This is a genomic window from Solwaraspora sp. WMMB762 (assembly GCF_049179115.1).
Lineage (GTDB): Bacteria > Actinomycetota > Actinomycetes > Mycobacteriales > Micromonosporaceae > Micromonospora_E.
The window spans coordinates 4599820-4713421 of the sequence record NZ_JBMHMD010000001.1 but is presented as its reverse complement, the minus strand read 5'-3'; the positions used below and the strand labels follow the sequence as shown (position 1 = coordinate 4713421).

The 113602-nt window shown below is 70.9% G+C and carries 107 protein-coding genes, 2 tRNA genes, 2 pseudogenes and 1 riboswitch (2 of these 112 running past the window's edge); of the genes and pseudogenes, 62 read left to right on the top strand and 49 right to left on the bottom strand.

Annotated features, from left to right (window positions below):
- Positions 1–2567: the 3' portion of an ATP-binding protein gene (locus tag ACN27J_RS21010; RefSeq protein ID WP_421368755.1), read on the top strand. Its footprint begins 79 nt before the window's first position; 2567 of the gene's 2646 nt are visible here — the last part of the coding sequence; its start codon lies off the left edge, out of view; the stop codon is at positions 2565–2567.
- 250 nt (positions 2568–2817) lie between these two features.
- Here ACN27J_RS21010 and ACN27J_RS21005 read toward each other — a convergent pair whose 3' ends face one another.
- Positions 2818–3309 (bottom strand): MarR family winged helix-turn-helix transcriptional regulator, encoded by a 492-nt coding sequence (locus ACN27J_RS21005; protein ID WP_421368753.1) that lies wholly within the window; start codon positions 3307–3309, stop codon positions 2818–2820.
- Between the two features lie 103 nt (positions 3310–3412).
- Here ACN27J_RS21005 and ACN27J_RS21000 point away from each other — a divergent pair, with 103 nt between their 5' ends.
- The gene (locus ACN27J_RS21000; RefSeq protein WP_278172770.1) at positions 3413–3988 is read left to right on the top strand and encodes a YceI family protein; all 576 of its coding nucleotides are present in this window, start codon (positions 3413–3415) and stop codon (positions 3986–3988) included.
- Between the two features lie 292 nt (positions 3989–4280).
- Entirely contained in the window at positions 4281–5762 is a 1482-nt protein-coding gene (locus ACN27J_RS20995) for a glutamate--cysteine ligase (RefSeq protein WP_281552395.1), read from the top strand.
- Between the two features lie 10 nt (positions 5763–5772).
- Here the strand turns inward: ACN27J_RS20995 and ACN27J_RS20990 are convergent, their stop codons facing one another.
- Positions 5773–6948, bottom strand: coding sequence for a hypothetical protein (locus ACN27J_RS20990; RefSeq protein ID WP_421368750.1), 1176 nt, complete (start codon positions 6946–6948; stop codon positions 5773–5775).
- Between the two features lie 139 nt (positions 6949–7087).
- On the opposite strand from ACN27J_RS20990, the gene ACN27J_RS20985 reads away from it, so the two are divergent.
- Positions 7088–7972 (top strand): PASTA domain-containing protein, encoded by an 885-nt coding sequence (locus ACN27J_RS20985; protein ID WP_421368749.1) that lies wholly within the window; start codon positions 7088–7090, stop codon positions 7970–7972.
- Between the two features lie 7 nt (positions 7973–7979).
- Here ACN27J_RS20985 and ACN27J_RS20980 read toward each other — a convergent pair whose 3' ends face one another.
- Positions 7980–8267: a hypothetical protein gene (locus ACN27J_RS20980; RefSeq protein WP_416550956.1), complete on the bottom strand. Its 288-nt coding sequence runs from the start codon at positions 8265–8267 to the stop codon at positions 7980–7982.
- Positions 8268–8711: 444 nt separating this feature from the next.
- Here ACN27J_RS20980 and ACN27J_RS20975 point away from each other — a divergent pair, with 444 nt between their 5' ends.
- Complete coding sequence (locus ACN27J_RS20975) at positions 8712–9587, top strand: helix-turn-helix domain-containing protein (RefSeq protein WP_278172765.1); 876 nt, start codon at positions 8712–8714, stop codon at positions 9585–9587.
- Positions 9563–9784, top strand: coding sequence for a DUF397 domain-containing protein (locus ACN27J_RS20970; protein WP_370461626.1), 222 nt, complete (start codon positions 9563–9565; stop codon positions 9782–9784). Before ACN27J_RS20975 ends, ACN27J_RS20970 begins: the two co-directional genes overlap by 25 nt.
- 99 nt (positions 9785–9883) lie before the next feature.
- Here ACN27J_RS20970 and ACN27J_RS20965 read toward each other — a convergent pair whose 3' ends face one another.
- From ACN27J_RS20965 to ACN27J_RS20925, 9 genes are all read right to left on the bottom strand, one after another.
- Positions 9884–10450: a hypothetical protein gene (locus ACN27J_RS20965; RefSeq protein WP_421368746.1), complete on the bottom strand. Its 567-nt coding sequence runs from the start codon at positions 10448–10450 to the stop codon at positions 9884–9886.
- Between the two features lie 109 nt (positions 10451–10559).
- A complete protein-coding gene (locus tag ACN27J_RS20960; RefSeq protein WP_421368744.1) occupies positions 10560–11360 on the bottom strand; it encodes a 3-ketoacyl-ACP reductase in 801 nt (266 codons plus the stop codon).
- The gene (locus tag ACN27J_RS20955; RefSeq protein WP_421368742.1) at positions 11357–12760 is read right to left on the bottom strand and encodes a hypothetical protein; all 1404 of its coding nucleotides are present in this window, start codon (positions 12758–12760) and stop codon (positions 11357–11359) included. The genes ACN27J_RS20960 and ACN27J_RS20955 overlap by 4 nt, the downstream gene beginning before the upstream one ends.
- 80 nt (positions 12761–12840) lie before the next feature.
- Positions 12841–13236, bottom strand: a complete 396-nt coding sequence (locus tag ACN27J_RS20950) for a type II toxin-antitoxin system VapC family toxin (protein ID WP_421368740.1) — start codon at positions 13234–13236, stop codon at positions 12841–12843.
- Positions 13233–13520 (bottom strand): FitA-like ribbon-helix-helix domain-containing protein, encoded by a 288-nt coding sequence (locus ACN27J_RS20945; RefSeq protein ID WP_421368739.1) that lies wholly within the window; start codon positions 13518–13520, stop codon positions 13233–13235. The genes ACN27J_RS20950 and ACN27J_RS20945 overlap by 4 nt, the downstream gene beginning before the upstream one ends.
- A gap of 79 nt (positions 13521–13599) precedes the next feature.
- Positions 13600–13953: a hypothetical protein gene (locus ACN27J_RS20940; protein WP_421368737.1), complete on the bottom strand. Its 354-nt coding sequence runs from the start codon at positions 13951–13953 to the stop codon at positions 13600–13602.
- Positions 13947–15719, bottom strand: a complete 1773-nt coding sequence (locus tag ACN27J_RS20935) for a hypothetical protein (RefSeq protein ID WP_421368735.1) — start codon at positions 15717–15719, stop codon at positions 13947–13949. Before ACN27J_RS20935 ends, ACN27J_RS20940 begins: the two co-directional genes overlap by 7 nt.
- A complete protein-coding gene (locus tag ACN27J_RS20930; RefSeq protein WP_421368733.1) occupies positions 15716–16117 on the bottom strand; it encodes a DivIVA domain-containing protein in 402 nt (133 codons plus the stop codon). The genes ACN27J_RS20935 and ACN27J_RS20930 overlap by 4 nt, the downstream gene beginning before the upstream one ends.
- An 88-nt stretch (positions 16118–16205) precedes the next feature.
- Positions 16206–16463: a hypothetical protein gene (locus ACN27J_RS20925; protein WP_421368732.1), complete on the bottom strand. Its 258-nt coding sequence runs from the start codon at positions 16461–16463 to the stop codon at positions 16206–16208.
- Positions 16464–16895: 432 nt separating this feature from the next.
- Here ACN27J_RS20925 and ACN27J_RS20920 point away from each other — a divergent pair, with 432 nt between their 5' ends.
- From ACN27J_RS20920 to ACN27J_RS20880, 9 genes are all read left to right on the top strand, one after another.
- Positions 16896–17129, top strand: coding sequence for a winged helix-turn-helix domain-containing protein (locus ACN27J_RS20920; protein ID WP_281552412.1), 234 nt, complete (start codon positions 16896–16898; stop codon positions 17127–17129).
- A gap of 396 nt (positions 17130–17525) precedes the next feature.
- Entirely contained in the window at positions 17526–17690 is a 165-nt protein-coding gene (locus ACN27J_RS20915) for a hypothetical protein (RefSeq protein ID WP_421368730.1), read from the top strand.
- A 79-nt stretch (positions 17691–17769) separates the two neighbouring features.
- Entirely contained in the window at positions 17770–18168 is a 399-nt protein-coding gene (locus ACN27J_RS20910; protein ID WP_421368728.1) for a hypothetical protein, read from the top strand.
- Positions 18169–18704: 536 nt separating this feature from the next.
- Positions 18705–18962 (top strand): hypothetical protein, encoded by a 258-nt coding sequence (locus ACN27J_RS20905; RefSeq protein ID WP_421368727.1) that lies wholly within the window; start codon positions 18705–18707, stop codon positions 18960–18962.
- On the top strand, positions 18962–19636 hold the full coding sequence (locus ACN27J_RS20900) for a hypothetical protein (RefSeq protein WP_421368725.1): 675 nt from the start codon (positions 18962–18964) through the stop codon (positions 19634–19636). The genes ACN27J_RS20905 and ACN27J_RS20900 overlap by 1 nt, the downstream gene beginning before the upstream one ends.
- Positions 19611–20042, top strand: a complete 432-nt coding sequence (locus ACN27J_RS20895) for a hypothetical protein (protein WP_421368723.1) — start codon at positions 19611–19613, stop codon at positions 20040–20042. Before ACN27J_RS20900 ends, ACN27J_RS20895 begins: the two co-directional genes overlap by 26 nt.
- 57 nt (positions 20043–20099) lie before the next feature.
- The gene (locus ACN27J_RS20890; RefSeq protein ID WP_416614859.1) at positions 20100–20360 is read left to right on the top strand and encodes a ribbon-helix-helix protein, CopG family; all 261 of its coding nucleotides are present in this window, start codon (positions 20100–20102) and stop codon (positions 20358–20360) included.
- A 23-nt stretch (positions 20361–20383) separates the two neighbouring features.
- Positions 20384–20791 carry a PIN domain-containing protein gene (locus ACN27J_RS20885; RefSeq protein ID WP_416614861.1) on the top strand — a complete coding sequence of 136 codons (408 nt, stop codon included), beginning with the start codon at positions 20384–20386 and terminating at the stop codon, positions 20789–20791.
- A gap of 147 nt (positions 20792–20938) precedes the next feature.
- Positions 20939–21538, top strand: a complete 600-nt coding sequence (locus tag ACN27J_RS20880) for a hypothetical protein (RefSeq protein ID WP_416614862.1) — start codon at positions 20939–20941, stop codon at positions 21536–21538.
- Positions 21539–21614: 76 nt separating this feature from the next.
- Here the strand turns inward: ACN27J_RS20880 and ACN27J_RS20875 are convergent, their stop codons facing one another.
- Complete coding sequence (locus ACN27J_RS20875; protein ID WP_421368719.1) at positions 21615–21884, bottom strand: hypothetical protein; 270 nt, start codon at positions 21882–21884, stop codon at positions 21615–21617.
- A 122-nt stretch (positions 21885–22006) separates the two neighbouring features.
- Here ACN27J_RS20875 and ACN27J_RS20870 point away from each other — a divergent pair, with 122 nt between their 5' ends.
- Positions 22007–22396, top strand: coding sequence for a hypothetical protein (locus tag ACN27J_RS20870; RefSeq protein WP_421368718.1), 390 nt, complete (start codon positions 22007–22009; stop codon positions 22394–22396).
- 717 nt (positions 22397–23113) lie between these two features.
- Here the strand turns inward: ACN27J_RS20870 and ACN27J_RS20865 are convergent.
- The 3 genes from ACN27J_RS20865 to ACN27J_RS20855 form a co-directional block, all read right to left on the bottom strand.
- A complete protein-coding gene (locus ACN27J_RS20865; protein ID WP_421372362.1) occupies positions 23114–23920 on the bottom strand; it encodes a WecB/TagA/CpsF family glycosyltransferase in 807 nt (268 codons plus the stop codon).
- Complete coding sequence (locus ACN27J_RS20860) at positions 23917–24990, bottom strand: NAD-dependent epimerase/dehydratase family protein (protein WP_421368716.1); 1074 nt, start codon at positions 24988–24990, stop codon at positions 23917–23919. Before ACN27J_RS20860 ends, ACN27J_RS20865 begins: the two co-directional genes overlap by 4 nt.
- 136 nt (positions 24991–25126) lie before the next feature.
- A tRNA-Leu gene (locus ACN27J_RS20855) sits at positions 25127–25212 on the bottom strand.
- 247 nt (positions 25213–25459) lie between these two features.
- On the opposite strand from ACN27J_RS20855, the gene ACN27J_RS20850 reads away from it, so the two are divergent.
- From ACN27J_RS20850 to pknB, 7 genes are all read left to right on the top strand, one after another.
- Entirely contained in the window at positions 25460–26263 is an 804-nt protein-coding gene (locus ACN27J_RS20850) for an FhaA domain-containing protein (RefSeq protein ID WP_123606559.1), read from the top strand.
- Positions 26264–26265: 2 nt separating this feature from the next.
- On the top strand, positions 26266–26748 hold the full coding sequence (locus ACN27J_RS20845; RefSeq protein WP_278172744.1) for an FHA domain-containing protein FhaB/FipA: 483 nt from the start codon (positions 26266–26268) through the stop codon (positions 26746–26748).
- Positions 26745–28226, top strand: a complete 1482-nt coding sequence (locus tag ACN27J_RS20840; protein WP_421368713.1) for a PP2C family protein-serine/threonine phosphatase — start codon at positions 26745–26747, stop codon at positions 28224–28226. The genes ACN27J_RS20845 and ACN27J_RS20840 overlap by 4 nt, the downstream gene beginning before the upstream one ends.
- A gap of 72 nt (positions 28227–28298) precedes the next feature.
- Positions 28299–29741: an FtsW/RodA/SpoVE family cell cycle protein gene (locus tag ACN27J_RS20835; RefSeq protein ID WP_421372359.1), complete on the top strand. Its 1443-nt coding sequence runs from the start codon at positions 28299–28301 to the stop codon at positions 29739–29741.
- Positions 29738–31246, top strand: coding sequence for a penicillin-binding transpeptidase domain-containing protein (locus ACN27J_RS20830; RefSeq protein ID WP_421368711.1), 1509 nt, complete (start codon positions 29738–29740; stop codon positions 31244–31246). Before ACN27J_RS20835 ends, ACN27J_RS20830 begins: the two co-directional genes overlap by 4 nt.
- Before the next feature lies 1 nt (position 31247).
- Positions 31248–32777, top strand: a complete 1530-nt coding sequence (locus tag ACN27J_RS20825) for a protein kinase domain-containing protein (RefSeq protein WP_421368710.1) — start codon at positions 31248–31250, stop codon at positions 32775–32777.
- Positions 32774–34624 (top strand): Stk1 family PASTA domain-containing Ser/Thr kinase, encoded by a 1851-nt coding sequence (gene pknB, locus ACN27J_RS20820; RefSeq protein WP_421368708.1) that lies wholly within the window; start codon positions 32774–32776, stop codon positions 34622–34624. Before ACN27J_RS20825 ends, pknB begins: the two co-directional genes overlap by 4 nt.
- 56 nt (positions 34625–34680) lie before the next feature.
- On the opposite strand, the gene ACN27J_RS20815 is transcribed toward pknB, so the two are convergent.
- The 4 genes and pseudogenes from ACN27J_RS20815 to ACN27J_RS20800 all read right to left on the bottom strand — a co-directional run bounded on the left by ACN27J_RS20815 (position 34681) and on the right by ACN27J_RS20800 (position 37636).
- Positions 34681–35331, bottom strand: coding sequence for an aminodeoxychorismate/anthranilate synthase component II (locus ACN27J_RS20815; protein WP_421368706.1), 651 nt, complete (start codon positions 35329–35331; stop codon positions 34681–34683).
- Positions 35332–35345: 14 nt separating this feature from the next.
- A complete protein-coding gene (locus tag ACN27J_RS20810; RefSeq protein WP_421368704.1) occupies positions 35346–35651 on the bottom strand; it encodes a hypothetical protein in 306 nt (101 codons plus the stop codon).
- A gap of 3 nt (positions 35652–35654) precedes the next feature.
- A pseudogene (locus ACN27J_RS20805) lies at positions 35655–36434 on the bottom strand (class E sortase); the annotation flags it as partial.
- Between the two features lie 389 nt (positions 36435–36823).
- Positions 36824–37636: a DUF881 domain-containing protein gene (locus ACN27J_RS20800; protein WP_278172730.1), complete on the bottom strand. Its 813-nt coding sequence runs from the start codon at positions 37634–37636 to the stop codon at positions 36824–36826.
- A gap of 231 nt (positions 37637–37867) precedes the next feature.
- Between ACN27J_RS20800 and ACN27J_RS20795 the strand changes: the two genes are divergently transcribed.
- From ACN27J_RS20795 to ACN27J_RS20785, 3 genes are all read left to right on the top strand, one after another.
- Entirely contained in the window at positions 37868–38131 is a 264-nt protein-coding gene (locus tag ACN27J_RS20795; protein WP_123606549.1) for a cell division protein CrgA, read from the top strand.
- A gap of 266 nt (positions 38132–38397) precedes the next feature.
- Positions 38398–40653 (top strand): heterodisulfide reductase-related iron-sulfur binding cluster, encoded by a 2256-nt coding sequence (locus ACN27J_RS20790; RefSeq protein WP_421368700.1) that lies wholly within the window; start codon positions 38398–38400, stop codon positions 40651–40653.
- A gap of 10 nt (positions 40654–40663) precedes the next feature.
- Positions 40664–41248 (top strand): VanZ family protein, encoded by a 585-nt coding sequence (locus ACN27J_RS20785; RefSeq protein WP_421368698.1) that lies wholly within the window; start codon positions 40664–40666, stop codon positions 41246–41248.
- Here ACN27J_RS20785 and ACN27J_RS20780 read toward each other — a convergent pair.
- Complete coding sequence (locus tag ACN27J_RS20780; protein ID WP_421368696.1) at positions 41245–41991, bottom strand: GOLPH3/VPS74 family protein; 747 nt, start codon at positions 41989–41991, stop codon at positions 41245–41247. The two genes, ACN27J_RS20785 and ACN27J_RS20780, sit on opposite strands and share 4 nt — an antisense overlap.
- A gap of 250 nt (positions 41992–42241) precedes the next feature.
- On the opposite strand from ACN27J_RS20780, the gene ACN27J_RS20775 reads away from it, so the two are divergent.
- Both ACN27J_RS20775 and ACN27J_RS20770 read left to right on the top strand, forming a co-directional pair.
- Complete coding sequence (locus ACN27J_RS20775; protein WP_421368693.1) at positions 42242–43285, top strand: NlpC/P60 family protein; 1044 nt, start codon at positions 42242–42244, stop codon at positions 43283–43285.
- A 257-nt stretch (positions 43286–43542) separates the two neighbouring features.
- Positions 43543–43686: riboswitch (cyclic di-AMP (ydaO/yuaA leader) on the top strand.
- 98 nt (positions 43687–43784) lie between these two features.
- A complete protein-coding gene (locus ACN27J_RS20770) occupies positions 43785–44723 on the top strand; it encodes an NlpC/P60 family protein (RefSeq protein WP_421368690.1) in 939 nt (312 codons plus the stop codon).
- Positions 44724–44883: 160 nt separating this feature from the next.
- Here the strand turns inward: ACN27J_RS20770 and dcd are convergent, their stop codons facing one another.
- Positions 44884–45462: a dCTP deaminase gene (gene dcd, locus ACN27J_RS20765; protein ID WP_416550984.1), complete on the bottom strand. Its 579-nt coding sequence runs from the start codon at positions 45460–45462 to the stop codon at positions 44884–44886.
- A 127-nt stretch (positions 45463–45589) separates the two neighbouring features.
- Between dcd and ACN27J_RS20760 the strand changes: the two genes are divergently transcribed.
- Together ACN27J_RS20760 and ACN27J_RS20755 are read left to right on the top strand one after the other, a co-directional pair.
- Entirely contained in the window at positions 45590–46102 is a 513-nt protein-coding gene (locus ACN27J_RS20760; RefSeq protein ID WP_421368687.1) for a pyridoxamine 5'-phosphate oxidase family protein, read from the top strand.
- Positions 46103–46231: 129 nt separating this feature from the next.
- Positions 46232–46302 (top strand) — tRNA-Gly (locus tag ACN27J_RS20755).
- A gap of 92 nt (positions 46303–46394) precedes the next feature.
- Here ACN27J_RS20755 and ACN27J_RS20750 read toward each other — a convergent pair.
- The gene (locus tag ACN27J_RS20750; RefSeq protein ID WP_421368685.1) at positions 46395–47279 is read right to left on the bottom strand and encodes a tyrosine-type recombinase/integrase; all 885 of its coding nucleotides are present in this window, start codon (positions 47277–47279) and stop codon (positions 46395–46397) included.
- 1654 nt (positions 47280–48933) lie between these two features.
- Entirely contained in the window at positions 48934–49713 is a 780-nt protein-coding gene (locus ACN27J_RS20745; RefSeq protein ID WP_421368683.1) for a glycosyltransferase family 2 protein, read from the bottom strand.
- 74 nt (positions 49714–49787) lie between these two features.
- On the opposite strand from ACN27J_RS20745, the gene ACN27J_RS20740 reads away from it, so the two are divergent.
- The gene (locus ACN27J_RS20740) at positions 49788–50231 is read left to right on the top strand and encodes a hypothetical protein (protein WP_416595637.1); all 444 of its coding nucleotides are present in this window, start codon (positions 49788–49790) and stop codon (positions 50229–50231) included.
- A 19-nt stretch (positions 50232–50250) separates the two neighbouring features.
- Here the strand turns inward: ACN27J_RS20740 and ACN27J_RS20735 are convergent, their stop codons facing one another.
- Positions 50251–50844, bottom strand: coding sequence for a phosphoribosyltransferase family protein (locus ACN27J_RS20735; RefSeq protein WP_421372357.1), 594 nt, complete (start codon positions 50842–50844; stop codon positions 50251–50253).
- Positions 50845–51019: 175 nt separating this feature from the next.
- Between ACN27J_RS20735 and ACN27J_RS20730 the strand changes: the two genes are divergently transcribed.
- The 4 genes from ACN27J_RS20730 to ACN27J_RS20715 all read left to right on the top strand — a co-directional run bounded on the left by ACN27J_RS20730 (position 51020) and on the right by ACN27J_RS20715 (position 55619).
- Entirely contained in the window at positions 51020–51655 is a 636-nt protein-coding gene (locus ACN27J_RS20730) for a septal ring lytic transglycosylase RlpA family protein (RefSeq protein ID WP_421368681.1), read from the top strand.
- 201 nt (positions 51656–51856) lie between these two features.
- Complete coding sequence (locus tag ACN27J_RS20725) at positions 51857–52987, top strand: PP2C family protein-serine/threonine phosphatase (RefSeq protein WP_278172712.1); 1131 nt, start codon at positions 51857–51859, stop codon at positions 52985–52987.
- Positions 52988–53396: 409 nt separating this feature from the next.
- Positions 53397–55256, top strand: a complete 1860-nt coding sequence (locus tag ACN27J_RS20720; protein WP_421368678.1) for an acyl-CoA dehydrogenase — start codon at positions 53397–53399, stop codon at positions 55254–55256.
- A 102-nt stretch (positions 55257–55358) separates the two neighbouring features.
- The gene (locus tag ACN27J_RS20715; protein WP_123606537.1) at positions 55359–55619 is read left to right on the top strand and encodes a DUF6458 family protein; all 261 of its coding nucleotides are present in this window, start codon (positions 55359–55361) and stop codon (positions 55617–55619) included.
- A gap of 53 nt (positions 55620–55672) precedes the next feature.
- Here ACN27J_RS20715 and ACN27J_RS20710 read toward each other — a convergent pair whose 3' ends face one another.
- On the bottom strand, positions 55673–56173 hold the full coding sequence (locus ACN27J_RS20710; RefSeq protein WP_421368676.1) for a SixA phosphatase family protein: 501 nt from the start codon (positions 56171–56173) through the stop codon (positions 55673–55675).
- Positions 56174–56289: 116 nt separating this feature from the next.
- On the opposite strand from ACN27J_RS20710, the gene ACN27J_RS20705 reads away from it, so the two are divergent.
- Complete coding sequence (locus ACN27J_RS20705) at positions 56290–56577, top strand: DUF6458 family protein (RefSeq protein ID WP_282232934.1); 288 nt, start codon at positions 56290–56292, stop codon at positions 56575–56577.
- A 109-nt stretch (positions 56578–56686) separates the two neighbouring features.
- Here ACN27J_RS20705 and trhA read toward each other — a convergent pair whose 3' ends face one another.
- A complete protein-coding gene (trhA, locus tag ACN27J_RS20700; protein ID WP_278172704.1) occupies positions 56687–57364 on the bottom strand; it encodes a PAQR family membrane homeostasis protein TrhA in 678 nt (225 codons plus the stop codon).
- Between the two features lie 97 nt (positions 57365–57461).
- On the opposite strand from trhA, the gene ACN27J_RS20695 reads away from it, so the two are divergent.
- Genes ACN27J_RS20695 through ACN27J_RS20685 form a run of 3 tightly spaced genes read left to right on the top strand, consistent with a single transcriptional unit; the run spans position 57462 to position 59789 of the window.
- The gene (locus ACN27J_RS20695) at positions 57462–58199 is read left to right on the top strand and encodes a 5-oxoprolinase subunit B family protein (protein WP_421368674.1); all 738 of its coding nucleotides are present in this window, start codon (positions 57462–57464) and stop codon (positions 58197–58199) included.
- Positions 58196–59065, top strand: coding sequence for a biotin-dependent carboxyltransferase family protein (locus ACN27J_RS20690; protein ID WP_421368672.1), 870 nt, complete (start codon positions 58196–58198; stop codon positions 59063–59065). The genes ACN27J_RS20695 and ACN27J_RS20690 overlap by 4 nt, the downstream gene beginning before the upstream one ends.
- Complete coding sequence (locus tag ACN27J_RS20685; RefSeq protein ID WP_421368670.1) at positions 59040–59789, top strand: LamB/YcsF family protein; 750 nt, start codon at positions 59040–59042, stop codon at positions 59787–59789. Before ACN27J_RS20690 ends, ACN27J_RS20685 begins: the two co-directional genes overlap by 26 nt.
- Positions 59790–59820: 31 nt before the next feature.
- Here ACN27J_RS20685 and ACN27J_RS20680 read toward each other — a convergent pair whose 3' ends face one another.
- The 6 genes from ACN27J_RS20680 to pdhA all read right to left on the bottom strand — a co-directional run bounded on the left by ACN27J_RS20680 (position 59821) and on the right by pdhA (position 67962).
- Positions 59821–61656 carry an NHL domain-containing thioredoxin family protein gene (locus ACN27J_RS20680; protein WP_421368668.1) on the bottom strand — a complete coding sequence of 612 codons (1836 nt, stop codon included), beginning with the start codon at positions 61654–61656 and terminating at the stop codon, positions 59821–59823.
- Positions 61653–63602: an LppU/SCO3897 family protein gene (locus tag ACN27J_RS20675; protein ID WP_421368666.1), complete on the bottom strand. Its 1950-nt coding sequence runs from the start codon at positions 63600–63602 to the stop codon at positions 61653–61655. Before ACN27J_RS20675 ends, ACN27J_RS20680 begins: the two co-directional genes overlap by 4 nt.
- Positions 63603–63937: 335 nt before the next feature.
- Positions 63938–64075 carry a hypothetical protein gene (locus ACN27J_RS20670; RefSeq protein ID WP_199758042.1) on the bottom strand — a complete coding sequence of 46 codons (138 nt, stop codon included), beginning with the start codon at positions 64073–64075 and terminating at the stop codon, positions 63938–63940.
- Between the two features lie 225 nt (positions 64076–64300).
- Complete coding sequence (locus ACN27J_RS20665; protein ID WP_421368663.1) at positions 64301–65791, bottom strand: 2-oxo acid dehydrogenase subunit E2; 1491 nt, start codon at positions 65789–65791, stop codon at positions 64301–64303.
- 6 nt (positions 65792–65797) lie between these two features.
- The gene (locus tag ACN27J_RS20660; RefSeq protein WP_421372355.1) at positions 65798–66787 is read right to left on the bottom strand and encodes an alpha-ketoacid dehydrogenase subunit beta; all 990 of its coding nucleotides are present in this window, start codon (positions 66785–66787) and stop codon (positions 65798–65800) included.
- Positions 66784–67962, bottom strand: coding sequence for a pyruvate dehydrogenase (acetyl-transferring) E1 component subunit alpha (gene pdhA / locus ACN27J_RS20655; RefSeq protein ID WP_278172695.1), 1179 nt, complete (start codon positions 67960–67962; stop codon positions 66784–66786). Before pdhA ends, ACN27J_RS20660 begins: the two co-directional genes overlap by 4 nt.
- 449 nt (positions 67963–68411) lie before the next feature.
- On the opposite strand from pdhA, the gene ACN27J_RS20650 reads away from it, so the two are divergent.
- Positions 68412–69194, top strand: a complete 783-nt coding sequence (locus tag ACN27J_RS20650) for a hypothetical protein (RefSeq protein ID WP_421368660.1) — start codon at positions 68412–68414, stop codon at positions 69192–69194.
- A 13-nt stretch (positions 69195–69207) separates the two neighbouring features.
- Here the strand turns inward: ACN27J_RS20650 and ACN27J_RS20645 are convergent, their stop codons facing one another.
- The 3 genes from ACN27J_RS20645 to ACN27J_RS20635 form a co-directional block, all read right to left on the bottom strand.
- A complete protein-coding gene (locus ACN27J_RS20645; protein ID WP_421368658.1) occupies positions 69208–70437 on the bottom strand; it encodes a hypothetical protein in 1230 nt (409 codons plus the stop codon).
- Between the two features lie 134 nt (positions 70438–70571).
- Positions 70572–72332 carry a GTPase family protein gene (locus ACN27J_RS20640; RefSeq protein WP_421368655.1) on the bottom strand — a complete coding sequence of 587 codons (1761 nt, stop codon included), beginning with the start codon at positions 72330–72332 and terminating at the stop codon, positions 70572–70574.
- Complete coding sequence (locus ACN27J_RS20635; RefSeq protein ID WP_421368652.1) at positions 72329–74176, bottom strand: ABC transporter; 1848 nt, start codon at positions 74174–74176, stop codon at positions 72329–72331. Before ACN27J_RS20635 ends, ACN27J_RS20640 begins: the two co-directional genes overlap by 4 nt.
- A 233-nt stretch (positions 74177–74409) precedes the next feature.
- Between ACN27J_RS20635 and dnaK the strand changes: the two genes are divergently transcribed.
- From dnaK to ACN27J_RS20615, 4 genes are all read left to right on the top strand, one after another.
- The gene (gene dnaK / locus ACN27J_RS20630) at positions 74410–76323 is read left to right on the top strand and encodes a molecular chaperone DnaK (protein ID WP_421368650.1); all 1914 of its coding nucleotides are present in this window, start codon (positions 74410–74412) and stop codon (positions 76321–76323) included.
- A 67-nt stretch (positions 76324–76390) separates the two neighbouring features.
- Positions 76391–77332: a nucleotide exchange factor GrpE gene (locus ACN27J_RS20625; RefSeq protein ID WP_421368648.1), complete on the top strand. Its 942-nt coding sequence runs from the start codon at positions 76391–76393 to the stop codon at positions 77330–77332.
- Between the two features lie 181 nt (positions 77333–77513).
- On the top strand, positions 77514–78731 hold the full coding sequence (dnaJ, locus tag ACN27J_RS20620) for a molecular chaperone DnaJ (RefSeq protein WP_278172686.1): 1218 nt from the start codon (positions 77514–77516) through the stop codon (positions 78729–78731).
- A gap of 7 nt (positions 78732–78738) precedes the next feature.
- Complete coding sequence (locus ACN27J_RS20615; protein ID WP_421368645.1) at positions 78739–79206, top strand: heat shock protein transcriptional repressor HspR; 468 nt, start codon at positions 78739–78741, stop codon at positions 79204–79206.
- Here the strand turns inward: ACN27J_RS20615 and ACN27J_RS20610 are convergent.
- On the bottom strand, positions 79203–81368 hold the full coding sequence (locus tag ACN27J_RS20610; RefSeq protein WP_421368643.1) for an MMPL family transporter: 2166 nt from the start codon (positions 81366–81368) through the stop codon (positions 79203–79205). The genes ACN27J_RS20615 and ACN27J_RS20610 overlap by 4 nt on opposite strands.
- Positions 81369–81443: 75 nt before the next feature.
- On the opposite strand from ACN27J_RS20610, the gene ACN27J_RS20605 reads away from it, so the two are divergent.
- Positions 81444–82082: a TetR/AcrR family transcriptional regulator gene (locus ACN27J_RS20605; protein ID WP_421368641.1), complete on the top strand. Its 639-nt coding sequence runs from the start codon at positions 81444–81446 to the stop codon at positions 82080–82082.
- Here the strand turns inward: ACN27J_RS20605 and ACN27J_RS20600 are convergent.
- The 3 genes from ACN27J_RS20600 to ACN27J_RS20590 form a co-directional block, all read right to left on the bottom strand.
- The gene (locus tag ACN27J_RS20600; RefSeq protein WP_278172681.1) at positions 82075–82506 is read right to left on the bottom strand and encodes a hypothetical protein; all 432 of its coding nucleotides are present in this window, start codon (positions 82504–82506) and stop codon (positions 82075–82077) included. The two genes, ACN27J_RS20605 and ACN27J_RS20600, sit on opposite strands and share 8 nt — an antisense overlap.
- A gap of 117 nt (positions 82507–82623) precedes the next feature.
- Positions 82624–83853 (bottom strand): cation:proton antiporter, encoded by a 1230-nt coding sequence (locus tag ACN27J_RS20595; RefSeq protein ID WP_421368638.1) that lies wholly within the window; start codon positions 83851–83853, stop codon positions 82624–82626.
- Between the two features lie 7 nt (positions 83854–83860).
- Positions 83861–84361: a cation:proton antiporter regulatory subunit gene (locus ACN27J_RS20590; RefSeq protein ID WP_278172676.1), complete on the bottom strand. Its 501-nt coding sequence runs from the start codon at positions 84359–84361 to the stop codon at positions 83861–83863.
- Positions 84362–84497: 136 nt separating this feature from the next.
- Between ACN27J_RS20590 and ACN27J_RS20585 the strand changes: the two genes are divergently transcribed.
- The 7 genes from ACN27J_RS20585 (at position 84498) to ACN27J_RS20555 (ending at position 92100) form a co-directional block, all read left to right on the top strand.
- Positions 84498–85658 (top strand): WD40/YVTN/BNR-like repeat-containing protein, encoded by a 1161-nt coding sequence (locus tag ACN27J_RS20585; protein WP_421368636.1) that lies wholly within the window; start codon positions 84498–84500, stop codon positions 85656–85658.
- Between the two features lie 111 nt (positions 85659–85769).
- A complete protein-coding gene (gene clpB / locus ACN27J_RS20580) occupies positions 85770–88361 on the top strand; it encodes an ATP-dependent chaperone ClpB (RefSeq protein ID WP_421368634.1) in 2592 nt (863 codons plus the stop codon).
- Positions 88362–88521: 160 nt separating this feature from the next.
- Entirely contained in the window at positions 88522–89307 is a 786-nt protein-coding gene (locus ACN27J_RS20575) for a hypothetical protein (protein WP_421368632.1), read from the top strand.
- Positions 89308–89394: 87 nt separating this feature from the next.
- Complete coding sequence (locus ACN27J_RS20570) at positions 89395–90186, top strand: SDR family NAD(P)-dependent oxidoreductase (protein ID WP_421368629.1); 792 nt, start codon at positions 89395–89397, stop codon at positions 90184–90186.
- 155 nt (positions 90187–90341) lie between these two features.
- Positions 90342–90881, top strand: a complete 540-nt coding sequence (gene pyrE / locus ACN27J_RS20565; RefSeq protein ID WP_416595664.1) for an orotate phosphoribosyltransferase — start codon at positions 90342–90344, stop codon at positions 90879–90881.
- A gap of 58 nt (positions 90882–90939) precedes the next feature.
- Positions 90940–91317: an ArsR/SmtB family transcription factor gene (locus ACN27J_RS20560; protein WP_123606510.1), complete on the top strand. Its 378-nt coding sequence runs from the start codon at positions 90940–90942 to the stop codon at positions 91315–91317.
- A 78-nt stretch (positions 91318–91395) separates the two neighbouring features.
- On the top strand, positions 91396–92100 hold the full coding sequence (locus ACN27J_RS20555; protein ID WP_421368625.1) for a class II aldolase/adducin family protein: 705 nt from the start codon (positions 91396–91398) through the stop codon (positions 92098–92100).
- A gap of 48 nt (positions 92101–92148) precedes the next feature.
- Here ACN27J_RS20555 and ACN27J_RS20550 read toward each other — a convergent pair whose 3' ends face one another.
- From ACN27J_RS20550 to ACN27J_RS20535, 4 genes are all read right to left on the bottom strand, one after another.
- Positions 92149–93087 (bottom strand): DUF368 domain-containing protein, encoded by a 939-nt coding sequence (locus tag ACN27J_RS20550; protein WP_421368622.1) that lies wholly within the window; start codon positions 93085–93087, stop codon positions 92149–92151.
- A gap of 25 nt (positions 93088–93112) precedes the next feature.
- Complete coding sequence (locus tag ACN27J_RS20545; RefSeq protein ID WP_421368619.1) at positions 93113–95680, bottom strand: polynucleotide kinase-phosphatase; 2568 nt, start codon at positions 95678–95680, stop codon at positions 93113–93115.
- Positions 95677–97176: a 3' terminal RNA ribose 2'-O-methyltransferase Hen1 gene (locus tag ACN27J_RS20540; RefSeq protein ID WP_421368617.1), complete on the bottom strand. Its 1500-nt coding sequence runs from the start codon at positions 97174–97176 to the stop codon at positions 95677–95679. Before ACN27J_RS20540 ends, ACN27J_RS20545 begins: the two co-directional genes overlap by 4 nt.
- A 107-nt stretch (positions 97177–97283) precedes the next feature.
- Positions 97284–97499, bottom strand: a complete 216-nt coding sequence (locus tag ACN27J_RS20535) for a hypothetical protein (protein ID WP_123606506.1) — start codon at positions 97497–97499, stop codon at positions 97284–97286.
- 141 nt (positions 97500–97640) lie between these two features.
- Here ACN27J_RS20535 and ACN27J_RS20530 point away from each other — a divergent pair, with 141 nt between their 5' ends.
- The 4 genes from ACN27J_RS20530 to ACN27J_RS20515 all read left to right on the top strand — a co-directional run bounded on the left by ACN27J_RS20530 (position 97641) and on the right by ACN27J_RS20515 (position 101091).
- On the top strand, positions 97641–98024 hold the full coding sequence (locus ACN27J_RS20530) for a phage holin family protein (RefSeq protein WP_123606505.1): 384 nt from the start codon (positions 97641–97643) through the stop codon (positions 98022–98024).
- Positions 98025–98220: 196 nt separating this feature from the next.
- Complete coding sequence (gene fbaA / locus ACN27J_RS20525; protein WP_123606504.1) at positions 98221–99246, top strand: class II fructose-bisphosphate aldolase; 1026 nt, start codon at positions 98221–98223, stop codon at positions 99244–99246.
- Positions 99247–99369: 123 nt separating this feature from the next.
- Positions 99370–99888: a hypothetical protein gene (locus ACN27J_RS20520; RefSeq protein ID WP_278172659.1), complete on the top strand. Its 519-nt coding sequence runs from the start codon at positions 99370–99372 to the stop codon at positions 99886–99888.
- A gap of 108 nt (positions 99889–99996) precedes the next feature.
- Positions 99997–101091 (top strand): MerR family transcriptional regulator, encoded by a 1095-nt coding sequence (locus ACN27J_RS20515; RefSeq protein ID WP_421368612.1) that lies wholly within the window; start codon positions 99997–99999, stop codon positions 101089–101091.
- Between the two features lie 8 nt (positions 101092–101099).
- Here ACN27J_RS20515 and ACN27J_RS20510 read toward each other — a convergent pair whose 3' ends face one another.
- Positions 101100–102344: an LOG family protein gene (locus ACN27J_RS20510; protein ID WP_421368609.1), complete on the bottom strand. Its 1245-nt coding sequence runs from the start codon at positions 102342–102344 to the stop codon at positions 101100–101102.
- Between the two features lie 230 nt (positions 102345–102574).
- Here ACN27J_RS20510 and ACN27J_RS20505 point away from each other — a divergent pair, with 230 nt between their 5' ends.
- Complete coding sequence (locus ACN27J_RS20505; protein WP_123607410.1) at positions 102575–103003, top strand: DUF3151 domain-containing protein; 429 nt, start codon at positions 102575–102577, stop codon at positions 103001–103003.
- Between the two features lie 4 nt (positions 103004–103007).
- On the opposite strand, the pseudogene ACN27J_RS20500 reads toward ACN27J_RS20505, so the two are convergent.
- Positions 103008–104456 (bottom strand): annotated as a pseudogene (locus ACN27J_RS20500) (chromosome partitioning protein); the annotation flags it as partial.
- Positions 104457–104790: 334 nt separating this feature from the next.
- Between ACN27J_RS20500 and ACN27J_RS20495 the strand changes: the two are divergent.
- Positions 104791–105057, top strand: a complete 267-nt coding sequence (locus ACN27J_RS20495) for a hypothetical protein (RefSeq protein ID WP_421372685.1) — start codon at positions 104791–104793, stop codon at positions 105055–105057.
- A gap of 180 nt (positions 105058–105237) precedes the next feature.
- Here the strand turns inward: ACN27J_RS20495 and ACN27J_RS20490 are convergent, their stop codons facing one another.
- A complete protein-coding gene (locus ACN27J_RS20490) occupies positions 105238–106266 on the bottom strand; it encodes a hypothetical protein (protein ID WP_421368607.1) in 1029 nt (342 codons plus the stop codon).
- Between the two features lie 128 nt (positions 106267–106394).
- Between ACN27J_RS20490 and ACN27J_RS20485 the strand changes: the two genes are divergently transcribed.
- From ACN27J_RS20485 to ACN27J_RS20475, 3 genes are all read left to right on the top strand, one after another.
- A complete protein-coding gene (locus tag ACN27J_RS20485) occupies positions 106395–107681 on the top strand; it encodes an adenylosuccinate synthase (protein WP_281552466.1) in 1287 nt (428 codons plus the stop codon).
- 257 nt (positions 107682–107938) lie between these two features.
- Positions 107939–109291, top strand: coding sequence for a ferric reductase-like transmembrane domain-containing protein (locus ACN27J_RS20480; RefSeq protein WP_421368605.1), 1353 nt, complete (start codon positions 107939–107941; stop codon positions 109289–109291).
- Between the two features lie 127 nt (positions 109292–109418).
- Complete coding sequence (locus tag ACN27J_RS20475; RefSeq protein ID WP_421368604.1) at positions 109419–110873, top strand: NAD(P)/FAD-dependent oxidoreductase; 1455 nt, start codon at positions 109419–109421, stop codon at positions 110871–110873.
- Here the strand turns inward: ACN27J_RS20475 and ACN27J_RS20470 are convergent.
- Both ACN27J_RS20470 and ACN27J_RS20465 read right to left on the bottom strand, forming a co-directional pair.
- Positions 110867–111733: a S1 family peptidase gene (locus ACN27J_RS20470; RefSeq protein ID WP_421368602.1), complete on the bottom strand. Its 867-nt coding sequence runs from the start codon at positions 111731–111733 to the stop codon at positions 110867–110869. The genes ACN27J_RS20475 and ACN27J_RS20470 overlap by 7 nt on opposite strands.
- Before the next feature lie 164 nt (positions 111734–111897).
- Positions 111898–112218 (bottom strand): DinB family protein, encoded by a 321-nt coding sequence (locus tag ACN27J_RS20465; RefSeq protein WP_421368600.1) that lies wholly within the window; start codon positions 112216–112218, stop codon positions 111898–111900.
- A gap of 182 nt (positions 112219–112400) precedes the next feature.
- On the opposite strand from ACN27J_RS20465, the gene ACN27J_RS20460 reads away from it, so the two are divergent.
- Positions 112401–113602 carry the 5' portion of a hypothetical protein gene (locus tag ACN27J_RS20460; RefSeq protein ID WP_421368598.1) on the top strand. Its footprint extends 19 nt past the window's final position, so the window shows 1202 of its 1221 coding nt (coding positions 1–1202); its start codon is at positions 112401–112403; its stop codon lies beyond the right edge, outside the window.

The following is a 113602-nucleotide window of genomic DNA, read 5'->3' as shown; positions in this document are numbered from 1 at the left end:
TGACCCAGGCGGAGCTCGCCGCGGTGGCCGGGGTCGGCGTACGCACCGTCCGGGACCTGGAGCGGGCCCGTACCGCCCGCCCGCAGCGGACCACGGTCGATCTGCTCGTCGCCGCGCTCGGGCTGACCGGCGAGGACCGGGCCGAGTTTCACGCGGCGGCGCGGGGCCGGCCGGCCGAGCCGCGTCCGACGATCCCGCGCCAGCTGACCCCGGCACTCGCCACCACGGCGTTCCCGGCCGGGCCGCCCAGCGAGGCTGCCGGCGACATCGAGACGTTGGTCGGGCCCGGCCGGAGCCGGGGCGTCCCGCTGCCCGGCGAGCTGATCGGCCGCGACTGCGACGTGGCCGACCTCGTCGGCCTGCTGACTGCGGGACCCGGTGCCGGGGCAGGGCTGATCAGCCTGGTCGGACTGGCCGGAGTCGGCAAGACCAGCCTGGCGCTCGCGGTGGCCGCCGAGGTGACCGGGCGGTACCCGGGCGGCACCGGTGGCATCGTCGTCACCGAAGGCTCCACCGTCAGTGACGTACTGACCGCCACCGCCACCGTCTTCGGCGTCGGGCGGGTCAACGATCTGGCGGCCCGGCTCGCCGACGGCCCGGCACTGCTGCTGGTCGACGCGGTGGAACGGGCGCCGGTGGCGATGGCCGACGCGCTGCACTGGCTGACCCGTACCGCGCCGTCGCTGCAGGTGGTGGCGACCGGCCGGCACCCGGTCGGACTCCCCGGTGAACGGGTCTGGCCGGTCACGCCGCTGGAGGTGCCGCCGGCCGACACCGAGACCGACCTGGCCACGGTCGCCGGCTACCCGGCGGCGCGGCTCTTCCTGGCCCGGCTCCGGCAGGTACGCCGGGAGCCGGTGCACCCCGGCGAGGTCGGCGCGCTGGTCGGGCTCGTCCGGCGGCTCGGCGGGCTGCCGCTGGCCATCGAGCTGGCCGCCGCCCGGGGGCGGGCGCTCGACCTGAACGAGATCTTCAACCGGTACGGCGACCGGCTGCTCGACCTGGCCGTGCCACCACCCAGCAGGGAAGCCGTGGCGGTGACCCTGCGCGACGCGGTCGCGGCCAGCTACGCGCTGCTCACCCCCGCCGAGCGGCGCGGCGTACGTCGGCTCTCGGTGTTCCGCAACCGGTGGTCGGTCGAGCTGGCCGAGGGGATGCTCGCCGAGGAACCGGTCCGGCCGGATGTCGGCCAACTCGACATCGGCCAGCCCGACATGGGCCAGTCGGATCAGGGCGGTCGGGTCGACCCGGTGCCGTTCCTCGACCGGCTCATGTCGTTGGGGCTGCTCGGTGCCCGGGGCGCGGGTCCGTACCGGTTCCGGTTGATCGACGTGGTGCGGGACCTGGCCACCGAGCGGGCCGCCGCACACGGCGAACTGTCGGCGATCCGGCGTCGGCACGCCGTGCTGTTCGCGCGGCTCGCCGAGCGGGCGGCGGTCGATCTGGCCGGTCCGAAGCTGGTCACCGTCGTCAGCCGGCTCGACGAGGTGGCCAGTGACCTGTGGGCCGCGCTCGCCCACTCCGCCAACGACGACCCGCACACCGCCCTGCGCCTGGCCGCCGCCCTGCCCCGGTGGTGGCGGTTCCGGGGGCGCGACGTGGCCGGCCGGCGCTGGCTGCGCCGGCTGCTCGACGACCCACGGTTGGCCGACGCGGACCCGTCGATCCGGGCCTGGGCCCAGATCGGCGTGGCTCAGCTCGCGCTGGAGCACGACGCCGGTCCGCAGGAACTGCCGGCCGTCCGGTCGGCGCTGGCCACCTTCATCGAGCTCGGGGAGACGTCGGGTGAGCTGGCCGCGCGTACCGTGCTCAGCGCCGCCTGCCTGGCCGCCGGTCGGTTCGACGAGGCGCGGGCGCACTCCGAGGCGGTGCTCGCCCTGGCCGGCCGGATCGGCCGGATCCGGGAGATGACGCTCGCCCAGCACGCGTTGGCCCGGCACGAGATCCGGTCGGGTGACCTCCGGGCCGCCCGACGCCGGCTGGCGGCGGTCGACCGGCTCGCGGCCAGGTCCGGCGAGGACCGGTTGCGCCTGCTGGCCCGGGCCAACCTGGCCGAGGTCGCCAGGTTGGAGGGCCGGTACGCGCGGGCAGCCGACCTGGGACGCCGGGTGTTGGCGGCGTTGACCGCCGTCGGTGATCCGAGTCATCGGCGGCAGGTGTTGGGCATCGTCGGGCTGGCACTGGCCCAGGACGGCCGCCTCGCGGAAGCGGCCGACGCCCTGACCGAGCTCCGTGGTCAGGTGATGCCGGTGGAGATGGTGGACCGGCCGGTCCACCATGCCGACCACGCCGGGCCGGACGACGATCCCCGGTGCGCGTTGATCGAGGCGACCCTCGCGGCGCGGCGCGGGGAACGGGAGCTGGCGATGGAGTGGTACGCCGTGGCGGCCCGTTCGCTGGGCAACGGCCCGGAGCCGCGGGACGCGGTGGAGGCGATGGTGGGGCTGGTGGTGCACGCCGAGACGGCGGTGTCGCGGGCTGCGGCCCGGGACCGGTTGGTGGCGGCCTGCCACAGTGCCGGGATCACCTTGCTGCCCCGGGAACGGGACGCGGTGGGTCAGGGCTGAAGCAGGTCAAGACGCGGACGTCCGGCGGGGCCATCACTGGCCACCCGCCGGACGTCGACACGCCCCCCGGGTTGGCGCGGAATCGCCCCCCGGCCTGGACCACTGTCCTGGCCTTTCGCGCCGCACCCCCCGTTACGTTCCCGGTCGCCAGTACGCTATCCGGCCCATCCGAGCTGTTTGCGGCTTTCAAAGCCATATGTCGCTGATCGAGGGCGCTTTCTGCCGGTCCTTCTGCCGGTGCCGGCGTCGGTCAACGGACCGGCGCGGTCGCTTCGTCACTGCCGGCGGTCGCCTGTGGGTGCACCGCGTCACGAAGGCGCCGGAGGGTGTCGAGTAGCGTCGTCAACTCCGCAGGCTCGAACTGACCGGTGAACCACTGCCCGATCAGCTGTAGGTGACCGGGGAGGGTGTCGTCGAGGCGTTGCTGACCGGCCCGGGTGAGCACCGCGTACGAGCTGCGCCGGTCGGACGGGCAGGCGCGCCGGCAGACCAGCCCGTCGCGGACCATCCGGTCGACCACCCGGGTCGCGCCACTGGTGGACAGCGCAGCCTGAGCGGCCAGGTCGGTCATCCGCAGTTGGTGACCTGCGGAACGGCGCAGCCGCATCAGCACCTCGAACTCAACCGTCGACAGGCCGTGCTCCTCGAACTGCGCCGCGAAGCGGGCCGCGAGCCCGGTGTGGACTTCGAAGAGGAGGCCGATCGCGGTGATCCGGGGATCGTCGGCGAGGTTCTCGGTCACCAGGTCATCGTAGCAGTACTTGACATGAGGAATATTGCTTAGTCTATTGTTGCTGTCGCACATGTTCCCCCTTCAACCGGATGTCCCGCGAGAGGCAGCAGCCATGAGCACCGACCAGACCACCCGCGAGTGGAACGGCATCACCATCCCCACCGCCGGCACCTACGAGCTCGACCAGGCCCACCGGCGGGTCGGGTTCGTCGCCCGCCACATGATGGTCAGCAAGGTCCGTGGAGAGTTCACCGACGCCACCGCCACCATCACCGTCGCCGAGGACCCGCTGCAGTCGTCGGTCACCGCGGTGCTGCAGGCGGCCAGCATCAACACCGGGCAGGCTGACCGGGACGCCCACCTGCGCGGCGGCGACTTCCTCGACGTCGAGAAGTTCACCACCATCGAGTTCCGCAGCACTGGGATCGTCTCGCACAGCGGCAACGAGTTCGTGCTCGCCGGTGACCTGACGGTCAAGGACGTGACCCGGCCGGTGGAGCTCGCCGTCGAGTTCGAGGGTGCCGGCCGCAGCCCGTTCGGCCAGGACATCTTCGGCTTCACCGCCAGCACCGAGATCGACCGTGAGGAGTTCGGCCTGACCTGGAACGTCGCCCTGGAGACCGGCGGCGTGCTGGTCGGCAAGAAGATCAAGATCGAGATCGAGGGCGAAGCCATCCGTCAGGGGTGAACCCCGGCGCCCGTACCCGGCGCGACACAGCGGCACCCCGGTCACCTTGTCGGTGACCGGGGTGCCGCTGTCTGTAGTAACCCCAGTAGAAGACGCCCGTCGGATGTGAAAAGGTGAAACCGAGCGCTTCGGTCCGCTCACTTTGGGGCGATCAACGCCTGTCCTGGCTGGGGGAGCCGGCGACAGCCGCGGTCGAGCAGGGTTGCATCACCACACAGTCGGAACGGTTCTGCCGCGCCGCTCGGCCAGCGAGCGTGGCGGCGGTCGTTCGGGGCGCGCCGGGGAGGGCATTATGGGCAGGGATGTCGGTTCACGCGCGTCGTTCAGTCGGGAGGATCGCGTACGTTACCGGCAAAAAGTTCGCCGCTGCCTCGACGTTTTCGCGCTGATGCTCGACGACTTCAAGTTCGACGCCGACCGGCCGACGACCGGGCTGGAGATCGAGCTGAACCTGGTGGATCCGTACGCGGAGCCGGCGATGCGCAACGCGGAGATCCTGGCCAACCTCGCGGACCCTACCTTCCAGACCGAACTGGGGCAGTTCAACCTCGAACTCAACGCGCGCCCGCGGCTGATCGAGGCCGACGGCTTCGCCGACTACGAAGCCGACCTGCAGGCCAGCCTGGCCCGTGCCGGTGACCGGGCGGCGAAGGCCGAGGCGGCCATCATCCTGATCGGCATCCTGCCCACCCTCACCCCACAGCATCTGGTGCTGAACAACATCTCCACCAACGGGCGCTACCGGGTGCTCAACGAGCAGATCGTCGCCGCCCGCGGGGAGGACATCCGGCTGGACATCCGGGGCGTGGAGCGGCTGCAGGCGTACACCGACTCGATCGCCCCGGAGGCCGGCTGCACCAGTGTGCAGTTCCACCTGCAGGTCTCCCCGGACAACTTCGCCAACTATTGGAACGCGTCCCAGGCCATCGCGGCGGTCCAGGTGGCGCTCGGTGCCAACGCACCGTACTTCTACAGCAAACAGCTCTGGGCGGAGACCCGCATCGTGCTGTTCGAGCAGGCCACCGACACCCGGCCGGACGAGCTGAAGGCGCAGGGCGTACGGCCCCGGGTGTGGTTCGGTGAACGGTGGATCACGTCGATCTTCGACCTGTTCGAGGAGAATGTCCGGTACTTCCCGCCGTTGCTGCCGATCTGCGCCGACGAGGATCCGGTCGAGGTGCTGCAGGCCGGCGGCGTTCCCGAGCTCAGCGAGCTACGGCTGCACAACGGCACCGTCTACCGGTGGAACCGGCCGGTGTACGACATCATGCACGGTCGACCGCACCTGCGGGTGGAGAACCGGGTGCTGCCCGCCGGGCCGACCGTCGTCGACATGCTCGCCAACGCCGCCTTCTACTTCGGCCTGGCCAGGGAGCTCGCCGAGGCGGACCGCCCGGTGTGGAGCCAGCTGAGCTTCGGCGCGGCCGAGGAGAACTTCCACCAGGCGGCGCGGCGCGGGATCGCCGCACACATGCACTGGCCGCAGCTCGGCGAGATCCCGGTCACCGATCTGGTGCTGGACGTCCTGCTCCCCAAGGCGTACGCCGGGCTGGACCGGTTCGGGGTCTCGCCACAGCAGCGCGACCGGCTGCTCGGCATCATCGAACAACGCTGTCGGTTGAGGCGCAACGGCGCGGTCTGGCAGACCGAGTCGGTCTGGCGGGCCGAGCGGGAGCAGGGCCTGGCCCGACCCGACGCGCTGCACCAGATGCTGCAGCGCTACGCCGAACTGCAACGCAGCAACGAACCGGTGCACACCTGGCCGGTCGACTGATTCGCGCTGTTCAGCTGCCGTCAGGGGTGGTCGGCGCGGGCCGGCCACGGCCGGTGACCGAAGCCGTGCCCCGGGCCGGCGCGTCGGCCACCTGGCCACTGGTCGGCTGCTCCGGCACCGGCGCTTCGCGGCCTTCAGCGGAGCCGGTTGCGTCGTCCCGTCCGTCGGCGGACCCGCCGGTAGCCGGGGCATCGGTGGCCGAAGCACTGTCGTGGTCGGTGGTGGCGGCGGGCTGCCGGCGGGACATCTCCAGCCGCTGCGCGATCGCGGTGACCAGCACCGACCCGGCCAGGCCGGCGATCACTGCGTACGGGGCGAGCAGATGTGCCGAGAGCTGCTCCGCCCGTGGTCCCACCAGCCGGGGGGCGGCCAGGAAGTACGCGGCGGCGATCAGCACCGGGCCGACGCCGCCGGAGATCGCGGCACCCACCCGGCGACGGGCGTCGCGGGCGGCCGGCCAGGCGGAGACCGCACCGATGATGAACGCCGAACCCAGCGACAGCGCCGCCCCAGGCAGGTAGATGTTGCGGAACCAGTACTGTTCGCTGTCTGCGGTGATCTGCCAGACGCCGAGTTGGGCGCTGGTCAGCCCGGTGCCGGAGATCACCGAGTCGATCACGGCGACCACCGCCAGCAGCCAGAGCCAGCCGACGGTGGCGATGGCGTTCGTCGCCGCTGCCCGGGAGGCGACCGCCCAGATCGCCATCAGCAGTCCGACGACCGCGCCCACCATCGCGTACCCGGCGGCGATGGTCTGTGGGGAGAAGGTGTCGGCCCGGGTCGCGCTGCGCGCGGGTACGGCGATCAGGGCGACCGTGAGCATCCCGCCGATCGCGGCCGCTGCGGCCAGGGCGAGTCGCCACAGGCTCGCGGTCAGCAGGCTGTCCGGCGTTGGATCCGGATCGGCACCGGCCGACAGTTCCGAGTTGGGACGTGACGGCAGTTCCGAGTTGGGACGTGACGGCGCGAGCCGGTCCGCGACGACGGCACCGATCACCACCGAGGTCGCCGTGATCCACGTCGCCCAGGCGAGGCTGGCGACCCAGGACGCCTCTCCTCCGCCGTCGACAGACGGTAACCAGGCAACTATGCCGAGGCCGTAGCCCAGACCGAGCTGCGCGGCACCTGCGCCCGCAGCGATGCCGGTCGCCGTCGCGACCGATCTTCCCCAGCCTCGTACGGCCATGCCGGGCACTGTAGCGGTAGTGGCGAACTCCGGCGACTCGTGGGCGTGGGGCGCGCTGTCCGGCGGCCGGGTCGATATCTTGAGCCCTACCGAAAGTCACGCCCGGTGGTACGTACCGGTGGTACTGAGAGGACGAGTCATGGCCGACAGACCGAGGGATCCTGCGGAGGACGGCTCGGCAGGGCGTGACGCCGGGGACTACACCAGCCAGCTGCCCCGGCCGGTCGACCCCTGGGCGACCAGGGCCGGTGGGCCAGCTGACCAGGCCGGCGTGTCGACCGGTGGGTCCGACCAGCCGCCCGGTCGGCCCGGCACACCGGGTGGCGGCCCGGGCGCGACGGTCGCCGACCAGGGCGGGCACCCCGGCTCGACCACACCCGACCTTCCGGCGGATTCCGCCGCCGGTGGTGCCCGGGAGCCGGCGTGGTCCGGCCGGGCCGGGGTCCCGGTGCGCCCGGCGGCGGGCGGCGGCGGCACCGGCGACTGGCCGGGACCGGGCGGCGGTACGGAAGGCAGCGGCCGGCCGTGGTGGCTGCCGATCCTGATCGGTGTTCTGGTGCTGCTGCTGGTCGCGTTGGTCGGCCTGGTGATCTGGTGGGCCAGCACGCTGGACGACTCCACGGATCCGGGCGGGCCGACGCCGACGGCGGCGCCGACCGCGACCGTGCCGACCTCGCAGCCGGAGACGGAGCAGCCCGAGCCAACCGAGGAGCAGCCGGAGCCGACCGAGGAGCAGACCAGTGAGGCGCCGCTGGTGGTCGTACCGACGCTGACCGGGCTGCCGCTGGCGGACGCCCGTGCCGAGCTCGACGAGCGCGACCTGGTCTACCGGCTGGAACAGCGCGGCTCGGACCAGCCGGCCGGCACGGTGCTCGAGACCGACCCGCCGGCCGGGACGGAGGTGCCGCCCGGCACCGAGATCCTGTTGGTGATCGCCGCGACCAACACCGAGCCGACGGGTCCGGCTGACCCGACGGGGGCGGCCGAGCCGACCGGGGAGCCGGGCGACGGAGACGAGGACTGAGTCGGGGTCAGCTGGCTCGCGCCGACATCACCGTCGAAGCCGGCCGCCGGGCGGCTGCCCGACCCGGCCGGTCGGCCACCACCCGGAGCTGGCGTAGGCCGTCGATCTGGACGAAAATGGAGCGTCGGTCGACGGCCTCGCCGCTGGCGTTGAGTTCGTAGCCGTCCAGCCAGACCCAACCATGGTAGGTCGGCCAGTCGTGGACCCGGATCACCCGGAAGAGGAGCGGCTCGAGGAACTGCACGCTTGCCGCACGGGTCACGTGGAGGACGTCTCCTGAGCGGGGTAGTAGCACCGCTACTCCTGTTCCGAGCTGCCGTTGTCCGATTGCTGCCAGGCATGCGGATCCGCACCGGGCACTGTCGGATGTTCCACCGGTTGCCGGTGGTCAGACGGGCACGGCGTTGCCGGTGTCCGGGCAGCAGGCACCGTCGCGGTACGGCGCAACCGCGGCGGATACGATCTTGGATGAACGCTGAGTGACTTGAGGCCTACGCAAAGAGTGCACCACCGTCGCCCTCGATGCAAGTTGCAAAGTGGTTTTGGCGTAATGCGAAAATCACTCGGTCGATTGCTGCTTGAAGTCCTACATGTACGGGCGGCAGACTGAACAGGCTTTCTTTCCGCGTCGGCCTTCCTCCCCGTCCACGCACGACCGCTCGCGACGTAACCCCGTCGCCCCTCAACCGCGTGCGCGGGGTCCGGCCGACTGCCCCTACACCCTGACCGGAGGTGACCGGTGACCGAGCGTCGAAGCCCAACCGTCCGTCGCCGCCGTCTCGGCGCCGAACTGCGCCGGCGGCGGGAAGGCGCGAAAGTCACGATCGATGCGGTGGCCGAACGACTGGAGTGCTCCGCCTCCAAGGTCTCCCGGATCGAGACGGGACACACCACCGCGACTCCGCGGGACGTCCGCGACATGCTGGAGATCTACGGCGTGACCGGTGTCGAGGCCGAGGAGCTGGTGCAGATTGCCCGGGAGGCTCGGCAGAAGGGCTGGTGGCATCCGTACTCCACGGTGCTCACCGGCGCGTATGTCGGCTTCGAGGCGGCGGCCCGGTCGGTCCGGGCGTACGAGCAGCAGGTGGTTCCCGGTCTGCTGCAGACCGCCGACTACGCCCAGGCGATGATCCGCTCGGCCCGGCCCGACATCACCGACGAAGAAGTTGCCCACCGCGTCCATGTCCGACTGAAGCGTCAGTCGTTACTGACTCAGGAAGATCAGATCGATGTATGGGCGGTGCTCGATGAGGCTGTGTTGAGTCGGCCGGTCGGCGGCGACGCGGTGATGCGCGCCCAACTGCACCGCCTCGTCGAGGCGGCGGATCTGCCGAACGTGACCCTGCAGGTCCTTCCGTTCGAGGTGGGGGCACACGCGGGGATGGACGGGACGTTCACCATCCTTGACTTTCCGGAGCCCAGCGACGCGGACGTCGTCTACGCGGAGAACGCCACCGGTGGGCTCTTCCTGGAGAAGACCGAAGAACTACGCAAATACATATTTATCTTCGATCACATACGCGCGGCGGCGCTCACTCCCGAGGAGTCCGTCGCGATGATCGCTAAACGCGCGAAGGAGCCATTGTGGACATCGAGGTCAAGGGGCTTCGGGTAGACCTGACCCGTGCGGCCTGGCGAAAGAGCTCGCGCAGCGGGCCGAACTGCGACAACTGCGTGGAGATCGCGTTCGTCGACCAGGCCATCGCGGTTCGCGACTCGAAGAACCCGACCGGGCCGGTCCTGATCTTCACCTCCGACGAGTGGGACGCCTTCCTCGGCGGTGCCCGAGACGGCGAATTCGACCTGGACTGACCAACGGTTGAGCCCCGGGTGCGTCCCGGGGCTCAACCGTGCCCAGCCTCGACCGTCCCGCCAGCCTCACCGTCCCCCCGGAACGGCCGCCGGACCAGCTCAGCTCCTGGGCAGCCGCCCGACCAACGCATGCTCAGCCAGCGCGCTGTGCCGCAGCGCATGCCGCACCCCGACCGCGACCAGCAGGATCACCGCCACCGTCAGCACCAGCCCGTCGGCCACCACCCCGAGCCCGTCGGCGACCACCCCCACTCCCGGCACGCCACCGAAGTACCGAGCCGCCACCGGCACCAGCGCCACCGCCGTCACCTGCACCGGCAACGCCACCAACGGGTGCGCCGCGCGGGCCAGCAGCCCTGGCGGACTAGGCGCGGCGGGTGCGGTGACGAACGCCGCCGATCCGCCGTACAGCCGCCGCAGGCGCGGCAGAGTCACCACCGCGACCGCCGCCGCCGGCACGGCGACCAGCAACACCTGTGCGCTGGCCGCCCCGCCACCGATCAACCCGGCGATCCCGCCCAGGCCGGCCAGCACGAACGCGGTCAGCCAGCCGACCCGGCGCCGCAGCGCGGCCGGGCTGCCCGCCGACGGCAGCGATTCGGCGATCACGGCGGCGGCGAGCCAGCCACCGGTCAACGCCATCCAGCCGACCAGAGCGATGTCCATGCTCCGAATCCTGCCGGCCGGTCGATGTCGGCACCTCCGGGCGTAGCCCTGGTCGACCACCCATCGGTCACCCGTAGGGGTGCCGGCAGGTTGAGGCGTCCGCTGGCTACTACAGCGTCCGTACGTGGAAGCCACCGTCGACGTCGATCACCTGGCCGGTGCTGAACGGCAGCAGATCGGTGGCGACCGCCACCACGGCCCGTCCTACGTCGTCCGGCTGACCCCACCGGCGGATCGGCGTCAGCCCCTGGTTGAAGATCAGATCGTCGTACTTCGCCTGGACCGGACCGGTCATGTCGGTGGCGATGATGCCGGGCCGGATCTCGTAGACGTTGATGCCGTGCTCGGCGAGGCGGGCGGCGTACAACTGGGTGGTCATCGCCAGGCCGGCCTTGGCCACGCAGTAGTCGCCCCGGTTGACGCTCGCCGTGTAGGCGCTGATCGACGAGACGATGACGATCTTCGGCGTGGTGACGGTGCCGGCCGCTACCATGTCGATCATGGCTCGGCTGACCTGCTGGGTCAGAAAGTAGGGACCCTTCAGATTGATGTCGATCAGCCGGTCGAAGGACTCCTCCGTCGCGTCGAGCAGGTCCGCCCGTACGTCCGGAGCGACACCGGCATTGTTGACCAGCAGATCGATCCGGCCGAAGGTCGCCACGGTCTGATCGACCAGCCGTTGCCGGTCCGCGCTGACCGAGACATCCGCGCCGACCAGCAGTGCCCGGCGGCCCATCGCCTCGACCTGCTCGCCGACCTGCTGGGCCGCCGTCGCGTTCCGGGCGTAGTTGACCACGACGTCGTACCCGGCGGCGGCGAGCGACAGCACGATCCCGCGCCCGATGCCCCGCGAACCGCCGGTGACGATCGCGACCCGGCCCGCGCTGTCGACCTGGTCCGCGGCGGTCATCGTCCGCCCCCGACGGCGTCGGCCGGGCCGAAGAACGTGTAGTACGGCTCGTCACGCGCCATCCGCTGCAGGTAGAGCGCCAACTCACGGGCGTGGTAGTCGCCCCACATGCTCGACTCGCCGTGCGGCACCCGGCTGCCGGCCGGCACATGGTCCCAGCCGTTGGGTCGGTGGTAGATCGAGTGCAGGATCAGCCCTTGGTGGCGGGTGTCGGTGCTCAGGTACGGCTCGTCGAACAGGGTGCCGGCCACGGTCAGCCCGGCCTGCCAGTAGCGCCGACCGGCGTCCGGCTGCCCGGCGTCGGTCAGGTAGCGGCCGAGACGCAGCAGACCCTGTGCGCCGATGCAGGCGGCCGACGAATCGACTGGCTCATGATCGTTGTACGGGTCCGCCGGCCGGTCCAGGTAGTCGCCGAGGGCGGCCAGGCCGGGCGCTCCGGTGTCCCAGTACGGGATGCCGTCGGTCGGGGTATGTTCGAGGTAGAAGTCGCAGGTGGCGGTGGCGGCCCGCAGCATCATCGCGGTCACCTCGGCCCGCCCGCCGTACGGTTCGAGGTCGCTGTCGGGCAGCACCGCCAGGTATTCGAGCTGCTCCGGGAAGCCGAGCATCGCCCAGGCCAGGCCGCGCGTCCAGGTGGTGAACGGCGAGTAGCCCTGCTGGGTGCTCGGGCAGCGGTACCGGCCGTCGTTGACGTTGAAGATCGACTCGTGGGCGGTGCGGCCCCGGATGTCGTAGCTGTCCCGGCCGTCGCCGTAGAAGACGTTGTACCGGGCGGTGTTGGCGGCATGCTCGATCAGCCGGCCGAGCAGCGAGATCCGCTCGTCCTGTTCACCCATCAGGACGTGGCCGAGCAGGTGGGACACGGCCAGCGCCCGGCAGGAGCGGATGGTGTCGACGAACAGCGACTGCGGCCCGTTGAACGAGTAGATGTAGCCGGTGCCGTCTGCGGTGTCCCGCCAGCGGGCCGCTTGCACCGCCCCGGTGAGCTTCAACGCCAGCTCGTAGAAGTCGCGTTCGGCGCGGTCGTGCGGGATTCGGCCTTCGGCCATCAGCCGCCACAGGTTGCCGTACGTGCTGACATTGTTGAAGCCGTGGTCGTGCACGCCGATGTGGCTGACGTGGCTGGCCATCACGGCGACGGTCAACTCGCGGGCGGAGTCCAGGAACCGCTGCTCGCCGGTGGCGTCGAACTGCAGCAGGGCCGAGCCGTACTGGAAGCCCTGGGTCCATTCGGTCCAGCCGCGCGCGGCGTACCGGCCGTCAACGGTGAAGACCGGCGACGGCGAGCCGGGCGGGCAGGTCTTCTCGATCGAGTCGATCTTGTGGGCGGAGGCTTCCCAGAGGCGGTCGATCCTGGGTTGCAGGCTGGCCGGGGTCAGCGCGTCGTCGATCCGAATCATCGGATCAGCATAGGAAAGCGCTTGCCTAGGCGGAAGACCTCGGCCGTGGCGGAAGACCAGGCCGCCGAACCCGCGTCCCGCTACGCGACGAGTTCGACCCGGCAGTACGCGCTCGCGGCTCGGGCGAGTTCGCCGTCGGCGGTCACCAACGTCAGGGCGCGGCGTTCCGCGAGGGCGACGTAGGGGGCGTCGTACGCGCTGATGTTCGCCTTGACCTGCCACATTCGCGTGAGTAGATCGTCGATCGGCACGGTGTCGACGCCCAGCCGGCCGATCCGGTCGACCGCCCGCGCCGCCGTCTCGTTGGTGATCTTTCCGCCGAGGGCGAGCCCTCGCATGACGGAGAAGACCTCGACCTTCCAGTGCTCCGGTGCCGCCCACTCGAGATCGCGGCCCAGGACGGCGCGGGCCTTGCGGCCGCGGTCGTCGCTGTAGACGAGCACGCTCGCGATGACCGAGGCGTCGACGACGATCACGCGACGTCCCGCCCGGATGGCGCGGAGTCCGGGAAATCCCGTTCAGCGCGGGAACCGGCGAGCATGTCGGCGGCGTCAGATGCGGTCGGTCCGGCTCCGCCGCTGCCGCCGTCGAGTTCGTCGCTGAGCTCAGCGAGGAGCTGCCGGTTGCGGCAGAAGTCGGCCTGGCGGTTGAGGACGGCCAGCAGGTACGCCTGCAGCGACTGGCCGCGTTCGCGGGCCTGCTGAGCCAGGAGGTCCCGCACCTCCTCCGGCACGTCGCGGACGGTGAGCACCACAGTCATGACTTCATTTTGACTGCGTTATGACTGCATGGTCAAGTCTGCTCCGGCTGTGGCAGCAGGATCTGCTCACCCCGGCCGGTCACGCAGCCTCCGACATCGGCTTGTCGATCACCGGGCCGTCACCGTCGAACGGACCCTGCAGGTCCCGGGCGAGGCTCGGGTCGGCCCACGCCTCGGCCGTGGAACGCCACGAGGCGAGGTTGCGGGCGAACGGCGTCAACAGCCCGGTGTCGGCACCGGCGACCAGATCGGCGAGCAGTTCCCGTACGCATGACACGCGCTCCTCCGGCGGGAGCCAGGTCAGCCACGGCAGCTCCTCGGCCAGCAACTCCTCGGCGAGACCGCGCTGCCGGCGGGCCAGCAGCGCCAACGACCGGGCCGCGATCCGCAGCCCGGCCGCCACCGCGTCGAACCGCTCGGCCCGCATCAGCACGAGGTTCTCCTCGCGCGGTCGGGGTGGATGCGGACGGTAGCCGGGGTGCCGGGGTGGCGGGCGGCTTGGTGGCGTACCTCGGTGATGTAGCTGGTGGTGTCGGGAGCTGGGCCGGCGGTCGCGGGCCGGTGGGGGACGGACATGGGCTTTTCGGGGTCGGTGGGGACGGTGGCGCGCAGCGCGCCGTAGAGGTAGCGGTGGCAGAGGGCGACGGCTTCGGGCAGGGCGGCGCTGGTGGGGACCGGGTCGATGGTCATGGGTGTGGCGGGGTCGGCGACCTGGACCGACCAGGTGTGGCCCTGCATCAGCTCCGGTCGGCCGGTGCTGTCGCGGTGGTCGACGGCGGTGACGTCGAGGGCGAGACCGAGTCCGGTGACGAGTCGGGCCAGCTGGTCGAGGGTAGGGCCGGGCCAGTTGGTGGCGCGGGCGATGATGCGGGCGCCGTCGTGGGCAGCGGCGGCTTCGGCGAGGTACGCGGCGAGCGGGTCGCGGCCGTGGTGGATCTGGCTGACCCCGTTGCGCAGGTGCTGGTCGATGACGTGTTCGCCGTCGATGTCGGTCAGGTCGGTGGGCTGTACGCCGAACTCGGCGGCGAGGGAGCCGATCCGGTAGTGCTCGGGCAGTTGCCACACGCTGGTGCCGGACGCCTGGTCGGTGTGCACCAGCGTTGGCGAGGTCGGGCCGTCATCGGGTCGCCAGTTGCGGTGCACGGTGCGGCCGCGCAGGTCGGTGACGGTGACGACGGCGCCGTGGCGGACCCGGCGGGTGCCGTAGCAGTCGGTGCAGTACGGCGGATCTGCCACATTGGTGCATTGTGGGCAGGGATGGGTGGGGATCGGCTCGCCCCAGTATCTCGGCGCTGGCGGTTCCCAGCCGCGCCGGAACCTGCCGCCGACCCCGCCCGGCTCGGTTTCGTCGGGTCGCAGGCTGGTGTGCCACCAGTGCCGGTTCCGCCAGATCGCCTGCGCGCCGCCGTGCTGCTCGGCATCACTGATCATGCGTCGTTCGAGTTGGTCGAGGTCGTGGCCGCCGGGGTGACCGTCGAGCCCGACCGGCACCGGGTGCGGGGTGAGGGCAGCCTCGGTGAGGTAGTGGGCGGGCAGGTTCCAGTCGGCGACGGCCAGCCCGGACGCGGCCCGTTCCGGGCTGATCGAGGCGATCGCCGCCGGCAGGTCGGCTACCCAGCGGTGCGGATAGTCGGGCACTTTCCCGCCGGCGAGTTCAAACCGGATGTCCCAGCTCAGCCCGCTCGGGGTCGACGCTGGTCGGGCTTCGAGGACCAGGTCGACGTGGAGTTGGTCGGCGAGCGCGCACAGCCGGCCGAGCAGCCGGGCCGGGTCGCCCGGTGGCGGCGGTGCGCTGCTGCGGCCGACCAGGACCAGCCACGGCGCGGTGAGCCGGTTGGCGAGCACCGACGCCTCCCACCGGTGGCGGTCCCGCTCCGGTGCACCGGGCTGCCACTGGATCGGCAGGGTCAGCCCGGACGACGGGAGCCGGCCGGGCTCGTCGGGGAAGTCCGGGTCGCACAGCGTCGCCGCGGCCACCCCGGCACGCTGGGCGAGGTCGGTGATGATCGGCGCGTACGGCAGCCACCAGGTACCGTTTGGTGTCGGTAGCGGCGTGAACGATCCCGGCACGAGGTTGGTCGAGGCGACCGCCCCGGTGTCGAGGTTGGCGACGGTGACCACGAGCTGCGCCCGCCGCCGCTCGGACCCGAACCCGACGACGCGGACCGGGCCGGCCGGCACTCCGTTGATCCCGGTCACCCGGTCACCCCCGCCCCTGCCTGGAACTGCTGTGACTGCCAGTCCCGCAACGCCTGCTTGACCCGCACGTTTTCGTCCTGGGTCGAGCGCAGCTCGGCGCGCAGGGCGGTCAGCTCGTCGGCGACCAGGTGCAGGAACGTGCGTACCTCGGTGGGGTCGCAGCCGCGCCGGGTCCGGCCGGCGAACCGGCGGTCGCGGACCAGGCCGGGGCTGATCGACGGCCGCACCGGCCGCCCGTACAGATGACCGACGCTGTTCGGGGCACGTCGCACCGGCCGGCGCTGGCCGGCCGCAGAGTCGGTCGGCCGATGGTTGTGGCGGGCGATTTCGGCGAGCAACCGCCGGTTGCGACGGCTCCGCACCGGCGGACGACGGAACAGGTCAAAGAACCTACGCACAGCAGGAACCACCTTCCAAAAGTCGAAAACCTTCAGGGGTACGGGTCGAGAGGGCGCAGCTGACGTCGCAGTTGTGCCGCCGCCCTGGTCAGCGGTGTCGGCGGGGGCGGGGTGCCCAGCGGAGACCGTCACGCTGGACGAAAATCTCCCGACGTTCGCGGGCTTCACCGTCCGGTGCCAACACATAGCCGGCCAGCCAAACCCAGTCCTGGTACGTCCAACGTTTGTCCACTGTCGTCACCCGAAACCGGAAGCCTCGCCCGGCCGCGAACTGCACACTCGCCCGACCATCGATGATCAACTCGTCGCCGGGCCGGGGATCCGCCGGCGACCGGTCGGCGGGCACGCTACCGATCAGCCGCCGGCATCTTCACGCAGAGGAAGTCGAGGAGTCTGCGCACGGCAGGACCGCCTTTCAAGCTCGCTGATCGGGCATGGTCTTCGGTGGATCGGGTGGAAGGGCGGCCCGACCCCGAACGGGGGCGCGGAGGTCGGGCCGCCCGCCCTGCGCGCGCAACCTCAATCGGCGGTACGCCCACAGGGCCGCTGAGTACAGCCGAGGCGGATTGCTTCACAGGAGGAGTGGGCTGACTCCATTCAGTGACGCAGCCCGCCTCGGCTGCCGGGCCGGATGCACCCGGAGGGTGGAAAGCCAAGCTGCCGAGCGAGGCGTTCCGAGGAGCAATGTTAGGTAGGTTAGATACCTAAGTCAACATCAGTCTTGTAGGTAGCCAAGTTCCATGGTCAAATCGAGGTGCCGAGCGAGGAGTACCTTGAAATGCCCAGTCGACCTGCCGACTACCTACGTGTCGTCGATGACATCACCCAGCAGATCCGGTCCGGTGAGCTGTCGCCGGGCGACAAGCTGCCGACCTATGCCCAGCTCTCCGACACGTACAAGGTCAGCGTCTCCACCGCCCAAGCCGCCCTGCGGCTGCTGCGCGACCGTGGTCTGGTCGAAGGCCACCAGGGCAAGGGCACGTACGTCGCCGAGCAAGCCATGGAGATGTAATCCTCGCTGCCGAGTTCGTGGCAAGGCTGCCACGCTCCCGGCGAATGCCCACAGCCTAGAGCGCCGCGTAGTGTATGCCGGCTACGCTCCGTAACAGCTGGGCTAGGTGCTCGCACCGGATCGCGGCAGATGCGGAGGCTTTGAGCAGCGGGCTACGCCTTACTGATAGTGGCGCTACGGGGTTCCCGCTACAGTGCCCGTCACGGGGATGACCGAGACACCGACGGGGTGCGAATGACGTTGGCAGGAAGGGGTTCTCGGAAGATCACGGTGGATGGCGTGGCCTACCGCTGGTCGGTTCGGCGCAGACCCACCTACTGTCAAGCCCTCGGCTGGTCGCGGCTGAGCTTCGTTGTCGAGCGTGAGGAGCAGCCAGGCGCCCTGATGGTGGCATCGTTGCCTTTCGCTCATCCCGGCAACTGGCTCGGATTACCGAGCCAGCCGGTGTTGCCGGGCACCGTGGCTCTCGGCGTCCGCCAGGCCCTGGCCGCCGGTTGGCTGCCCTTCCGCCGGGGGCCGGCCTTCGAGCTGCTCCTGCACGACTCGTCGTACGGTCGCTGACAGCTGCGCCGTCGGGTGCTCCGCGAGTCGCGGTATGTGAGGACGTTCGACGTGGTGCCGGGTCCGCTACGGTTGGCCGATGCGGCGACTTACCGACGAGACGGTCTTGGCCGTCGGCAGGTTGACGTTGGCCGCGACCGAGTTGGAGTACCTGCTCGCGAGGATCGGTGCCGGTCAGGCCGGCGGCGACGGTGCCACGATCTTCGGTGCTCCGGGCGAGCCCTTGCGAGCGGCACGAGGTGTCGCTCAGCTCGCCCCGCTGGACCGCCGTGGCGAGTTCGTTGGGTTGGTCGAGGCTGCCGGGAACTACCTGGTGCAGGGCCGGTCGGCTGTGCGTGCGATGTGGTTCGAGAGCGGCGTTGTCGACGCCGGTACCTTCGACGACATCTCCGGCCTTGTCCTGCGATGCCGGGACCGGTTGCAGGCGCTGCTTGACGATCTGGACCGCACGCCATCCGCCTTGCCCCAGTCTCGGTAGCAGCGGCGACCGCGCCTTGTCAGCGGCATGAGCGGATTTCGCTGTACCGCCCCGACACCTCAACCGCCGAAGCGGCGCGCGGCGGCAGGTTCAGATCCGGACGCCGCGATCGGCGACACTGCTTCGAGTGGAGGGCTCAGGCACGTTATTCGCGCGAATAACGTGCCTGAGCCCTCCACTCGGCGGCGGACCGAGACTCGACGAACCGAGGTGCGCGCTTCTCGGCAAATCCGGACGCCATGGGGATCGTTAGCTCAACAATGCCTGTCACCCAACGCCACCGACCTGGACCTACAGCAGGTGCGCGGCCAGCCGCCGAACGCAGCCAGGGGCTGGGTGCGCTTGCCAGTGCGCAACTCGGTACGGCTGGTACGTCGACAACGAGCGCCGGGCGGCCTGCGGCGGCCCCAGCGTGGGTGACGGATATTCGTCGCACAGGGTCGCCGGCCCGTAGCTTGTCGACTATGGTCGGACGTACCTGACGAACGTGAGCGACCTTCAGGCGAGGCTGCTCCGCGACCGGGGAGGCCGGCTCGGTGAGCGTCGACGAGGTCAAGGCTCAACTGGGCAAGGGCCTGGAGAGCGCCCGTAGCGGCAGGAACACCTTGCAACAGGCGGCCGCTGCGGCGGGCGAGGCACTGGAGTTGGCGACCTACACCTGCCAGGGCAGCAACCACGAACGGGCGACCGACGCCCTGACCAAGGCCACGTCCGCGCTCCGCGAGATCAAGTTGGCGATCGCCCGGCTGGACGCCGGCACCGAGCTGGTCGACACGTACCGCGCGGGTTTGTGATGGCTGGGACGGTCGCCGAAGTCATCGCGCAGCTCGCTCGGGCATCGACCGGTCTCAGCTCGGCCGCCGCGACGGCCCTGCGTGCCCAACAGGAAGTGACCGACGCGCACCGGTCCCTTTCCGCCGCGAGCGCAGGAGCGTCGGCGCACGTTGTCACGAACGCGACCACCGAGTGGAAGACCGCCGCAGACAAGGCCGGAAAGGTCGCCCGCCTGCTCATGGAGGCCGTCGGGCACCTCAACGCCTACGCCAACCGTATCGCCCCCGGCTCGGCACCCACCGAACCCACGCTCACCGGCCCAACCGGCGAAGAACTCCTCACCGACACAACCCGCCGCTCGGATGCCCGCCGAGGGCCCGGCAGCTTCTTCAACAAGATGGCACGCAAGTCTGAGGACGTGCAGGACACCGGCAAGAGCATGGTCGAGCTGGGGCAGGAGGCGATCCGCGTGCTCGGCGGCCCACGCGGTCCGAGCGGCGCACAGACCAGCCACACCGGTACGCCGAACGCCGTCGTCCCAACCCATTCTGTCCGGATCGACCCGCCGGAGGCAGGTGGCCATATCCTCATCCTCGGGCTGATCGCCGGCATCACGGTCAACCGTGCGGTGAACGTCGCACGCGAGCAGATAGCGAGGTACCTGAAACGTGAGCGCCGACCAGAACCGCAGTGACCTGATCCGTGCCATGGCCCGGGGAGACTGGGGCACGGCCGATCGGCTCCTCGCCGAGATCGGCGACAAAGGGCTCCGAGAAGGGCCGCAGACCATCACCGCTGCCTTCTTCGTTGCGGTGCAACGACGCTTCGGCGAGACACTCGACCTGCAGCAGATCGCCAACTTCGTCGCGACGACCCGTCAGCGGTACGCGGACGGTCACGAACTGCCCGCCCTGGCGATGGAGGGCATGATCCGAGGAGCACTCGGCGAAGCAGACCTACTCGACGATATCGCTCCGGACGTAGCCTTCTCGGCGCAAATCGTGATCCTCGGGACGCTGCTGCAGGACGAACAGTGGACCGAGGCCGAGCTGGAGGATTTCATCCACGAGGTCGAGCAGACCGCCGCCCAGTACATGTAGCCGTGCAGACCCGGATTGCGGAAGTCTTGTAACTGCTGGTTGAGGTACCATAACCATATGGCGCTGAAGAAGACGACGGTGATGGTCGACGAAGATGACCTGAGGGTCATCAAGGAGGCTGCGGCGAGGGAAGGCCGTCCGGAGTCGGAGTACTTCCGGGAGGCGTTCCGTATCGCGGCGCTGCGGGCGCGTCGTTGGTCGGGTGACTGGGACATACCGGAGATCGGTTTCGGAGGGCCGGTGAGCGACGACGATGTGCGGGCAGCGGTCGCGGAGGCTACGGATCGCAAGTACGGATCGGCCGGCCGCGCTGCATGATCGTTGTCGGTGACACCTCTGGCTTGGTAGCCGCGTTCAACATCGACGATCCCGAGCATGCTGCTGCGCGCAGGGCTTTCGCCGGGGCGTCCGCGACGGTGATCTCACCGTTGGTGTTCGCGGAGATCGAGCACATCATCACCCGGAACGTGGACCGCAAGGCGGCGCACGCCGTGCAGGACTGGCTGCTGGGCCAGGAACGGAATCTCCGGGTCCTGGTCCCGGAGGTGACCGCGACCGCGCTGCGCCGGGCCCGCACGGTCCAGTCGCAGTACGCGGCGCTGAGGTTGGATCTCGCCGACGCGGTGAACGTTGTGCTTGCCGAGCAGTACGAGACGGACGCGGTGTTGACGCTGGACCGGCGGGACTTTCGGGCCATCCGCCCGTTGAGCAGTCATGCGGCTTTCCGGATCCTGCCCGACGACCTGTGAAAAGCCCAGTGCCGGAGGACGGTCTGCCGCTGCCCAGCCGACCTATCGACTGCCTTCGTGTGCCGTTAGCATGCGCATGTGTGGGGTGTGCGTCGTCCACCGTCCGATTTGAGCAGACGGGCACGATCGTTCGTTGCCGCTCACGGGGTGTGGCTCGACGTGCCGCCGGTGAGTCAATTTCGTGATGCGTGGCTGGAGGCGCGGATTCCTGACGAGGTCATCGATCGCGCCGAGAGGTATCAGACCCGGTTGGGTGGCCTTGTCCTGCCGTCCGCGCCGGGCATGCCCGAGGACGCCGCCGGCCCTCGGATGCTCAGCGTGGGCGCACCGGAGTGGGAAGACACGTCTGCTTCCCAAGGATGGTTCTTCGAGGCTGGGCCGCAACGCACCGCTGTGCCGTACTCGTTCCTGATCGGTCCGGACGGGACGTTCGGTATCGCCGGTGGCGATGATGATCGGTGGGTCCCGTTGCACGGCAGCATCGAAGGCTGGGTCGAAGCCCTGGCTCTGGCGTATGCGGCGATGGACATCGCGGACACGGTCACCCGGCTGACCGGTTCGGCCGTCGACCGGCTCGACCTGACCGCCATGCAACCGGTCGCACAGGTCGGCGGCATCGCGAACGGCTGGTGGTACCGACCGGGCCTGCTGGCCGCCGTGTACACGGGCGAGGCGGAACTGTTCGCGCGGCCGGCCTACCGCACTGCCTACCTGTACGCCGGCAACATCGATGAGCAGTGGTTGTGACGTGTTGCCGAATCGGCTGGGGATCGGGGCCGGGTGGCGCAGTCGGCAAAGACGAGGACGAAGTGTGGGCTTGGGATCATTGCTCGGGTGGCGGCCTGCCGACATCCCCGAGGCTGTCCAGGAGTCGTTCCCGAGCGTGGTGCAGCCGCTCGGCGTAGTCGGGCATGAATATTTCGACCAGCGATCTGTCCAACGTCCCCGCGATCATGTACAAGGGCGACCATACCGCGGGCTCCTGGTTGATCAGGCTGTCGAAGGCGGACGTGCCTATTATCCTGTCCAGCCAGTCGGACAGCACGAGCGCCTGATCCCTGGTGAGCTTGATCGTGAAATCCTCATCAGCCACCCGCAGAGGCTACTGGACCTGCACTCGGCAACACCTGACAAGCGTTGCCGCCAGCCGCCGCTCCCGGGGCCGGGCAACGCGAAGGGATCTGCGGGAAGGAAGCAGCCGTAGTCCTGCAGCGGTTGCTCATCGTCGATGACCACCTGTTGCAGCCTGCCGGCGGGCGACAGACCATCCAGCCGGTCGTGGACCCGTACGCCAGGCAGGGGCCCACCGACACCGACCACGTCGTCGTTCGCAGCGTCGGCCGCGAGCGTTCCGTCCCGATCGAGCAGGGCGTGTACGGCGTCGTAAACATCAGCCACCGCCTCGGCCGCCTCGGCATCGGTCATGCCCGGACTGCGATCACGATGCGCCTGCCGTGCCGCTGCCATCAGCCGGTCCGGATCCACCACGACGACATCGCGTCGTGTCCGGATGCTGATCGTCATGCCCGCTGTCGGTTCCCCGGCACCCGCCATGCCGCGAGGGTAGCTCCAACAGGCCGCGTCGCGTTCGTGGGTAGTGGGTAGCGGGAGCGGTACTACCTTGACCGTAGACCTGTGGCGACTATCGACATGTAGCGCGATCAGCGGCCCGATCGCGGTTGGCGGATGGGGAGCAGCCCGATGGAGCATGCCGGGAGGTCACAACTCCGGTCCGGACAAGGGCGCTGCGCCAGATGCTGAACGACTGGGACCTCCTCGGCGTTGGGGAGCTATACGCGGGCGATGACGGGTACGACTGTCTACTCGGACCGCTACTGACGAGGCTGGCCGCCGGGGCAGACGCAGACGACGTCGCATGCTTTTTGCGGGACAGGATTGAGGGCCACTTCGGACTCGACCTTACCGACGTAGATGTCGCCGACTTCGCCGCCAGAGCTGTGGCCTGGTGGCGGGCCGAAGAATCGCGGCCAGCGGCGTAGTTCTTCCAATCAGCGCCGACCAGCACCAAGCCCTCGCGTCGGTCTCAGGCCCATACGCCAGGCCGTGCTCCACCGACGTCCAAGCACGTCGTCGAGCAGGTCCCGAACGACTGCCCATACCATCCTCGAAGACTGCCCGACGTTTGTGCGCGAGTTGAGGGCTGGGGTACGTAATTCGGCGAGAATTAGGTACCCCAGCCCTCAACTCGTGAGCGTTCTGCGCGGCGACGACCCGGTAACTGGGCGACTCGGCGCGGCAGGCGGACCTCGACCAACCCGAGGTCAGGGGTGAGGTGAAGGAAGGCGTACGGGTAGGCAGTGGTCAGACGGCGAAGTCGGCTGGGCGGTCGGTGGCTGCCTTCGGCGGGGTGGCCTGCCACATGCCCAGCTTCTGGGCGCCCAGTCGGCTCAGGTACGCCGGGTTGAGGATCACGTACCGGCGCCAGAGTCGTTTCGGCTCCAGCCCGAGCCGCCACAGCCACTCCAGGCCGGCACGCTGCATCCAGGATGGCGGCTTGCGCAGCAGGCCGGCGTGGTAGTCGAAGGCCGCACCGACCGCCATCAGCGGCATGTCCAGCAGCGGGCGCATGGCGTACGCGAAGACCTCCTGGCGGGGGCAGCCCAGCCCGACCAGCACCAGCCGGGCCCCTGAGTCCCGAATACGTTCGGCGATCTCCGCATCCTCACCAGGGCCGACGGCGCGGAACTTGGACGGCTCGACCCCGGCGAACTTCAACGCCGGGAACATCTGCTCCAGCTTCGGCACCAGCCGGTCCAGCGTCTCCTCGGTGGATCCGTACAGGTAGACCGGCAGCCCTTCGTCGGCGCAGCGCTGCAGCACCCGCAGGGTGAGGGTAGGGCCATAGACCCGGTCTTTCAGCCCTGCTCCATGCAGCAGGTTGAGTCCCCAGCGGACCGGTTGGCCGTCCGGGGTGACCAGGTCGAACGAGTTGAGCCGGGCGTTGTGCGCCGGGTCGTGGACCCCGGTCATCACCCCGTGTACGGCGAGCGCGGTCAGCGCCAGCGGCCGGCGCTCTCGGGCGGCGTCGATCACCCGCTCGGTGGCGGCCTCGTAGTCGACGGAGTCGACCAGCACCCCGAGCAGGTTGCGTTTGCCCTGGTCGATCATTTCCCGGGCACCCACTTGTCGACGTTGGCCTGGTAGATCTCCTGCAGGATCATCGGCACGTCGTAGACCTGCTTCCAGCCAGGGTAGTCCCGCTGGAAAGCGGCGTTCGAGCCGATCCACCACTGGTGGTCGCCGACCCGGTTCGCCTCCTGGTACTCGGTGATCATCTCCTGGCCGGTGATCTGCTCGGCGATGGCGAACGCCTCCAGGTGCGAGCAGTTGGAGTGCCGGCCGCCGCCCAGGTTGTAGACCGCCGCCGGGCGTGGGTCGCGGAAGAACGCCTCGAACGCGGAGACCACGTCGTGGCTGTGGATGGCGTCGCGGACCATTTTGCCGCCGTACCCGAAGATCTTGTAGGTCCGTCGCTCCATGTTGCAGCGCATCAGGTAGCCGAGGAAGCCGTGCAGCTCGGTCGCCGAGTGCGCCGGGCCGGTCAGCGTGCCGCCCCGGAAGCAGGCGGTACGGATGCCGAAGTAGCGGCCGTACTCCTGCACCATGATGTCGGCGGCGACCTTCGACGCGCCGAACACCGAGTGCAGGCAGGCGTCGATCGACATGTCCTCGGTGATCCCACCGGCGTACGGGTGGTCCGGGGCGATCTCCCAGCGGGTCTCCTGCTCGATCAGCGGCAGGCTGTTCGGCCGGTCGCCGTACACCTTGTTGGTGGAGCAGTGGATCACCGGTGCCTCGGGGCAGTGCTCCCGGACGTTCTGCAGCACGTTCAGCGTGCCGCCGGCGTTGACGTCGAAGTCGGTGAACGGGTCGCGCACCGCCCAGTCGTGCGACGGCTGGGCGGCGGTGTGGATCACCACGGCGATGTCCCGGCCGTACCGCCGGAACAGGCCCGCCAGGGCGTCGCGGTCGCGGATGTCGACCGCTTCATGGGTGTACGCCGCACCGAGGTCGCGCCGCAGCAGCTCGACGTTCCAGGCGGTGGACGCCTCGGGGCCGAAGAACTCGCGGCGCATGTCGTTGTCGATGCCCACCACGTCCAGGCCGAGTCCGGCGAAGTGCCGGGCCGCCTCCGATCCGATCAGACCGCCGGAACCGGTAACCAACGCGACGCTCACACGACACTCCTGAGCTGGGGGGTGGAGTAAACGGTCAACAGGATATCCGGGCGATATGTGAAGAAGGCCCCGCCGTCCGGCGGAGCCTTCTTGATCGTTGCTAGCTGGCCAAGGCGGCTGGTGCCGCCCGGCCTGCTGGTGGGGAAGGGGGGAGTTGAACCCCCACGCCCTTTCGGGCACACGGACCTGAACCGTGCGCGTCTGCCATTCCGCCACTTCCCCGGATGCTGTCCGGGACAGTCGGTAGAAGACTAACCCGGCCGGTCCTTCCCGATCCCGGTGGGGGTGTCGGTCGGGGCCACCCGCTGGCAGGTGCCGGGACATACTACGCTGTCCCTGGTCGCCCCGAGCTAAATATCGCCCGCGACGCCTGGCGAAGAGTAGCACGGGGCGGGTCGGTCGTTCGGGACAGGCAGGGAGCGGTGGTCGATCGGCGTGCGGGTGGCACGGGCGACGGCCGGATACCATCATGTCCTCGGAACCCGAGGAGGAGCCGGTGAGCGTGCTGCAACGCTTCGAGAAGCGTCTGGAAGGCCTAGTCGAAGGGGCCTTCGCCAAGGTGTTCAAGGGTGTCGTGCACCCGGTGGAGATCCTCAACGCGATGCAGCGGGAGGCTGAGGCCCACAAGGCGATCCTGGCTGGAGGGCGCACGCTGGTGCCCAACCGCTACGTGATCGATCTCTCGCCGTACGACCACAGCCGGCTGGCTCCGTACGCGGCTGCCCTGGCCCAGGAGCTCGCCCAGTCGCAGGCCGAGTTCATCGGTGAGCAGGCCTGGACGGTCTACGGCGACGTGATCGTCGAGATCGAGCGGGGCGACGGGCTGGACACCGGGATGTTCCGGGTAACCGCCGAAGTCTTCACCGGCGGCGACGTCGCGCCGGTGCAGCAGCCCGGGTACGACATGCCCGGCGGTGGTCAGGGCGGCTATCCGCCGTACGACCAGCAGGGCGGGGGGTACGGCCAACCGCCGCACTCGCCGGCCGGCGCCCGCAACGTACGGCTGGTCTCGGGTGACGGGCGGACCTATCCGCTGCAGATGGGTTCGACCGTGATCGGCCGAGGCGACCAGGCCAATCTGCGACTGCCGGACGTGGGGATCTCCCGCCGACACGCCCGGCTCGACTTCGACGGTGCCCAGGTGGTGCTGACCGATCTGGGGTCGACCAACGGGACCATGGTCAACGGGCAGCGGGTCTCCGCGGTGGCCCTGAACCCCGGTGACATGATCCAGCTCGGGACGACCACGCTCACGTTCCGAGTGGATGGCTAACCTTGCCCGAATTCGTCGTTGCCGTCGCCCGGGTCGGCTTCATCGTCCTGCTGTGGATCTTCGTGTTCACGGTGGTGGGGGTGATCCGTCGGGATCTGTTCGCCGGTGCCCGGTCCAGCCGCCTGGTCGCGGCTCCGCGCGGGGTCAGCAGCAGTACGGCACCGGCCCGGCCGGCCAAGGTCAAACGGGGGCGGGCCGCTCATCAGCTCGTAGTGACCGCAGGGCAGCTGGCCGGGACAAAAATTACCTTGGGTGAGTCTCCGATTACGATAGGTCGGGCGGAGGACTCCACCCTGGTGATCACCGATGACTACGCGTCGGCGCGACACGCCCGGCTGATGCCCCGGGACGGCCAGTGGTTCATCGAAGACACGGGTTCCACTAACGGGACCTACCTGGACCGCGCTAAGGTCACCGGACCTACCCCCGTACCCCTCGCCGTGCCGATCCGGATCGGCCGCACATCTCTTGAGTTACGGCCATGACTCTGACCCTGCGCTATGCCGCCCACAGTGACCGCGGACTGATCCGTGACGGAAACCAGGACTCCGTCTACGCCGGGCCGCGGCTGCTCGCCGTGGCCGACGGCATGGGCGGGATGGCCGCCGGTGACGTCGCCAGCAATCTCGTCATCGGGGCACTGGCCCCGCTCGACGAGGACGTCCCCGGCGACGCCATGGTCGACGCCCTACGCGGCGCTGTCGGCCTGGCCAACCAGCACCTGCGGGACACCGTCGACGCCAACCCTCATCTGGAGGGGATGGGCACCACGCTGACCGCGACGCTCTTCTCCGGCAGCAAGATCGGCATGGTGCACATCGGCGACTCCCGGGCGTACCTGCTGCGCAACGGGGAGTTCGCGCAGATCACCAAGGACGACACCTACGTCCAGATGCTGGTCGACGAGGGCCGGATCAGCGCCGAGGAAGCCAGCAGCCACCCCCAGCGGTCGCTGCTGACCCGGGCGCTGGACGGCCGGGACATCGACCCGGAGTACTCGGTACGCCAGGTCGTCGCGGGCGACCGCTACCTGATCTGCAGCGACGGGCTGTCCGGCGTGGTCAGCCCGGACACCATCGCCGAGACGCTGCGCGAGTACACCGACCCGGGCAAGTGCGTCGAACGCCTGGTCCAGCTGGCGCTGCGCGGCGGCGGCCCGGACAACATCACCGTCGTGGTGGCCGACGCCACCGACCAGAGCATCCACGAGCAGGCCCCGATCGTCGGCGGTGCCGCCGCCCGCGACCGGGGCATGGCCACCGCCGCCGACGACTCCACCCCGGCCGCCCGGGCCTCCGCGCTGTCCGCGCCACGGGCCGCCGTGCCGGAGCCGGTCGCCGCCGCTGCCGCGTCGGACGACGAGCCGCAACGCCCCCGCCGCCGGCCGCTGCGCGCGGCGATCGTGCTGGTCGTGCTGGTCGGCATCCTCGGTGGCGGGGTCTGGGCCGGCTGGGCCTACACCCAGCGGCAGTACTACGTCGGCGCCACCGGCGACGGTCAGCTGGCGATCTTCCAGGGCATGCCGGGCGAGGTGGCCGGCGTCAGCCTCTCCACCGTGCACCAGACGAGCGACCTCGCCCTGGACGACCTGACCACCGTCGCCCAGGACCGGGTCAAGCGCGGCATCCACGCCGGCAGCGAAGCCGAGGCGCAGCGGCACCTGCTGGAACTCACCCGGGACGACCCGGGCAACCCCAACCTGAAGCCGATCTGCCCACCGACGCCCTCCCCGACCCCGACCCCGTCGCCGACGCCTACGCCGTCGGCGGAGGCCGACGTGACCGGATCGCCGGGTGCGACACCCGAGGGCCTTGTCTCCGGATCACCGACCGGCCCGGCGGGCAGCCCGTCGCCGGGCGGCACCCCGAGCCCGTCCGGTGCCCCGGAGAGCTCCCCGGACGCCCCGCCGGTCGAGCCGGTCCCGCCGGTGACCAACCCGGCCGGCTGCCGGACGGTCGGCTGAGCCGGCGAGCGAGGTGAAGGAAACCCAGTGACCGCTTCAGTCGGACCCGCCCCGCCGGCCATCACCGGTGAGATGCCGCGGATCCGCCCCATCAGGACGCGGCGAAACGCCGAACTCGGCCTGTTGGCCCTCGCGCTCGCCGTGGTCGCGCTCTACTCGGCCGCGGCCGAAGCCGCCGTGCTCGGCACCATCCGGCCCGGCTTCTGGGTGCCGACCGCCGTGGTCGGCGCGGTCTTCGTCGGCCTGCACCTGGTCATCCGGTTCTTCGCCCCGCACGCCGACCCGGCCCTGCTGCCGGCGGTGGCCCTGCTCAACGGCATCGGCGTCGGATTCCTGCGCCGCTACGACCTGGCCCAGGTGGCCGCCGCCGAGCGGATCGACTACCCGATCTTCGCCGGCACCGGCGGGCGGCAACTGGCCTGGACCCTGGCCGCCGTGGTGCTCGCCGCCGGGCTGCTCGTCCTGGTCCGCGACCACCAGGTCGTCGCCCGGTACGCGTACACCCTCGGGCTGGCCGGCATCGTGCTGGTGCTGATCCCGGCGGTGCTGCCGGCGCGGTACTCCGAGGTCAACGGCGCCAAGCTGTGGATCATGGTCGGCGGCTTCTCCATTCAGCCCGGCGAGTTCGCCAAGCTGGCCCTGCTGTCCTTCTTCGCGTACTACCTGGTCCGTAAGCGGGAAGTGCTGTCGCTGGCCAGCCGGCGGGTGCTCGGGATCGACTTCCCCCGGGGCCGCGACCTCGGCCCGGTGCTGGTGGTCTGGCTGCTCAGCGTCCTGGTCCTGGTCTTCCAGAAGGACCTCGGGACGTCGCTGCTCTACTTCGGCATGTTCGTGGTGACGCTGTACGTCGCCACCGAACGGGTCAGCTGGTTGATCATCGGTCTGCTGCTGTTCTTCGGCGGGGCGTTCCTGGCGTACCACCTGGGCAACATCGTCGGCGGCCCGTTCGCCAACTTCTACCAGCGGGCCAACATCTGGCTCGACCCGTTCTCCGACCCGTACAACGACGGTTATCAACTGGTCCAGGGCCTGCTCGGGCTCGGCACCGGCGGGCTGTTCGGCGCCGGACCCGGCGGCGGCCAGCCGCTGAAGGTGCCGGAGGTGCACAACGACTTCATCTTCGCCGGCCTCGGCGAGGAGATCGGCCTGTTCGGGCTCTCCGCACTGCTGGTCGTCTACCTGCTGGTCGCCGAGCGCGGGCTGCGGGCCGGTCTGGCGGTACGCGACTCGTTCGGCAAGCTGCTCGCCGGCGGCCTGGCGTTCACCCTTTCCCTGCAGGTCTTCGTGATCGTCGGCGGGATCAGCGGGCTGATCCCGCTGACCGGTCAGACCACCCCGTTCCTGTCCGCCGGTGGCTCGTCGCTGATGGCGAACTGGCTGCTGGTGGCGATGCTGCTGCGGATCTCCGACGCCGGCCGTCGGCCGGTGGTGGGGGCCGAGCCCCGGCCGCCCGGTGCGCCGGCCGGACCACCTGCCCAGTTGCACGGCGCGCCGACGGAGGTGATCCGCCGATGAACGCCCCACTGCGCCGAGTCGGCGTGGTCATCATGGTTCTGTTCGGCCTGCTCTTCGTCAACCTCAACTGGGTCCAGGGCTACAAGGCAGAGGAGTACCGCACCAGCGACTACAACGGCCGGGTGCAGGTCGCCGAGTACGACCGGCAACGCGGCAACATCGAAGCCGGCGCCCGGGCCCTGGCAACCAGCACGCCGACCGACGGCGAACTGCAGTACCTGCGGACCTACCCGGACAACGAGCTCTACGCGCACGTGATCGGCTACAAGCCGGTCAACCTGGCCGCCACCGGCGTGGAGAAGGCTGAGAACGAGTTCCTCGCCGGCACCAGCGACCAACTCTTCGCCGACCGGGTCCGGGACCTGTTCACCGGTGAGGAGACCGGCGGCGGGAACGTGCTGCTCACCATCAACCGGCGGGCGCAGGAGACGGCGTACCGGCAGCTGCTGGACAACCGGGTCGGCGTCGACGTGGGCGCGGCGGTGGCGCTCGATCCGCGTACCGGCGCGCTGCAGGCCCTGGTGTCGCTGCCCAGCTTCGATCCGAACCCGCTGGCCAGCCACGACACCGGAGCGGCCCAGGATGCCTTCAACGAGCTGGACAGCGACCCGAACCGCCCGCTGAACAACCGGGCCCTCGGCGAGGTGCTGCCACCCGGCTCCACCTTCAAGGTCGTCGTCGCGGCGGCGGCCCTGGAGAACGGCACCACCGTCGAGACGCCGATCTCCGCCGGCCCGGTCTACCGGCATCCCGACTCCGGCACCGACATCCGCAACGCCGTCGACTCCATCTGCCCACAGGACGAGGTCACCCTGATCACCGCCCTGACCGACTCCTGCAACACCGGCTTCGCCAAGCTGGGCGTGGAGCTCGGCGCCGAGACGGTCAAGGCCAAGGCCCGCGACTTCGGCTTCGAGGACGAGGAGCTGGTCGTCGGCCGGACCAGCGGCGACGACGGCCTGCCGGTCGCGGCCAGCCGGACCGGCGACATCGCCAACCCGGACGGCAGCGAGGACGGCGCGGCGCTGGCCCAGTCGTCGATCGGCCAAAACAACGTCCGGATGACCCCGCTGGAAGGCGCGATGATCGCGGCGGCGGTGGCCAACGGCGGCAGCCAGATGCGTCCGTACGTGATCCAGCAGCTGCTGCACGCCGACCGCACCAGCAGCTACTACACCGCGGACCCGCGGGAGCTGCGCCAGTCGGTGAGCGGGTCGGTCGCCGCCGACCTGCAGGAGATGATGGTCAGCGTGGTGCGCAACGGCACCGGCCGCAACGCCCGGATCGACGGCTACACCGTCGGCGGCAAGACCGGCACCGCCCAGGCCGGCGAGGGCGACGAGGACCACGGGTGGTTCATCGGTTTCGTCACGTCTGAGGACGGTGAGCCGATCTCGGCGGTCTGCGTACTGCTGGAAGGTGCCGGCGGCGGCGGCAGCGGGGAAGCGGCCCGGATCGCCGGGCAGATCATGCGGGCCCTCGTCGCCGAGCGTGAGGGGCGATGAGATGCTGAGCTCCGGAGTCCTGCTCGGCGGCCGCTACCGGCTCGACGAGCGCATCGCCAGCGGCGGGATGGGCGACGTGTGGCGCGGCACCGACGAGGTGCTCGGCCGTACCGTCGCGGTCAAGAGCCTGCTTCCCGCGCTGCTGGAGGAGCCGGGCTTCGCTGAGCGGTTCCGCGGCGAGGCCCGCACCATGGCCACCATCAACCATCCCGGCGTGGTCGACGTCTACGACTACGGCAGCGACAAGCACATCGCCTTCCTGGTGATGGAGTACGTCGAGGGCGACGCGCTGTCGCGCACCCTGTCCCGGGTCGGGCGGCTCACCCCGGCCCGCACCATGGCGCTGATCGCCCAGGCCGCCGACGCGCTGCACGCGGCCCACGAGAAGGGCATCGTGCACCGCGACGTCAAGCCGGGCAACCTGCTGGTACGCCCCAACGGCACGCTGGTGCTGACCGACTTCGGCATCGCCCGCTCAGAGATCGTCGGCCAGTTGACCGCCGCCGGCTCGGTGCTCGGCACCGCCTCGTACATCTCCCCGGAGCAGGCGTCCGGCGCGGTCGCGACGCCGGCTTCCGACGTGTACGCGCTCGGCGTGGTCGCCTACCAGTGTCTGTCCGGTCGGCGGCCGTTCGAGGGCGACAATCCGCTGGAAATCGCCATGAAGCACGTGCGTGAGGTGCCGCGCGCGCTGCCGTCGGACATCCCACCCGTGGTCCGCAGCTTCGTTGAGCGCGCGCTCGCCAAGGATCCTTCGGCACGCTGGCAGAGCGCCGCCACGATGGCCGCCGTCTCCCGGCAGGCCGCCACCACACTCGCCGGCCAGGCCCGGCCACCGGCCGGCCCGCCCCGACCACCACACGCCCAGCAACACCCGGGCCAGCAACATCCCGGCCAGCAGCATCCGGGCCAGCACCCGGCCGCGCCCCGGCCCACCTCGGCGGCGCCGGTCTCGCCGATGGCGTCCGGCCCCGCACCCATGTCCCCCGGGCCGATGTCGCCGGGCCCGATGTCGCCGGGGCCGATGCACCCCGGCTCGGTGCCGCCCAATTCGGTGCCGCCCGGTCAGCGGCCGCCGCCGGGGCAGCCGATGCCCGGACCACCCGGCTACCGGCCCGCCACCGCGCCGATGATGCCGGGCGGGTATCCGGCCGGCTACCATCACCCTGCCACCCCGGCGCGGCAGCCCCTTCCCGCGTCGGGTCGTCCACCCAACCCGTACGGCTACAACCGGCCACCAGCCCCGCCCCAGCGGTCAGGTGGCCTGCACCGGCAAGTGTTCACCGTCCTGGCGATCATCCTCGGAGCGTTGATCGTGCTGCTCTGCACCGGGCTGGTCGCTTACCAGATCATCGACAGCGCCAGCAATTCGGCCGCTCTGGGGCAACCCGTCGTGCGATTGGTTACGGCTGAGAACCAGATGGCAGCCGGACACGTCGAAACCAGCGTGGGACCCGTACCGTCGATGGAAGCACCCGACTTGGTCCGATCCGATGACGACCAGACGAGCGAAGGACGACAAGGACGATGACCGCGCAGGCCCGCCTGCTAGGTGGCAGGTACCAGGTCGGCGAGTTGCTCGGCTATGGCGGAATGGCCGAGGTTCACCGCGGCCGTGACCTGCGGCTCGGCCGTGACGTCGCGATCAAGATGCTGCGCACCGACCTGGCCCGGGACCGGACCTTCCAGGAACGTTTCCGGCGCGAGGCGCAGAACTCCGCCTCGCTCAACCACCCGGCGATCGTCGCGGTCTACGACACCGGCGAAGAGTACGCCGCCACCGGCGAGACGCTGCCGTTCATCGTGATGGAGTTCGTCAACGGCCGCACCCTCAAGGAGGTGCTCGCCGCCGAGGGCCGGCTGCACCCGCGTCGGGCCCTGGAATACTGCGCCGACGTCTGCGCCGCACTGGAGTTCAGCCACCGGCACGGCATCATCCACCGGGACATCAAGCCCGGCAACGTCATGCTCACCCAGACCGACCAGGTCAAGGTGATGGACTTCGGCATCGCCCGCGCACTGGCCAGCGGCGCGACCACGATGACCCAGACGTCGGCGGTGATCGGCACCGCGCAGTACCTCTCCCCGGAGCAGGCCCGGGGCGAGTCGGTGGACGCCCGGTCCGACGTCTACGCGGCCGGCTGCGTGCTGTTCGAGCTGCTCTGCGGCCATCCGCCGTTCGTCGGCGACAGCCCGGTCAGCGTCGCCTACCAGCACGTCCGGGAGGACCCTCGGGCGCCGAGCGAGATCAACCGGGACGTCACCCCGGCGATCGACGCGATCGTGTTGAAGGCGCTGGCCAAGAACCCGGTCAACCGCTACCAGAGCGCCGGCGAGATGCGCGCCGACCTGCTGCGCGCCGCCTCCGGCCGGCCGGTGCTGGCCACCCCGGTGCTGCGCGACGACGAAACCGTCGCGATGGGCGCTACCGGGCGTACCGGCTCGACCCAGCGGATCCCCGGCGGCGTCGGCGGCCCGCCGCCGAAGCGGACCTCGCCGGCGGTCATCGCCGGGCTCAGCGCGCTGGGCGTCTTCGCGGTGATCGCCCTGGCCACCGGGCTGATCTGGATGAACTCCGGCCCCGACGAGCCGGTCACCGTCGATCTGCCCAACCTGGTCGGCGCGCAGATCGAACAGGCCCAGCTGACCCTCACCAACCTGCAGCTGACAGCGGATGTCACCAGCCGCGACGACCCGAACTGCACCCTCAACACCGTCGTCGATCAGTCGCCGAAGCCGGGCGCCGTCGAGCCGGGCACCGAGGTGGCCCTCACCGTCTGCGCCGGCCCGGGCACGGTCCAGGTCCCGGACGTGGAGGGCTTCACCCGCAGCGCCGCCGAGCAACGGCTCACCGACCTCGACCTGATCGCCGTCTTCGAAGAGGTGGACAGCTCGGCACCGAAGGACCAGGTGGTCGAGGTGCCCAGCGTCGGCGAGATGGTGGAGGTGGGCAGCGAGGTCAAGGTGCTCGTCTCGCTCAACAATCTGCGGAACGTGCCGAACGTCGTCGGCCGCACCGAAGCCGAAGCCGTCGCGAGGCTGGAGAATGCTGGCTTCGACCCCCGGGTGATCGACGGGGAGGAAGTCGACCCGGCCGATGCCGGCATCGTCACCAGCCAGAGCCCGAACAACGGCGAGCACCGGGTCAACTCCCGGGTGGAGATCGTGGTCTCCCAGCCCCGGCAGGAGGAGGAGCCGTCGCCGGACCCGACCGGCAGCCCGTCGCCGACCGGATCGCCTCCGACGACCAGTCCGCCGCCGGGCGACGGTGACGGCGGTGGTGGCTCCGCTGGCGGCTCCAGCACGCCGGGCGGCGGGACCGGCGGTGGGACGGGCGGCCTGCTGCCCACGGCGACCGTTTCTCGACTGTTCGACTGAGTCTTCCGGCTGTTCAACTTAGCCGCGGCCGGCGCTCCCAGGGGCCAGGCCCGGGCTCAGGCCGACACGAACGCCGCTCGCCGCCGGGTCTCCACCTCGGCGGCGAGTCGCGGTGCCCGCTGCCGGGCCTGCGGCAGACCGCAGCCGGCCAGCCAGTTCGCCAGCATCAGATGGCCGCCCTCGGTGAGCACCGACTCGGGGTGGAACTGCACCCCCTCGACCGGCAGGTTCCGGTGCCGCATCGCCATCACCACCCCGGACGAGGTACGCCCGGTGACCTCGATCTCGGCCGGCAGACTGTCCTCGCGTACCGCCAGGGAGTGGTAGCGGGTGGCGGTGAACGGGTCCGGCAGCCCGGCCAGCACCCCGACGTCCCGATGCTCGACCAGCGAGGTCTTGCCGTGCAGCAGCTCGGGAGCGCGTTCGACGACTCCGCCGAACGCGGCACCGATCGCCTGGTGACCGAGGCAGACACCGAGGATCGGCAGCTGTCCGGCGTACCGCTCGATGACCTCCAGGCAGATGCCGGCGCTGTCCGGCGCACCCGGCCCGGGGGAGAGCAGCACACCGGCCGCGCCGAGCCGGCCGACCTCGTCGACGGAGATCTCGTCGTTGCGTCGGACGTCGCAGTCGGCACCCAGCTGGCCGAGGTACTGCACCAGGTTGAACACGAACGAGTCGTAGTTGTCGATCACCAGTACGCGCACGCGGACACCTGACTCTAGTCGCCGTTCTCATCGGGTACGGGATTGTTCGTCTCGGTGTCGTACGGCAGCTCGTAGTCGTCGGCGCCGCCACCGTCCGGATCGCCGTCGGTGCCGCCGTCGGCCGGACCACCGTCACCGGGGTCGGTACCGGTGCCGCCGCCGTCCTCGGTCACCTGGACGTCGTCGAACGGCAGCAGCGGCTCCGCCCACGGGAAGACCACGTACCAGAGCAGGATGACCGTCAGCCCGGCGAGCAGCGCCGAACCGATCAGCTTGCCGGGCGTGCCGAACGGGAGCTTGCGCCAGATCCAGGCGTACATGGCTCAGCCGCCGAGTTCCGCCGGTCGGCCATCGGCCTTGGGCTGGCTGCGGACCAGCTCCGCGTGCACGATCAGCCGCTGGTAGTTGTCGAACTTCGGGTGGCAGGTGGTCAGGGTCAGCATCGCCTCGGTCGGCTGCGCCCTGCGGTCGCCGGGTACGGCGGCGACCACCTCGGTCTGGTTCGGCAGCACGATGTGGTTGCGGGTGACCGCGTACACGTGCCAGGTGTCCCGGTCCTCGACGACGATCGTGTCGCCGTCGCCCAGCTCGTCCAGCCGCCAGAAGGTGGCCCGGTTGCGGTGCCCGGCCACCGAGAAGTTGCCGATCTCCCCGGGTCCGGCGCTGTCCGGGTAGTGGCCCGGTGCGTACCGGATGTCGTCCTGGCCGACGCCCTCGACGACGATCCAGTTCTTGTCCAGCTTCGGAATGTAGAGCCCGGCGACCGGGGTGCCCTGCACCTGGATGGTGGGGGACGCCTCGGGCTCGGGCGTCGGGCCGTCGCTGACGACCGGCTCGGGCACTTCGGCCCACTGCTGGGCGAGCTGTTCGCTGAGCTCGTCCTGGTGGGCGTTTACGATGACCGACTTGCCCCAGATTTCGTAGCCGGCAAAGAGCAGCACCACCATGCCGAAGGTGATCAGCAGCTCCCCGGTGACCCGGGCGGTGGCGCGCAGCGCGGTCCAGATCGTCGGTCGGGTCAGTTCGGAGTACACGCTCTTGTAACCGGTGTCGGTGCGCTCCGGTCGCAACTTGACCACCCGCTCACCGCGGCGGGGTGCGGCACCGTGGCGCTCTCCGGGGTCAGGATCCCGCCCGCTGCCGGTCGGTGACTCACCGTTCGACGGCGGCTGGTAGCTGCTGATCACGACCGGTAGCACCGTGGTGGATGCGGCCGGCTCGGCCGGGTAGGCGGGGATGACAGCGGTGCGGGCGGCATCGTCGCGCTCCGGCTGTCGGGGGCGCTGGTACTGGGCCAGTTGCTGGGGCGAGTAGCCGGGCGGGTGCTGATGCGCCGGGGGTGTCGGGCCCGGCGCCGTTGCCGGGTTCGGCCCGGTGAAGCGGGGAAGCACCGTGGTCGAGTCGTCGGTGTGGTACGCGCGGTGCCGGCCCGAGTCGTGCGGTTGGTCGGGATGGCCGGGCGCCCCTGGACGGCCGGGCACCCCGGGCCGGGTCATCGCGCCGACTCCGGAACGGTGGTGTGCCGCAGCGCTGCCGATCCGTCGAACGCCGGCACGGTCAGCTCGGCTTCGACGGTCTCCTGGTAGCCCAGCTGGAAGTGGGTCACGGCGTCCCTGAACAACTGCACCCCTTCGGAGTCGGCCAGCGCCTGCTGCAGGGCGCTGGGGTCACCGATCGCGGCGATCCGAAATGGGGGCGAGTAGACCCCGCCGTGCAACAACAGCGTGTTCCCGACACAGCGTACCGCGCTGGTCGCCAACACCCGTACATTCATGATTGACATCGCTTCGGCGCCGCCGGCCCACAGTGCGTTGACCACTGCCTGTACGTCGCTCTGGTGCACCACCAGGTCGTCGTTGCTGGCACCGTCCGGCAGGTCGGTCAGCCGCGGCGCGTCGTCGAGTTCGATGATGACGCCCGGGCCGGCCAGCGCGGTGAAGCCGGCCGCCGACCGGTTCGCGTCGATCCGGGCCTGCTGCCGGGCGATCGGCTCGTCGGACCCGGCGACCAGCTCCGTCTGCTGGTCGACCTGGTCGCGCAGTTGGGCGGCGCGCTCCTCGGCGGCGGCGAGCTGGGTACGTCGGTCGTCGATCAGCTGCGCGAGTTGTGGTCGGCGGTCCTCCCGCAGGCTGGTGCCGCTGGCGGTGGTGGCGGTGGTGGTGAACAGCAGGCCGGCGAGCAGCGCGATCAGCGGTACGCCGGCGGACCAGCCGGGCTGCTCCGCGCCGCGCCGGCGACGCAGCAGCCCGCGAACGGCGCGCCGGACCACGTCCCGCCAGGACGCGCTGCCGGAGGTGTACTCCACCTCGGCCCCCTTCCCGCCTGCCAGCCATCGACAAGTGTCCGCATAATGGACCACCTGAGCGGTCTATCGCACCTGGTGGACCTGGTTGTGCCCAAATGTCGCTGCTGCCGTGCTGCGGCCCGTGGCCGGATCGCGGCAACTTGACTACGCTAGCTCTTGAACATTATTGGCCATGGACCGTCGCCGCTGCGTCCGGTTGCCGGGCCGGATGATAGCCACCAGGAGAGCGTCGTGCCCAAGTCGCAGGTTCGCAAGAAGAAGGTCTACACCCCGCCGACCGACGTCCGCCCGACCCAGACGGCTGCCACCCGCAAGCCGAGTCCGGTCTGGCTGCCGATCAGCGCCGTCTCGTTGATCGTCTTCGGCATCGGCTGGCTGGTCGTCTACTACCTGTCGGAGACCGCCTACCCGGTCGCCTCCTGGGGCTACTGGAACCTGGCGATCGGGTTCGGTGCCATGGTGAGTTCGCTGATCCTGCTCTCCCGCTGGCGCTGACCCGGTTCACAGTCGGTCCGCAGTCGGCCCGTCAGTGCCACCCAAGGTCGGTCGGTGTCCACGAGGATGCCGGCCGACCTGCTGTTTTGTCGGGGGGGCGGGCGCTGGCGTGGCGGCGACGCTGCCATAGGGTGGCGAGTACCGGGCGCCGGTGCGGTGCGACGCTCGTCACATTACCCATGGGTAACTTGGCGGTAGGCTGAAGCTCCGTGGCCGGCCTTCCGGTCACTCTGCCGCTCGTCCGCAGCACACCGGGAGGCCAACGAATGGGTACGGTCCAGATCGTCACCACGGTGGTCGCCGCCATCGTCACCGCCGTCGCGGTGGTGCTCGCCGGCCGGGCGGTCTGGCAGTTCGTCTCGATCATCCGACTCGGCAAGGCCGATCCGCACCGCACCGGTGACCCGGCCACCCGGGCGAAGGTGATGCTGAGCGAGACCCTCGGCCACACCCGAATGCTCAAATGGAGCGTCGTCGGGGCGGCCCACTGGTTCGTCATGGTCGCCTTCATCGTGCTCTCCATCCTCGTGCTGGAGGCGTACTTCGAGGTGGTCGACGCCGGCGGCGGCATCCCGGTGATCGGCGGTTGGCTGCTGTACGGGCTGGTCACCGAGCTCATCTCGATCCTCGGCATGGCGGGTATCGGCGTGCTCATCGGGATCCGGTTGGCGAACCGGCCGACCCGGACCGGCGGCCGGTCCCGGTTCACCGGCTCGACCATGTGGCAGGGCTACTTCGTCGAAGCCGTCGTGCTCGCCGTACTGATCTGCGGCTTCTTGATCCGCGGCTTCCGGGTGGCCACCGACCACTTCGACTTCCCGGTCTGGGCCACTCCGGTGAGCCACGCCCTCGGCGCGGTCCTGCCCGCCTCCGAATCGGCGATCAGCATCACCGCCCTGATCAAGATCCTCATCTCGATGACCTGGCTGATCGTCATCGCGTTGACGCTGACCATGGGGGTGGCCTGGCACCGGTTCGCCGCCTTCTTCAACATCTACTTCAAGCGGGACCCCGGCCGGCCCAACTCCGGCCTCGGCGCGCTGCGGCCGATGATGAGCGACGGCAAGCCGCTCGACTTCGAGGAGGCCGACCCGGAGTCCGATCAGTTCGGGGTCGCCCAGGTCGAACAGTTCAGCTGGAAGGGCCTGCTCGACTTCACCACCTGTACGGAGTGTGGCCGCTGCCAGTCGCAGTGCCCGGCCTGGAACACCGGTAAGCCGCTGTCACCGAAACTGTTGGTGCTGTCGCTGCGTGACCACGCCTACGCCAAGGCGCCGTACCTGCTCGCCGGCGGCGGCAAGGACCTCACCGGCGAGGAGAAGGGTACGGCCGAACAACTCGCCAAGGTCGACGCCCTGGCGCTGGCCGAGGCCGACCGTCCGCTGATCGGCGGCGCCGACGACGGCGGCGTCATCGACCCGGACGTGCTCTGGTCGTGCACCACCTGCGGGGCCTGCGTGGAGCAGTGCCCGGTGGACATCGAACACGTCGACCACATCGTCGACATGCGCCGCTACCAGGTGCTGATCGAGTCGAGCTTCCCCAGCGAGGCCGGCGTGATGCTGCGTAACCTGGAGAACAAGGGCAACCCGTGGGGTGCTCCGCCGAACACCCGGGAGGACTGGACCAAGGGGCTCGACTTCGCGGTCCCCCGGGTCGGCGAGGTGGACGACTTCGAGTACCTGTTCTGGGTCGGCTGCGCCGGCGCGTTCGAGGACCGGGCCAAGAAGACCACCCGCGCGGTGGCGACCCTGCTGCACGAAGCCGGCGTCGACTTCGCCATCCTCGGCGAGGGCGAGACCTGCACCGGCGACCCGGCCCGGCGGATCGGCAACGAGTTCGTCTTCCAGATGCTGGCCCAGCAGAACGTCGAGACCCTCAACGAGGCGTTCGGCGACCGGGAGCCGGCGAAACGCAAGATCGTCGCGACCTGCCCGCACTGCTTCAACACCCTCGGCAACGAGTACGGCCAGCTCGGCGGCCACTTCGAGGTCGTACACCACACCCAGCTGCTGGCCCACCTGGTCGCCGCCGGCAAGCTCACCCCGGTCACCCCGGTCGACGGTGGGTTGACCTACCACGACCCGTGCTACCTGGGCCGGCACAACCGGGTGTTCAGCCCGCCCCGGGAGGTGCTCGGCGCCGCGTTGACCGCAGGTGCCGAGGCGGGCGGCGACGCGGCCCAGCTGCGGGAGATGCCGCGCAACTCCGAACGCTCGTTCTGCTGCGGTGCGGGCGGGGCGAGGATGTGGATGGAGGAGCGGATCGGCAAGCGGGTCAACGTCGACCGGGTCGAGGAGGCGCTCTCCACCGGGGCACAGACCATCGCGGTCGGTTGCCCGTTCTGCTACACCATGCTCGGCGACGGGGTCACCGGCAAGCAGTCCAGTGGCGCGGCGGGCGAGAACGTCGAGGTCGTCGATGTGGCGACGGTGCTGCTCAGGTCGGTCAAGCCAGCGGTAGCATCTTCGGCGTCACCGTCACCGTCATCTTCGGCGGCGTCGACGTCGGCCGAGGAGTAGGGAGAAGCGGGTGCTGGGTTGGGCCCGCGAATTCCTCTCCCAGCCCTGGCCGTTCCTCACCCTGGCGGCGCTGGCCGGCGTGAGCCTGCTGGTGCACCGGCCGCTCGCCGTACGGCTCGGCTGGGCGCGCTGGCCGACGCTCGGGATGCTTCTCAGCGCCACCGCGATCGCCGCGCTCACCCTGCCGCCGGCACCGACCGGGTCCGGCGTACCGGTCGCTCCCGGGGCTTCCGTTTCCGGCCCGAACGGGGAGGTCCTCGCCGCCTGCCTCCGGTCGCTCACCGACCCGGCGGTGCTGTGGTCCGGGCTGGTCACGGTCGACTCGCTCGGTGAACGGGTCGGCAACGTGGCGATGTTCGTGCCGCTGGCGTTCTGCACGGTGCTGGCGGTCCGCCGGCCGGCCCTGGCCACCGGGCTGCTCCTGCTGGCCCCGGTCGTCGTCGAGGTCGCCCAGGCGGTGCTCGGCGTCGGCCGCGAGTGTGTCGGCTACGACTGGGTCAACAACGCGACCGGGGCGCTGATCGGGGCGGTCGGCGGCGGTGTGGTCCGGTTGCTGTGGCGGCGGTTCGCGCCGTCGCCTACCGGGGTCAGCTAGCTGCCAGTCGCGACGTCGGTGGCGGTGAAGACGCTGCGGGCGACCGTCGCCCGGTACCCGTCGACGACGTCGGTGGTCGCGGCGATCGGCCAGGCCGCCGGCCCGAGCACCGCGGGCGGCCGGCGCCGCGCGTCCGAAGGCCGTGCAGCACCGACGTCCGGCACGTCGAGTGCGTTCAGCAGGCAGGCCAACGCGGCGGTACGTGGTCCGACCGGTCCGGCGCCGCGCTCGGCGGCGGCCAGCCGTCGCCGGGTCTCCGTCTCGGCGGGCGGTTCGACGCCGTCCGGCGGAGCGAACCTGGTCCGGGGCAGCACCCAGAGCACCCGGTCCCGTTCCCGGCGGAGCACCCCCGAGGCGACCAGCCCGTCGAGTACCTCATCGACTACACCGTGGGACAGATCGACCACCCAGTCGCGGGTCGCGCGGCCAGGCTCGGCCTGGATCCTGGTCCGTACCTGGTCGAGCAGCTCCCGACCGTGGCCTCGACCCGGGGCTCCGCCGGGCGCGTACCCGCCGGCGGGATCGTCGTCGGCCTGGCTGTCGTCGGCTGGGTTGCCGCCGGTCGGGCTGTCGTCGGCCAGCACCCGGCCGTCTGCGTCAATCGCAATCTGCCCGCCGACGGCGAGGTCGCACAACACCGCCCCGGCGACGGCGTAGTCGAGCTCTGGGGAAGCGACGGTCGCGGTCCCGGAATCGTCATAGCTGAGCAGGACCAGCTCCTCCGCGAGGCTGAGCGACTCCATGTCATCACGCTAACCGCCCATACCGGTGACCGCAGGAGAAGCGGTAGTTGCGGGAGAAGCAGCTGCTACGGGAGAAGCAGTGCTGCGGGCGGCGCCGAGCGGTTGCCACGGAGGAAGCAGAGGCGGCAGGCGGTCTTGAACGAACACCGCGCTTTCCAATAAGGTGATGCACCGACCGCTGCGGATGTCGGCCTCCGTACCCCCCGCCCGTGAGGCCCCAGCGATCGAACCATTGAAGGAGTCGCTGCCAATGGCACGTGCGCTCGCAAATTCGCACATCCATCGTCACAGTGGGTCCCGATATCGACGCGGAGAGCATCGACCTTTACGGCTCTTGCGGCGCAGTGCGATCACACTGTTGCTCGCCGTAATCGCGTTGGTCTCCCCGGCTGGGCCGGCCCACGCCGAGCCGACGCTGGCTGAGATCGAAGCCGAGTTGGACGCCCAGTGGCTGAAACTGGAACCGGTCATCGAGCAGTACAACAAGGTGCACAGCGAGCTCAAGGCCAACGAGAAGAAAGCGGCCGCGCTCGACGAGAAGATCCGCCCCCTGTCCCTGCAGGCCAACCTGGCGGCGGACGAGATCGGCGAGGTTGCCAACCGCTACTACCGGACCGGGCCGTCGAGTGAACTGAACGCCCTGCTCCGGACCGGATCACCGACCAGCCTGGCGGATCAGCTCGTGGTGCTGGACCGAATCTCCAAGCGTCGGCAGGAAAAGATCACCGCTGTTCTGGAGACCCGGGACCGCTATCTCGCCGAACGGCAGACGCTGGACGAGTTGATCACGAAGCAGCAGGCACAGGACAAGACGCTCGCCGAGCAGCGCAAGACCATCGACGCCGAGATCAAGCGCCTGGAACGGGCGCGCAACGCCGCGTACCAGTCCACCGGCTACACCGGCGGATCCGGTGCCTCCGGCCCGTGTCCGGCGGTGTCGGTCGGCGGAGCCGCCGGAACCGCGGTCCGCACCGCGTGCGCACAGCTCGGTAAGCCGTACGTCTGGGGTGCCACCGGGCCGAACGCCTTCGACTGTTCCGGCCTGACCCAGTACGCCTGGGCAAGTGCCGGTGTCAGCCTCACGCATTACACCGGAACTCAGTGGAATCAGGGCAGTTCGGTCAGCCGCGCCAACGCCAAGCCCGGGGATCTCGTATTCTTCTTTAGTGATCTGCATCACGTGGGGATCTACATCGGTAATGGCCTGATGGTGCACGCTCCCCGCGCGGGTCAACCCGTGCAGATGGAGAACATCGACAACATGCCGCTCGCCGGGTTCAAGCGGGTCGGCTGATCGCGGCAGGTCAGCCAGCCCGCCGAGGCAATCTGAGTGGCGCGCGTTGGTCGGCCGAACGTACGGGCGGACCGGTATGAACGGGCCGGTCCGCCCGGCAAAATTCGAACGCTTGAACGATGGCAGCCTATGCACGATACGCAATCGTCTGCGTACTCAATGAGATAGTCCATGTTCTCGCTTGCGTAGCGAGAACGCCGCTCTCTACCCTTGGGGATCGTCGAGTCGGGAGGACGTCAACCAACCGGGTTGACCTCGGCCTGACACCGCCTAATCGCCGTCTGACGGCGAGCCGGGGACCCACGGCACTCCTGGGGTGAATCCGCAGGCCACCTGCGGTAGGGCGTCTCCTTTCCGCCCGAACCCGTCAGCTAACCCGGTAGGCGGTCTGGGGAGAAGGAGTCCGGTGGCTACGAGCGCCCCTCGGCGATACCTCCGGTGGTCCAGCCGTGACCATCGGCGAAAAACGCCGCACGACCCTAGCCGAGTACTCACCGCGTTGATCGCCGCCACCACCGGCGTCGGTCTGCTGCTGGTCGGAGCGCCGGCGCAGGCGCAGCCCACCGTCGCCGAAATCGAGTCGCAGATCGACGAGGTCTGGGCCGAGCTCGAACCGACGATCGAACGGCACAACGCCGTACGGCAGGACCTCGCCGCCAAGAAGAAGCAGGCGGACGAACTGCAGAAGAAGATCAAGCCGCTGCAGATCCAGATCGACCTGGCGATGGATCGGGTCAGCGAGTTCGCCGCCCGGTCGTACAAGGGTGGTAGTCCGTCGGTCTTCAACGCGATCCTGACCAATGGCAAGCCGACCCACCTCGCCGACCAGCTCGAGCTGCTGGACCAGTTCGCCCGGCGGCAGGCCCGCGACGTGCAGGCCGTCGTCGACCTCAAGAACGAGTACGCCGTGAAGAAGGCCCCGCTCGACGAGTTGATCGTCGAGCTGACCAGCACCGAGGCTCAGCTGGCGGCGAAGGCCAAGGAGATCGACGCCGAGGTTGACCGGTTGCAGGACCTGCGCCTGGAGGCGTACGGCTCGACCAACACCCTCGGCTCGCTGCGTCCCGCGCCCTGCCCGGCGACCTACCCCGGCGGGGCGGCCGGCAAGGCGGTCACCTTCGCCTGTGCGCAGATCGGCAAGCCGTACGTCTGGGGTTCAGCGGGACCGGGCAGCTACGACTGTTCGGGTCTTACCCTGGCCGCTTGGGCGCAGGCCGGCGTCTCGCTGCCGCACAACGCCGCCCGGCAGCGTCAGGTGACCGCCAACGTCAGCCGGGACGAGTTGCGCCCCGGCGACCTCATCTTCTACTACAGCGGGCTCTCCCACGTCGGCATGTACGTGGGTAACGGCTGGATCGTGCACGCCTCCCAGGCGGGTGAACCGGTGCAGATGCGCAAGATCGGTTCGAGTGTGCACAGTTACGGCAGGCCCGGCTAGACCTCACTCCTCCCCATGGCCTGGCGCGTGCCGCTGATCCCCCCGTCAAGCGGCAGCACCGGCCACCGGAAAGGCGCCCTCCCATGTCTCCCCCCGGCTTGGGAGGGCGCCTTTCGCCTCTCCGCCGCCGGTGCGCCGGCTCTCCAACAGCCCAGCCGGTTCAGCTGGTCGGCCAGGTGCGCCACCGCTGCCAGGACCGGCTCGGAGTGGGTCCACGCTGCCCCTGGTACCGGGATCCGTAGACCGCCGACCCGTACGGATGCTCGGACGTCGACGAGAGCCGGAAGATGCACAACTGGCCGATCCTCATCCCGGGCCACAGCTTGATCGGCAGGTTGGCCACGTTGGACAACTCCAACGTCACGTGACCGGAGAAGCCGGGGTCGATGAAGCCGGCGGTGGAGTGGGTCAGCAGGCCCAGCCGACCCAGGCTCGACTTGCCCTCCAGTCGGGCGGCCAGGCCGTCGCCGAGCGAGACGACCTCGAGCGTGGAGGCGAGGACGAACTCACCGGGGTGCAGTACGAACGGGTCACCGCTGGGCACCTCGACCTGGGACGTCAGATCGTCCTGCCGAGTGGCCGGGTCGATGTGGGTGTACAGGTGGTTGTTGAAGACCCGGAAATACCGGTCGAGCCGGACATCGATGCTCGACGGCTGGACGAGCGAGGGTTCGAACGGCTCGAGGGAGAGTCCGCCGGTCTTGGTCTCCGCGACGATGTCCCGGTCGGAGAGAAGCATCGTCACACGATAGCGACCGTGTGGCCGGTGCGACCGCGCGGCCGGTCTCCTGGCCGGAACCTACCCGGATCGGCGCTCCCGGGCGATCCCACTATCTCTTCGTACACATGTTCGATAGAATCATCGCATGGCAACCTGGTCCGAGTTCGCAGCCGACGAGCCCCGCCTGGCCACGGCGATCCGACTCCTCATGCAGCAGTACGGTCCCGGCCTCGGCTACCTCGCCACCGTCCGGGCCGACGGCGGTCCCCGGGTGCACCCGGTCTCCCCGGTGATCACCGACAGCGGGCTGTTCTGCTTCATCATCGACTCACCGAAGCGGCGTGACCTGGAGCGGGACGGCCGGTACGCGCTGCACTCGTTCCCACCCGAGGAGAGCGACGACGAGGCGTACCTGGCGGGTCGGGCGCATCCGGTCACCGATCCGGCCAAGGTCGGTCGGCTCGCCAGCGATCTCGGGGCCGTGCCGCACGTCGACTGGCGACTGTTCGAGTTCACCGTCGACGTGGCGATGGTGGCGCAACGCGGTGGCAGCACCGGCCACTACGCGGCGGCGCCCCGGCAACCGGCCGTCCAGGTCTGGCTCGACCCGACCAGCGGCAGCGTCTCCCACCCGGTCCCGACCCCGGTCGCCTGCTGACCCGCCGCGCGGCACCGGTCGAACCGCCGACGCCCGCTCGCCGGCTGCCAGCAAGCCGTACCGATGGGCGGGCCCACGGCCGGGCCTGTTGCGCATCGGCCGGGCTGACCGGGTAGAGTAGGGCCGCTCGCGGGTGTAGTTCAATGGCAGAACATCAGCTTCCCAAGCTGACAGTGCGGGTTCGATTCCCGTCACCCGCTCTACACCGAAAGCCCTGGTCAGGACCACAATCCCAACCAGGGCTTTCGATTGCCCAAGATCCGTGATCATGCGGCGTGCCATCTACGTGCCATTAGCCCCGGCCGACCAGGGCACCGGCCGCACCGTCGTCCGGGTCGCCGCCCCGCTTCTTCGACTTCTTCTTGCCCGGCTTCCCGCCGGCTACCTTCCCCGCTTTCTTCTCCTTCTTGCGTTCCGTGCGCATCGCCGCGTGCAGCGCCTTCGCGATCGCCTGGTCAGCCTCGGACGTCGCGTGCTGGTAGATCAGCGCCGCCTGCGGCGAGTCGTGCCCCATCCGCGCCATCAGATCCCGAGTGCTCGCCCCGGTCCGGGCCGCCAACGTGTTGCCCGTGTGCCGCAGGTCGTGAAAGTGCAGCCCCGGTTGCCCGACCTTCGCCACCGCAGCCCGCCAGTCGGACAGCTTGTTGAAGTTGCCCCGCCAGATCGGCCGCCCGGACTCGGTGGTGAACACGAACGCGTCCGGGTTGTCGTCGACCTTGGCCGCCAGGTGCTCACGCATCGCCGACACCACCACCGGAGGAAGGCTGACCTTACGCCGGCCGGCCCGCGACTTCGGCGGACCGAGGACCAGGCCGACGCCCCGCTGTTCGGTGTACGCCTGCCGGATCCGCACCGTGCCCGCGTCGGTGTCGATGTCCTGCCGTTGCAGCGCGGACACCTCGCCCCAGCGCAGACACCCGAACGCAGTGATCAGCACCATGGCCCGAAACCGCGCCGGGACCGCGTCGGCCAGGGCCAGGAGTTGCGCCATCGACAACACCGGCCGTTCCGGTGCCTTTTCCTGATCGGCACCGGGAATGCGGCACGGATTCTTGGTCAGGATCTCGTCTTCCTTGACCGCCGTCATCAGCACCGCGCGCAGCAGCCGGTACGCCTTAGCCGCCATGCTCTGCGACACCCCGTTGCCGAGCAGTTTCGCCCGCCACTCCCGGACCATCGGCGTATCAAGACGCCGCGCCCAGCGTGGCGCGCGGGCGGAACACCGCCCGGCGGCAAGCCGCCCCGGACCGCTACGCGGCCGGGGCGGAAACCCACCGTCACCATCGGGTAGCCGCCCGCCGCGCCCTGTCGTCGAGCTCTCGGTGGGAGCACTCCGGCTCTGCAACGGCGGTCTAGCTACCACCTGAGCCAGCGTCTACACGAACAACGCCACAAGGGCAGTGACGGCAGCTACAAGCGTCGCTAGCGCTGTGACCAGCGCGGTCACGCCAGCCAGCCAGCCGACAAGAGAACTGTGAGGGTCTTTGCTGCTCTTGGTTCCCCCGTGCCTGCTTGTTAGCCTGGACACTCGATCTCCTTACCTGGTGTGTTCTGCTCGGACCATCACGGAGTTCGACGCGGCACCCGTCTGCCAACGGGTGCCGCTTCCGTGATGCGGCGAGGTTTGTACCGGCGATGGACGCTTGATCCACGCCGCGAGCCGGTGGTCCGCCGCGCCGACGTTAGACGTCAATCCGAACGAACTACACCGGTGTTGTTCCTCGCTCCACAGATGGAACCACCTCGCTGAGCAGATTCACAACCCAAGGCCATCTTCCGTGTGGGCGGTCCTGTGGATAAGCGGTGGAGATCTTGTCAAGATTTGTGGATAAACTTGTGGATAAACTGTGGATAGAATTTTCGTGCGCTCCAATCGGTCCATCTGAACAGGAAAAACGTTGTCCACTGGGTGTGGATAAGGGAAATGTTTGTGTGATGATCTGAATGATGCCCGGCTGAGGTGGGGTCGTTTATGGGCTACCGTGTCAATGTGACCACGGCGGTACACGTAGTTCCTTTCTTGTTGGCGCCAAAACATTAACGTTGGTAAGTCGTTCTCATCGACATGTTGTCCGGTGCACTGCAGTGCAGGCACCAAGCCGAACTGTCTTAGTGCATGATCTCGGTATCAGCAGCGGGTGACCTGGAAGGTACCTACCGCCCTAGGTAGCACACAGCCCTCTGCGCCCGCTGCCTGCTCGTCACACCGGCAGACCACGGAGGATCGGCGGAGTGTCGAGGGTACGGCGAGCGTCGGCGCGACGTGTTGCTTTGATGCGCTCAGGAGCCCAAGCGAGTGCCCAGACTGACAGCGGGATGAGCCAGGTAGACCGCATCAGCGAGTCTGGTCCGCCGTGCCAGTAGGCCAGGGTGATCAAGGCCAGCCCAAGCCCGGTGGGACCGCCGTGACCTGGGGGAGCGGCTCGACACCGGCCAGCGTCCGGCGATTCCCGAGCTGACAGTGCGGGTTCGATTCCCGTCACCCGCTCTCCAACACACGCAAGCCCTGGTCGGGACCACAATCCCAACCAGGGCTTGCACTCACTGTACGTACGCGGGATCGCCGCTAGGTTCCTACTTCCGTGGGTACGAGGCCTGCAGCACTTCGCGGATCAACTCGCTGGGGCTGCGATTGGTCAGCTCTGCCACCTTTTTGATCATTTCGTAGCTTTGGTCATCAATCCAACTGCCTGAGTTGCCCGCCTCGGAACCCATGTTGCCTCGGTGGACGTGATGCCGCAGGTGCATCCTGATGCACCTCTGGCATCAAGCTGAACAGGTAACCACTGGCCCGAGGGGGTCGCACTGCGTGCAGTGACTGGCGCGCATCGTTACCGACCTTGCGGTGTGGACGACGTCGGGCCGATACGCAGCCGCGCCAGCGCGGCGACCCGGCTCTCGATCACCTGGATCCGGTCGGCCCGTTCCGTCGGCGACCAGTGGGCCTGCTGGTTGGTCGCCTGCCCTGGCCACTTCCGGTAGAGCAACCCCGGCTCGTCGATGAAGTGCCCGTCGCTGACCGTGCTCGCGGCGAGCAGCAGCCCGGTGTCCTCGGAGGCGGGCAGCGCCAGCCAGCCGCCCAGAGCCAGCAGCAGGTCTGTACGGATGCACAGCGTCGCCGGGTGCACCGGCAGTCGGTAGGCGTCCTCCTGCCAGGACCGGTGGACCGTACCGGCGGGCAACCGGCCGCCCGGTGGATCGGTGGCCATCCGTACCGTGCTGTGGTCGCTCAGCAGATCGAGCGCCGCAGCGGTGGTCCAGCCGACCGTCGGGTCGGCGGTGAGGACCGCGATGTCGCGGACCAGCGCGTCGGAGGTCAACCGGTCGTCGGCGTCGAGCACCTTGACCAGTGGCCCGTTGACGCGGGACAGCGCCATGGTACGGGTGACGCCGGGGCCACCAGGGCGGTTGTGGCCGACGCTGATCCGTCGGTCCTGAGGCAGCGCGGCGGCGACCTCACCGGTCTGCCCGTCCTCCTGCACCAGCCAGCGCCACTGCCAGCCAGGCGGCATCCGCTGCGCCCGCAGCGAGGCGTACGCGTCAGTGAGGTACGGGATGCTCGCGGGATGGACAGGGGTGACCACCGAGATGGTCTGCGGGGGCCGGCGCACCGCTTCGACTCTACTATGGGTCGTTGATCGTTGACCCAACGTTGTGGCGCGCCGGTCTCTGGTACGAATGTCCCATGCCGGAATCGTCGGACCCGCGCTCAACGGACGCCGCTCATTCCCGCCCTGCCGGGGTGGACGACGCCACGGTCGCGGCGCTCGGCGAGTTGAGCAAGGCACTGGAGACGGTGCACCGGGCCCGTGGCCACCTCTACTCGATGCACCAGCTGATCGGCGGCGCGGACGCGACCCTGGACCGGGTCGTCCAGCTGCTGCGCGGGGCCGGTCACCGGCACATGGCTGACCGGGTCGAGACGGAGCTGATCGGTCGCAACGTCCTGCCGGGCCGCTGGACGTTCCAGATCGTCGAGGAGTTCGACGACGGCTACTACGCGACCTTCCAGGCGGTCGAGCGGGCGGCCCGGGAGGCGCTGGTGGGCGGCCGCCGGCACATCCACGAGGCAGAGATGAAGCAGGCCCGGCGTACCGTAGGCCGACCGGGACACGAGGCGACGCCGTAGCCGATCCGACCCCGGCGGTTCACAGGTCCTTGCTGTGGATCAGGCTGCGGATCCGGAGTTCGTCGACGACGGGGGGCGGACAGTCGGCGACGATCACCGCGCTGCCGACGACGACCGCCCCGCGAGCTGCGGCAAGCTGCGCCATGGCCCGCAGCTGCGCGCCGCTGGTGACCCAGTCGTCGACCAGCAGGACCCGGTCGCCTGGGCCGAGGTGCCGGTCACGGACACCGAGCCGCAGCGTGCGGCCCCGGTAGTCGGGCGCCGTCGTGGTCCAGGTGGTCGCGTCCGCGATTGCCCGCTGCGGATCCTCCTTGTACGCGGGTACGACGCCAATGCCGAGCGCTGTCGCCACCAGCGGGCCGACAAGCAGCCCGGTGACCTGCGGGGTCATCACCGTGCTCGGCCGGTCCGCGTCGGCCAGATCGGCGCTGGCCAGATCGGCGAGGGCCGGGCCGATCCCGGCGAGAATCCGGGGGTGTCGCCACCACCCGGACAGGTCGCTCACCAGATGGAGGCTGGCCGGGCCGGGGTCGTGCCAGACGAAGGTGTCGATCAGCAGCCGCCGAAGTTCAAGCGGGTCCGGCGCGTCGCCGGCTGCGGCCGGGCGTGGCACGTTGCCGGCTGCGGCCGCGCGGGACCGGTGCGGGTGAGCGGCTGCGGCGTCGGTCACCGGCCGAGTATGCCGGGACTCCTCGCCGGTGAATTTGCCGGGCACACTTGACACGACACGGCCTGCTCCGGCTACGGTGCGGCGGCTAAATTATGTTGTCAGCTCGTCAGGAGACGTCATGGCCGCGCGCCATCGCAACCCGCGTCGGTACCGTCTGCGGCTGGCACCGTGGTTGGCGGTGGTCCTGCTGGCCGGTGTGCTGGCGGGCGGAACGGCCATGGCGTTCGAACTGACCGCCGGTACGTCGACAACACCGCGTGCGGCGTCCACGGCCACACCGCCTACGACCACGCCGTCCACGGCGGCGTCCGGCTCCCCTGTGCCGGACCGCTCGACCGCGTCGACCCGGGCGGCACGTGGGGCCGACCGGGCCGCCTCGACGCCGAAACCGTCCCCGACGCCAGAACGGTCCCCGACCGGCGGGCCGTCCCCGACCCAGAACGAGGCCCAGGCCGGTGGCCAGGTAATAGAGAGCGGCACCTGCGGTGCGTCGTACTACGCCAGCGGACAGGTCACCGCGAACGGCGAGTCGTTCGACCCGTCGGGGATGACCGCCGCGCACCGTACCCTGCCGTTCGACACTCAGGTGCGGGTGACCAACCCGCAGACCGGTGCCAGCGTGGTGGTTCGGATCAACGATCGTGGACCGTTCGTCGACGGGCGGTGCCTCGACCTGGCCCGTGCCGCTTTCGCGAAGATTGCGGCTCTTGACCTGGGTCACCTCCAGGTCCGCTACGAGATTCTCGGCGACTGACCGCGATCCTGAGTTGCCACTCAGTGTCGAGCTGCTGGTCAGCGGCGTGATGTGCCATTTCCAGGTTTGCCCACAGGTTGAGCAACCGCTCGCCGCCCGCCCGGGGGATAGCCAGGGTGCCAAGGTTGTCCAATACTCCGGGTGGCCATATCCGGATCAGACGACAGGCCAACTCCGTTGGGCCACCGCCACCGATGAGTCATGCTGTTTCGCGTACCCATGCACATCATCCCGATGGGCGGCCGCCGCCCACTCAGCGCTGGTTCCCGCGTCGGCCTCGGCGCGGCCCTCGTGCTGCTCGCGCTCGTCTCCGTGGTGGAGATCGCGGACGGGTCCGGTGTCAACTACGTCGGTCTGGTCGCCGCTGCCCCGTTCCTCGCGGCGGCCTTCGCGACGTGGCGGGTGGTGCTCTCCACCGGGGTGCTGGCCACCCTGGTCGGTGGCATCTTCGCGCTGACCGGGCAGATGCTCTCGCTGGCGACCGCGGTGAACGTGGTCGGTATCGCGCTGGCCACCGGGCTGGCGGCGGCGGTGGCGGTCATCCGGGAACGGCAGGCACAGCAGATCGCCGAGCTTTCGCGGCTGGCGTCGGTGGCCCAGCAGGCGGTGCTGCGTCCGCTCGGACCGCAGGTCGGCACGCTCGCCGTGGCGGGACGCTACATCTCCGCCACCGCCGCCGCGGACATCGGCGGTGACCTGTACGAGGCGCTCGACACGCCGTACGGCGTACGCATGATCATCGGAGATGTGCGGGGCAAAGGCCTGGACGCGGTCCGGTTGGCCAGCATCGTCCTGGGTTCGTACCGGCACGTCGCCTACGAGCGGGCCGACCTACGGGCCATCGTGGCCGACCTGGACCGGGCGGTGGCGCGCAGCGTGGGCGACGAGGATTTCGTCACCGCCGCCCTGGTCGAGGAGCGCGGTGGAACGCTGACCATCGTCAACTGCGGGCACCCGGCGCCGCTGCTGCTGCGCCGGGGCGAAGTGATCCCGCTGGAACCGCCGGCTCCGGCACCGCCGCTCGGGTTCATGCCGGTGGTACGTCCCCGGGTCGAACGCCTCGAGCCGGGTGACCGGTTGCTGCTGTTCACCGACGGGCTCGGCGAGGCACGTCGGGACGGTGCCTTTTTCCCCACCGCGGACCGGGCCTGGCGGCTGCTGGGTCACGGCACCGTCGGTGACGGCCTGGCATCGCTGGAGACGGCGTTGGTCGAGTGGGTGTACGGGCGGCTCGACGACGACATCGCCCTGGTCCTGATGGAGTACTCGGGCTCCGGGGTGGTGCCCGCTCCGTCCGTGCCGAGTTGGGAAGTCGGCGCGCCCGGCGGCTGACCGGCCGGATCGCCCGACGGGGCGGAGCGCCCACGGCAGGTGGTGCCGAGGCCCCGGGCGGGTCAGACCGGCTGGGCGATCGCGAACAGGAAGCTGGTGCCGCCGAGGGCCCGGTGCCGGCCGACGTAGCGACGGCTGGCAATCGGTTCGACCAGTGCGTTGAGCAGGCGGGTGACGGACATCTGTGCCTCCTGATGGCAACTGCGGCGCTTCTTGGGTTTTGCCCAATTTTTGCCTCTTGCACCGGGCAAAACGACCGTATTCCGGACAGGTGACGGCTGGTGGGCCGTCAGCCGCCCCGTTGCTGTCCTCGGTTTGCCAGACGGCGCGCTTGTCGTTGGCTACCCGGGAGTAATACAGTGGTGGTTACTGACCAGTAACAGCTGTCCGGAAGCGGGGCCACCACGCGATGACCCACTACAAGAGCAACCTTCGGGACCTCGAGTTCAACCTGTTCGAGGTTTTCGGCGCCGACCGCACCTTCGGCCGGGCGCCCTACGCCGACCTGGACGTCGACACCGCCCGGAGCATCCTCAGCGAGGTCGAGCGGCTGGCCCGCGAGGAACTCGCGCCCAGCTTCGTGCCGGGCGACCGCAATCCGCCGGTCTTCGACCCGGCCACCCACTCGGTGACCTTGCCGCCCGAATTCCACCGCTCGTTCGAGGCCTTCATGTCGGCCGAGTTCTGGCGGCTGGACCTGCCGGAGGAGCTCGGCGGCACCAACGCGCCACGGGCGTTGTGGTGGTCGCTGGCCGACCTGGTGCTCGGCTCCAACGCGCCGGTCTGGATGTACGCCTCCGGGCCGTCCTTCGCGCACACCCTCTACGTCGAGGGCACTCCGGAGCAGAAGGAGTGGGCCAAGCTCTTCGTCGAGCGGCATTGGGCGTCGACGATGGTGCTGACCGAGCCGGACGCCGGCTCCGACGTGGGCGCCGGGCGCACCCGGGCGATTCCGCAGCCGGACGGCTCGTACCACATCGAGGGCGTCAAGCGCTTCATCACCAGCGGCGAGCACGACCTCAGCGAGAACATCATCCACTACGTGCTGGCCCGTCCGGTCGGCGTCGAGGGCGCCGGTGGTCCGGGCACCAAGGGCCTGTCGCTGTTCGTCGTGCCCAAGTACCACTTCGACGGGGCAACCGGCGAGCTGGGCGAGCGCAATGGCGTCTTCGCCACGAACGTCGAGCACAAGATGGGCCTGAAGGTTTCCACTACCTGCGAGCTCACCTTCGGTGAGCACGGCGTGCCGGCCAAGGGATGGCTGCTCGGCGACGTGCACGACGGAATCCGGCAGATGTTCCTGATCATCGAGTACGCCCGGATGCTGGTCGGCACGAAGGCGATCGCCACCCTCTCCACCGGCTACCTCAACGCCCTCGAGTACGCCAAGAACCGGGTCCAGGGCGCCGATCTGCTGCAGATGACCGACAAGGCGGCCCCCCGGGTGACGATCACCCACCACCCCGACGTCCGTCGGTCGCTGATGCTGCAGAAGTCGTACGCCGAGGGCCTGCGTGCGTTGGTCTGCTACACGGCCAGCTGGCAGGACAAGATCAACATTGCCCGGGCGGCCGGCGACGAGGAGACCGTGGAGCTCGCCAAGCGGGTCAACGACCTGCTGCTGCCCCTGGTCAAGGGGTGTGGCTCGGAACGGGCGTACGAACTGCTCGGTCACGAGTCGCTGCAGACCTTCGGCGGCTCCGGCTTCCTGCAGGACTACCCGCTGGAGCAGTACGTCCGGGATTCCAAGATCGATACCCTGTACGAGGGAACCACCGCGATCCAGAGTCTCGACCTGTTCTTCCGCAAGATCGTCCGGGACAACGGCCAGTCGCTGATGGCGATCGCCGGCGAGATTCAGGCCTTCATCGCCGCCGAAGGTGGCAACGGCCAGCTCAAGGAGGAGCGCGCCGCGCTCGGCCGGGCACTCGGCGAGGTGCAGAACATCCTCGGCGTGATGACCGGCTGGCTCGGTGAGGTGCAGAGCGGCGAGCCGCGCTCGCTGTACAAGGTCGGCCTGAGCAGCCGGCGACTGCTGCTGGCGCTCGGCGACGTGGTGATCGCCTGGCTGCTGCAGCGGCAGGCCGAGGTCGCCCTGACCGCGTTGGGCGGCGACGGGGTCTCCGACGCCGACCAGAGCTTCTACCAGGGCAAGGTGGCCGCCGCCCGATTCTTCGCCAGCGAGGTGCTGCCCCGGATCGGTGCCGACCGTCGAATCATCGCCGGAACCGGACTCGACCTGATGGACCTACCCGAGGACGCCTTCTGAGCCGCTGACCGGAGGTTCCGCCGCCACCGTTTCGGGCCCTCCCCGGCGGGTAGATCAGCAGGCGACCGCACAACTTGTAGCCACCGCACAAGGAGTGCACGCATGGGTATCGGCAGTGGAATCTTCCTCATCGCAATAGGCGCCATCCTGGCGTACGCCGTCCGGGCCGACGTCTGGTGGCTGGACGTGCGGGCCGTGGGCTGGGTGCTGATCCTGGCCGGGTTGGCGATCCTGCTCACCGTGCTCTGGTTCTGGAACGATCGCCGCCGCCGGGCCCGGACGGTCATCGTCGAGGAGAACAAGCTGGCCCATCCGGCGCAGATGGTGCCGCCGCCAGCCGAACCACCGCAGCCGCCCAACTGACCACGTCGCCAACCTGACTGGCCACGTCGGTCGAGCTGATCGGGGCCGCGTGGTCAGCTGGTTCGGGCCGCCCGGGCGGTGTACGTGTGGGTCGCAGGAGCCGTCTGCGGCCCACACGCCGTCCAGTCGCCGGTGAACTCGTGAACGGCGATCCCACAGGTCCGCAGTCCGCTGTCGCTGGCACCGACCGGGTCGAGCAGCGCTGAGGCGTAGGAAACCGTCGGGTTGTGCCCGACGATCAGCACCCGGGACACCGAGTCGTCCAGTTGCCGCACCAGGCCGAGCAGGTCGACCGCGGTTCCGCCGTACAACCGGGGTTCGAAGCGGGCGGGTGCCGGCGGACCCGCCGCAGACACCTCCTGCCAGGTCTGCCGGGTACGCCGGGCTGGCGAGCAGAGCACCAGTTGCGGCCAGAGCTGGTGTTCGGCCAGCCACTGCCCGGCGTGTGCCGCGTCCGAATGTCCGCGCGGGGTGAGCCCGCGTTGCTCGTCTGCCATCTGTTCGGGCTGCTCCGCCTTGGCGTGCCGGAGCAGCACGATGCTGCGTCGGGTCATCGGTTCAGCTTGCCTGATTGAGTTCACAAGCGCCTGGGTACATCCGTGCCCGCCGCTACCTCACAAGCGGCATCCGGCCGGCACGACGGTGCCGGCAACAGCCAAGGAGGTACGAAGTGGGTATTGGCGGAAGCATCTTCCTCATCGCCCTGGGCGCCATCCTGGCCTTCGCGGTCGAGGCCGAACTGGGCTTTCTCGACCTGACCACGGTCGGCTGGGTGTTGATGGTGGCTGGCGTGTTCGGGCTGGCCCTGACGTTGTGGTTCTGGCAGAGCCGCCGCCGTACGGTGGTGTCCCGGACCGCGCAGGACGAGCCGGCACCAGCTGCCCCGGTCGAGTCGGACCGGGTCGTGGAGGAGCAGTACCGGGAGGTGCGTCGCCCGGGCGGCCCGGTGCGGCGGTGATCCGGACCCCGAGCAGACCGCCACCCCCCGACGGATCAGGATCTGCCACGAACGGAACAGGATCTCCGACGATCCCGAACCGGGCGGTCCCCGCCGGGGTGGTGGCGGGTCAGGCGTAGAGCGCGAAGTAGATCGCGATGTGATGGCACAGCGCGGCGACGAGGGTGCAGGCGTGGAAGAACTCGTGGTGGCCGAAGACGGTGGGCCACGGGTTGGGGCGGCGCAGCGCATAGAAGATCGCCCCGACGCTGTAGACCGCACCGCCGACGATCAGCAGGACCAGCGCGGTGACCCCACCGTGCTGCAGGATGTCGGGTAGTACCACCACCGCGACCCAGCCGAGGGCGATGTAGAGCGGGGCGCCGGCCCAGCGCGGCAGATGCGGCCAGATCAGCTTCATCGCCACCCCGGCCAGCGCACCGACCCAGACCACGGTAAGCAGGGTGGCGGCGCTACGCCCGGGCAGCAGGAGCAGGCAGAACGGTGTGTAGGTGCCGGCGATGAAGACGAAGATCATCGAATGGTCGAGGCGGCGCATGATCTGGTACGCCCGTTCCGACCAGACCCGGCGGTGATAAAGCGCGCTGGTGCCGAACAGGCCGCACACCGTCAGGCTGTAGACGACGCAGCTGACCAGCGCGGTCCAGCCAGGTCGGGTGGCGGCCAGTGCACAGAGCACAATGCCGCTGACCAGGGCCACGAAGAATGCGTACGTGTGCAGCCAGCCGCGCATCCGGGGTTTGCCGATGTCGACCGGCTTGAGGCGAAGGGGCGCTTCGGTGGTCACCAGACAAGGTTACGGCACCGTAGGTTACCCGCTGGTAGTGAATCGCCTCACGTCCGCCTAACGTCCAGCTGACGCCTCGGCGGCCGACAATGGACCCATGCGGATCCACCCCGTCGGCCGGCACGCGCTACTGCTCGAATGGGCGGCGCCGGCTGGCACCGTGCCGCCCGGGGACAGCGAACTCGAAGACAGCGAACTCGTGGGCAGCGAACTCGGGGGCAGCGAACGCGGCCCCGTCGACGCTTGGCGCGCCGAGCTGAGCCGGCGCCGTGAACTTGGCGAACTGCGGGTAGCCGAGATCGTCCCCGGAGCCCGGACCATCCTGCTCGACGGCCTGCCAGACCCCGCGCTGACCGCCAGCCAACTGGCCGGCTGGCAACCGGCGGCGGCCGAGGCCGTCGACGACACCGGACGGTGGATCACCGTACCGGTCCGGTTCGACGGTCCCGACCTGATCGACGTCGCCGGGCAGTGGGAGGTCGCCGTCGCCGACGTCGTGGACCGGCTGACCCGGATCGAGTTCACCGTGGCGTTCTGCGGCTTCGCGCCCGGCTTCGGATACCTGACCGGCCTGCCCAGGCGGTGGAGCGTCTCCCGCCGCGCCACGCCCCGCCCCGCCGTCCCGGCCGGCTCGGTGGCCCTGGCCGGTGCATACGCCGGCATCTACCCGACCGCGTCACCCGGCGGCTGGCAGTTGGTGGGGCGTACCGACCTGGTGCTGTTCGACCTGGACCGGGAGCCGCCCGCGACGCTGACCCCCGGCACCCGGGTCCGGCTGACCGCCACCGGGCCAGCCGCACCGCAGGCGCGGGCCGGAACCGGGGCGGACCGATGATCGAGGTGATCCGGGCCGGCGCGCTCACCACCGTGCAGGACCGCGGCCGGTACGGCTGGGCGCACCTGGGCGTACCTCGGGCCGGTGCGCTCGACCAGCCGGCGTTGGCGCTGGCCAACCGGCTGGTCGGCAACCCGCCCGACGCTGCCGGTCTGGAGGTCACCCTGACCGGCTGCACGCTTCGGTTGCGCACCGGCGGCTGGGTCGCGCTCACCGGGGCACCGGCAACGGTCCGCATCGCCGGCCGGTCCGGTGGCTTCCTCACCCCAACGCCGGTGCCGCCGGACGCCGTGGTCGAGGTCGGCCCGGCCCGGTACGGCGTCCGCAGCTATCTCGCGATCGCCGGCGGCATCGCCGTACCGGCGGTGCTCGGTAGCCGGTCCACCGACACGCTCGCCGGCATCGGACCGCCGGCCGTACGCGACGGCGATGTGCTGCCGGTCGGCACCGCACCGCCGCCAGCGGCGCTGAGCCGGGCCGCGGCCGACGCGGTGCCCTGGTCCGCGCCGGCCGTCCCGGTCCGGCTCACCGTCCGGCTCGGGCCACGGGCGGACTGGTTCACCGCCGAGGCGGTCCAGCGGCTGCTCACCACCGGGTACGAGGTCAGCCCGCTGAGCAACCGGATCGGTGTCCGACTGACCGGCGCGCCATTGACCCGGTCCGTCCGCGACGAACTACCCAGTGAAGGGCTGGTGGTCGGCGCGGTCCAAGTGCCCGCCGACGGGCAGCCACTGGTCTTCCTCGCTGACCATCCGACCACCGGCGGATACCCGGTGGTCGGCGTCGTCGACGACGTCACCCCGCTGGCCCAGGCGCGGCCCGGTACTACTGTGCGGTTCCATGGATCTCAACGCGGACCTCGGTGAGGGCTTCGGCGTCTGGCGTCTCGGCGACGACGAGGCGTTGCTGGACGTGGTGACCTCCGCGAATGTCGCCTGCGGTTTTCACGCCGGCGACCCGTTGACGATGCGCCGCATCTGCGCCGCCGCCGCCGAGCGGGCCGTCGCCGTCGGAGCCCAGGTCGGCTACCGCGACCTCGCCGGCTTCGGGCGGCGGCGGATCGACTACCGCTTTGACGAGTTGCGCGACGACGTGCTCTACCAGCTCGCCGCGCTGGACGGCTTCTGCCGGGTGGCCGGGACCCGGGTCCGCTACGTCAAGCCGCACGGCGCGCTGTACAACACGGCCTGCGTGGACGAGACGCAAGCCGCCGCCGTCGTCGCTGCGGTGGCCGACTACGACCCCGCGCTGCCGGTTCTCTGCCTGCCGGGCTCGGTCCTCGGACAGCTCGCCACCGGTGCCGGGCTGCGGGCCGTCGCCGAGGGTTTCGCCGACCGTGGCTATCTGCCCGACGGTCGGCTGGTGCCCCGATCGGACCCGGGCGCGCTGCTCGGCGACCCCGACCGGGTCGTCGGGCAGGCGGTGTCCCTGGCCCGGCGGCACAGTGTCACCGCGACCGACGGCAGCATCGTCGCCTGCCCGGTCGAGTCGATCTGCCTGCACGGTGACACTCCCGGCGCGGTCGGGTTGGCCGGACGGATCCGCGCTGCACTCCGCGCGGATGGTCAACGCCTCGCCGCCTTCGTCTGACTGACGACCCGGCAGCGGTAGCAGTCAGCGGTCAGTGTGCGTCGACTCCGCGCAGGATCAGCGGCAACCGACCCGCCCCGGCCGGATCGATCCGTACCGGCACTCCCCAGTCCTGCCGGGTCAGGTGGCAGGCGGCGTGCTCGGCGTCCGCGTCGCATGTCGCCGCCTGGGCGACCACCTGCAACACGCCAGCGGCCACCGCTGGGTCGATGACCAGCCGGCGGGTCAGCCCGGTGTCGCTGCCTGCCCCGTCGAGCAGCAGCTCCGGTGGGTCGGCCGAGACCTCCAGCCGGGTCGCCGGCCCGAAACTGGCATCCAGCTTCTGACCGGGCGCCGGAGTGAACACCACCTCGAGCGACAGTGCACCGGGTGCGATCAGCGTCGGCGGACGCTCGGCACGGCGCCGGGCACCGACGATCGTGGCGCCGGCCGCCGACAGGGCACCCGGGGCCAGCCGGGTGAGCCGGTGCGCCGCCGACTCCACCACCCATACGGTGCCGTCCGCGGTCACCAGCACGTCACTCGGCTCGGCCAGACCGTCGGTCACCGTGGACACCCGGTCGGTGGCCGGGTCGTAGCGACGGACCGCGCCGTTGTAGGTGTCCGCCACCAGCACCGAGCCGTCCGCCAGTGCGCACACGCCGAGCGGATGCTGCAGCAGCGCGTCGGTCGCTGCCCCGTCGACCTGGCCGAAGTCGAACAGGCCCTGCCCGACGACGGTACGCAGCTCGCCGTCAGCGAGCCGGCGCAGCGCGCTGGTCTCGCTGTCGGCGATCCACAGCTGGTCGCCGTCGACGCTGGTGGCGAGGCCGGACGGCTGGGCCAGCCAGACATCCGGGATCGGGCCGTCGCGTAGCGACTCCACGGTGGTGCCGGCGTACATGCCGGCGGTGCGGGTCACCGGGTCGAACCACCAGAGCTGGTGGATGCCGGCCATGGCGACGATCACCTTGCCGTCGTACCAGGCCAGGTCCCAGGGCGAGGAGAGGTCGACGGCGTGGGCGTCGTGCGGGTGGTAGTCCACCGTCGAGCGCCACTGGCGGCCGGAGCCGGCGACCGTGCGTACCTCCCCGGTGGCGTACTCCAGGCCACGCAGCAGATGGTTGACGGTGTCCGCGACCACGATGTCGTACCCGGCCACGGCAGCGACGTCGGCCGGTAGCCGGAGCAGCCCCTGCGGTTCGTTGAACGTCGCGGACCGGGCGGACCCGTCAACGCCGCCGCGCTCGCCGGCGCCGATCCGGCGACGGACGGTCTCGCCGTCCGGTTCGAGCTCCACCAGCTGGTGCCGGGCCGAGTCGGAGACCAGCAGGGCACCGTCGTCGAGCGCCACCGCCTTGCCGGGGAAGCGCAGGGTGGTGTCGGCCGGCGTCGGCGGCAGGTACGGGCCGTCGCCTCGGTGCAGCGTGCCCTTCGCCTCGTGCGTCCGGACCAGCTGGTCGATCTCCCTGGCCAGACCGTCGGCGTGTCCCTCGCCGGCCATGGTGGCGACGACGTAGCCCTCCGGGTCGACCAGTACCAGGGTCGGCCAGGCCCGGGCGGCGTACTGCTGCCACATGTCCAGCTCCGGGTCGTCGAGCACCGGGTGGCTCACCCCGTACCGCTCCACTGCGGCCGCCACCGCTGCCGGCTCCCGTTCGTGGGCGAACTTCGGCGAGTGCACCCCGATCACCACCAGGACCTCGGCGTACTTCTCCTCCAGCGGCCGCAGTTCGTCGAGCACGTGCAGACAGTTGACGCAGCAGAAGGTCCAGAAATCCAGCAGGACGATCCGCCCACGCAGCTCCCGTAGGCTGAGTTCACGGCCGCCGGTGTTCAGCCACTGTCGACCGTTGAGCTCGGGTGCCCGGACGCGGGGTGCGGTCACTCGGTGGCTTCCTCGCCAGTGTCGGCACTGCTCTGCGGGTCCGGTTCGGTTGCTGCGGTCTGCAGGCAGAGGACCTGGGCCCGGCCCGAGTCCGCCGGGATCTCGATGTGCGGGGCGGTCGGGTCGTCGCACTGGTCGAGCTGGTCGACCTTGGCGATGACCTGGTACGCGCCCGGCTCAGCGCAGTCGGCCGGTGCGGCGGTGTTGCCCGACTGCTTCACACAGTCACCGACGGCCGGGTTGAACGGCTGCTCCCCGGGCCGGGTGATGAGCCAGACCAGTGACATCGGGATTCCCACCAGCAGCACGGCGGCGACGAAAACCGCGACGAGTACCCGTCCGTTGCGGACCTGGGGGGCCGGCTCCGGCTTGGCCTCGTCGGCTGCTGGTTCGGCCGCATCCGGCCGGAACGCGTCGAACCGGTTCTGTTCCGGATCGGACGGCCCCCACTGGCCGGCCGGCGGGGCGCCGTCGGCAGCCGGTGTCGCCCCTGGCTGGCCGGGGCCGGCCGGGTGCTGCCGGCCGGCCAGGTCCGGGTGGTTCCAGTGGCCCGCCCCGGGGTTGCCGGAGTCGACGAGATCACCGTACGGCGGTGCACCGGCCGGCCGGTAGCCCTGCGCCGGCTCCGGCGGTGAGCTGGGCTGGATGTGCGCCCCGGCGCTCAGGTGCGGCAGTGCGAGCGCAGCAGCGTCGGGGCCGGGGCCGTCCGGTGCCCCGTCCGGCGTCGGCCGGGCACCGAACGGAGGCGCGACCTGTCCGGGTCGGCGCGGGGTCAGCGGAGGCAGCCCGGGGTTGTGCTCCGGCATGGGGACCGGTGAGCCGGGGGGTGCGAACGGAACGCCGTTCTGGCCGGGCTGCTGGGGCCGCTGGCCGAACGGTTCGGGGTGCTGCTCGGCGGCCGGTGCGGCGCCACCGACCGGCCGGCCGTAGACGCGGGGCTGGGCCGGCGCCCGACCGGCGGGCAGTGCCGCCGGATCCGTCGGCGGGGCGACCCGACTGGTGCTGGGCACGGCTGCGGTGGCGGTCACCGCTCGGCCGGTGCTGCCGGCTGTCGCGGCCGCTGGGCGGTGCTGCTGCTCGGCCCCGGGACCAGCCGGTACCGGCGGCCCGGCGGCCATTGCCGGGCGGTCGGCGGCCGGCTCCGCGCCGCTGGCTTCGCCGCCGGGCTGCCCGGACCCGGGGAAGCCCGGGTGGGCGTCGGCCAGTGCCGGATCGGGGTACGGACCACGTTGTTGCGGTACGTGCGGAGCCTGCTGCTGTGAGTGCGGGGCCTGCTGCGGCGGTACGTGCGGAGCCTGCTGCGGTACGTGCGGAGCCTGCATCGGATCGGGCGGCATCGGAGCGCCGCCAAGCGCGGCGGCCAGCGACGCACCGGGCACCCGCGTCTCCTGGGGCGGTAGTGGCGTGGGGCCGGACGGGGAGAACGGTAGCGCCCCGCCGGGCCGTGGCGACTCCGCCGGCGGACCCGGAGCGAATCGCGGTGGTTCCGGCTGCTCGGGTTGCTGTTGCGCTTCCGGTCGGCGGAACGGCTCGGGTTGCTGTTGCGGCTCCGGCTGACGCTGCGGTAGTTCCCCGAACTCTGCGGCGGCCGGCGGCACGGCGGGGGGTGGCGGCGCGGGAGCCGGCGTCACGGGCCGCTCCGGGTCGGTCCGCCAGGCTTGCTGGGGAGACCAGGGCTCGGCCGGCGGAATGCTGGGCGCCGCAATGCCGGGCGGGGCTGGGTAGGGCGGCGGCGCCGGGTAGCCGGCACCGCCCGGCTGGTCGCCGAATCCGGTCCGCCAACCGCCGCCGGCCGGTGCCCACTGCTCGGGTTGGTGTCCGGCACCGGGGTCGCCGGGATCGGGTGCCGCGCCGCGTTGCGGCTGGCTGCTGCCGTATGGCGCGGGTCCGCCGACACCCGCCTCCTCCGGCTCCTGGCCGGGATGCTGCGTGCCCTCGGACGTCATGTGCGCCTCCTCCATGACATGTCAGCCGCGCCGGTGCCGCCGACCTGGCTGGTCGGTCGACCAGGGACACCGGTGGACCGGCCGGGCGGGCTCACCCGACCTGCGGCGGCTCTGCTGCCACCGTGGCCAGGCGGGCCCGGCTGGCTCTCTGCACTACCAGCCTGGGTGTGCCGGCTGGTCGTCCGGCGGCTGCCGACCGGTTCTGGTCTCCAGCGCGCCGGATCGACCCGACGGCGACCGAGCCCACCGTACCGGGCCATCCCGCAACGGAGGAATCCTGGTGCCGTCGAAGTGGCGGAGGTGTCGCGGGACAGCGGACCGTGACGGCGGTCCGTTCAGCTGTGGTAGCGCTGTGCAATGGCGCGGATCTCGTCGCGTACGGCGGCCGAGTCGGTGGAGCGCAGCGCCCGCTCCAGGGCCCGGGTCCGTCGGCTGGCTTCCCGGTGGCGGCGGATGCGATCGATCATGGACATGGTGCTCTCTCCTGTGGATCTCTTGTCGACCGCTTCGGCGGTCAACTCAAGTGAAGCGCACCGACCCCCTGGGTTGCCAATGATTCTTAGGTGAGAGCCGCCACTTGCCTAAGAATCTGTGATCTGAGCGGGATTGGTCCGATGATGATTAGGGTGACAACGGAGAACGGCGTCGCCACCAGTGACGGTGGCGACGCCGTTCGTAGTCGCGTCGGGTGTCGGCGGTCAGGTCCAGGCGAGCAGTGCCGCCTCCGGGTCGGTCAGGAACGCTCCGACGTCGCGCAGGAAGGCGGAGCCGAGTTCGCCGTCGATGATCCGGTGGTCGAACGACAGCGCCAGGGTCGCTACCTGGCGTATCCGAACCTTCTCCTTGTGTACCCAGGGTGCCTTGCGGATCGTGCCGATCGCGAGAATCGCCGACTCGCCCGGCGGTAGGATCGGAGTGCCACTGTCCACTCCGAACACCCCGACGTTGGTCACGGTCATCGTGCCGCCGGCCATGTCGGCCGGCGCGGTCCGCCCCGCCTTCGCGGTCCGAACCAGATCGGCCATCGCCTCGGCGAGTTCCCGCATGGTCAGCCGTCCAGCGTCCTTGATGTTCGGCACGATCAGGCCCCGCTCGGTCGCCGCCGCGATGCCGAGGTTCACGTACTCCTTGATCACGATCTCGTCGCCGGCCCAGGTGGAGTTCACCAACGGGTGCCGGCGTGCCGCCAGCAGCATCGCCCGAGCCACCATCAGCAACGGCGAGACCTTGATCCCCTGCCAGTCGGGCTGGCTCCGGATTCGGTCCAGTGCCTTCACCGATCTGGTCAGGTCGACGGTGAGGAACTCGGTGACGTGCGGCGCGGTGAACGCCGACGCGACCATGTTCTCCGCAGTCAACCTGCGTACCCCTTTGACCGGGATCCGCTGTTCGCGGTCGGGGCCGGGCAGCAGTGCGGCGGACCCGTTCTGGGTCGACCCGTTCTGTGCCGACCCGGCCTGCGTCGACCCGGCCTGCGTCGACCCGGCCTGCTCGTTGGCCCGGAGCACGTCGTCGCGGGTGACCGAGCCGAGCGGACCGCTGCCGCGCAGCCCGGCCAGGTCGACGCCGAGGTCCCGGGCGAGTTTGCGTACCGGCGGCTTGGCCAGCGCCTTCGTCGCCGGACCGGCTGGGCCTGGTCCGGCCGGTGCCGGTTCAGTCTGGGCCGGTTCAGTCTGGGCCGGCCGGGCCGTCAGCGGGCCGGTCGACACCGGCATCGGTTCGGCGGGCTGGGCCAGTTCGCCCGTGGTGCGGCGCGGCCGGCGCTTGGCCGCGGTGGTCCGCGGGCCGTAGCCGACCAGCACGGCGGTCCGACCACCGGGGGCCGGCCCGCCGATCATGCCCGGCTCGATCGCACCGCCGGGCGGCGGGATCTCCGGCTGTGGCGATTCGGGTCGGGACGGTGCCGGCACCGGGCCGGTCGGTTCAGCGGCGGGGCCGGCGGCCGGCTCGGTGTCGATCGCGATGATCGCCGTGCCGACCTCGACCGTGGCGCCTTCCGGGTGGAAGATGGCCTGCACCTGCCCGCCCCATTTGGCGGGGATCTCCACCGCGGCCTTCGCGGTCTCCACCTCGACGATCGGCTGGTTCAGCTCGATGACGTCGCCGACCTGGACGAGCCACTTGAGGATTTCTCCCTCGGTGAGGCCTTCACCGAGGTCGGGCAGGTCGAACTGTTTGATCCGAGACATCGGCGCTCACCAACCGAACGCGCGGTCGACGGCGTCGAGTACCCGGTCCAGGTCCGGCAGGTACTCCTCCTCCAGACGGGCAGCCGGGTACGGCGTGTTGAAGCCGCCCACCCGCAGGACCGGCGCCTCCAGGGAGTAGAAGCACTCCTCGGTGATCCGGGCGGCGATCTCGGCACCGAGACCGAGGTTCGTCGGCGCCTCGTGCACCACCACGCAACGACCGGTCCGCCGGACCGACTCGTACGTGCCGGCCAGGTCCAGCGGGGACAGCGACCGCAGGTCGATCACCTCGAGTTCGCGGCCCTCCTCGGCGGCGGCGGTCGCCGCGTCCAGAGCGGTGCGCACCATCGGCCCGTACGCCAGGACCGTCGCGTCGCTGCCGGGCCGCACGGTGCGGGCGGCATGCAGCGGGTACGCCGTACCCGGCGGTGTCTCCAGCTCGACCGGCGCCTTCTCCCAGTACCGCCGCTTCGGCTCCAGGAAGATGATCGGGTCGTCGGAGAGCACCGCCTGCTGGATCATCGTGTAGGCGTCCTGCGGGTTGGAGCAGGCAACGACCTTCAGCCCGGCGGTGTGCGAGAAGTACGCTTCCGGCGACTCGGAGTGGTGCTCCACCGCGCCGATACCGCCGCCGAACGGGATCCGGATCACGATCGGCAGCTTCACCTTGCCCTGCGACCGGTAGTGCATCTTGGCCACCTGGGACACGATCTGGTCGTACGCCGGGTAGACGAAGCCGTCGAACTGGATCTCGCAGATCGGACGGAAGCCGCGGATGGCCAGACCGACGGCGGTGCCGATGATCCCGGACTCGGCCAGCGGGGTGTCGATCACCCGGTCCTCGCCGAAGTCCTTCTGCAGTCCGTCGGTGATCCGGAAGACACCGCCGAGCTTGCCGACGTCCTCGCCCATCAGGACGACCTTGTTGTCGCTGTCCAGCGCCCTGCGCAACCCGGCGTTGAGCGCCTTACCGAGAGTGAGTGTCTCAGCCATCAGTGCGACCCTCCCTCGAACGACGCCAGGTACCGCTCGAACTGGGCCCGTTCGGTGTCGAGCAGCGGCGAGCCGTGCGCGTACACGTGATCGAAGAGCGCGCCGGGCTGCGGGTCGGGCATGCTCAGCACCCGCTCCCGCAACTGCACCGCGTCCTGCTTGGCCTGCGCGTCGACCTCGGCGAAGAAGTCGGCATCGGCGATCTGCTGCTTCTCCAGGAAGGCGCGGACCCGGGCGATCGGGTCCTTGGCCTGCCACGCCTCCACCTCGCTGGCGATCCGGTACCGGGTCGGGTCGTCGGAGGTGGTGTGCGCCCCCATCCGGTACGTGTACGCCTCGATCAGCGTCGGGCCCTGCCCGTGCCGGGCGTTGTCCAGCGCGGTCCGGGTCACCGCGTAGCTGGCCAGCACGTCGTTGCCGTCCACCCGTACGCCCGGGAAGCCGAAGCCGGACGACCGCTGGTAGAGCGGGATCCTGGTCTGTCGTTCGAGGGGTTCGGAGATGGCGTACTGGTTGTTCTGACAGAAGAAGACAATCGGCGCGTTGAAGACGCTGGACCAGACGAAGGCTTCGTTGACGTCACCCTGTGCCGACGCCCCGTCGCCGAAGTACGCGATGACCGCCTCGCCGTCGTCGCCGCCGACCTTGCCGTCCATGGTGATGCCCATGGCGTAGCCGGTGGCGTGCAGCGTCTGGGCGCCGATCACGATCGTGTACATGTTGAACTTGAACTCGTTCGGATCCCAGCCACCCTGGTCGACCCCGCGGAACAACCCCAGCGGCATGATCGGGTCGATGCCGCGGCAGTAGAGCACACCGTGTTCGCGGTAGGTGGGAAACGCCATGTCCTGAGCGCGCAGCGCCCGTCCGGAACCGACCTGCGCGGCCTCCTGACCGAGCAGGCTCGCCCAGATGCCCAGCTCACCTTGGCGCTGCAGGGCGGTCGCCTCGGCATCGAGTTTCCGCACCACGACGAGGTCCCGGTAGAGGGCACGGTACTCGGCGTCGGTGAAGTCGACCGTGTACTGCGTGCCGTCGGGGCCGGTCACCCGGTCGATCCGTTCGCCGTCCGGAGTCAGTAGTTGCACCAACTCCGGATCGGCGGCGTTCCTGTTGACGCGCCGTCGAGCTGCGGCCGGTCTGGCACGGGTCGCTGTCCCGCGCTCGCCTTTCGCCATCCGTCTCTCCCATCGTTCGTGCGTGGCAGCGGGGGTGTCCCGACCGCGCAGCTCGTCCTGCTGCCGGCTGCTGCCGGTGCAGGTCCTCTCGCCGCGCCTGGCCCGGGTCAGGGTTGCCGCGCGGCACGGGCCGGGTTCTGGCTGGACCCGGTCCGGGAGGGACGTCATCGAGTCGTGCCCGCCGCGGTAGAGGCGGAGGCAGCGGCTGCGGTGCCGTCCGGTCCATATTCGCATTGGAGGTGAGGGGTGTCATAGGTCGGTCCGGTCGTGCAGGTGCGATGTCCGCGTTGCGCGGAACTTGTAGCCTCGCGCTGCGTTCGGCCGAGTGTGACTCATCCGTCCGGTTCTGATAACACGATGTATTGAACTGGAAAACTTTCTGTCACTGCTTCACGATGTATCCAGAGCCGGTGATCTGTGGGACCGTGGATCGACCGGAGGCCATACCGATGAGGAGACGAGCCGTGCTGCTGCCGCAGGATCGCGTGGCCCGGCCCACCGGGGTGGACGGACCTGCCCGGCGGTTCGCGTTGATCGTGGCGTTGCTGGTGCTGACCGCCTCGTTGCCGCTGCTTGCGACGCTCGGCGCGGGTTCGGCGACGGTGGCCGGAGGTGGCCCGGCCACGGTGCTGCCGCTGATCGGTCAGCCGGGCGGCGGACCGATCATCGTGCAGCCGCTGCCGCACCCGACCCCGTCCGGACCGGTCGAGCCGACCGGCGGGGACGGTACGGAGCAGGACGCGTCGGCGGACCGTCGTGCCGGCGGCCGGGACGGACCTTCCACCGGCACGAAGCGCGACAGCGGGAGCGGGTCGTCGGGTCGTGGCCGGCCGGCCCCGGGCGCACCGGCGGACTCCGATGGTCCGGCACCGACGACCCCCAGCGATCCTGGGCCCGAACAGCCACCATCCGACACTCCGGACGACTCGCCGGACCCTGACGACCCGCCGCCCGTCACCGACGTCGACCCCGACATCGACCCGGAGCCCGATCCGACGCCGACACCCTCGCCGAATCCAGACGTGGACCCGGACATCGATCCCGACATCGATCCGGACATCGACCCGTCCCCTGATCCCGATCCGACGCCGACCCCGGACCCCGATGTTGATCCGGACATCGACCCGTTGCCGGACCCCGATCCGACGCCGACGCCGACGCCGGACCCCGACGTGGATCCGGATCCGACGCCGGATCCGTCCTGCAGTCCGCACCCATCGGACGCGGCATGACCGGGTAGACCCGTCAGGCTCCGCCCTGCTCGTCGGCGAGTCGTTGCCGGTTGGCCTCGATCCAGGCGTCGAGCGCCTGCGGATCGTTGAGGTCGACACCCTCGGCAAGGAGCTGGGCGACCGCGGCCGTGGCCGGGCTGCGGCGCTCCCCGGTGGTGTAGAGGCGGACGAACTCCGGCACCATCTCGGCGATCGCGGCGTCCGTCTGGCTGAACGCCGCCGCCGGTAGACCGCGCTGCCGGCCGGCGTACGCGGACCAGCCGCGGACCACTCCGGGCAGCATGGCCGCGTCGTCGATGTCCAGCACCGCCCGGCGGTGCACCCAGTCGAGCAGGAACATGCCGGCCACCGCCGGGCTCCAGCGCATCGGGTCGGGGTCGAGCAGGCTCGCCGAGTGGTCGAGCACCAGGCTCAGACAGAAGTGCAGCGAGGCAAGGTCTGCGTCGCCGGCCGCGTCCAGCCCGAACCGCTTGGCCTCGGCAGACGCGAGGAACTCCCGCACCAGAACGGTCCGCCGGTCGGCGGGCAACGGATCGTCCGGCGCCGGCGCCACGGTCCGCAGCGGCGCGGGCAGTACGGCGAGCCGCGCGCCGACCAACGCCCGGTCGGTGGCGAGCGACCCCTCGCCGGGCAACTCGCCCAGGCCGTCGGTGATCGCCAGGTGCCGGCTCACCTCACCGCGCAGCACCCGGGGATCCTCTTCGCGGAACCAGGTCAGCTCGTCGTTGGCACACATCTGCCGAACCTGACCGAGGACCCGCTCGGCCGGACCACCGACGAAGACGTCCTTGGTGATGCCTATGTTGTGGTCGACCAGCGCCACCATCGCGTGCTCGGGGCCGCCGAGCTCGTCGTCGTAGGCGAAGGTGGCCAGGTACGAAGTCTGGTCGCCGTACACGTCGCCGTAGGCGTAGCTGCCGGTCAGCCGGACCCGGCCCAACCGGTCCGACCAGGGCGGCGCGGTCTTGCCGACCTTCACCGCGGCGGCGCCCGCCGCCTCCGGCACCAGCCGGGCGAAAACGGTACGGATGGTGGTCGCGGCGGCGGCGCGCCGGCGGGTGGTGGCGGCGAGAAAGCCGCCGACGAACTCCCGGACCGCGTCGGCCCGGTCCGTCTCCGCCACCGCGTACACGCTGCCGAGCAGGGCGGCGCCGAGCATCTCCGCGTCGAGGGCACACTCCAACTTGGTCACGTCACGGGCGGCGGCGAGCACCGCTTCGTAGGGGGTTTCAGGCGTGGCCATGAATCGACCCTACGCCGTGCTGCGGCGGCTGGCATCACCTGTGCGTTACATGTCGGGCACGCCGGGCGGGTGGACTCCGGCCCCGTCCAGCCAGGCGGTGGGCCGCGCTCCCACCGGGAGACCGGACGGGGTCCTCAGCGGTGGGACGACCGGGCACGGTCCAACGCGTCACGGGCGTCGGCGTGCGCCTGCAGGACCGCCCGGACCGGGGCGACGACCAGCCGGCGGGCAGTCTCGGCCACCACGTCGTACAGCCGGTCCTCGGCCCGTCTGCGGACCCGCCGGGCCGCCCACCCGGTCACCGGCCGGATCAGCAGACTGAGCAGAATCCCGCCGAGCAGGCCGCCGAGCAGCATCGCGGTCGGCACCGGCAGGACACCGACCGTCGGATAGTCGAGGGCGGGCAGACCCAGCGTACGGATGACGAAGCCGACCAGCAGCCAGCCGAGCCCGGCGGCGGCCGTAGCGGTGACCGCCCACTGCACCGCGCCGACCAGCCGCCACCACATCGGCTGCCGGTCCAGGCCCAGGTCGGCACCGCCGATCGCCCGGTCGAGAGCGTCCGGCAGCTCGGCCCGTTGCGACCGGGCGGCGGCGGCGACCGCCGCCGACCAGGGGGTCGGCAGCCGACTGCCGGCCTGCTCGGCGAGGCCGCGTACGGCCAGATCGACCGCGGCGCGCTGCGCGGCACTCGGTGCCGGCAACGAGGTGACCGGCACCGGTCCACCAGCCCCGGCCAGCGACGGCGGCCCCGGTCGATCGGGCGCGGTCACCGGCGCTGGCTGGTCGGCCGGGTCGATCCCGCCGGCCCGGCGGGAGCCGAGCAGGTGCAGCCGTAGCAGCGGATCCGGCCGCAGCCTGCGCCAGGCCCGGGTGAGCGGCCAGCCGGTCGCGGCCCCGGCCCGGTGCCGGTACGCCGAGTCGACGGCGTCGACCACGCTCGGCACCCCGGCCGCCGCTGCCAGCGCCAGGCTGAGCCGGCGCACCGTGCCACGGTTGATCTCCTCCTCGGTGTGTTCGCCGGCCGGGCCGACCAGTTCCGCCAGGCCGTCGGTGACCGAGTTCAGGTCACCGGAGAGTCGCCGCAGCGCCGCCTGCCGCTCGGCCACCGTGCCTTCCAACAGCCGGCGCAGCTCGGTCATCGCGGCCGGCACCAGCGCAGAGGTGGCCAGCAGCGGGACTCCGTCGAGCCCGTCGGCGTCGAGCAGCCGGCGCAGGTCGGCGAGCAGCCGGGGCAGCTCGGTCCGGTCCAGCCGGTCGGCGTGGTTGAGCACCACCACGGTGACGTCCCGGTTGCGATGGAACTCCCGCAGATAGCCGCGGTGGATCACCCGGTCGGCGTACTTCTGCGGGTCGACCACCCAGATCACCAGGTCGACCAGGCCGAGTAGCCGGTCGACCTCCAGCCGGTGTCCGTACTCGACCGAGTCGAAGTCGGGCAGGTCGAGCAGGACCAGACCGTGCAGCCCGGCCTCGTCGGTGCCGTCCAGGGCGCTCTCCCGGACGAACCGGTGCCGGGGCAGTACCCCGACCCAGTCCAACAGCCCGCTCGCCCCGTCGACCGCGCCCCACCCGCACGCGTGCGCGTACCCGGTGGTGGGCCGGCGTACGCCGACCGGAGAGAGGTCCCGCCCGGCCAGCGCGTTGAAGATGCTGGACTTGCCGCTGCCGGTGGCGCCGGCCAGCGCCACGACGGTGTGCTCCCGGGACAGCGCCAGCCGGGCCCCGGCCCGCTCGACCAGGGTGCGGGCGGCTCCGAGCCGGTCGTCGGGAATCCGACCGTCGGCGGCGCGCAGGAACCGCCCGAGCGCGTCGAGCCGGTCGACCAGCAGGTCGGCGTCCACCCGTGGGTTCCCTCGGACCAGGTGCCGGACCCGGTCGACGAAGCCGGTCACGCGACCGCTCCCGGCAGCGGTCCGGTCGCGCCGGGCAGGGTTTCCGGCAACCGGTACGGCGTACCGCCGCTCAACCCGGCGGCCGCCCGGGCCTGCTCGACCTCGACGGCTGCGGCGCGCAGCCGGTCGCCGGGCGCGGTGGCCGTGGCGTCAACGGCCTGCGGCGGGACACCGGCCGCTTCGATCAGCCGCAGGTAGCGGCCGGCCTCCTCGTCGAGCAGCGCCCGGATCCGGCGCAGCAGACCCTCCCGGGACCGGTTGGCGAGGTTGCGGATCGCCTGGTCGCCGAAGATCGCCTCGAGCACCTTCTGCGCCGCGACGGTGGTGCCGCCGGCGGCGGCGACCTCCAGCCCGGTCGGGATGAAGGCGGTCGAGGCGAAGACGGCGATCATGACGGCGAGCCCGGTGGCGTTCACCGCGTACGCGGCGGTGCGGGCGACGAACCGTTTGTCGCCGGCCTCGGTCCGGACCAGTTCGAGCACGTCGCGTTGCCAGTCGCGGACCAGCCGCTCGGCGCGCTCCGGCAGGTCGGCGGAGGGTCGGGCGAGGTCCGGGGTGAGTAGCGCGGCGCCGGCCGGGTGGGTCCGCCAGGCGAGGTGCGCGGCGTCGGCGGCCTCGGTCGCCGCGCCCTTGATCAGGGTGACCAGTTGTGACTCGATCGCGGTCCGCAGCTGGTTGGCGGGTGCCGGCCGGCCGGTGACGGCGCTGAGCACCCGGTCGCGGAGCCGCCCCACCCTGGCCTCCAGCGAGCGGAACAGTTCGCCGGTGCCGACGAAGTCCTGCCAGCGGCCAAGTACTTCGCCGCGGAGCAGCCGGCCGTCCTGCACCGCCTGCTCGGCGTTGCGGCTCGCGCTGCGGTACGCGGCGCGGACCCGGTCGGTCAAGGTACGGGCCGCGTCGAGTTGATCGTCGGCGGCGGAGGCCAGCCCTTCGACGGTCGGTGCCAGCGCGCTCAGCGCCCCGTCGAGGGACTGCCGGATCACCGCGGCGCGGGCGGCGGCGTCCCCGGCGAGCCGGCCGAACCATTCGCGCAGCGGCGCGGCGACGATCTCCGGCAGCAGCCCTTGGCCGCCGACCACCGTCTCCGGCACCACGAAGATCGGTACGTCGCCGAGGTCGTGGTCGGTGAGCATCTCCCGCAGGTGCGCGGTGATCTCGTCGACCGCCTCGGTCGGCACCCGGTCCAGGGCGAGCGCGACCATGGTCCCGCGCAGCTGCGCGGTCTGCAGCAGTTGCCAGGGGACCGCGTCGGCGTACCGGGCGGCGGTGGTGACGAACAGCCACAGGTCGGCGGCGGCGAGGAGTTGGACGGCGAGCGCCCGGTTGGCGTCGACCACCGAGTCGATGTCCGGCGCGTCGAGGAAGGCCAGCCCGGGGGGTAGCGCCGGCGCTGCGACGAGCTGCAGCGCGTCCGGGGCGTCGGTGGGGCCGGCGGTGCGGGTCAGGCCGGGCAGCAGCTCGCCCTGCCGGAACCAGCTGGCGTCCGCCGGGTGGCTGACCAGCACCGGGGACCGGGTGGTGGGCCGCAGTACGCCGGTGGCGCTGACCCGGGCCCGGACCATGCTGTTGACCAGGGTCGACTTGCCCGCACCGGTGGAGCCGCCGACCACCACCAGCAGCGGTGCGTCGAGTCGGGCGAGCCGGGGCAGTAGATAGTCGTCGAGCTGGGCGATCAGGCCGGTACCGACCTCGCGGCCCTCCTCGGCTGAGGGCAGCACGAGGGGGTACGCCATCGCCGCGATTGCGGAGCGTAGTCGATTGAGAGCAGCGGGAAGTTCGGGTGCGCCGGGGTTGGGCGCGGCCGGTCCGCCCTGCGTGGTCACGGGTAAAGCGTGCCCGATCAATGCATGCCAGACAACCTGAACCGGCCCGGCGTGGCTACCGATGACACTGTGTGCGACGGGGCCCGAGGGGGTATCGGTGCTGGTGGGGGCATGAGTTGCGCGGCTCAGACTCAACCTGACTTGACGGTGGCTGCGATCGTGGCAGTATTGAGTCAAGTCCACTCAACTTGTGGTGGGTGTACGGCGGGGCGGTGCCCCGGCACCTGCTCTACGAACGAAGCGAGGAAGCGACCATGGCACGTGCGGTCGGTATCGACCTGGGCACGACGAACTCCTGCGTCAGTGTGCTGGAGGGTGGTGAGCCTACCGTCATCGCCAACGCGGAGGGCTCCCGGACCACTCCTTCCATCGTCGCGTTCGCCCGCAACGGTGAGGTGCTCGTCGGCGAGGTCGCCAAGCGGCAGGCGGTGACCAACCCGGACCGGACGATCCGGTCGGTCAAGCGGGAGATCGGCACCAACTGGACCGTCGACATCGACGGCAAGAAGTACACGCCGCAGGAGATCTCCGCCCGTACCCTGATGAAGCTCAAGCGGGACGCCGAGGCCTACCTCGGTGAGCGGATCACCGACGCGGTGATCACCGTCCCGGCGTACTTCAACGACGCGCAGCGTCAGGCCACCAAGGAAGCCGGCGAGATCGCCGGGTTCAACGTGCTGCGGATCGTCAACGAGCCGACCGCGGCGGCCCTGGCGTACGGCCTGGACAAGGGCTCCAAGGAGCAGACCGTCCTGGTCTTCGACCTCGGTGGCGGCACCTTCGACGTCTCGCTGCTGGAGCTCGGCGAGGGCGTGATCGAGGTCAAGTCGACCAGTGGTGACAACCTGCTCGGTGGTGACGACTGGGACCAGCGGATCATCGACCACCTGGTGAAGACGTTCCGTGGCCAGCACGGCGTGGACCTCGCCCAGGACAAGATGGCGATGCAGCGGCTGCGGGAAGCCGCCGAGAAGGCCAAGATCGAGCTGTCCGCCGCCACCACGACCAGCATCAACCTGCCGTACATCACCGCCGGCCCGGCTGGGTCGGACGGTGCCCCGTCGGCGCCGCTGCACCTGGACGTCACGCTGACCCGCGCCGAGTTCCAGCGGATGACCCAGGACCTGCTGGACCGCTGCAAGGGCCCGTTCGAGCAGGCGATCAAGGACGCCAGCGTCAAGCTGGCCGACGTCGACCACGTCATCCTGGTCGGCGGGTCCACCCGGATGCCGGCCGTCTCCGACCTGGTCAAGCAGCTGACCGGCCGGGAGCCGAACAAGGGCGTCAACCCGGACGAGGTGGTCGCGGTCGGTGCCGCGCTGCAGGCCGGGGTGCTCAAGGGCGAGGTCAAGGACGTACTGCTGCTCGACGTGACCCCGCTGAGCCTGGGCATCGAGACCAAGGGCGGCATCTTCACCAAGCTGATCGAGCGCAACACCACCATCCCGACCAAGCGCTCCGAGGTGTTCACCACGGCCGACGACAACCAGCCGTCGGTGCTCATCCAGGTCTTCCAGGGTGAGCGGGACATCGCCGCGTACAACAAGAAGCTCGGCACCTTCGAGCTGACCGGGCTTCCGCCGGCGCCGCGCGGCGTGCCGCAGGTCGAGGTCGCCTTCGACATCGACGCGAACGGCATCGTCCACGTCAACGCCAAGGACCTGGGCACCGGCAAGGAGCAGTCGATGACGATCACCGGCGGCTCGGCGCTGCCGAAGGACGACATCGAGCGGATGATGCGCGACGCGCAGGACCACGCCGACGAGGACAAGCGACGTCGCGAGGAGGCGGAGACCCGCAACCTGGCCGAGCAGCTGCAGTGGCAGACCGAGAAGTTCCTCGCCGAGAGCGGCGACAAGCTGCCGTCGGACTCCCGCGACCAGATGAACGACGCGCTGGGCGAACTGCGTGGCGCGTTGGCCGGCAGCGACATCGAGGCGATCAAGTCCGCGCACGAGAAGCTGGCGCAGGTTTCCCAGCAGGCCGGCTCGCAGCTCTACGCCCAGCAGGCCGAGCAGCCGGGTCAGCCGGGCGGTGCCGGCGGCCCCGGCGAGCCCGGACCGGGCACCGCCGGACCGGGCGCCGCTGGGGCGTCCGCGTCGGGTGGCGCCGCCGGCGGGCCGGACGACGTGGTCGACGCGGAGATCATCGAGGACGACAAGAAGTGAGTCTTCGTCGAGGCCGAGGACCAGCGATGATCTTCCCTCGAACTGCCGCACGGAGCGAGGTAGCCACATGACGGAGAAGTCACGGGCCGCTGATCCGGCCGGCACCGGCCCGCCGAGGCGCCGCTCGGCACCGGTCGGGCAGGCGGACGGTGAAACCACCGAGCGCCTGGTGATCCGGGACAAACGCCGGATCGACCCGACCGGGACGCGGCCCCGGACCGCGCGGCACGCGGCGGCCGAGCCGACGGGTGCGGCACCCCCCACCGACCATCGTCCGACTGGGCGGCACGCCCGGTCGGGCACGGAGGAGGAGCCAGTGAGCGGGAAAGCCGACGACAGGTCCGCTGACGGGTCGGCCGCCAGCGACACCGGAAAGGACGAGCCGACCCGGTCCGCAACAGCGACGAGCACCGGGTCCGCGACCGGCACCGGGTCCGGCACCGACCGGGCCGTTCAGCCCGACTCGTCGGACACTGCCGTCGTCGACGAGCCGGTGGTCGGCGAAGTGGTGGAGCCGGCACCGGAGTCGGACGCCGAGGAGGCGGCCGGGGGCGTGGCCGGTTCCGGTCCGCTCGGCGCCGAGCTGGAGGCGCTCCGCGCCGATCTCGACGAACGCACCCGCGACCTGCAGCGGGTGACCGCCGAGTACGCCAACTATCGCAAGCGGGTCGAGCGGGACAAAGGGGTCGCCGCCGATCAGGCCACCGGTGCGGTTCTCGCCGCGCTGCTGCCGATCCTGGACGACCTGGACCGGGCGCGGGAGCACGGCGACCTGGTCGGCCCGTTCGGCGCCGTGGCCGAGCAACTCGGCGCGGCGCTGGGCAAGTTCGGGCTCACCGGCTTCGGTGAGAAGGGCGACCCGTTCGATCCCACCCAGCACGAGGCGGTCGCGCACCTGACCTCCGCCGAGGTCACCGAACCCACCTGCGTCGACGTGATGCGGCGGGGCTACCTGCTCGGGGACCGGCTGCTGCGGGCGGCACTGGTCGCTGTCGCAGACCCGGAATGACCGCCGCCGGTGGTCCACCGGCGAACATCACGGCCGGCGGCGGGACGCGGAGTGCGTCCCGCCGCCGGCACCGCGGTACCGGCCGCCGCGCGTGGGCCGGGCCCGCAGTGGACGGCCGGTCGTCCACCTGGCACCAGGGCGGTCAGGGTCGGGGTCCGGTGACGGACAGGAGGAGGACAGGGTGAGTTCCAAGGACTGGCTGGAAAAGGACTTCTACGCCGTGCTGGGGGTGCCCAAGACAGCCTCCGCCGACGAGATCAAGAAGGCGTACCGCAAGCTGGCCCGCGAGTTGCATCCCGACCACAACCCCGGCAACTCGGCCTTCGAGGAGCGGTTCAAGGCGGTGTCGGAGGCGTACAACGTGCTCGCCGACGATCGGCGGCGCAAGGAGTACGACGAGATGCGCTCGCTGTTCGGTTCGGGTGCGTTCCGCCGGGGAGCGCGTGGCGGCGGGCCGGGCTTCGACCCGGCCGACCTGTTCGGCGGCTTCGCTGGTGCCGGCGGTGCCGGCGACCGTCGGTTCGGCGGGGCCGGGTTCTCCGACATCTTCAGCTCGATCTTTTCCGGCGGCGGCGGGGGCGGGATGCGTACCCGTGGACCGGCCCGTGGCCGCGACGTCGAAGCCGAGGTGGTGCTGGACTTCGGCGCCGCCGTACGTGGCACGACGTTGCCGCTGAGCCTGCGGGCACCCGGGGTGTGCGACACCTGCCACGGCAACGGTGCCAAGCCAGGCTCGGTGCCGAGGACCTGCCCGACCTGTGCCGGGTCCGGGCTGACCACCCGCAACCAGGGGTCGTTCAGCTTCTCCGAGCCGTGCCGTGACTGCCAGGGGGTGGGCACGATCGTTGACGAGAAGTGCCCGGAATGTCACGGCTCCGGTGGGGTGACCAAGACCCGGACGCTGAACGTCCGCTTCCCACCCGGCGTGGCGGACGGCCAGCGGATCCGGTTGGCCGGGCGGGGCGAGCCGGGCGACCGGGGTGGCCCGGCCGGTGACCTGTACGTGCTGGTCAAGGTCCGCAACGACGAACTGTTCGGGCGGACTGGCGACGATCTCACGTTGACCGTGCCGATCACCTACGCCGAGGCGGTGCTCGGCACCGACCTGCGGGTCCCGACCATGGACGGGGCAGTCACCTTGCGGGTGCAACCAGGTACGCCGAGTGGGCGTACCTTGCGGGCGCGTGGCAAGGGTGTGCCCCGCCGGGACGGCACCACCGGCGATCTTCTGGTGACCGTCGAGGTCGTCGTTCCGGCTACCGTGGACGAGTCGGCACAGGCCGCCCTGCGGACCTTCGCGGAGCACACCCCCGCTGCCGACCGGGAACGTCTCGCCGCCCGGCTGCGTCGCAACGAGGAGCAGGCCGCCGGGTCGCCGCGAGGGACAGACGGGAGGTGAGTGAGGGGTGGACGAGGAGCTGCTGATCACGTTCGAGGCCGCCTCCGACGCCAAGGTCCTGATCATCTCGGTGGCGGCGCGGATGGCCGGCATGCATCCACAGACGCTGCGCCAGTACGACCGGCTGGGCCTGGTACAGGCCGGCCGGGCGGCCGGCGGCGGCCGCCGGTACAGCGTCCGGGACGTGGTGCTGCTGCGCGAGGTCCAGCGGCTCAGCCAGGACGACGGCGTCAACCTGGCCGGCATCAAGCGGATCATCGGGCTGGAGCAGCTCGTCGGCGACCTGCAGCAGCAGGTCGACGGGTTGCGCGCCGAGCTGGCCGAGGCGTACCAGCGGATCGCCGGGCTGGAGTCGGTCGGCCCGTACCCGCGACGTGACCTGGTCCCGACCAGCCGCACCTCGACCGCCCTGGTGGTGTGGCGGCCCCAGCGCCGGGACCGGCCGGCCCGCCCAGGTTCCGAGCAGACCGGCTAGCCGGCCCTGCGGACCGGCCACCAGGCGCGGTGACCGAGCAGGCTCAGCACCGCCGGGGCGAGCACCACCCGGATCACCGTCGCGTCGATGACCACGGCGGTGGCCAGCCCGATGCCGATCATCTTGACCAGGGTGTCGTCGATCCACACGAAGCTGAGGAAGACCACCGCCATGATCGTCGCCGCAGCGGTGATCACCCGACCGGTGCCGGCCAGCCCGGCCACCACCGCCGCACCCGCGTCGCCGCTGCGGCGGTACTCCTCGCGGACGGCGGAGAGCAGGAACACCTCGTAGTCCATCGACAGTCCGAACAGCACGGCGAAGAGCAGCATCGGCACCACGGACATGATCGGCACCGGGCGGTCGACACCGATCAGCTCCAGCCCCCACCCCCACTGGAAGATCACCACCAGTACGCCGTACGCGGTGCCGATGGACAGCAGCGCCAGCACGGCGGCCTTGACCGCGATCAGCGGCGCCCGGAACATCGCCACCAGCAGCAACCCGGCCGCGATGATCACCGCGAGCACCACCCAGGGCAGTCGGTCGGCGACCGCGTCCGCGATGTCGATCATGAACGCGGTGGTGCCGGCGATCAGCACCTCGGTGCTGTACCGGTCGAGCGCCGCCGGGCCGATGTCGGACCTGACCCGGTGCACCAGGTCGGCCACCCGGTCGTCCTGGGGCGCGTACCGGGGCACCACGGTAAGTAGCGCGACCTGACCGTCGGCGCTGAGCTGGGCCGGGGTGACCAGTTCGACCGCCGGGTCCGCGGCGAGTCGGCGGGCGAGACCGTCGGACGCGTCGGCTGCCTCCGTCGCCGAAAGCGCCGCCGGGACCGGTACGGCGAGCACCAACGGCCCGTTCCAGCCCGGCCCGAAAGCGGCGGCCACCCGGTCGTACGCCTGCCGCTGCGGCCAGTGCGCCGGCTGGTTGCCGTCGTCCGGGGTGCCGAGCCGCAGCGTGAACACCGGAGCGGTGATGACGAGCAGCAGCAGGGTCGCACCGACGGCGTACGCCAGCCGGTGGCGCTCGACGTGGCGCCCCCACGCCGGCCAGCGGCCGGTGGCGCCGGTGGCGCCACCTCGTTCGCCGGTGGGGGTCGCCCGACCGGCTGGGCGTCGCCGGAGCCGGCCCGCGTCGACCCGGCCGCCGAGCAGCCCGAGGACCGCCGGTAGCAGGGTCAGCGCCGCCGCCATCGTCGCGGTCACGGTCAACGCGCCGGCCAGCCCCATCGCCCCGACGAACGGGATGCCGGTGAACAGCAGCCCGAGGATCGCCACCACGACCGTACCGCCGGCGAACAGCACCGCGTGTCCGGCGGTGCCGGCGGCCCGGCCGGCGGCGGTGACCGGGTCGGTGGTTCCGTCGGCCAGGGCCGCGCGGAACCGGGTGACGACGAAGAGCGCGTAGTCGATGCCGGCGCCCAGGCCGAGCATCACCGCGACGATCGGTGCGGAGCTGGGGATGTCCACCGCCGCTGCGGCGATCAGCACCAGCGCGGTGCCGGCGGCGAGGCCGACCAGGGCGACCAGGATCGGTAGTCCGGCCGCGACCACCGAGCCGAAGGAGACCAGCAGCACCACGGCGGCGGCGGCCAGGCCGACGAGTTCGGCGCTGCCGGTGGTCGGCTCGAACGCGACGTCGACGACCAGGCCGCGGAAGTCGACGTCGATGCCGGCGGCGCGGGCCGGCGCGACCGCCGCGTCGAGTCGCTGGTACGCCGTCGGGCCGAGCTCGCCGGCGTGCCGGTCGTAGCGGACGGTGCTGGTGGCGGTGCGACCGTCCGGGCTGAGCAGCCCGCCGGAGGTGGGGTCGGTGGCGTCGGGCAACGGGTTGCCGGCGTCGACGACGGACGGCTGCTGACGGATCGCCCCGACGGCGGCGGTGATCGCGGCGGCGCGGTCGGCCTCGCGCAGGTCACCGTCGGCGGCGTGCCAGACGATCTCGGCGCTGTCCGCGCCGTACGCCGGAAAGTGCCGTTGGATCAGGTCGGCGGCGCGTTGCGACTCGGCGCCGGGCACCCGGAAGTCGTTGACGAAGCTGCCGCCGGTGAGCTGGCCGATGCCGACGAGAGCGACGGCGACCAGCAACCAGGCCGCGATGGTGTGCCAGGGCTGGGCGGCGCAGGCCCGGCCGAGTCGTTCCAGCGTGCGTTCCATGTCACCAGCATGACTGCAGTCAGTGCAAAATTGCAACAAGTGAAGTTTGGCCTGCTCGCGGCGTAAGGTGTCTGCATGCCGACCGAACCGGGCCTGCGCGAGCGCAAGAAGGAACGCACCCGGGCGGCACTGATCGAAGCGGCGGCCGACCTGTTCGACCGCAAGGGCTACGACGAGACGACCGTCGCCGAGATCGCCGCCGCGGCCGAGGTCTCCACCCGGACCTTCTTCAGCTACTTCCGGACCAAGGAAGAGGTCCTCTTCGCGGACAATGCCGAACGCCTGCGCCTGGCCCAGACCGAGATCCGGCTCCGGCATCCCGGCGAAAGCCCGGCCGACGTGCTGCTGCGTACCGCCCAACGGATCTTCGCCACCAGCACCTTCTCGAACCAGCTGTTCGCCCGGCTGGCGCCGGTCCGGGTCCGGATGATCCTGGCCAGCCCGGCGCTGCAGGGCTACGCGCTACGGCTGCTGCTCAGCGGGCAGACCGAGCTGGCCCGCGGGCTGCACGAATCCTTCCCGGACGAGCTCGACGAGGTCACCGCCGCGGCGATGGTCGGATCGTTCGTCGGCGCGCTGGTCGCGGTGATGATGCAACTCCTCGCCGACCTGCCCGAACCGGAGCAGGCGATCCTGGTCGACCAAGACCAACTGCTGGCCGGCCTGCAGCGGGCGATGCAGGTCGCGGTCGCGGGACTCGCCGACGCTAGCTGAGCCGGCGGGACTTGCGGACCAGGCCGCCCTCGCACCAGTCGTGGTAGTCGAACAGCTGCGGCTTGGCCAGCAGCACCCGGGTGTTGTGCGCCCAGACCGACATCAGCTCGTCGCCGTCCTGCTCGGCCTGCTCGACCAGCTTGCGCAGCCGCCGTTTCGGGTGGGCGCGGAAGTTGGTCCGGATACCGTCCGCCGCGTAGATGTAGAGGCAGTGCAGCGCGAACCGGCGGGCCGGACAGGTCGAATCCATCGCCAGGTCGAACAGCGTGGTGATCAACCGGTCACCGGAGACGAGCAGGTCCCAGTCCTGCGGCATCGACTGCAGCGGGACCGAGTCCGGCTGGTACGCCCAGGCGCGCAGCTCGGCGGGCGACGGATCCACCGGGTTGGCGAAGCCGCGGAACGCCGACTCTTGCACGCTCAACGGGGACCCTCCCGTTCGCGGCCGACAGGGCACAATCGGCCCCGGGCCTACCACTAGCTACTGCCGCGCCACGGTAGCGTGTCGGAGGGTGATCGGGGAAGTCCCTCATTGTGCCATTCACGAAGCCGGTACGTGTTGGTCCACTTCCGTCAGGTGATCTCTGCTGGCCGCGAGGGGTGCGCGTCGCCCCCGCAGTCGACGCTTGAACCAGCGGGAATCCGGAATCCGGGCCAGCACCGGTCCGGTCACCACGGTGATCAGCACGTACGCGGTGGCCAACGGCGCGAGCGCCGGCTCGATACCGGAGCTGGCGACCGCCAGGCCGGCGATCACGATAGAGAACTCCCCACGCGGCATCAGCGCCAGCCCGGCCCGCCACCGACCGGGAGCGGCGATGCCGGCCCGCTTGGCGGCCAGGTAACCGGTCAGCACCTTGGTGCACATCGTCACCACCGCCAGCCCGAGGGCCGGCAGCAGTACCGGCGGGATGTCCCGGGGGTCGGTCACCAGCCCGAAGAAGACGAAGAAGACCGAGGCGAACACGTCCCGCAGCGGGGTGAGCAGTTCGGTGGCGCTGTGCGCCACCGGCCCGGACAGCGCGATGCCGACCAGGAACGCGCCGACCGCCGCGGAGACCTGCAGTTCGGCGGCGATCCCGGCGACCAGCAGGGTCAATCCGAGTACGCCGAGCAGCAACGCCTCCGGGTCGCGTACCGACAGCAGAGCGGAGATCCGGTGGCCGAACCGGACCGCGACCAGCAGCACGACGGTGACCGTGGTGACCGCTACCGCGACCGCCACGCTGCCGGCGGCGAGCCCGGCGCCGATCAGCACCGCGCTGAGCACCGGCAGGTAGAACGCCATCGCCAGGTCCTCGACGACCAGGATCGACAGGATGACCGGTGTCTCCCGGTTACCCAGCCGGCCCAGGTCGCCGAGCATCTTGGCGATCACGCCGGACGACGAGATCCAGGTGATCCCGCCGAGCACCACGGCGGCCGTCGGCCCCCAGCCGAGCAGCAGGGCGAACGCGACTCCCGGCAGCGCGTTGAGCAGCGCGTCGATCAGGCCGGCCGGTGCCGCCCGGCGCAGGTTGCCGACCAGCTCGCTCGCCGAGTACTCCAGCCCGAGCATCACCAGCAGCAGCACCACGCCTATCTCCGCCCCGACGGCGAAGAAGTCCTGGATGTCATGCAGCGGGAGCAGCCCGCCGTGACCGAACAGCAGCCCGGCGAGCAGGTAGAGCGGAATCGGGGACAGCCCGTAGCGCCGGGACAGGCGGCTGAGCAGCCCGAGGAGCAGCAGCAGCGCGCCGAGTTCGATCAGCAGCAGTGCGCTGTCGTGCATGGCCGGGTCAGCCGGCCGGGTCGTCGTTGGCGAGGATGCCGCCGACGCCGTCCAGCCCGGACCTGGTGCCGACGACCACCACCACGTCGCCGGCGGCGAACCGGAACTCCGGCCCGGGGGAGGCCAGCACCTCCCGGTTGCGCAGCACCGCCACGATCGACGCCCCGGTGCGGGTCCGCGTCTTGGTGTCGCCGAGGGTACGGCCGACGAACGGCGAGCCGGCTGAGATCGGTACCTGCTCGGTGAGCAGCCCGGCGGCCTGGTCGCGCAGCCCGGCGAGCTGGCTGAGCATCAGCGACGCGCCGAGGATGTCGGCGAGCGCCTCCGCCTCGTCGTCGGTCAGCGGGATGTCGGCGTCACAGGCATCCGGATCGTCCCGGTCGTAGAGGACGAGGTCCCGACGCCCTGACCGGTGACTCACCACGCCGATCCGTCGGCCTGACTCGGTCATCAGGTCGTGGCGTACCCCGATGCCGGGGAGATCGACCTGTTCCACACGTGCGCGCACACCGTCCACGCTACGCCGCCACGGGCCGACCGGTCGCGCCGCGTCCCGGCAGACTGGTGCGGACGCGGTGCCGAATCGGCCCAGGCGTGGTCGCCGGACCGGGCGGTTGTGGGGCGTGGACGGAAGGAGACGGCGGATGCGACGTCGGGCAGGCGGGTCCGTCACGGCCATCGGTCTGTCGGCCCTGCTGATCCTCACTGGGTGTTCGATCGGCGACATCCGCCGGCCACCTCCAGACCGCGCGACCCCGTCGACCGACGCGACGGTGCCTGTCGGCGGGCCCGCCGTCGAGGTACGCCCGATGCAGGTGCCGGCCGGCTACACCGCCCCGTTCATCGCGTTCGACGACGCCAACCACGGGTACACCTACTTCCACGGATGCGGCACGTCGGTGGGCACCGGGGCGCCGGCGAGTTGCCCGGCACTGCTCTACGCGACCTCCGACGGCGGCCGGTCCTGGCAGCGTCGGGAGCATCCGGACCCGGCGGCGAGGGAGCATTCGATGCTGGTCGGGTACGGCAGCCTGGTCATCGCGGCTGGCGCCGCCTGGTACCGGTTCGTCGACGGGGGTGCGACCTTCACCCGGTCGACCAGATCGGACGGGTCGATGCCGCCGGAGTTCGCCAGTTGGGACGGGCCGTACCAGGTGTGCTGCGAGACCGATCCGGTGGCGCGGGTCGTCGAGGTGACCGAGCAAGGGATGGTCCCGTTGGCGCAGCAGCCGCCGATCCCGGTGGTGCAGACCGTCGGCCACATCGGCGACAAGCTGACCGTCGTCGGACTGCACGAGGGCCGGCTGCATGTGGCGTTCGGCGCGCCGGTGGCGACCGACGATGACGGCGGCGGTGGGCCCGGGGTGCGCTGGCTGTGGCGCACCGACGCGGTCACCGTCGCGGATCCGGAGCGGATCCGTCGGTTCGTCGTAGAGACGACGCCGTCGGGCGGTTACTGGCTGATCGGCGAGCCGGTGCCCCTGCCGGGTGAGTTTCCGCTCGTCTGGCGGGCCGATTGGGGTCGGCTGGAGCCGGTGCCGGTCCACGACCCGCCGCCGGACGTGGTGGTGTCGGTGCTGCCGGACGGTGGCCGGCTGCTGGTCACCACCCGTACCGGTGTCTGGTCGGTCGGCTCCGACGGCCGCTTCGAGCCGGTCGACTGGCCGGTGCAGGGCGCCTACCTGACCCGGCTGTGGGACGGGACGGTGCAGGCGGTCCGACCGGACGGAGCGGTGCTGCTCAACGTGCGGCAGCCGTCGGGTGCCGGGTGGGTGGAGATCTCCTGGGAACCGTACGGGCGGTAGCCCGGTGCGGGTCGGGCTTCGGCGGTCGACTCGTCGATCGGAGTTGAGTGGAATAGACTCAAGTCTGGTGGTGTCCTCATCAGTGGACCAACCTGCCGTACAGGGGAGCACATGAACGCCGAACGTCTGACCACGAAGAGTCGCGAAGTCATCACCGCCGCGGTCGCCATCGCCAACCAGCGGGGCCACGCCACGGTCGAACCGTGGCATCTGCTGCTCTCCCTGCTGGACACCGGCGGCTCGACCGCCGCCGGCCTGCTGCGGGCCGTCGGCGCCAACCCGGTGGAGATCCGCCGGTCCGCCGTACGGACCGTGGAGAACCTGCCCGCCGCGCGCGGCTCCAGCGTCGCCGAGCCGAGCCTGTCCCGCGAGTTCGCCAACGCGATCGGCGCGGCCGAGCAGATCGCCCGCCCACTCGGCGACGAGTACACCTCCACCGAGCACCTGCTGGCCGGCCTGGCCCGAGTCGGCGGCGCAGTCGCCCAACTGCTCAAGAGCGCCGGTGCCACCGAGGAGAACCTGGTCGCCGCGTTCCCGTCGGTGCGCGGCGGCGACCGTCGGGTCACCACCGCCGACCCGGAGCAGACCTACCAGGCCCTGGAGAAGTACGGCGTCGACCTGACCGCCAGCGCCCGCGACGGCAAGATCGACCCGGTGATCGGGCGGGACGCCGAGATCCGCCGGGTGATCCAGGTGCTGTCCCGGCGTACCAAGAACAACCCGGTGCTGATCGGCGAACCCGGCGTCGGTAAGACCGCGATCGTCGAAGGGCTCGCCCAGCGAATCGTCGCCGGCGACGTACCCGAGTCGCTGCGCGACAAGCGGCTGGTCTCCCTCGACCTCGGCGCCATGGTCGCCGGTGCGCAGTACCGGGGGCAGTTCGAGGAGCGGCTCAAGTCGGTCCTGGAGGAGATCAAGAGCTCCGACGGCCAGGTGATCACCTTCCTCGACGAGCTGCACACGGTGGTCGGTGCCGGCAAGGGCGAAGGCTCGATGGACGCCGGCAACATGCTCAAGCCGATGCTGGCCCGGGGCGAGCTGCGGATGGTCGGCGCGACCACCCTCGACGAGTACCGCGAACACATCGAGAAGGACCCGGCGTTGGAGCGGCGGTTCCAGCCGGTGCTGGTCGGCGAGCCGACCGTGGAGGACACCATCGGCATCCTGCGCGGGCTCAAGGAACGCTACGAAGTGCACCACGGCGTACGGATCACCGACGCTGCGCTGGTCGCCGCCGCCGGCCTGTCCGACCGCTACATCACCGACCGGTTCCTGCCGGACAAGGCGATCGACCTGGTCGACGAGTCCGCCTCCCGGCTGCGGATGGAGATCGACTCCCGGCCGGTCGAAGTCGACGAAATCGAACGGGCCGTCCGCCGGCTCGAGATCGAGGAGATGGCGCTGGCCAAGGAGCCCGATCCGGGCTCGGCGCAGCGGCTGGAGCGGCTGCGCCGCGAGCTGGCCGACAAACGTGAGCAGCTGACCGCGCTCAGTGATCGCTGGCAGCTGGAAAAGGGACACATCACCCGGATCTCCACCGCCCGCGAGGAGCTGGAGCGCCTCGGCGGCGAGGCGGAGCGGGCCGAACGCGACGGCGAGCTCGAGCGCGCCGCCGAGCTGCGGTACGGCCGGATCCCGGCGCTGCAGGGCGAGCTCGCCCGCGCCGAGACCGAGCTGGCCGCGCTGCAGGCCGACGGCGCGATGCTCAAGGAGGAGATCGGCGCCGACGACATCGCCGCCGTCGTCGCCGCCTGGACCGGCATCCCGGCCGGCCGACTGATGGAGGGCGAGACCGCCAAGCTGCTGCGGATGGAGTCCTCGCTGGGCGCCCGGGTGGTCGGTCAGGCCACCGCCGTCACCGCCGTCTCCGACGCGGTTCGTCGGGCCCGCGCCGGGGTCGCCGACCCGGACCGGCCGACCGGCAGCTTCCTCTTCCTCGGCCCGACCGGCGTCGGCAAGACCGAGCTGGGCAAGGCCCTGGCCGAGTTCCTCTTCGACGACGAGCGGGCCATGGTCCGCATCGACATGAGCGAGTACGCCGAGAAGCACTCGGTGGCCCGGCTGGTCGGTGCCCCACCCGGCTACGTCGGGTACGAGGAGGGCGGTCAGCTGACCGAGGCGGTACGCCGCCGGCCGTACTCGGTGATCCTGCTCGACGAGGTGGAGAAGGCCCACCCGGACGTCTTCGACGTGCTGCTGCAGGTGCTCGACGACGGCCGGCTCACCGACGGGCAGGGCCGTACGGTGGACTTCCGCAACGCGATCCTGATCCTCACCTCCAACCTCGGCTCGACGCTGATCAACGACCTGACGTTGACCGAGGAGCAGCGCCGCGACGCGGTGCTGGCCGTGGTCCGGGCGCACTTCAAGCCGGAGTTCCTCAACCGGCTGGACGACATCGTGGTCTTTGCCATGCTCAGCGGCGCGGAGCTGCGGTCGATCGTGGACATCCAGCTGGATCGGATGCGGCGGCGGCTGGCCGACCGCCGGCTGACCCTGGACGTCGACGAAGCCTCCCGCAGCTGGCTGGCTGAGCACGGCTACGACCCGATCTACGGGGCCCGGCCGCTGCGTCGACTGGTCCAGTCGGCGATCGGCGACCAGCTGGCCAAGGCGCTGCTGGCCGGCGAGATCCGCGACGGCGACACCGTCCGGGTGCAGCTCGCCGACGACAAGGAAGGGCTGGCGGTGCAGGCCGGCTGATCGGCGTCGATGCAGTCCAGTTGAGTGACGTCGATCTCCCGGCCCGTCGGCGCGGGCCGGGTTCGGCGGTGAAACACGAGGTCGACGCGGCCTCGTTTGCCCCATGTGACTGGCGGGGTACCGCTACGGTGATCTTCCGAAGCTTTCGGGAAGGAGAGCCGTGTCGGATCCGAATCCGGCCGCGCCACCGGTCAAGGCGCGGCCGAGCACCGTCACCATTTCGAGTTACCTGCTGTTCCTGATCGCCGCGCTGCAACTGGTCGGCCTGATCGTCGCGCTGTCGGTGATGGGCACGATGCAACAGGTCTACGAGGACGCCTACGCCGGCACCGACTTGGAGGCCGCCAGCACCATCACGACGGTCTCCATGATCGCCGGGGCGATCTTCGGTCTGCTGGTCGCCGCCGGCCTGGTGGTGCTGGCGCTGCTCAACAACCGGGGCAAGAACCCGTCCCGGATCGTCACCTGGGTGCTCGGCGGCATCTTCCTCTGCTGCTCCGGGGGCGGGCTCGCGCTCGGAGCGGCGGGTAGTGCGCTGCCCACCGGCCCGACCAGCACCGACCCGAACATGCCGGACCCGGCGCAGGTGCAACGGGATCTGGAGGCCGCGCTGCCCGGCTGGTACGAGCCGGTCAACCTGTTGCTCGGCGTCGTGACCGTGCTGGCGCTGCTGGCCGCGCTGATCCTGCTGGCGCTGCCGCCGTCGAACGACTTCTTCCGTAAGCCCGCCGTGGCCTGGGAGCCGCCGGTGCCGGGCGGCGGGTACGGCGTACCGCCGATGCCGGGCGGCAACTACCCGAGCTACCCCGCCGCCCCCGGCGCACCGCCGGCTGCCGGCCCGCCGCCGCCGGCCACCCCGCCCGGTCCGCCGCCGACCCCTGGCGCGCCGCCGGCTGCCGGGCCGCCGGAGAATCCGCCCGGCAACCCCCCACCGCCGAGCAGCTGACGATCAGTCGATCACCGGGTCGGTCCGCCTGGGGCGGGCCGACCCGCGCCGGTACGGGGAGACCCGGTCCTCGTAGGAGGTGACGACGTGGGGGACAAGCCTGCCCTGCGTACCGCACTGGTCACCGGGGCCACCGCCGGCCTCGGTGCCAGCTTCGCCCGTCGGCTCGCCGCCGACCGGTACCGGCTGGTGCTGGTCGCCCGTGACCGGCAGCGGCTCACCACGTTGGCGGACGAGCTGGCCGACCGGCACGGCGTGACCGTCGAGGTGCTCGACGCCGACCTGGCTACTGACGGTGGAGTGACCGCCGTGGCCGACCGGCTGCGGTCCGCTGACGCACCGGTCGACCTGCTGGTCAACAACGCGGGCATCGGTCTGAACCGGTCGTTCCGGCGCACCGATGAGGCGGACGAGCTGCGGCTGCTGCGGCTCAATGTGGAGGCGGTGCTGCGGTTGACGCATGCCGTCCTGCCCGGCATGGTGCAACGCCGACAGGGCAGAGTGATTAATGTCTCGTCGGTGGCGGGCTTTGGTCCGTTAGCAGCTGGTTCGACCTATTCGGCGAGCAAGGCCTGGGTGACGAACTTCAGTGAGTCGATCGACATGTCGGTCCGCCACCTCGGGGTGCGGGTGATGGCGCTGTGCCCGGGCTACGTCCGCACCGAGTTCCACGAACGCGCCGGCATCCGGACCTCCGGCTCGCCGACCTGGCTGTGGCTGCGGGCCGACGACGTGGTCTCCGATGGTCTGCGGGACCTGGCCAGGGGGCGGGCGGTGAGTGTCCCGGACTGGCGCTACAAGGCGCTCGCCACTGTGGTGCGTCACGCTCCGCATGGACTGCTCCGGTTGGCGGTCGGGCGTCCGAAGGGTGGCGAGTGAGCCGAAGAGCGTATCAGCGGGTACGTCGCTGCGCTGGTTGCCGCGTTGACCAGGGATTTCGTGGTGTATGACCAGGTAGCGAGGTGGATGGTGGATATCGGCGAGTTGCCGGGCCGGCGCATGGGGACCCAGTGACGGGCAGTACTCTTTGTGACATGGGGAACCACGACGACCTGCGCAAATTCATCACTGACCTGGCCGTGGTGCACGGCAGGGTGGTGTTGTCGTCAGGTCGCGAGGCTGACTGGTACGTCGACCTGCGGCGGGTGACGCTGCACCACGCCGCCGCACCGCTGGTGGGACGGGTGCTGCTCGATCTCACCGCGGACTGGGAGTACGAGGCGGTTGGTGGCCTGACGTTGGGAGCGGACCCGGTGGCTCTGTCCATGTTGCACGCCGCTGCGGCGGAGCAACGGCGACTGGACGCCTTCGTGGTGCGCAAGGCCGGCAAGACGCACGGACTCCAGCGACGGATCGAAGGGCCGGACGTGGCCGGCCGGCGGGTGCTGGCAGTGGAGGACACCTCGACGACCGGCGGGAGCGTACTGACCGCCGTCGAGGCGTTACAGGAGGCAGGAGCTGAGGTGGTCGGCGTGGCGGTGATCGTCGATCGTGGGGCCGGTGACGCGGTTCGGGCAGCCGGACTGGCCTATCGGGCCGCCTATACGTTGGCTGACCTCGGCCTTCCGGCCTAAAAGTTTGCCGATTCGGATCTGCTGATATGCAGGCGGATCGATGCTGTTTGGTGGAAGGATGGGTTTCGTGGGAACTGCGTTGGCTGAAATGACCATGCCTCAAATCTCGCCGCTTGCCGGCGAGCCGATCGAACGCGCGGACGCGGAGCGACTCGCTGGAGTCCTCAAGGCGCTCGCCGACCCGGCCCGACTCAGGCTGCTCAGCCTGATCCAGTCGGCGCCGGAAGGCGAGGCCTGCGTCTGCGACCTCACTGCTCCGCTGGGGCTCTCCCAGCCGACGGTGAGCCACCACCTGCGTATCCTCACCGAGGCCGGCTTGCTGGAGCGGGAGAAGCGCGGAGTGTGGGCTTACTACCGGCTGGTGCCGACCGCGATCGCCACGATCGCGGATCTGCTGACCCCGCCGCGTAAGCGCGCCACCAAGAAGGCACGCTGACCTGACGGCACCTTGCCTGGTCGACTCGCGGAGGCGGAGCTGCCAGGCAAGGTGCCCAAGGTTTACGGAGGTCGCCGCGTGACGTACGTCGCTGGCGATCTGCGGGACCAGCTTGCCCACGTCGGCCACGACGTGGTGCGCGCCGGTCTCGTCGTGGGCTCCGGTGGCAACCTTTCCGCCCGCCTGCCGGGCGGCGATGAATGCTGGGTAACCGCGTCCGGCACCTGGCTGGACCGGCTCGTCCCGGCATCGTTCGTCCGGGTGCGGATCGCGGACGGCTGCACGCTGCCCGACAGCGACTCCACGCTGTCCGGCGACTCGCCGCTGTCGTCCGACGGCCGGCAGGCCCGGCCGACCAGCGAGCTGGCGCTGCACCTGGCGGTCTACCGTGCCCGCCCCGACGTCCGCGCCATCGTGCACCTGCACCCGCAGAGCATGCTGCTGCTGGACGCGCTCGGCGTACCGATCCGGCTGGTCACCACCGACCATGCCTTCTACCTGCGGCGCGTCGTCACCGTGCCGTTCGCGCCGCCCGGCGGGCTGCGACTCGCTTCCGCCGCCGCCGACGCGGCCGCCGACGGCACCAACTGCCTGATCCTGTCCCGGCACGGGTGCTCCGTACTGGCCGGGTCGGTGGAGCTCGCCCACAAACGGGCGGTCAACCTGGAAGAGGCCGCCCGGCTCACCTACCGGGCGCTGGCCATCGGCCGGCTCGACGAGCTGACGCCGCTGCCGGCCGACTACCTCGACCAGCTGCCGGACGCGGAGCACGGCACCGTCTGACCCACCGGTGGACCGGACCGACCTGCTCGGCCAGTTGGCCAGTGGAGCTCAGTGGTGGGTCGGCAGCTGCGGCGACTCCTCCTGGGTGACATCGACCGCCGCGCGGCGCAACCGGCGCTGCTCGAGGACGACCATCGCGGTGACGATGACGACCCCCAGCACCAGCAGCAACGCCACCGACAGCACATTGCCGTCGGGGGCGAGCAGCCCGCGATCCTCGGTCTGCCACGGCCACAGCGCCCGCAGGCTGCCGACGATCACGCCGGTCATCACCGCGAGGGTGACCCGCCGGTGGTGCTCCAACAGGTACTGCAGCAGCTTCACGAACAGCGTCAACCCGACGAGCATGCCGAGGGCGAAGACCGCCAGGTAGCCGACGTCGCGGTCGTTGACCGCCTCGATGGTCGGCTCGTAGAGCCCGACGGTCAGCAGCAGGAACGAGCCGGACACGCCCGGCAGCACCAGCGCGCAGACCGCGACCGCGGCGGCCAGCAGCACCACCACCGGGTTCGGGTCGATGCTGGCCGACGGCAGACCGGTCAGCACGAACGCCGCGACCCCGGCGGCGACCACCGCGAACACGTCCCGGCCGCGCCACGGCCGGCCGATCATCGAGACCGGCACCAGCACCGAGGCCAGCACCAGGCCGAAGAACAGTCCTCGGGTCTGCTCCGGGTACTCCTCCAGCATCGGCTCCAGGAGCCGGGCGGCGAGCAGCAGACCGGGCAGCATGCCCAGCGCCAGCGGGATGATCACCTCCCAGTGCACCTGCCGGAACTGCTCCCGGCTGCGGGTCCAGCCCTGCTTACGGGGCACGTCGGTGACCGCGTACCGGACCGCGCTGATCAGGTGCCCGGCCGAGGCGATGAGCCGCTCGTACACGCCGGTGACCAGGGCGATGGTCCCGCCGCTGACCCCGGGGACGGCCTCCGCCACCCCGATCGCGGCACCCCGGAACACATGGCCGACACGTTCGCGCACTGACATTTGCAGAACCATACCGGGCCAGTGTTCACAGTCGGGGGTCGACCGGTTCGGACTCGCAGGCGAGCACCGCGAAGACCAACTCGTGCCGGCGCCACAGCGGTGCGCCGGCGGCCAGCAGATCCAGTGCGGCCAGACCGAGCCCGTGTTCGCGCAGCGCCATCGACCGCTTGCGGCCCAACGACCGCCGGCGCAGCTCAGCCAGCCGCTCCGGTTCGGTGTACTCCGGACCGTAGATGATCCGCAGATACTCCCGGCCCCGGCATTTGACGCCGGGCTGCAGCAGCCGGCCGGTGCCGCTGCGGGCAGTCAGTCCGGCGTACGGCTTGACCACCATGCCCTCACCGCCGGCCGCCGTCAGCTCCGACCACCAGTCGGTGGCGTCGTTCACCGCCGCGTCGTCGGTGAGGTCGACCACCCGCCGTCGGGTGGTGGTGAACAGCTGCGGATCGGCCGCCACCAGCGCGTCCGCGCACTCCAGGTGCCAGCCGTGGTCGCGGTCGGCGTACGAGCGGCCGTCGGCGGCCAGCACCGCGAACGGTGCCAACGTCACCGCGTCCGGGTCACCGACGTACGCCCGGTAGGCGTCGGCGTACCGGTCGACGTCGCCGGCCCGGCGGGCCAGCCGCTCGCGCAGCTGCCCGACCGGCAGGCCCCGAACGGCGGCGGCGTCGAGCGCGTCCAACGCGGCGGGCAGCGCGGCTTTGCCGGCGGCGGCGACGCTGGCGTACTGGTCGCGGATCAGCCCGAGCGCCTTCGCCGACCAGGGCAGCAGCTCGCAGTCGAGCAGCAGCCAACCGGCCGGCCCAGCGCCGGTGGCCAGCCGCTGCCACAGCCCGGCCGCCTCGGCCGCCGCCCGGATCCGGGACAGCAGCGCGTCGGTCCGCTCGTCGGAGGTGAAGAACGGCCGCCCGGTGCGGGTATGGACCACCCCGCCGCCGGGGCCGAACAGCGGGTCGCCCGCCGGGTCGCGGCAGACCAGCACCACCGCCCGGGACCCCATGTGCTTCTCCTGGCAGACCACCCGGTCGACGCTGGCGGCCCGGTAGTCGGCGAACGCCTCCGCGGGATGCTCCAGGAACCCGGTCCGGGTCGACGTCGAGCAGGGCGCCATGGTCGGCGGCAGCCAGACCAGCCACCGGGGATCCACCGCGAATCGGCTCATCACCTCCAACGCGGCGGCCGCGTTCTCCGCCGGGACGGTGGTGGTGCCGTAGCCGTAGTCGATGTGCCGGCGGCCGGTGACGTCACGCAGGTCCAGCACGTCGTCGGGGCGGTCGGTGACCGGACCGGTGCCGTCGGCGGCACCTGGCTCGGCCGTCAGCGGCCGGACCGGCGGGTAGTACTCGCGGTCGGCCGGCACCGAGACGAGCTCCCGCGACGGGTAGCGCAGCGCGGTCAGCCGGCCACCGAAGACGCAACCGGTGTCGACGCAGATGGTGTTGTTCACCCACTCCGGGCGGGTCGTCGGGGTGTGTCCGTAGACCACAGTGGCGGCACCCCGGTAGTCGCGGGCCCACGGGTAGCGCACCGGCAGGCCGTACTCGTCGGTCTCGCCGGTCGTCTCCCCGTACAGCGCGAAGCTGCGCACCCGGCCGGACGCCCGACCCTGGTATTCGGCCTTGAGCCCGGCGTGCGCCACCACCAGCGCGCCCCCGTCCAACCGATAGTGGCTGACCAGCCCGTCGATGAACCTGGCGGCCTCGTCGGTGAACTCGGCCGGCTCGGCGGCCAGCTGCTCCAGGGTCTCGGCCAGACCGTGCGACACGGTCACCTTGCGGCCCCGCAGCTTGCGCAGCAGCTTCTGCTCGTGGTTGCCGGGCACGCAGAGCGCGGTGCCGCCCCGCACCATCCCCATCACCAGGCGCAGCACCCCGGGTGAGTCCGGGCCGCGGTCGACCAGGTCACCGACGAAGACCGCGGTACGCCCCTGCGGGTGCCGGGCGTCGACCGGTCGACCGGCGTCGTCGCGGTCGATCGTCCAACCCAGCTTCGTCAGCAGCGCCTCCAGCTCGGCGCGACAGCCGTGCACGTCACCGATGATGTCGAACGGCCCGGTGAGCTCCCGCCGGTCGTTGTACAGCCGGGTCAGCCGGATCTCGGCGGCGTCGATCTCGTCGGTGCCGCGCAGCACGAACACGTGCCGAAAGCCTTCCCGGGTCAGCCGGCCGACCGAGCGGCGTAGATCACGCTGCATCCGGGTGATCACGTGCCGGCCGAAGGTGCGGTCGGCCCGGCTCTGGGTGCGTTCCCAGCAGAGCTGCTCGGGCACGTCGAGCACCACCGCGACCGGCAGTACGTCGTGTTCCCGGGCGACGGCGACCAGCCCGGCCCGGGCGTGCTCCTGCAGGTTGGTGGCGTCGACCACGGTGAGCCGGCCGGCGCGCAGCCGCTTGCCGGCGACGTAGTGCAGCGCGTCGAAGGCGTCCGCCGACGCCGACTGGTCGTTCTCGTCGTCGGCGACCATCGCCCGGAAGGTGTCCGACGAGAGCACCTGGGTGGCGGCGAAGTGCCGGCGGGCGAAGGTCGACTTGCCGGAGCCGGAGACACCGACCAGGGCGATCAGGGCGAGTTCGGGGATCTCCAGCCTGGTCACCGGGCACCCCCGGCACCGCCGGCGCTGGCGTCGTCGCGGGTGAAGACCGCCAGTTGGGTCGGTGGCCCCACGTCCGGATCGACCTCGCCGACCGGCCGGAACCCGACCCGGTAGCCGTACGCCGCAGCGACCCGGCCGGCCCAGTCGGCGAACTCGACGCGGCTCCACTCGAACCGGTGGTCCGGGTGTCGCAGCGCGCCCGCGGCGAGGCCTTCGTAACGCACGTTGTACTCCACGTTCGGGGTGGTCACCAGCACGGTTGCGGGTCGGGCGTGGCCGAAGACCGCCTCGGCCAGGGCCGGCAGCCGGGGCGGGTCGAGATGCTCGACCACTTCCATCAGTACGGCGGCGTCGTAGCCGCGCAGCCGGTCGTCGCGGTAGGTGAGCGCGGACTGCCACAGCCGGATCCGCTGCTGCTGGCGTGCCGGCAGCCGGTCCAGTCGCAGCCGGCGGGCGGCCAGCTCCAGCGCCCGGGCCGACACGTCGGTGCCGACGATCTCGGTGAACCGGGGCCGGGCGAGCAGTTCGGTGAGCAGCGCACCGCCGCCGCAGCCCAGGTCGAGCACCCGGGTGGCACCGGCCTCGGCCAACGCGGTGAGCACGGCGGCCCGGCGGGTCGCGGCCAGCGGTCGCGGCCGGACCGCCGCCGGCAGCCCGGCGTCCTCGTCAGCGCCAGTGTTGTCGTCAGCACCAGGGTCGTCGATGTCGGCAGCGGCGTCGGCCAGCCGCAGCTCGGCGGCCCGCGCCTCGGCGAGCCGGTCCTCGGCGCGTCGGGCGAGCACCCGGCGGTGGGCCAGGTAGCGCCGGGTGATCAACCGGCGTTCCGGGTGGCCGGCCAGCCAGCCCTCGCCGGCCCGGATCAGCTTGTCCAACTCGTCCGGGGCGATCCAGTAGTGCTTGGCGTCGTCCAGCACCGGCAGCAGCACGTACAGGTGGTTGAGCGCGTCGGCGACCCGCAGCGTGCCGGTCAGGGTGAGGTCGACGTAGCGGCTGTCCCCCCACTGCGGGTAGCGCTCGTCCAGTGGGATGGGTCGGGCGGTCACCGTCCAGCCGAGCGGGCTGAACAGGCGCTCGGCGAGGGCGGCGCCGCCCCGGCAGCGCAGCACCGGCACCCGGATGGTCAGCGGCAGGGCGGTGCCGGGCAGCTCGGGGCGGTCCCGGCTCTCACCACGTAGCGCGGACCGGAACACCTTGGCGAGCGCGGCGGCGAGCAGGCTGGACGCGGCGTACGGCCGGTCGTTGACGTACTGGCCGAGGGTGAAGCTCTCCGGCATCGCGGCCGTGCGCCGGCCACGGCGCGGGCCGCCGGCGGCGAGGCGTGCCGGGTCGACGTCGAGCAGCAGCGCGGCGGTGCAGCGCTGCTCGGTGGCCTCCGGGTAGAACACGTGCGCCGTGCCGGTGGGTACGTCGAACGACTGCATCCGGTCCGGATGTTTGACCAGCAGGTAGCCGAGGTCGGTGGCGGGCCGGTGGGTCGTCGTCACGGTCATCAGCACCCGGGTGATGGTGCCAGCCGGCCGCCACCGGTCGACACCGGTTATCGCTGATGCGCGGTTTCCGTCTTATCGCGGATGCGTGGCGGCCGCTCCGACGCGGTCAACGGTCAGCGGTAGCCGTCGTCATCATCGAGGTCGACGATGCGGGACTGCTCGACCGCGTCCCAGTCGTCGACCTCCAGACCGCGGTGCACCTCGGGCTGCTGCTCGACCGGGTTGGCCACGACCGACTGCTCGACCGCGTCGTCGGCGGGCGCCTCCGGGTCACGTTCCTCGGGAGCGAGGTGGTCCCCTGGGGCGATGTCCTCGTCCGGGTAGGTCATGTCTCGCCTCCGTTCGTCCGTCCGTGCCGGTGCTCCCACCACGGTACGGGTCAACCGGGGTGCCCGCCGACCACCGTCCAAGATAAGAGGCTTGTCCGTTTTTGTGGCGCAGTGGTTTACTCCGGGTGGCAGGATGGCAGTATGGGATTCCTGATCAGGCTCGCGGTCAACGCGGTCGCCCTGTGGATAACCACGCTGATCGTGCCCGGCATCGACGTCACCGGTGACACCGCGACCAACAACGCGCTGACCCTGGTCATCGTGGCGCTGATCTTCGGACTGGTCAACGCGGTCCTCAAACCGGTCATCAAGGTCGTCGGCTGTGTCTTCTACCTCCTCACCCTCGGCCTGTTCGCACTGGTCGTCAACGCCCTGCTCTTCCTGCTGACCGACTGGCTGGCGCAACAACTGGACCTGCCGTTCGCCATCGACGGGTTCTGGCCGGCATTCTGGGGAGCGATCGTCATGGCCGTCGTCGGCTGGCTGATCAGCCTGGTCATCCCCGACAAGTACGACCGCCGCTGACCGTGCCCACAGACAGGGCCGATGTCGCAGGCCCACAGACAGGGCCGATGTCGCAGGCCCACAGACAGGGCCGATGTCGCCGGGGCGGTGCCGCTGCGGGATACTGCCTAGCGGAGGACAGCGCGGTCCAGCGCAGTGAGCTGAGCATGGAATCCGGCCCGTCGACGGGCCGAACCGGTACAAAGGAGCGTTCGAGATGCCCATCGCCTCTCCCGAGGTCTACGCCGAGATGCTTGACCGCGCCAAGGCCGGCGCGTTCGCGTACCCCGCCATCAACGTCACGTCCTCGCAGACCCTCAACGCCGCGCTGCAGGGCTTCGCCGAGGCGGAGAGCGACGGCATCATCCAGGTCTCCACCGGTGGTGCCGAGTACCTCTCCGGCCCGACCGTCAAGGACATGGTCAGCGGCTCGCTGGCCTTCGCCGCCTTCGCCGAGGAAGTGGCCAAGAAGTACCCGGTCAACATCGCGCTGCACACCGACCACTGCCCGAAGGGCAAGCTGGACGGCTTCGTCCGCCCGCTGCTGGCCGCCTCCAAGGAGCGGGTCGCCGCCGGTGGTGCGCCGCTGTTCCAGTCGCACATGTGGGACGGCTCCGCCGTACCGCTGAAGGAGAACCTGGAGATCGCCACCGAGCTGCTGGCCGAGGCCGCCGCCGCCAAGGTCGTGCTGGAGATCGAGGTCGGCGTCGTCGGCGGCGAGGAGGACGGCGTCGTCGGCGCCATCGACGAGAAGCTGTACACCACCGTCGAGGACGGGCTGGCCATGGTCGAGGCGCTCGGCCTCGGCGAGAAGGGCCGCTACATGGCGGCGCTCACCTTCGGCAACGTGCACGGCGTCTACAAGCCGGGCAACGTCAAGCTGCGGCCGGAGATCCTCAAGGAGATCCAGGACGCGGTCGGCGCCAAGTACGGCAAGGAGAAGCCGCTCAGCCTGGTCTTCCACGGCGGCTCCGGCTCGCTGCTGGAGGAGATCCGGGCCGCGCTGGACTACGGCGTGGTGAAGATGAACATCGACACCGACACCCAGTACGCCTTCACCCGCCCGGTCGTCACCCACATGTTCACCAAGTACGACGGGGTGCTGAAGATCGACGGCGAGGTCGGCGACAAGAAGTCGTACGACCCCCGGGCCTGGGGCAAGGCGGCCGAGGCCGGGATGGCCAAGCGGGTCGTCGACGCCTGCGAGCACCTGCGCTCCACCGGCACCACGCTGGCCAAGTAACACCCACCGAACCACCCGTCGCGCGGCCGGTCCCGTACCCCCAGGGCCGGCCGCGCGTCGCCGTCGTACGAACCACACCGGTAGGATCTACCGATTCAGAGTGGTCCGCTGCGGAGGTCGGTCGTGCTCGGCATCGATGGGTACGAGCCACAGTGGTGCCACGACGCCGCGACGCTCGCCGCCGCCCACCGGGCCCGGTTCTCCCGCATCATCGGACGCCCACTGGTCGACACCTGGCTGATGTGGGACCTCGACCTGGATACCTGGTACGCAAACGGCCCGGTCATCCTCGGCTTCGGTGACGTCAACGTCGAGGTCACCCACCGCAAGTTCGACGAATGCGCGATCACCTGGAACCAGGTCGACATGTCCATGCCGCTGGACCTGCCCGGCCTGCGGCTGGACTGGCACAGCGACCGGCATCCGGCGCCTCTGCCGGCCCGGGGCCGACCGCTGCGGGCGGTCAACGTGATCGAGCGGATCATGCCGTCGCACTGGCGTCCGCACGTGCTGCACGCCGTCGAGTTCCTTTTCGACGGGGCCCGGTTGGCCGTACAGAACGCCCTCGACGAGAACGGCCTGTCCGCCGAGCCCGACGTCGAGCTGCCGATCGTCGCCTGGCGCCGCCGCCCCGTCGCCTGAGCCCACCGATGCTTGGCCCGACCCCGCCGACGGGCTTGACCCGGACCTTGGGGCCGACCACAGCATGACCCTTGCCGGTCGACCACGGCCGGCACGAGGAGGGGCACGATGCGGCTGCTCACCATCGGCGCGTTCGCCCGCGCCGCCGGACTGACGGTCAAGGCGTTGCGGATCTACGCCGACACGGGGCTGCTCCGGCCGGCGGCCGTCGACCCGGAGTCCGGCTACCGCTACTACCGGCCGGAGCAGCTGGAGCTGGCCCGGTTGGTGGCCCGGCTGCGGCGTGGCGGGATGCCGCTGCGCCGCGTTCGGCAGGTCTGCGCGCACTGGCCGGACGACCCGGTGGCCGTCGCCGGGGAGATCGCCCGCTGGTGGTCGGCCACCCAGGCCGAGACGGCGGCCAGGGAACAACTCGTGACCAGCCTCGTCGCGGAACTCCAGACGAGGAGAACGACAATGACCGACCGACCGGCAGGCTTCGGCCTGCGTAGCGCCGTCCGTACCGACATCGGCCGGGTGCGGACCAGCAACGAGGACCGGGCGTACGCCGGACGCCGACTGCTCGCGGTCGCCGACGGTGCCGCCGGCCCGGGTGGGGCGCAGGCCAGCAGCGCGGTGATCAAGGCGCTCGCGCAGCTCGACACCGGACCGTCGGACGCGCCGGGCACGGTCCTGGCGGATGCGCCGGGCACGGCCCTGGCGGACGCGTACCGCGCCGCCGACGACGCGATCCGCCAGGTGGGTGCCGGCACGGGTGCGTCGCCGGTCAGTACGGTGACCGCGTTGCTGCAGGTCGGCGACCGGTTCGAGCTGGTGCACGTCGGCGACACCCGGGCGTACCGGTGGCGGGGCGGCGAACTGACCCGGCTCACCCGCGACGACAGCTACGTGCAGGCGCTGGTGGACGCCGGCCGGCTCGACCCGGCGCTGGCGCTGGCACACCGGCGACGGGCGCTGCTCACCCAGGCGCTGGACGGCACCGGGACGGCGAAACCGGCGTACGCGGCGCATCGGCTCGTCGCGTACGACCGGTATCTGCTCTGCTCCGACGGGGTCTGGGCGGTGGTGCCCGACGACGACCTCGCCGCCGCGGTCGCCGCCGGGCTCGACCCGGCCGAGACGGTACGCACGGTGATCGACCTGGCGTACCAGGCGGGTGCCCCGGACAACGTCGCCTGCGTCGTCGCCGACGTCGTGCCCTGAGCCGAAGGTCAGCTCGACCTGGTGACCTGGTGCGGCGCGACCGGCGGCAGCGCGGCGGCGGTGAGCAGCGCGACCGCCTCGTGCACGTCGTCGGTGAGCCGGATCAGCGGGGACAGGTCGCCGGCCGGGGACAGCGCCAGCAGCGGCGCCAGCATCGCCTCGACCGGCAGGGTCTGGGTCCAGAAGGCGCGGTCCAGGAAGACGTACGGGCCGCTGGCCCCGTCGGTGCCGTAGAACGTCTTCGTGGATGCCTGGAAGACCTCCTGTACGGTGCCGGCGCGGCCCGGCGCGAACACGATGCCGCCCCGGGCCAGCCGCAGGATGGTGTCCTCCCGGACCGCGTTGCAGAAGTACTTGGCGATCCGCCCGGCGAACAGGTTGGCCGGCTCGTGCCCGTACAGCCAGGTGGGGATGGCGAGCCCGCCGGCCCGCGCCCAGCCGGAGCCGCTGTCGTCGGACACCGCCGCGTCGACCGGGTACCGGTCGCGGACCGCCAGCGCGGCGGCGGTGTACGGCTGCTGGTCTGCGTAGTCCGGCGCGCCGGCCAGCAGGTCGATGGCGTCGGTCAGCTCCTCGGCGTCGTGGCTGCTCAGGTACGCGCCGAGGTTCGCCGCCTCCATCACGCCCGGCCCGCCGCCGGTGACCACCAGCCGGCCGGCCCGGGCCAGCTCCCAGCCGAGGGTGGCGGCCAGCCGGTACGCGGAGGTGCCGCGCGGCACCGCGTGCCCGCCCATCACCCCGATCACCGAGGCCGGCCCGTACCGGTCGATCCAGGTCCGGGTGGCGTCGGCGAGCGCGTTGTCGATGCCGTGGTCGTGCAGCCGCTGGGCCAGCGCCTCGCGGATCTGCGGCTGGGCGCCGCCGTGCCGGCGGAAATGCCGGTAGACCAGGTTGTCGTACATTCCGTCGGCGCCGTGCTCGGCGAACCCGGCGGCCAGGTCGGCCGGGGTGTACAGCCGGGGCGGGTGACTCGGGTACGGCAGCCCGGCGAACGGCGGGACCACATGCGCGCCCCGGCGCACCAGCTCCGCTTCCGCCGCCGCCGACGGGAACGAACAGCCCAGGAACAACGTGTCGGTGAGGTCGATGTCGGTCAGGTCGGGCACCGGCGGCACGTCGAACTGCAGTCCCTGCACGGTCAGCCCGGCCAGGCTGCCGGCGCGCAGATGATGGTCGAGCTCGGCGCGGGACTCCACTTCGTACGGGGTGGAGTCGTAGTCGCCGGACAGCGCTGCGGGGGGTGGCGTGGACATTCGGCCATTTTTCCGTACCGCCGCAACCGGCGGGGCGTGGCGCAGCGAAGCCCGGTCGTACAGCGAAGCCCGGTGGCACGAGGCCACCGGGCTTCCCAAACCGGTTCCTGGGGAGGCTCCGGACCTCTATTTCTAGTCGAGTACCGGCATCGGCACACCCGCCGCACGCGTGACGAAGGACTCATCCGTTCAGACACCATGTCGCTGCGAATCCAGGTTGAATGGGCAAAATGCAGAACCTGTTGCCCGAACCGCCGGCCACCATGCTGCCCGGCGACGAGCAGGCCGAGGCGGCTCTCGCCGAGGCTGCCCAGGTGGACACCGAGGAGGCGTACGCCGCTGCCGCCGGACGCCACCCCACCTACAGTCGGGCCTGGGCGGTGCTCGCCCAGCGTGCGTTCACCAAGGGGGAGGTCGTCGCCGCGTACGCCTACGCTCGCACCGGCTACCACCGGGGCCTGGACCAGCTGCGTCGCAGCGGCTGGAAGGGGCACGGCCCGGTGCCCTGGTCGCACCGGCCGAACCAGGGTTTCCTGGCCTGCCTGCACCTGCTGTCCCGGGCGGCCGGGGAGATCGGTGAGAGCGACGAGGCCGCCCGGTGCGCGCAGTTCCTGCGGGACTGCGACCCGGCCGCCGGGGACGCTCTCGCCAGCAGTTGACGGCTCAGAGCCCTTCGGCCACCGCCGAGGCGATCTTCAGCCACGCCTGCCGGAACGTCGCGGACAACTGCCCGTATCGGATCGGCTCCCCGCTGTCGATGATCCGCTCGTACGGTGCCAGCAGCACCGTACGGGTGCGGGCGGCGAAGTGCCGGTGGATCGGTGCCAGGTCGATCTCCCGGCGGGACGGCGGCATGGAGATGACGGTGACCGCCTGGCGGACCAGCCGCTGCCGGCCGGTCTGCTCCAGGTGGTCGAGCATCCGGGCGGCCGGCTCGGCGGAGTCGTTGCGGGCCGACATGGTCACCACGAGCTGGTCGGTGGCGTCGATCGCCGCCTGCCAGTTCTGTGCCCGTACGTTGTTCCCGGTGTCCACGAAGATCAACTTGTAGAACCGGCTGACCACCTCGCGGATCTCGGCGAACGCGGCGGCGGTCAGCATCTCGCCGGCGGTGGCCGACTCGTCCGAGGCGAGCACGTCGAACATGCCCTCGCCCTGCGCCCGCACGTACTGCGACAGGTCACCGACCCGGCCGTGTGACCCCTGGAACAGGCGCAGGTCGCGCAGCATGTCCCGGACCGTACGGGAGTGGAAGTCCTGCTGGGCGCGCATGCCGAGGGTGCCCTGGGTCTCGTTGTTGTCCCAGGCCAGCACGTAGCCGCCGCGCTTCTGCCCGAACGTCATGGCCAGCATCAGGATGGCGACGGTCTTGCCGGCACCGCCCTTCGGGTTGACCACGGTGACCTGGCGCAGCCCACCGAAGTTGCGGCGCACCATCTCGACGTCCCGCCGGATCTCCTGCTCGTGCTGCCCCGGCGGCAGCTTGACCAGGCCCAGCGTGGTCCGGTTGAGCGCGGCCCGGACTCCCATCGTGGCGACCGGGTTGGCCGGTTTCGCCGCCCGACGCAGGGCGAACTCCTCGGCGGTCGGCACGAACGAGTCGGGTGTCCAGCCCGCCGGCAGCTGGCTGCCGCTGGCGGGCGTGCTCGCCTGCTGGTGCGCCGGCGTGGCCGGCCGCTGCCCGGGATCCTGGTACGCGGGACCCTGTTGGGTGGGACCCTGCTGCACCGCGCCGAGCACCCCGGGCGGCACCGGGTAGCCCGAGTCGAACATTGCCGACCGTGGCGGCGGCACTGGAGCGTCCGGCCCCGGTGAGCCCGGCCCCGGTGAGCCCGGCCCCGGTGAACCCGGCACCGGAGTGTCCGGCCCGGGAGGCGATGGCATCCGGTGCACCCCGGGCGCTTCCTGGTACGGCTGTCGGGGCAGTTCGGTCACGCCCGGACTCACCTGCTGGTACGCCGGTGCCGCCGGCGGTGGCGGTGACCAGGCCCCGCCGTCCGTCGGAGTCCAGTCGTCCCAGCCGGGCGTCTCGTCCCAGCCGGGCGTCGCCGTGGGCGCCGACACAGCAGGCGATGTCGCCGTCGGGCCGGCGGCCGGCGGGGCCCACGGGTCGGCGGGCTTTCCCGGCGCGGGTTCCGTCGCCTCTTGCTGAGGCTCGCTCGGCCGGCCGGGGCCAGTCGGCGGCAGCGGGGGCGGCGTCGGCGTCTGACCGGGTGGTGGGGCGGGCCGGCTGGGACCGGGATGTGGCTGGCGGGGGTGGGTCGGGCCGGGCCGAGGCGGCGTCGGGTGCGGCCGGCCGGCAGCCTCCGACGTGGGCGTGGCCGCGTCCGTCGGCGGTACGGGCTGCTCCGTCGGCGGTACGGGCTGCTCCGTGAACGGTACGGGCTGCTCCGGTGACCGCCGGGGAGCCGGCGGCACAGCGCCGGACGGACCAGCATCGCCGCCGGTGCCAGCGGCACCGGTCGAGCGGCTGGTCAATCTGCTGGGGGGCTGCGCCCACGGCGACGCGGGCGAATGCGGCAGTTCTGGATCACGGTCGGCGGGCAGACCACCGCTGCCGTTGGCGCTGCCGCTGCCGTTCGCGCCGGCCTGCCCAGCACGGCTCAGCTGGCCGTTGCCCGCCGGCCTGCCGTCGTCGGGTGGCTGGCCGTTGCCGGGCCGGACCTCGGCTCCGGACGTCACCGTCGGAATGACCGGTACGGCGATGGTCTGATCGCTGCGGGGAGTTGCCACTACTTCGTCCGGCGGCCAGAACGGCTCCTCCACCTGACCTCCGTCGGTGCCGGTCGACCGCCCCGGATCGGTGTTGTCGTGCACTGCGTACCTCCCCCTCGCCCCCCGTGGACAACCCGAGGATGTGCAGGTCAGTCGCTACTTAGCGTCGCATACCAGGTCAGTATGTGTACACGGCCCAGGCGCCCGGTTCCACCCACCAGGAGCGTTTCCGGGTCAAGCCGCCCACCACCCCGTCGTCCAGGAACGGCAACTCGCCGTCGCGCGGGGTGACCGCCGTCGCGCGACCACGGGCCCGGCGGATCTCGATGCGTACCCGCTCGCCGCGCCACCACGACCTGGTCTTCACCGGTACCGCCACCGCCACCTCCAGCACCCCGTCCGCCGGGTCCGCCCGGGCCACCAGCTCCACCTCCGCCAGCCGGGCGTACCCGTCGGCGTTCGCCACCACGCAGGCCAACAGCGGGTCGTCGCCGGTGCTCAGCACGGCGTCATCGACCTCGATCCGTCCGCGCCAGGGTAGCGGGTGATCGTGCTCGTCGGCGGCACCCAGCAGCGCGCCGTCCAGGGTCACCGAACCACTGTCGGTACGCAGCAGGTCCAGCCGGCGCTGCCGGCCGCCGAGGACCGCGGCGGCGACCGCGGCCGGCTCCCGGGGCAGGCCGAGCCGGCCGGCCAGGTCGGCTGGCGGGGCGTCGCCTGCCGGGGTACCGGTTGCTGTGGACCGCCGGGAGTCGGCAGAACCGCCGGGGTCGAGTGGCAGCACCCCGATCGCCGGCAGATCCGGCAGGGTCCGGGAGTCGGCCAGGTCGGCGGGTCGCCGGCTCGGCGGCGGCGCGTAGCGGCGTACCATCCGGCGCAGCACCGCCCGCAGCTGCCCGTCGGTGGCCGTGGCGACGATCAGCCGGGTCTTGCCGTCGTCGTCGGGCCAGGTCAGACCGTCCGGCCGGGCCGGGCCGTCCAACCGGGCGAGGACGTCGTCGATCTCCCGGTCGGACCGCGCGGTCACCGTCTCGACCCGGGCACCGGCGGCGACCAGCGCGTCCCGGCAGGTCAGCACCGGCACCCGGACCGGTTCGGCGCAGTCGGGCTTCGCCCGGGTGAGTGCCGTGCCGCAGCTGACACCGCAGCCGCCGTCGCAGCCCGCGTCCGGCTGGCTGCCGAGTGTCAGCAGCACCACGTCGTACACCGTCGCCGCCTTTCGCCGATCTCTGCGGCCACGTCCACCAGGTTCGTGACCCTTGTTAGCCTGACTCCTCGGGCTTGCCACGCGGTCGCCACCTGGCACCCGAGCCCCATGGAGGCGGGTTACACAAGATGCCAGCGATCGTGCTGCTCGGCGCGCAATGGGGTGACGAGGGCAAGGGCAAGGTTACCGACCTGCTTGGCGAGCGGGTCCACTACGTGGTGCGGTTCTCCGGCGGCAACAACGCCGGGCACACCGTGATCACGCCGGACGGGCAGAAGTACGCCCTGCACCTGATGCCGTCCGGTGCCCTCTCCCCGAACGCGATGATCATCATCGGCAACGGGGTGGTGGTCGACCCGAAGGTCCTGCTGACCGAGATCGACGGACTCGCCGAACGCGGCGTGGACGTCTCCCGGCTGCGGATCTCCGGCGACGCGCACCTGATCATGCCGCACCACCGGGCGCTGGACCGGGTGGTGGAGCGCTACCTCGGATCGTCGCGGATCGGCACCACCGGGCGCGGCATCGGGCCGGCGTACGGCGACAAGGTGGCCCGGATGGGCATCCGGGTGCAGGACCTGCTCGACCCCGGCATCCTGCGCAAGAAGCTGGAGCTGGCGCTGCGGGAGAAGAACCAGATCCTGTTCAAGGTCTACAACCGCAAGGCGCTCGACCTGGACGCGGTGGTCGAGGAGTACCTGGCGTACGCGCAGCGGCTGCGCCCGCACATCGCCGAGACCCGGGCGATCCTCTGGGACGCGCTGGACCGGGGCGACACGGTGCTGCTGGAGGGCGCGCAGGCCACCATGCTCGACATGGACCACGGCACCTACCCGTTCGTGACCTCGTCCAACCCCACCTCGGGCGGGGCCTGTGTGGGCACCGGCATCCCGCCGACCGCGATCACCAAGGTGATCGGGGTGACCAAGGCGTACACCACCCGGGTCGGCTCCGGGCCGTTCCCGACCGAGCTGTTCGACGCCGCCGGTGACCATCTGCGCAAGATCGGTGCCGAGTACGGCACCACCACCGGTCGGGAGCGCCGCTGTGGCTGGTTCGACGCGGTCGTCGGCCGGTACGCCGTACGGCTCAACGGCATCACCGACCTGGTCGTCACCAAGCTCGACGTGCTGACCGGGCTGGCGAAGGTGCCGATCTGCGTCGGCTACGAGATCGACGGCGAGCGGTTCGACGACATGCCGATGACCCAGACCGGTTTCCACCACGCCACGCCGATCTACGAGGAGCACGATGGCTGGTGGGAGGACATCACCGCGGCCCGCACCGAGGCGGAGCTGCCGGTCAACGCCCGCCGTTACATCGCCCGGATCGAGGAGCTGTGCCGGGCCCGGGTCAGCGTGGTCGGCGTCGGTCCCGGCCGGGAGGAGAACGTGGTACGCCACGAGCTGCTCTGAGCCGTACCCGCCCGATCTGAGCCGTTCCGTCCGACGGTGCCGTACCCGTATTCGTGACCCTGGCACGAGGATCCTCAGGAAATCCTCAGATCTTCACCAAGCGTCGCGGGACACACCTGCTTCATGATCGAACCGGACCCAACCGTCCGCCGGTTGCCACAAGCGTCGGCGGCGGGGCACCCTTCCCGGTATTCGATTGATAGTAACTGATAGCAGGGAGCAAGGCAGTGAGCCGGCTGTACGGCGATCCCAATCGCGTGCGAGACGCGATGGAGGCCACCCCCACCCCGACCCCTCCGACCGGCATCCCCCCGATGACCCTGGCGCGCTGGACCCTGTGGGGTGTGCTGGCTGCCAACCTGTTGATCCTCGAAGTGGCCTTCTTCGCGTACGGCCAGGGCAAGCACCCGGTGCTGACCGTCGCCAAGTTCTTCGGCCTGCACGCCGCCATGATCATGATGCTGCAGTTGACCCTGGTGGCCCGGATTCCCTGGCTGGACCGGCGGCTCGGGATGGACCGGCTCACCGCCTGGCACCGATGGATCGGCTTCGGTCTGTTCTGGACCGTGATGCTGCACGCGGTGTCCGTGATCGCCGGCTACGCCACCCTGTACGACATGGGCTTCGGCGAGACGTTCCTGAGCCTGGCCGGGGTGACCGCCTCGCTGCTCGGGATGATCGCCGCCGGCATCATGATCGTCGTGGTCGGGGCCTCCATCCGGTACGCCCGACGCCGCCTGCCGTACGAGGCCTGGCACAGCCTGCACGTGCTGATCTACCTCGCGCTGCTGGCCGGCCTGGTGCACCAGTTCATGGAGACCACCACCTTCGACTCGGCCCCGGCCAACATCTACTGGTGGACGCTGTGGGCGTTGGTGATCGGGTCGCTGATCGTCAACCGGGTGGCCGTGCCGCTGTGGCGCAACGCGTACCACCAGTTCCGGGTCGCCGCCGTGGTGCCCGAGGCCGACAACGTGACCTCGGTGTACGTCACCGGCCGCCACCTGGACCGGCTGCCGTCGCGCGCCGGCCAGTTCTGCATCTGGCGGTTCCCCGGCCACAACCGCTGGTGGCAGGCGAACCCGTTCTCGCTGTCGGCAGCACCCGACGGGCGTTCCCTGCGGCTGACCGCGAAGGCCGCCGGCAAGACCAGCGCCGGGCTGCGGCACCTGAAGGTCGGCAACCGGGTCTTCATCGAGGGACCGTACGGCGCCTTCACCAACCTGCACCGCAAACTGGACAAGACTCTGCTGGTCGCCGGTGGTGTCGGGGTCACCCCGATCCGGGCGCTGCTGGAGGAGTCGGGCGGTTCGACGGTGGTGCTCTATCGGGCGGCCAAGGAGACCGACGCGGTGCTCCTCGGCGAGCTGCAGGGGCTGGCCGCCGCGCAGGGTGCGCAGCTGCACGTGCTGACCGGGCGCACCGGATCCGGGTCGCCGCCGAACCGGCCGTTCGACCCGGAGAACCTGCTCGCCCGGGTGCCGGACATCACCGAACGCGAGGTGTTCGTCTGCGGGCCGCCGGCGATGACCACCGCCGTGGTCGACAGCGTCCGGGCCATCGGCGTGCCGAACGCCCAGATCCACGCCGAACGCTTCGGCCTGGGCTGAACCCCGGGGCTCAGCCCTTCCTCAGAGAATCCTCAGATCTCCATCACGCGCCGTGTCCGGTCGCGGCCCGATGATCGTGGGACCCGTCGGCGGGTCGGCGGGTTCGACCCGGAAGGGCGCAACGAGGGTGAGCGACAGCGACGGCACCAGCGCGATCGTGATCGGTTCGGGGATCGCCGGCCTGATCACCGCCCGGGTGCTGAGCGACCACGTCGATCGGGTGACGGTCCTGGAACGGGACCGGCTGCCCGACGACGCGGTGCCGCGCCGGGGCGTCCCGCAGGGCCGCCACGGCCACCTGCTGCTGGCGGCCGGTCGACGGCTCCTGGACGGCTGGTTCCCCGGGCTGACCGGGGAACTGGCCGCCGCCGGTGCCGTCCCGCTGCACGGCGCCGACCTGGTGTGGCATCAGGGCGGCGGTTACCGGGCCCGTCCCGACCTCGGCTTCCTCGCCATGTCGGCGAGTCGGCCGCTGCTGGAGGACACCGTCCGCCGGTGCCTGCTGCGGCAGCGGCGCAACGTCACCGTCGTCGACCAGACCGCGGTTGACGGCCTGGTGGTCGCGACCGACCAGATCGCCGGGGTCCGGGCCGACAGTGCCCGGATCACCGGGGTCCGGGTGGACGGCGTCGAGCACCGGGCCGACCTGGTCGTCGCCTGCACCGGGCGCAACACCCACTTTCTGGACCAGTTGGCCGAGCTGGGCTTCCCGGCACCCGAGGTCGCGGCGGTACGGGTCGACGCGGCGTACGCGTCGCAACTGGTCCGGCGGGGTCCGGACGACCTCGACGGTGCCCTCGCGGTGGTGGTCGACGACCGGGCCGGCGGCCACCGGACCGGCACCATGGTGCCGGTGGAAGGCGACCGTTGGCTGATCACCATCGGCTCCCGGCACGGTGAGGTGCCGCCGAGTGACCCGGGCGAGTTCGAGACCTTCGCCCGGGAGCTCCCGTCGTCCACCATCGCCGATGTGCTGGCCAAGGCCGAAGCGCTCAGCCCGGTGCTGACCCACCGGATCGCCACCGATCAGCGCCGGCAGGTGGAACGGCTGCGCCGCACCCCGGCCGGGTTCCTGGTCCTGGGCGACGCGATCTGCAGCCTCAACCCGATCCACGCGCAGGGCATGACCTCCGCCGCGCTGCAGGCCCGGGCGTTGGACCGGGCGCTGCGGCGGTACGGGCCGACCTCGCCACGGCTGGCCGGTGCCTTCTACCGTCGGGCCGGCCGGGCGGTCGACGTACTGTGGCGCACCGCCGTCGGGGCCGACTTCGCCGACCCCCGCACCACCGGCCGCAGGCCGGTCGGAACCGGCCTCGTCAACAGGTACAGGGAGCTGGTGTCGCGGGCCTGCCACACGTCGCCGATGGTGGCCCGGCAGGCGCTGCTGGTGCAGCATCTGCTGGCCCGGCCGGCGTGGTTGGCGACTCCGGCGATGATGCTGCGGGTGCTGCTGGCCACCCGACGTCGGCCGGGCCGGCCACCGGAGAGCACACCCTCCGGCGACCGGCCCGGCCGCAGGTCGACCAGTAGTGGCGGCCGCCGGTCGCGATCAGCGGCGACGGCCACCCGGGCCGATCAGTAGATCGTCACGTCGTACTCGTCGACCGCCTCGCGGACCGGCTGGTAGAAGGTCGTGCCGCCGGTCCGGCAGTTGCCGCTGCCGCCCGAGGTGAGGCCCAGCGCGGTCGACCCGGAGTAGAGCGGACCGCCGGAGTCACCCGGCTCGGCGCAGACGTCGGTCCGGATCAGACCGCGGACGACTCCGCTGCCGAGGTAGCGGACCCGGGCGTTGAGCGCGGTGACCGTACCGCTGTGGGTGCCGGTGGTCGAACCGGTGCGGGTCACCGACTGCCCGACGAAGGCGTCGCCGACGCTGAATCCACCCGGGTGGCTCTGCGCCGGGTTGTCGTAGCGGACCAGCGCGTAGTCGTCGCCCGGGAAGCTGTAGTCGATGGTCGGGCCGATCAGGTTGGTCTGTGCGGAGTTGCTGTACCAGGTGCTGACCACCTCACCGCAGTGCCCGGCGGTGAGGAAGTAGTAGGTGCTGCCACTGACGGCGTTGAAGCCGAGTGAGCACCGGCCGCCGCTGCCGTAGATCGGGTCGCCGGAGGAGACCAGCCGGGTGAAGACACCGGACGTACGCTCCACCCGGATCGCGCCGGCCTTGCCGCGCGCGGTCCGCCGGATCTTGGCGATCTCGGCGCGGGAGACGCTGGTGTCGGCGGTCACCACGACGCGGCCGGAGGCGCTGTCGACGTGCCAGGCGATCCCTTCGACGCCGGAGGCTTCCACCAGGTCGCTGACCTGGGCTAGTTCGCTGGCGGTGTAGACGACCGGGGCGGCTGCCCCGGCGGATGGCAGGGCGAGCGCGCCGGCGGTGAGTACGCCGACGGTGACGGCGAGCAGCCGGGTTGCCCGGCTGGTCGTGTGGCTGATCCGCACTGTTCCCTCCTGAATGGGACTGGGGATCTCAGGCTTACTGGATATTGACAGTTTTGTTCTATGTCGATGTTGATGCAAGCGCTAACATGGCAAAATTACTTAGACAATAGCAAATATGAAAAACAATTCTGGCAGTTGTCTGACTTGCCGGGGTCCCGCCCCGGTCAGAAGGTGGTCCGGTCGAGGTCGGCGTCGGCGAGTCGGTCCAGCACCATCGTCCAGGTGGTACGCAACGCCCGCAGCCAGCCGATAGTCGCCGCACCGCTGCCCGCCCAGCGGATGTCCGCACGGTCGTGGGGCGTGCGACTCTCGACGTGGTCGATGGCAACAGTCCACCACCAGCCGATGTGCCAGGTGAGCCAGGCAATCGTCGGCACCGGAGTCGGATCCGGTTCGCTGTCCGCCCAGTCCGGCACCCAGCCGTCGTCGTCGGACGGCCGCAGTGTCCAGCACGCCGGTGCCGACTCGGCGAAGGAGGACGACATCGGCTGATCATGTCACCGTCAGTCTGGTGTCCAATGAACTACTGACACTGACCGTCTCCTGCTTGAATTTGCGACCATTCCACAACTGCGGATCCTGGTAACGTTCCGAGTCGAGCCCAAATCGATGCATATCGATCTTGGTGTTCATTGTGTCGATCCAGTTCTCGTCGAGAGGATCACGGATGTCCCGTCCTGCCCGCCTCGCCCGACGCGCCCTCGTCGCAGCGGTCGCCGGTGCCCTTGTCGCCACCCTCACCCCCGGCACCCCGGTCTCGGCCGCCGACCGACCCTTCACCTACCAGGTGACCCCCGGCACCGCGCAGTGGCGCGCGTTGAGCAGCCATCAGGAGATGGTCGACGCCGTGCAGATGCCGGACAAGACCGCCGCCGCCTTGCGGACCCCGCTGCTCGTCGACGCCGTCCTGGCGTACCCGCTGCTGCCCGACGCCCTGGCCTTCAACAGCGTCCAACAAGGCTTCGAGACCGTCACCGCACGCTTCACCGGACTCCAGGAACTGCTCCGCCGCCCCGACGCCGGCCAGGAACTGCTCAAGCGCTACCGGACCATGGATGTCGCGGCCCGTAGCGGTGAGTCCCTCGCCGACGCCGGCGACCGAGCCCTGGCCGCGTGGAAACTGGAGACCATCCTCGCCCAGCCGCAGGTGCTGGCCACCCTGACCACGGCACAGTCCACGGAGTTGCTGCACGTCGGACTCGCCGTACACCGAGCCAAGCAGGCCGACGCCGCGACGTACGGCGAGGCCGGCCTGGAGCCGACGGCGGTGTTGCTGGGCCGCGCGCTCGCCACCCGGGAAGGCTGGGACTGGACCCGCTCGGAGTTGCTGCGCGAAGGCCTGCAACTGCGGCCGGGCGCGGTGGAGACCACCGTCGCGGCCGTACGGGCACACCTGGCCGACCCCAGCGTCGCGCACCCGGTCAGCGACGGCCTCGGCACACTGGACTACGCCAGCACCGTCTACACCCCCAACGGCTCGGCGGTCTCGGTGATCACCATGACGTACGAGCTGACCAGCGCCCAGATCACCAGCGCCAACAACTACGTGGCGACCAACTATCCGTCGGCCACGCGGGAACGCAACGCGTCGCGCAAGTACAACTGCCACTCGTACGCTTGGTACAGCACCTCGAGCGCGAACGACCGGTGGATGAACACCCCCGGGGACGACCGCTACTGGCAGGACGGCAGCTACACCCTCTGGCACCCGCCGTACATCTGGTTCGCCAACATGAAGCTGTCGTACGCCAGTGACGACCACTCCGGCATCTGGGTCGGCACCGGCAACTACGTTCGGTCAAAGTGGGGCCAGCTCGGCCTGATGTACCACTACTGGAACTACTCCCCGTACAGCAGCGCCACCACCAA

Bases quoted from the DNA above. Each gene is read 5' to 3' on its own strand.
- ACN27J_RS21000 (WP_278172770.1), top strand. From the start codon at position 3,413: ATGAGCACCGACCAGACCACCCGCGAGTGGAACGGCATCACCATCCCC.
- ACN27J_RS20995 (WP_281552395.1), top strand. From the start codon at position 4,281: ATGGGCAGGGATGTCGGTTCACGCGCGTCGTTCAGTCGGGAGGATCGC.
- ACN27J_RS20990 (WP_421368750.1), bottom strand. From the start codon at position 6,948: ATGGCCGTACGAGGCTGGGGAAGATCGGTCGCGACGGCGACCGGCATC.
- ACN27J_RS20985 (WP_421368749.1), top strand. From the start codon at position 7,088: ATGGCCGACAGACCGAGGGATCCTGCGGAGGACGGCTCGGCAGGGCGT.
- ACN27J_RS20965 (WP_421368746.1), bottom strand. From the start codon at position 10,450: ATGGACATCGCTCTGGTCGGCTGGATGGCGTTGACCGGTGGCTGGCTC.
- ACN27J_RS20960 (WP_421368744.1), bottom strand. From the start codon at position 11,360: ATGACCGCCGCGGACCAGGTCGACAGCGCGGGCCGGGTCGCGATCGTC.
- ACN27J_RS20955 (WP_421368742.1), bottom strand. From the start codon at position 12,760: ATGATTCGGATCGACGACGCGCTGACCCCGGCCAGCCTGCAACCCAGG.
- ACN27J_RS20945 (WP_421368739.1), bottom strand. From the start codon at position 13,520: ATGACTGTGGTGCTCACCGTCCGCGACGTGCCGGAGGAGGTGCGGGAC.
- ACN27J_RS20920 (WP_281552412.1), top strand. From the start codon at position 16,896: ATGCCCAGTCGACCTGCCGACTACCTACGTGTCGTCGATGACATCACC.
- ACN27J_RS20910 (WP_421368728.1), top strand. From the start codon at position 17,770: ATGCGGCGACTTACCGACGAGACGGTCTTGGCCGTCGGCAGGTTGACG.
- ACN27J_RS20900 (WP_421368725.1), top strand. From the start codon at position 18,962: ATGGCTGGGACGGTCGCCGAAGTCATCGCGCAGCTCGCTCGGGCATCG.
- ACN27J_RS20890 (WP_416614859.1), top strand. From the start codon at position 20,100: ATGGCGCTGAAGAAGACGACGGTGATGGTCGACGAAGATGACCTGAGG.
- ACN27J_RS20865 (WP_421372362.1), bottom strand. From the start codon at position 23,920: ATGATCGACCAGGGCAAACGCAACCTGCTCGGGGTGCTGGTCGACTCC.
- ACN27J_RS20850 (WP_123606559.1), top strand. From the start codon at position 25,460: ATGTCCTCGGAACCCGAGGAGGAGCCGGTGAGCGTGCTGCAACGCTTC.
- ACN27J_RS20840 (WP_421368713.1), top strand. From the start codon at position 26,745: ATGACTCTGACCCTGCGCTATGCCGCCCACAGTGACCGCGGACTGATC.
- ACN27J_RS20835 (WP_421372359.1), top strand. From the start codon at position 28,299: ATGCCGCGGATCCGCCCCATCAGGACGCGGCGAAACGCCGAACTCGGC.
- ACN27J_RS20830 (WP_421368711.1), top strand. From the start codon at position 29,738: ATGAACGCCCCACTGCGCCGAGTCGGCGTGGTCATCATGGTTCTGTTC.
- ACN27J_RS20825 (WP_421368710.1), top strand. From the start codon at position 31,248: ATGCTGAGCTCCGGAGTCCTGCTCGGCGGCCGCTACCGGCTCGACGAG.
- pknB (WP_421368708.1), top strand. From the start codon at position 32,774: ATGACCGCGCAGGCCCGCCTGCTAGGTGGCAGGTACCAGGTCGGCGAG.
- ACN27J_RS20810 (WP_421368704.1), bottom strand. From the start codon at position 35,651: ATGTACGCCTGGATCTGGCGCAAGCTCCCGTTCGGCACGCCCGGCAAG.
- ACN27J_RS20790 (WP_421368700.1), top strand. From the start codon at position 38,398: ATGGGTACGGTCCAGATCGTCACCACGGTGGTCGCCGCCATCGTCACC.
- ACN27J_RS20780 (WP_421368696.1), bottom strand. From the start codon at position 41,991: ATGGAGTCGCTCAGCCTCGCGGAGGAGCTGGTCCTGCTCAGCTATGAC.
- ACN27J_RS20775 (WP_421368693.1), top strand. From the start codon at position 42,242: ATGGCACGTGCGCTCGCAAATTCGCACATCCATCGTCACAGTGGGTCC.
- dcd (WP_416550984.1), bottom strand. From the start codon at position 45,462: ATGCTTCTCTCCGACCGGGACATCGTCGCGGAGACCAAGACCGGCGGA.
- ACN27J_RS20760 (WP_421368687.1), top strand. From the start codon at position 45,590: ATGGCAACCTGGTCCGAGTTCGCAGCCGACGAGCCCCGCCTGGCCACG.
- ACN27J_RS20750 (WP_421368685.1), bottom strand. From the start codon at position 47,279: ATGGTCCGGGAGTGGCGGGCGAAACTGCTCGGCAACGGGGTGTCGCAG.
- ACN27J_RS20740 (WP_416595637.1), top strand. From the start codon at position 49,788: ATGCCGGAATCGTCGGACCCGCGCTCAACGGACGCCGCTCATTCCCGC.
- ACN27J_RS20730 (WP_421368681.1), top strand. From the start codon at position 51,020: ATGGCCGCGCGCCATCGCAACCCGCGTCGGTACCGTCTGCGGCTGGCA.
- ACN27J_RS20725 (WP_278172712.1), top strand. From the start codon at position 51,857: ATGCTGTTTCGCGTACCCATGCACATCATCCCGATGGGCGGCCGCCGC.
- ACN27J_RS20720 (WP_421368678.1), top strand. From the start codon at position 53,397: ATGACCCACTACAAGAGCAACCTTCGGGACCTCGAGTTCAACCTGTTC.
- ACN27J_RS20715 (WP_123606537.1), top strand. From the start codon at position 55,359: ATGGGTATCGGCAGTGGAATCTTCCTCATCGCAATAGGCGCCATCCTG.
- ACN27J_RS20710 (WP_421368676.1), bottom strand. From the start codon at position 56,173: ATGACCCGACGCAGCATCGTGCTGCTCCGGCACGCCAAGGCGGAGCAG.
- ACN27J_RS20695 (WP_421368674.1), top strand. From the start codon at position 57,462: ATGCGGATCCACCCCGTCGGCCGGCACGCGCTACTGCTCGAATGGGCG.
- ACN27J_RS20690 (WP_421368672.1), top strand. From the start codon at position 58,196: ATGATCGAGGTGATCCGGGCCGGCGCGCTCACCACCGTGCAGGACCGC.
- ACN27J_RS20685 (WP_421368670.1), top strand. From the start codon at position 59,040: ATGGATCTCAACGCGGACCTCGGTGAGGGCTTCGGCGTCTGGCGTCTC.
- ACN27J_RS20675 (WP_421368666.1), bottom strand. From the start codon at position 63,602: ATGACGTCCGAGGGCACGCAGCATCCCGGCCAGGAGCCGGAGGAGGCG.
- ACN27J_RS20670 (WP_199758042.1), bottom strand. From the start codon at position 64,075: ATGTCCATGATCGATCGCATCCGCCGCCACCGGGAAGCCAGCCGACGG.
- ACN27J_RS20665 (WP_421368663.1), bottom strand. From the start codon at position 65,791: ATGTCTCGGATCAAACAGTTCGACCTGCCCGACCTCGGTGAAGGCCTC.
- pdhA (WP_278172695.1), bottom strand. From the start codon at position 67,962: ATGGCGAAAGGCGAGCGCGGGACAGCGACCCGTGCCAGACCGGCCGCA.
- ACN27J_RS20650 (WP_421368660.1), top strand. From the start codon at position 68,412: ATGAGGAGACGAGCCGTGCTGCTGCCGCAGGATCGCGTGGCCCGGCCC.
- ACN27J_RS20645 (WP_421368658.1), bottom strand. From the start codon at position 70,437: ATGGCCACGCCTGAAACCCCCTACGAAGCGGTGCTCGCCGCCGCCCGT.
- dnaK (WP_421368650.1), top strand. From the start codon at position 74,410: ATGGCACGTGCGGTCGGTATCGACCTGGGCACGACGAACTCCTGCGTC.
- ACN27J_RS20625 (WP_421368648.1), top strand. From the start codon at position 76,391: ATGACGGAGAAGTCACGGGCCGCTGATCCGGCCGGCACCGGCCCGCCG.
- ACN27J_RS20610 (WP_421368643.1), bottom strand. From the start codon at position 81,368: ATGGAACGCACGCTGGAACGACTCGGCCGGGCCTGCGCCGCCCAGCCC.
- ACN27J_RS20605 (WP_421368641.1), top strand. From the start codon at position 81,444: ATGCCGACCGAACCGGGCCTGCGCGAGCGCAAGAAGGAACGCACCCGG.
- ACN27J_RS20595 (WP_421368638.1), bottom strand. From the start codon at position 83,853: ATGCACGACAGCGCACTGCTGCTGATCGAACTCGGCGCGCTGCTGCTG.
- ACN27J_RS20585 (WP_421368636.1), top strand. From the start codon at position 84,498: ATGCGACGTCGGGCAGGCGGGTCCGTCACGGCCATCGGTCTGTCGGCC.
- clpB (WP_421368634.1), top strand. From the start codon at position 85,770: ATGAACGCCGAACGTCTGACCACGAAGAGTCGCGAAGTCATCACCGCC.
- pyrE (WP_416595664.1), top strand. From the start codon at position 90,342: ATGGGGAACCACGACGACCTGCGCAAATTCATCACTGACCTGGCCGTG.
- ACN27J_RS20560 (WP_123606510.1), top strand. From the start codon at position 90,940: ATGGGTTTCGTGGGAACTGCGTTGGCTGAAATGACCATGCCTCAAATC.
- ACN27J_RS20550 (WP_421368622.1), bottom strand. From the start codon at position 93,087: ATGTCAGTGCGCGAACGTGTCGGCCATGTGTTCCGGGGTGCCGCGATC.
- ACN27J_RS20535 (WP_123606506.1), bottom strand. From the start codon at position 97,499: ATGACCTACCCGGACGAGGACATCGCCCCAGGGGACCACCTCGCTCCC.
- ACN27J_RS20530 (WP_123606505.1), top strand. From the start codon at position 97,641: ATGGGATTCCTGATCAGGCTCGCGGTCAACGCGGTCGCCCTGTGGATA.
- fbaA (WP_123606504.1), top strand. From the start codon at position 98,221: ATGCCCATCGCCTCTCCCGAGGTCTACGCCGAGATGCTTGACCGCGCC.
- ACN27J_RS20515 (WP_421368612.1), top strand. From the start codon at position 99,997: ATGCGGCTGCTCACCATCGGCGCGTTCGCCCGCGCCGCCGGACTGACG.
- ACN27J_RS20510 (WP_421368609.1), bottom strand. From the start codon at position 102,344: ATGTCCACGCCACCCCCCGCAGCGCTGTCCGGCGACTACGACTCCACC.
- ACN27J_RS20505 (WP_123607410.1), top strand. From the start codon at position 102,575: ATGCAGAACCTGTTGCCCGAACCGCCGGCCACCATGCTGCCCGGCGAC.
- ACN27J_RS20485 (WP_281552466.1), top strand. From the start codon at position 106,395: ATGCCAGCGATCGTGCTGCTCGGCGCGCAATGGGGTGACGAGGGCAAG.
- ACN27J_RS20465 (WP_421368600.1), bottom strand. From the start codon at position 112,218: ATGTCGTCCTCCTTCGCCGAGTCGGCACCGGCGTGCTGGACACTGCGG.